Annotated in this window: 99 protein-coding genes, 3 tRNA genes and 2 pseudogenes (1 of these 104 cut by a window edge); 39 read left to right on the top strand and 65 right to left on the bottom strand. The window is 70.3% G+C overall.

What is annotated here, in order from left to right; genetic code table 11:
- Together ACL00U_RS00520 and ACL00U_RS00515 are read left to right on the top strand one after the other, a co-directional pair.
- Positions 1–376, top strand: partial view of an ABC transporter ATP-binding protein gene (locus ACL00U_RS00520; protein WP_017887717.1) — the 3' end only. The gene continues 422 nt to the left of window position 1, outside the view; only the last 376 of its 798 coding nucleotides appear in the window; the start codon falls outside the window, past its left edge; the stop codon is at positions 374–376.
- 99 nt (positions 377–475) lie between these two features.
- Positions 476–1,180, top strand: a complete 705-nt coding sequence (locus ACL00U_RS00515; RefSeq protein ID WP_194589866.1) for a hypothetical protein — start codon at positions 476–478, stop codon at positions 1,178–1,180.
- A 48-nt stretch (positions 1,181–1,228) separates the two neighbouring features.
- Here the strand turns inward: ACL00U_RS00515 and hemL are convergent, their stop codons facing one another.
- The 11 genes from hemL to hemE form a co-directional block, all read right to left on the bottom strand.
- Positions 1,229–2,560: a glutamate-1-semialdehyde 2,1-aminomutase gene (hemL, locus tag ACL00U_RS00510; RefSeq protein WP_071249881.1), complete on the bottom strand. Its 1,332-nt coding sequence runs from the start codon at positions 2,558–2,560 to the stop codon at positions 1,229–1,231.
- Positions 2,557–3,612, bottom strand: coding sequence for a porphobilinogen synthase (gene hemB / locus ACL00U_RS00505; protein ID WP_081612315.1), 1,056 nt, complete (start codon positions 3,610–3,612; stop codon positions 2,557–2,559). The genes hemL and hemB overlap by 4 nt, the downstream gene beginning before the upstream one ends.
- Positions 3,609–4,190, bottom strand: coding sequence for a uroporphyrinogen-III synthase (locus ACL00U_RS00500; protein ID WP_235517691.1), 582 nt, complete (start codon positions 4,188–4,190; stop codon positions 3,609–3,611). Before ACL00U_RS00500 ends, hemB begins: the two co-directional genes overlap by 4 nt.
- A 258-nt stretch (positions 4,191–4,448) precedes the next feature.
- Positions 4,449–5,501 (bottom strand): hydroxymethylbilane synthase, encoded by a 1,053-nt coding sequence (hemC, locus tag ACL00U_RS00495; protein WP_412873699.1) that lies wholly within the window; start codon positions 5,499–5,501, stop codon positions 4,449–4,451.
- A complete protein-coding gene (locus ACL00U_RS00490) occupies positions 5,498–6,730 on the bottom strand; it encodes a ferrochelatase (protein ID WP_263136940.1) in 1,233 nt (410 codons plus the stop codon). Before ACL00U_RS00490 ends, hemC begins: the two co-directional genes overlap by 4 nt.
- Complete coding sequence (gene hemQ / locus ACL00U_RS00485) at positions 6,727–7,479, bottom strand: hydrogen peroxide-dependent heme synthase (protein WP_017887724.1); 753 nt, start codon at positions 7,477–7,479, stop codon at positions 6,727–6,729. The genes ACL00U_RS00490 and hemQ overlap by 4 nt, the downstream gene beginning before the upstream one ends.
- A gap of 68 nt (positions 7,480–7,547) precedes the next feature.
- Positions 7,548–7,778, bottom strand: a complete 231-nt coding sequence (locus tag ACL00U_RS00480) for a DUF3618 domain-containing protein (RefSeq protein WP_017887725.1) — start codon at positions 7,776–7,778, stop codon at positions 7,548–7,550.
- Positions 7,779–7,819: 41 nt separating this feature from the next.
- Complete coding sequence (locus ACL00U_RS00475; protein ID WP_017887726.1) at positions 7,820–8,278, bottom strand: phage holin family protein; 459 nt, start codon at positions 8,276–8,278, stop codon at positions 7,820–7,822.
- Positions 8,275–8,529 carry a hypothetical protein gene (locus tag ACL00U_RS00470; RefSeq protein ID WP_017887727.1) on the bottom strand — a complete coding sequence of 85 codons (255 nt, stop codon included), beginning with the start codon at positions 8,527–8,529 and terminating at the stop codon, positions 8,275–8,277. Before ACL00U_RS00470 ends, ACL00U_RS00475 begins: the two co-directional genes overlap by 4 nt.
- A 100-nt stretch (positions 8,530–8,629) precedes the next feature.
- Positions 8,630–9,946, bottom strand: coding sequence for a protoporphyrinogen/coproporphyrinogen oxidase (locus ACL00U_RS00465; protein WP_214562632.1), 1,317 nt, complete (start codon positions 9,944–9,946; stop codon positions 8,630–8,632).
- Positions 9,943–11,049, bottom strand: a complete 1,107-nt coding sequence (gene hemE, locus ACL00U_RS00460) for a uroporphyrinogen decarboxylase (RefSeq protein ID WP_259551371.1) — start codon at positions 11,047–11,049, stop codon at positions 9,943–9,945. Before hemE ends, ACL00U_RS00465 begins: the two co-directional genes overlap by 4 nt.
- A gap of 38 nt (positions 11,050–11,087) precedes the next feature.
- Here hemE and ACL00U_RS00455 point away from each other — a divergent pair, with 38 nt between their 5' ends.
- Entirely contained in the window at positions 11,088–12,410 is a 1,323-nt protein-coding gene (locus ACL00U_RS00455) for a glutamyl-tRNA reductase (RefSeq protein ID WP_017887730.1), read from the top strand.
- A gap of 35 nt (positions 12,411–12,445) precedes the next feature.
- Complete coding sequence (locus ACL00U_RS00450; RefSeq protein WP_307858772.1) at positions 12,446–12,844, top strand: NUDIX hydrolase; 399 nt, start codon at positions 12,446–12,448, stop codon at positions 12,842–12,844.
- Between the two features lie 3 nt (positions 12,845–12,847).
- Here ACL00U_RS00450 and ACL00U_RS00445 read toward each other — a convergent pair whose 3' ends face one another.
- On the bottom strand, positions 12,848–13,123 hold the full coding sequence (locus tag ACL00U_RS00445; RefSeq protein WP_017887732.1) for a hypothetical protein: 276 nt from the start codon (positions 13,121–13,123) through the stop codon (positions 12,848–12,850).
- Positions 13,124–13,222: 99 nt separating this feature from the next.
- Here ACL00U_RS00445 and ACL00U_RS00440 point away from each other — a divergent pair, with 99 nt between their 5' ends.
- The 4 genes and pseudogenes from ACL00U_RS00440 to ACL00U_RS00425 all read left to right on the top strand — a co-directional run bounded on the left by ACL00U_RS00440 (position 13,223) and on the right by ACL00U_RS00425 (position 17,256).
- On the top strand, positions 13,223–13,900 hold the full coding sequence (locus ACL00U_RS00440) for a DUF4232 domain-containing protein (protein WP_056072520.1): 678 nt from the start codon (positions 13,223–13,225) through the stop codon (positions 13,898–13,900).
- Positions 13,901–14,091: 191 nt separating this feature from the next.
- Positions 14,092–15,363, top strand: a complete 1,272-nt coding sequence (locus ACL00U_RS00435) for an SGNH/GDSL hydrolase family protein (protein WP_214562628.1) — start codon at positions 14,092–14,094, stop codon at positions 15,361–15,363.
- A 228-nt stretch (positions 15,364–15,591) separates the two neighbouring features.
- Positions 15,592–15,819, top strand: a pseudogene (locus tag ACL00U_RS00430) (GNAT family N-acetyltransferase); the annotation flags it as partial.
- A gap of 60 nt (positions 15,820–15,879) precedes the next feature.
- The gene (locus ACL00U_RS00425) at positions 15,880–17,256 is read left to right on the top strand and encodes a hypothetical protein (protein WP_412873698.1); all 1,377 of its coding nucleotides are present in this window, start codon (positions 15,880–15,882) and stop codon (positions 17,254–17,256) included.
- A 130-nt stretch (positions 17,257–17,386) separates the two neighbouring features.
- Here ACL00U_RS00425 and ACL00U_RS00420 read toward each other — a convergent pair whose 3' ends face one another.
- On the bottom strand, positions 17,387–18,325 hold the full coding sequence (locus ACL00U_RS00420) for a serine hydrolase (protein WP_017887737.1): 939 nt from the start codon (positions 18,323–18,325) through the stop codon (positions 17,387–17,389).
- Complete coding sequence (locus tag ACL00U_RS00415; RefSeq protein ID WP_412873697.1) at positions 18,325–20,289, bottom strand: M13 family metallopeptidase; 1,965 nt, start codon at positions 20,287–20,289, stop codon at positions 18,325–18,327. The genes ACL00U_RS00420 and ACL00U_RS00415 overlap by 1 nt, the downstream gene beginning before the upstream one ends.
- Before the next feature lie 81 nt (positions 20,290–20,370).
- On the opposite strand from ACL00U_RS00415, the gene ACL00U_RS00410 reads away from it, so the two are divergent.
- Entirely contained in the window at positions 20,371–21,708 is a 1,338-nt protein-coding gene (locus tag ACL00U_RS00410) for a uracil-xanthine permease family protein (protein ID WP_412873696.1), read from the top strand.
- Between the two features lie 165 nt (positions 21,709–21,873).
- Here the strand turns inward: ACL00U_RS00410 and ACL00U_RS00405 are convergent, their stop codons facing one another.
- Positions 21,874–22,638 carry a hypothetical protein gene (locus tag ACL00U_RS00405; protein ID WP_412873695.1) on the bottom strand — a complete coding sequence of 255 codons (765 nt, stop codon included), beginning with the start codon at positions 22,636–22,638 and terminating at the stop codon, positions 21,874–21,876.
- The gene (locus ACL00U_RS00400) at positions 22,638–23,213 is read right to left on the bottom strand and encodes an RNA polymerase sigma factor (protein WP_056072533.1); all 576 of its coding nucleotides are present in this window, start codon (positions 23,211–23,213) and stop codon (positions 22,638–22,640) included. Before ACL00U_RS00400 ends, ACL00U_RS00405 begins: the two co-directional genes overlap by 1 nt.
- 236 nt (positions 23,214–23,449) lie before the next feature.
- On the opposite strand from ACL00U_RS00400, the gene ACL00U_RS00395 reads away from it, so the two are divergent.
- Genes ACL00U_RS00395 through ACL00U_RS00385 form a run of 3 tightly spaced genes read left to right on the top strand, consistent with a single transcriptional unit; the run spans position 23,450 to position 26,438 of the window.
- Positions 23,450–24,760 carry an MATE family efflux transporter gene (locus ACL00U_RS00395; RefSeq protein WP_412873694.1) on the top strand — a complete coding sequence of 437 codons (1,311 nt, stop codon included), beginning with the start codon at positions 23,450–23,452 and terminating at the stop codon, positions 24,758–24,760.
- Between the two features lie 35 nt (positions 24,761–24,795).
- Positions 24,796–26,016, top strand: coding sequence for a lipopolysaccharide biosynthesis protein (locus tag ACL00U_RS00390; RefSeq protein WP_412873693.1), 1,221 nt, complete (start codon positions 24,796–24,798; stop codon positions 26,014–26,016).
- The gene (locus ACL00U_RS00385) at positions 26,013–26,438 is read left to right on the top strand and encodes a hypothetical protein (protein WP_259551354.1); all 426 of its coding nucleotides are present in this window, start codon (positions 26,013–26,015) and stop codon (positions 26,436–26,438) included. Before ACL00U_RS00390 ends, ACL00U_RS00385 begins: the two co-directional genes overlap by 4 nt.
- A 93-nt stretch (positions 26,439–26,531) precedes the next feature.
- On the opposite strand, the gene ACL00U_RS00380 is transcribed toward ACL00U_RS00385, so the two are convergent.
- From ACL00U_RS00380 to ACL00U_RS00365, 4 genes are all read right to left on the bottom strand, one after another.
- Complete coding sequence (locus tag ACL00U_RS00380) at positions 26,532–28,040, bottom strand: phospholipid carrier-dependent glycosyltransferase (RefSeq protein WP_412873692.1); 1,509 nt, start codon at positions 28,038–28,040, stop codon at positions 26,532–26,534.
- A gap of 564 nt (positions 28,041–28,604) precedes the next feature.
- On the bottom strand, positions 28,605–29,795 hold the full coding sequence (locus ACL00U_RS00375; protein ID WP_412873691.1) for an HNH endonuclease: 1,191 nt from the start codon (positions 29,793–29,795) through the stop codon (positions 28,605–28,607).
- A 277-nt stretch (positions 29,796–30,072) separates the two neighbouring features.
- Positions 30,073–31,158, bottom strand: coding sequence for a hypothetical protein (locus ACL00U_RS00370; protein WP_412873690.1), 1,086 nt, complete (start codon positions 31,156–31,158; stop codon positions 30,073–30,075).
- Between the two features lie 337 nt (positions 31,159–31,495).
- Complete coding sequence (locus ACL00U_RS00365; RefSeq protein ID WP_259494816.1) at positions 31,496–32,623, bottom strand: substrate-binding domain-containing protein; 1,128 nt, start codon at positions 32,621–32,623, stop codon at positions 31,496–31,498.
- Positions 32,624–32,738: 115 nt separating this feature from the next.
- Here ACL00U_RS00365 and ACL00U_RS00360 point away from each other — a divergent pair, with 115 nt between their 5' ends.
- Positions 32,739–34,022, top strand: a complete 1,284-nt coding sequence (locus ACL00U_RS00360; RefSeq protein ID WP_259494814.1) for an MFS transporter — start codon at positions 32,739–32,741, stop codon at positions 34,020–34,022.
- Between the two features lies 1 nt (position 34,023).
- On the opposite strand, the gene ACL00U_RS00355 is transcribed toward ACL00U_RS00360, so the two are convergent.
- The 6 genes from ACL00U_RS00355 to ACL00U_RS00330 all read right to left on the bottom strand — a co-directional run bounded on the left by ACL00U_RS00355 (position 34,024) and on the right by ACL00U_RS00330 (position 42,072).
- A complete protein-coding gene (locus tag ACL00U_RS00355; protein WP_412873689.1) occupies positions 34,024–35,547 on the bottom strand; it encodes a helix-turn-helix domain-containing protein in 1,524 nt (507 codons plus the stop codon).
- Positions 35,544–36,638, bottom strand: coding sequence for a DUF917 domain-containing protein (locus tag ACL00U_RS00350; RefSeq protein ID WP_262118221.1), 1,095 nt, complete (start codon positions 36,636–36,638; stop codon positions 35,544–35,546). The genes ACL00U_RS00355 and ACL00U_RS00350 overlap by 4 nt, the downstream gene beginning before the upstream one ends.
- A 90-nt stretch (positions 36,639–36,728) precedes the next feature.
- Complete coding sequence (locus tag ACL00U_RS00345) at positions 36,729–37,853, bottom strand: DUF917 domain-containing protein (RefSeq protein ID WP_412873688.1); 1,125 nt, start codon at positions 37,851–37,853, stop codon at positions 36,729–36,731.
- Entirely contained in the window at positions 37,850–38,980 is a 1,131-nt protein-coding gene (locus tag ACL00U_RS00340) for a DUF917 domain-containing protein (RefSeq protein WP_412873687.1), read from the bottom strand. Before ACL00U_RS00340 ends, ACL00U_RS00345 begins: the two co-directional genes overlap by 4 nt.
- Entirely contained in the window at positions 38,977–40,533 is a 1,557-nt protein-coding gene (locus tag ACL00U_RS00335) for a hydantoinase/oxoprolinase N-terminal domain-containing protein (protein ID WP_412873686.1), read from the bottom strand. The genes ACL00U_RS00340 and ACL00U_RS00335 overlap by 4 nt, the downstream gene beginning before the upstream one ends.
- A 150-nt stretch (positions 40,534–40,683) precedes the next feature.
- Positions 40,684–42,072 carry a purine-cytosine permease family protein gene (locus ACL00U_RS00330; RefSeq protein WP_259494806.1) on the bottom strand — a complete coding sequence of 463 codons (1,389 nt, stop codon included), beginning with the start codon at positions 42,070–42,072 and terminating at the stop codon, positions 40,684–40,686.
- A 175-nt stretch (positions 42,073–42,247) separates the two neighbouring features.
- Here ACL00U_RS00330 and nucS point away from each other — a divergent pair, with 175 nt between their 5' ends.
- The 4 genes and pseudogenes from nucS to ACL00U_RS00310 form a co-directional block, all read left to right on the top strand.
- Entirely contained in the window at positions 42,248–42,943 is a 696-nt protein-coding gene (gene nucS / locus ACL00U_RS00325) for an endonuclease NucS (protein WP_017887754.1), read from the top strand.
- A gap of 101 nt (positions 42,944–43,044) precedes the next feature.
- Positions 43,045–43,719 (top strand): HAD hydrolase-like protein, encoded by a 675-nt coding sequence (locus ACL00U_RS00320; RefSeq protein WP_017887755.1) that lies wholly within the window; start codon positions 43,045–43,047, stop codon positions 43,717–43,719.
- Complete coding sequence (locus ACL00U_RS00315) at positions 43,716–44,996, top strand: CynX/NimT family MFS transporter (protein ID WP_412873685.1); 1,281 nt, start codon at positions 43,716–43,718, stop codon at positions 44,994–44,996. Before ACL00U_RS00320 ends, ACL00U_RS00315 begins: the two co-directional genes overlap by 4 nt.
- Positions 44,997–45,285: 289 nt before the next feature.
- A pseudogene (locus ACL00U_RS00310) lies at positions 45,286–45,903 on the top strand (ArnT family glycosyltransferase); the annotation flags it as partial.
- A gap of 1,392 nt (positions 45,904–47,295) precedes the next feature.
- Here ACL00U_RS00310 and ACL00U_RS00305 read toward each other — a convergent pair.
- Positions 47,296–48,129 carry an SDR family oxidoreductase gene (locus ACL00U_RS00305; protein WP_082046845.1) on the bottom strand — a complete coding sequence of 278 codons (834 nt, stop codon included), beginning with the start codon at positions 48,127–48,129 and terminating at the stop codon, positions 47,296–47,298.
- A gap of 73 nt (positions 48,130–48,202) precedes the next feature.
- Complete coding sequence (locus ACL00U_RS00300) at positions 48,203–48,844, bottom strand: nucleoside/nucleotide kinase family protein (protein WP_140448648.1); 642 nt, start codon at positions 48,842–48,844, stop codon at positions 48,203–48,205.
- 54 nt (positions 48,845–48,898) lie between these two features.
- On the opposite strand from ACL00U_RS00300, the gene ACL00U_RS00295 reads away from it, so the two are divergent.
- The 3 genes from ACL00U_RS00295 to ACL00U_RS00285 all read left to right on the top strand — a co-directional run bounded on the left by ACL00U_RS00295 (position 48,899) and on the right by ACL00U_RS00285 (position 50,243).
- On the top strand, positions 48,899–49,267 hold the full coding sequence (locus tag ACL00U_RS00295) for a VOC family protein (RefSeq protein WP_031260093.1): 369 nt from the start codon (positions 48,899–48,901) through the stop codon (positions 49,265–49,267).
- Between the two features lie 74 nt (positions 49,268–49,341).
- A complete protein-coding gene (locus ACL00U_RS00290) occupies positions 49,342–49,530 on the top strand; it encodes a hypothetical protein (protein WP_412873684.1) in 189 nt (62 codons plus the stop codon).
- Positions 49,527–50,243 carry a hypothetical protein gene (locus tag ACL00U_RS00285; protein ID WP_412873683.1) on the top strand — a complete coding sequence of 239 codons (717 nt, stop codon included), beginning with the start codon at positions 49,527–49,529 and terminating at the stop codon, positions 50,241–50,243. Before ACL00U_RS00290 ends, ACL00U_RS00285 begins: the two co-directional genes overlap by 4 nt.
- Positions 50,244–50,252: 9 nt before the next feature.
- Here ACL00U_RS00285 and ACL00U_RS00280 read toward each other — a convergent pair whose 3' ends face one another.
- From ACL00U_RS00280 to ACL00U_RS00270, 3 genes are all read right to left on the bottom strand, one after another.
- Positions 50,253–50,693 (bottom strand): NUDIX hydrolase, encoded by a 441-nt coding sequence (locus tag ACL00U_RS00280; RefSeq protein WP_056072589.1) that lies wholly within the window; start codon positions 50,691–50,693, stop codon positions 50,253–50,255.
- A 264-nt stretch (positions 50,694–50,957) separates the two neighbouring features.
- Entirely contained in the window at positions 50,958–52,280 is a 1,323-nt protein-coding gene (locus tag ACL00U_RS00275) for a carboxylesterase family protein (RefSeq protein ID WP_412873682.1), read from the bottom strand.
- A 110-nt stretch (positions 52,281–52,390) separates the two neighbouring features.
- Positions 52,391–53,689 carry an MFS transporter gene (locus ACL00U_RS00270; RefSeq protein WP_017887765.1) on the bottom strand — a complete coding sequence of 433 codons (1,299 nt, stop codon included), beginning with the start codon at positions 53,687–53,689 and terminating at the stop codon, positions 52,391–52,393.
- 250 nt (positions 53,690–53,939) lie between these two features.
- Here ACL00U_RS00270 and ACL00U_RS00265 point away from each other — a divergent pair, with 250 nt between their 5' ends.
- Positions 53,940–54,740 (top strand): sugar phosphate isomerase/epimerase family protein, encoded by an 801-nt coding sequence (locus tag ACL00U_RS00265; RefSeq protein WP_031260100.1) that lies wholly within the window; start codon positions 53,940–53,942, stop codon positions 54,738–54,740.
- Positions 54,737–55,852, top strand: a complete 1,116-nt coding sequence (locus tag ACL00U_RS00260; RefSeq protein WP_017887767.1) for a Gfo/Idh/MocA family protein — start codon at positions 54,737–54,739, stop codon at positions 55,850–55,852. The genes ACL00U_RS00265 and ACL00U_RS00260 overlap by 4 nt, the downstream gene beginning before the upstream one ends.
- Before the next feature lie 144 nt (positions 55,853–55,996).
- Here the strand turns inward: ACL00U_RS00260 and glgX are convergent, their stop codons facing one another.
- From glgX to ACL00U_RS00240, 4 genes are all read right to left on the bottom strand, one after another.
- Entirely contained in the window at positions 55,997–58,015 is a 2,019-nt protein-coding gene (glgX, locus tag ACL00U_RS00255) for a glycogen debranching protein GlgX (protein WP_071249939.1), read from the bottom strand.
- 59 nt (positions 58,016–58,074) lie between these two features.
- Entirely contained in the window at positions 58,075–58,689 is a 615-nt protein-coding gene (locus ACL00U_RS00250) for a TetR/AcrR family transcriptional regulator (protein WP_017887769.1), read from the bottom strand.
- A gap of 133 nt (positions 58,690–58,822) precedes the next feature.
- The gene (locus ACL00U_RS00245) at positions 58,823–59,359 is read right to left on the bottom strand and encodes a MarR family winged helix-turn-helix transcriptional regulator (RefSeq protein WP_056072603.1); all 537 of its coding nucleotides are present in this window, start codon (positions 59,357–59,359) and stop codon (positions 58,823–58,825) included.
- 18 nt (positions 59,360–59,377) lie between these two features.
- Positions 59,378–59,560 carry a hypothetical protein gene (locus tag ACL00U_RS00240; protein WP_017887771.1) on the bottom strand — a complete coding sequence of 61 codons (183 nt, stop codon included), beginning with the start codon at positions 59,558–59,560 and terminating at the stop codon, positions 59,378–59,380.
- Between the two features lie 226 nt (positions 59,561–59,786).
- Here ACL00U_RS00240 and ACL00U_RS00235 point away from each other — a divergent pair, with 226 nt between their 5' ends.
- Together ACL00U_RS00235 and ACL00U_RS00230 are read left to right on the top strand one after the other, a co-directional pair.
- On the top strand, positions 59,787–60,245 hold the full coding sequence (locus ACL00U_RS00235; protein WP_412873681.1) for an Hsp20/alpha crystallin family protein: 459 nt from the start codon (positions 59,787–59,789) through the stop codon (positions 60,243–60,245).
- A gap of 11 nt (positions 60,246–60,256) precedes the next feature.
- Positions 60,257–60,583 carry a hypothetical protein gene (locus ACL00U_RS00230; protein WP_042538024.1) on the top strand — a complete coding sequence of 109 codons (327 nt, stop codon included), beginning with the start codon at positions 60,257–60,259 and terminating at the stop codon, positions 60,581–60,583.
- A gap of 69 nt (positions 60,584–60,652) precedes the next feature.
- Here ACL00U_RS00230 and ACL00U_RS00225 read toward each other — a convergent pair whose 3' ends face one another.
- The gene (locus ACL00U_RS00225; RefSeq protein ID WP_214532050.1) at positions 60,653–61,534 is read right to left on the bottom strand and encodes a manganese catalase family protein; all 882 of its coding nucleotides are present in this window, start codon (positions 61,532–61,534) and stop codon (positions 60,653–60,655) included.
- 497 nt (positions 61,535–62,031) lie between these two features.
- On the opposite strand from ACL00U_RS00225, the gene ACL00U_RS00220 reads away from it, so the two are divergent.
- The 3 genes from ACL00U_RS00220 (at position 62,032) to ACL00U_RS00210 (ending at position 64,848) form a co-directional block, all read left to right on the top strand.
- On the top strand, positions 62,032–62,718 hold the full coding sequence (locus ACL00U_RS00220) for an SDR family NAD(P)-dependent oxidoreductase (RefSeq protein WP_017887776.1): 687 nt from the start codon (positions 62,032–62,034) through the stop codon (positions 62,716–62,718).
- Positions 62,719–62,968: 250 nt separating this feature from the next.
- Positions 62,969–64,180: a sensor histidine kinase gene (locus ACL00U_RS00215; RefSeq protein ID WP_236558901.1), complete on the top strand. Its 1,212-nt coding sequence runs from the start codon at positions 62,969–62,971 to the stop codon at positions 64,178–64,180.
- Positions 64,177–64,848: a response regulator gene (locus ACL00U_RS00210; protein WP_056072621.1), complete on the top strand. Its 672-nt coding sequence runs from the start codon at positions 64,177–64,179 to the stop codon at positions 64,846–64,848. The genes ACL00U_RS00215 and ACL00U_RS00210 overlap by 4 nt, the downstream gene beginning before the upstream one ends.
- On the opposite strand, the gene ACL00U_RS00205 is transcribed toward ACL00U_RS00210, so the two are convergent.
- From ACL00U_RS00205 to ACL00U_RS00165, 9 genes are all read right to left on the bottom strand, one after another.
- The gene (locus ACL00U_RS00205; RefSeq protein WP_042538028.1) at positions 64,845–65,603 is read right to left on the bottom strand and encodes a triose-phosphate isomerase family protein; all 759 of its coding nucleotides are present in this window, start codon (positions 65,601–65,603) and stop codon (positions 64,845–64,847) included. The genes ACL00U_RS00210 and ACL00U_RS00205 overlap by 4 nt on opposite strands.
- On the bottom strand, positions 65,600–67,306 hold the full coding sequence (locus ACL00U_RS00200; protein ID WP_412873680.1) for a dihydroxyacetone kinase family protein: 1,707 nt from the start codon (positions 67,304–67,306) through the stop codon (positions 65,600–65,602). The genes ACL00U_RS00205 and ACL00U_RS00200 overlap by 4 nt, the downstream gene beginning before the upstream one ends.
- Entirely contained in the window at positions 67,303–68,694 is a 1,392-nt protein-coding gene (locus tag ACL00U_RS00195; RefSeq protein ID WP_412873679.1) for an MFS transporter, read from the bottom strand. Before ACL00U_RS00195 ends, ACL00U_RS00200 begins: the two co-directional genes overlap by 4 nt.
- Positions 68,695–68,814: 120 nt before the next feature.
- Positions 68,815–69,600 (bottom strand): SDR family NAD(P)-dependent oxidoreductase, encoded by a 786-nt coding sequence (locus ACL00U_RS00190; protein ID WP_412873678.1) that lies wholly within the window; start codon positions 69,598–69,600, stop codon positions 68,815–68,817.
- Between the two features lie 15 nt (positions 69,601–69,615).
- A complete protein-coding gene (locus ACL00U_RS00185) occupies positions 69,616–70,569 on the bottom strand; it encodes a 3-hydroxyacyl-CoA dehydrogenase family protein (RefSeq protein ID WP_412873677.1) in 954 nt (317 codons plus the stop codon).
- On the bottom strand, positions 70,566–71,588 hold the full coding sequence (locus ACL00U_RS00180) for a sugar phosphate isomerase/epimerase family protein (RefSeq protein ID WP_274008157.1): 1,023 nt from the start codon (positions 71,586–71,588) through the stop codon (positions 70,566–70,568). The genes ACL00U_RS00185 and ACL00U_RS00180 overlap by 4 nt, the downstream gene beginning before the upstream one ends.
- Positions 71,589–71,681: 93 nt before the next feature.
- Positions 71,682–72,398, bottom strand: a complete 717-nt coding sequence (locus tag ACL00U_RS00175; protein WP_017887786.1) for a GntR family transcriptional regulator — start codon at positions 72,396–72,398, stop codon at positions 71,682–71,684.
- Positions 72,399–72,855: 457 nt separating this feature from the next.
- On the bottom strand, positions 72,856–73,464 hold the full coding sequence (locus tag ACL00U_RS00170) for an RHS repeat-associated core domain-containing protein (protein WP_031260109.1): 609 nt from the start codon (positions 73,462–73,464) through the stop codon (positions 72,856–72,858).
- 948 nt (positions 73,465–74,412) lie between these two features.
- Positions 74,413–78,798: an RHS repeat-associated core domain-containing protein gene (locus tag ACL00U_RS00165; protein WP_412873676.1), complete on the bottom strand. Its 4,386-nt coding sequence runs from the start codon at positions 78,796–78,798 to the stop codon at positions 74,413–74,415.
- Positions 78,799–79,141: 343 nt separating this feature from the next.
- Here ACL00U_RS00165 and ACL00U_RS00160 point away from each other — a divergent pair, with 343 nt between their 5' ends.
- Entirely contained in the window at positions 79,142–80,026 is an 885-nt protein-coding gene (locus tag ACL00U_RS00160) for a phosphotransferase (protein WP_412873675.1), read from the top strand.
- Positions 80,027–80,047: 21 nt separating this feature from the next.
- Here the strand turns inward: ACL00U_RS00160 and ACL00U_RS00155 are convergent, their stop codons facing one another.
- The 4 genes from ACL00U_RS00155 to ACL00U_RS00140 form a co-directional block, all read right to left on the bottom strand.
- Positions 80,048–80,950, bottom strand: coding sequence for a GNAT family N-acetyltransferase (locus ACL00U_RS00155; protein WP_194589895.1), 903 nt, complete (start codon positions 80,948–80,950; stop codon positions 80,048–80,050).
- A gap of 177 nt (positions 80,951–81,127) precedes the next feature.
- Positions 81,128–83,074, bottom strand: coding sequence for a S9 family peptidase (locus ACL00U_RS00150; RefSeq protein ID WP_412873674.1), 1,947 nt, complete (start codon positions 83,072–83,074; stop codon positions 81,128–81,130).
- Complete coding sequence (locus tag ACL00U_RS00145; RefSeq protein WP_262118209.1) at positions 83,071–84,864, bottom strand: N-acetylglutaminylglutamine amidotransferase; 1,794 nt, start codon at positions 84,862–84,864, stop codon at positions 83,071–83,073. The genes ACL00U_RS00150 and ACL00U_RS00145 overlap by 4 nt, the downstream gene beginning before the upstream one ends.
- The gene (locus ACL00U_RS00140; RefSeq protein WP_262118208.1) at positions 84,864–87,449 is read right to left on the bottom strand and encodes a carboxylate--amine ligase/circularly permuted type 2 ATP-grasp protein; all 2,586 of its coding nucleotides are present in this window, start codon (positions 87,447–87,449) and stop codon (positions 84,864–84,866) included. The genes ACL00U_RS00145 and ACL00U_RS00140 overlap by 1 nt, the downstream gene beginning before the upstream one ends.
- A gap of 110 nt (positions 87,450–87,559) precedes the next feature.
- Between ACL00U_RS00140 and ACL00U_RS00135 the strand changes: the two genes are divergently transcribed.
- Positions 87,560–88,213 carry a DUF1345 domain-containing protein gene (locus ACL00U_RS00135; protein WP_042539994.1) on the top strand — a complete coding sequence of 218 codons (654 nt, stop codon included), beginning with the start codon at positions 87,560–87,562 and terminating at the stop codon, positions 88,211–88,213.
- Between the two features lie 84 nt (positions 88,214–88,297).
- On the opposite strand, the gene ACL00U_RS00130 is transcribed toward ACL00U_RS00135, so the two are convergent.
- Complete coding sequence (locus ACL00U_RS00130) at positions 88,298–88,459, bottom strand: hypothetical protein (RefSeq protein WP_156155365.1); 162 nt, start codon at positions 88,457–88,459, stop codon at positions 88,298–88,300.
- Between the two features lie 35 nt (positions 88,460–88,494).
- Complete coding sequence (locus tag ACL00U_RS00125) at positions 88,495–89,175, bottom strand: NUDIX domain-containing protein (protein ID WP_042539992.1); 681 nt, start codon at positions 89,173–89,175, stop codon at positions 88,495–88,497.
- A 90-nt stretch (positions 89,176–89,265) separates the two neighbouring features.
- Here ACL00U_RS00125 and ACL00U_RS00120 point away from each other — a divergent pair, with 90 nt between their 5' ends.
- Positions 89,266–89,745 (top strand): hypothetical protein, encoded by a 480-nt coding sequence (locus ACL00U_RS00120; RefSeq protein WP_140448637.1) that lies wholly within the window; start codon positions 89,266–89,268, stop codon positions 89,743–89,745.
- 100 nt (positions 89,746–89,845) lie between these two features.
- On the opposite strand, the gene ACL00U_RS00115 is transcribed toward ACL00U_RS00120, so the two are convergent.
- Positions 89,846–89,932, bottom strand: a tRNA-Leu gene (locus ACL00U_RS00115).
- Positions 89,933–90,018: 86 nt separating this feature from the next.
- Between ACL00U_RS00115 and ACL00U_RS00110 the strand changes: the two genes are divergently transcribed.
- The 7 genes from ACL00U_RS00110 to pknB all read left to right on the top strand — a co-directional run bounded on the left by ACL00U_RS00110 (position 90,019) and on the right by pknB (position 99,242).
- Positions 90,019–90,699: an FhaA domain-containing protein gene (locus tag ACL00U_RS00110; RefSeq protein WP_017887797.1), complete on the top strand. Its 681-nt coding sequence runs from the start codon at positions 90,019–90,021 to the stop codon at positions 90,697–90,699.
- The gene (locus ACL00U_RS00105) at positions 90,696–91,247 is read left to right on the top strand and encodes an FHA domain-containing protein FhaB/FipA (protein WP_042539989.1); all 552 of its coding nucleotides are present in this window, start codon (positions 90,696–90,698) and stop codon (positions 91,245–91,247) included. The genes ACL00U_RS00110 and ACL00U_RS00105 overlap by 4 nt, the downstream gene beginning before the upstream one ends.
- 6 nt (positions 91,248–91,253) lie before the next feature.
- Positions 91,254–92,612 carry a Stp1/IreP family PP2C-type Ser/Thr phosphatase gene (locus ACL00U_RS00100; protein ID WP_017887799.1) on the top strand — a complete coding sequence of 453 codons (1,359 nt, stop codon included), beginning with the start codon at positions 91,254–91,256 and terminating at the stop codon, positions 92,610–92,612.
- The gene (locus ACL00U_RS00095; protein WP_017887800.1) at positions 92,609–94,054 is read left to right on the top strand and encodes an FtsW/RodA/SpoVE family cell cycle protein; all 1,446 of its coding nucleotides are present in this window, start codon (positions 92,609–92,611) and stop codon (positions 94,052–94,054) included. The genes ACL00U_RS00100 and ACL00U_RS00095 overlap by 4 nt, the downstream gene beginning before the upstream one ends.
- Positions 94,051–95,505: a peptidoglycan D,D-transpeptidase FtsI family protein gene (locus ACL00U_RS00090; RefSeq protein ID WP_017887801.1), complete on the top strand. Its 1,455-nt coding sequence runs from the start codon at positions 94,051–94,053 to the stop codon at positions 95,503–95,505. Before ACL00U_RS00095 ends, ACL00U_RS00090 begins: the two co-directional genes overlap by 4 nt.
- Positions 95,502–97,289, top strand: a complete 1,788-nt coding sequence (locus tag ACL00U_RS00085) for a serine/threonine-protein kinase (protein ID WP_056072692.1) — start codon at positions 95,502–95,504, stop codon at positions 97,287–97,289. The genes ACL00U_RS00090 and ACL00U_RS00085 overlap by 4 nt, the downstream gene beginning before the upstream one ends.
- Positions 97,290–97,409: 120 nt before the next feature.
- Positions 97,410–99,242 carry a Stk1 family PASTA domain-containing Ser/Thr kinase gene (gene pknB, locus ACL00U_RS00080; RefSeq protein ID WP_262118207.1) on the top strand — a complete coding sequence of 611 codons (1,833 nt, stop codon included), beginning with the start codon at positions 97,410–97,412 and terminating at the stop codon, positions 99,240–99,242.
- 334 nt (positions 99,243–99,576) lie between these two features.
- Here pknB and ACL00U_RS00075 read toward each other — a convergent pair whose 3' ends face one another.
- Complete coding sequence (locus tag ACL00U_RS00075; protein WP_017887804.1) at positions 99,577–100,221, bottom strand: anthranilate synthase component II; 645 nt, start codon at positions 100,219–100,221, stop codon at positions 99,577–99,579.
- An 81-nt stretch (positions 100,222–100,302) separates the two neighbouring features.
- Here ACL00U_RS00075 and ACL00U_RS00070 point away from each other — a divergent pair, with 81 nt between their 5' ends.
- Positions 100,303–100,557 carry a cell division protein CrgA gene (locus ACL00U_RS00070; RefSeq protein WP_017887805.1) on the top strand — a complete coding sequence of 85 codons (255 nt, stop codon included), beginning with the start codon at positions 100,303–100,305 and terminating at the stop codon, positions 100,555–100,557.
- A gap of 349 nt (positions 100,558–100,906) precedes the next feature.
- On the opposite strand, the gene ACL00U_RS00065 is transcribed toward ACL00U_RS00070, so the two are convergent.
- Both ACL00U_RS00065 and ACL00U_RS00060 read right to left on the bottom strand, forming a co-directional pair.
- Positions 100,907–101,761: a rhomboid family intramembrane serine protease gene (locus ACL00U_RS00065; RefSeq protein ID WP_017887806.1), complete on the bottom strand. Its 855-nt coding sequence runs from the start codon at positions 101,759–101,761 to the stop codon at positions 100,907–100,909.
- A gap of 7 nt (positions 101,762–101,768) precedes the next feature.
- Positions 101,769–102,308 (bottom strand): peptidylprolyl isomerase, encoded by a 540-nt coding sequence (locus ACL00U_RS00060; RefSeq protein WP_017887807.1) that lies wholly within the window; start codon positions 102,306–102,308, stop codon positions 101,769–101,771.
- Between the two features lie 115 nt (positions 102,309–102,423).
- On the opposite strand from ACL00U_RS00060, the gene ACL00U_RS00055 reads away from it, so the two are divergent.
- The gene (locus ACL00U_RS00055; RefSeq protein WP_017887808.1) at positions 102,424–102,999 is read left to right on the top strand and encodes a hypothetical protein; all 576 of its coding nucleotides are present in this window, start codon (positions 102,424–102,426) and stop codon (positions 102,997–102,999) included.
- Positions 103,000–103,412: 413 nt separating this feature from the next.
- Here ACL00U_RS00055 and ACL00U_RS00050 read toward each other — a convergent pair.
- The 10 genes from ACL00U_RS00050 to dnaA form a co-directional block, all read right to left on the bottom strand.
- Positions 103,413–103,485, bottom strand: a tRNA-Ala gene (locus ACL00U_RS00050).
- Positions 103,486–103,541: 56 nt separating this feature from the next.
- A tRNA-Ile gene (locus tag ACL00U_RS00045) sits at positions 103,542–103,618 on the bottom strand.
- A 75-nt stretch (positions 103,619–103,693) separates the two neighbouring features.
- Positions 103,694–104,101 carry a DUF3566 domain-containing protein gene (locus ACL00U_RS00040; RefSeq protein WP_017887809.1) on the bottom strand — a complete coding sequence of 136 codons (408 nt, stop codon included), beginning with the start codon at positions 104,099–104,101 and terminating at the stop codon, positions 103,694–103,696.
- Positions 104,094–106,751 carry a DNA gyrase subunit A gene (gene gyrA / locus ACL00U_RS00035; protein WP_017887810.1) on the bottom strand — a complete coding sequence of 886 codons (2,658 nt, stop codon included), beginning with the start codon at positions 106,749–106,751 and terminating at the stop codon, positions 104,094–104,096. Before gyrA ends, ACL00U_RS00040 begins: the two co-directional genes overlap by 8 nt.
- Positions 106,752–106,865: 114 nt before the next feature.
- Entirely contained in the window at positions 106,866–108,869 is a 2,004-nt protein-coding gene (gene gyrB / locus ACL00U_RS00030) for a DNA topoisomerase (ATP-hydrolyzing) subunit B (protein ID WP_017887811.1), read from the bottom strand.
- A gap of 133 nt (positions 108,870–109,002) precedes the next feature.
- A complete protein-coding gene (locus ACL00U_RS00025; protein WP_017887812.1) occupies positions 109,003–109,503 on the bottom strand; it encodes a DUF721 domain-containing protein in 501 nt (166 codons plus the stop codon).
- Positions 109,503–110,819 carry a DNA replication/repair protein RecF gene (gene recF, locus ACL00U_RS00020; protein ID WP_412873673.1) on the bottom strand — a complete coding sequence of 439 codons (1,317 nt, stop codon included), beginning with the start codon at positions 110,817–110,819 and terminating at the stop codon, positions 109,503–109,505. Before recF ends, ACL00U_RS00025 begins: the two co-directional genes overlap by 1 nt.
- 31 nt (positions 110,820–110,850) lie before the next feature.
- A complete protein-coding gene (gene gnd / locus ACL00U_RS00015) occupies positions 110,851–111,738 on the bottom strand; it encodes a phosphogluconate dehydrogenase (NAD(+)-dependent, decarboxylating) (RefSeq protein WP_017887814.1) in 888 nt (295 codons plus the stop codon).
- Between the two features lie 71 nt (positions 111,739–111,809).
- On the bottom strand, positions 111,810–112,955 hold the full coding sequence (dnaN, locus tag ACL00U_RS00010; RefSeq protein ID WP_017887815.1) for a DNA polymerase III subunit beta: 1,146 nt from the start codon (positions 112,953–112,955) through the stop codon (positions 111,810–111,812).
- A 407-nt stretch (positions 112,956–113,362) separates the two neighbouring features.
- Positions 113,363–114,817, bottom strand: coding sequence for a chromosomal replication initiator protein DnaA (dnaA, locus tag ACL00U_RS00005; RefSeq protein ID WP_017887816.1), 1,455 nt, complete (start codon positions 114,815–114,817; stop codon positions 113,363–113,365).

The raw sequence follows: 114,817 nt of genomic DNA, 5'->3' as shown, positions 1-114,817 counted from the left end.
GGACGCCCGGTGGCCGGTGCTGTCGCAGGGCGAGCGGGGCCGCGCCCTCATCGCCCGGGCCCTGATGTCCGAGCCCCAGCTGCTCCTGCTCGACGAGCCCGCGACCGGGTTGGACGTCGCCGCCCGGGAGCACCTGCTCGAGACCGTCGACGCCCTGCGGCACCGGCACCCGGGCCTCGGCAGCGTCATGGTGACCCACCACCTGGAGGACCTGCCGGCCTCGACGTCGCACGCGATGCTCCTGCGCGACGGCGCCGCGGTGGCCCAGGGCACCTCGGACCAGGTCATCACGTCGTCGGCGGTGTCGCACGCGTTCGACTTCCCGCTCGCGATCCTGCGGGCCGAGGGGCGCTGGGCCGCACGCCGATCCGCCTGACGCGTGCTTGAATGGGCGTTCCGTGTCCGCGGCCCGTGTCGGGGAGGGACCCGGCACCGCACCACGGTGTCACGCCGCTGACCGTCACCAGGGGGAACCATGACGAACACGCCGCCGCCCTTCCCGGGGTCCGAGCCGCAGCCGAACGACGGCCAGCCGAACACCGGCCAGCCGAACGGCCAGCAGTACCCGCAGCAGCCCGCCGGGCCGCCCCAGCCCGACGGCCAGCCGTCCGCGCAGCAGCCGCCGCAGTACCAGCAGCAACCCCCCGCCGGCCAGCAGTACCAGCAGCAGCCGTACACCGGTCAGCCGCAGGCCCAGCAGCCGTACGCCCAGGCAGCCCCGGCCGGTGCCGCACCGTACGCGCCCCCGCCCAAGTCCTCGTCCCGCGGCAAGCGCGTCCTGATCTCGGTGCTCGGCGTCGTCGTCGCCGTCGTGGTGGCGTTCCTCGTCCGCCAGGGCCTGAACGCGGCCTTCAGCGACTCCACCGAGGAGAAGGTCTCGAAGGCGGTCGAGCAGATCCGCGAGCAGAGCGACCTGCCGAAGCAGGTCGACTCCGTCACGACGTGGACCGGGATCGAGGCCGAGGGCGCCGCGATCCACTACGACTACACGGTGTCGGCGAACGTCGACCCGGCCTCGATCACCGAAGGTGCCATCCGCGACGCCGTCGGGCCGAACCTCTGCTCGAACAGCGAGACGAAGAAGCTCCTCGACGAGGACGTCGACATGCGGTACACCTACAAGTTCGAGGGCTCGTCGAAGACCGTCGACACGACCTTCACCAAGGCCGACTGCTCCTGAGTCCCGCGGCCCGTCACGCGGTCGCGGCGGCAGCAGCCCCCGCGCCCGTCACGCGGTCGCGGCGGCAGCAGCCCTCGCGGCCGCGGGCAGGGCGTCCAGGATCCGTCCGACGGCGCGGTCGTCGTGGGCGGCGGTTACGAACCACGCCTCGAACACGCTCGGCGGCAGGGTCACCCCGGCGTCGAGCATCGCGTGGAAGAACGGCGCGTAGCGGAACACGTCCTGTGCCCGCACGTCGTCGTAGTTGCGGGGTGCCTGCTCGGTGAACGCGAACGAGAACAGGTTGCCGGCGTGCTGCACGGTGTGGGCGACGCCCGCGGCCGACAGTGCCTGGCTCGTGGCGGTCGCGATGGTCGACGCCGTGCGGTCGAGGTGCTCGTACACCTCGGCCGTCGCGGCGCGGAGCGTGGCGGTACCGGCAGCGACCGCGAGCGGGTTGCCGGAGAGCGTGCCCGCCTGGTACACCGGCCCGAGCGGGGCGAGGAAGTCCATGACCTCGCGCCGACCACCGAGGGCGGCGAGGGGCATGCCACCACCGATGACCTTGCCGAACGTGATGAGGTCGGGCTTCCACCCGGCGCCGTCCGGCACGACCTTGGACGCCTCGAGGCCCCACCAGCCTGCAGCTCCGACCCGGAACCCGGTCAGGACCTCGTCGACGATGAGCAGCGCCCCGTGCGCCTGCGTGATCTGCGCCAGTGCCCGGTTGAAGCCGCGCTCGGGAGCCAGGACGCCCATGTTCGCGGCGGCCGACTCGACGATCACGGCGGCGATCCGCTCGGAGTGCTCGTCGAAGGCCCGGCGGACGGCGTCGAGGTCGTTGTACGGCAGCACGAGGGTCTGCGCGGCGGTCTCGGCGGTGATGCCCGCGCTGCCCGGCATGGCCAGGGTCGCGACACCCGAACCGGCCTCGGCCAGCAGGGAGTCCGAGTGGCCGTGGTAGTGCCCGGCGAACTTCACGAGCAGGTCGCGGCCGGTGTACCCGCGGGCCAGTCGGATCGCGGTCATCGTGGCCTCGGTGCCGGTCGACACCATGCGGAGCTTCTCGATGGGGCCGTCGCCGTCCACCGACACCCGCTGCTTCACGAGTTCGGCCAGCTCGGTCTCGCCCGGGGTCGACGCCCCGAACGACAGTCCGCGCGCGGCGGCCTGCTGCACGGCCTCGACCGTGCCGGGGTGGGCGTGCCCGAGGATCGCTGGCCCCCACGACGCGACGAGGTCGACGTACTCGCGACCCTCGGCGTCGGTGACGTAGGCGCCCTTCGCGGACACCAGGAAGCGCGGGGTGCCGCCGACCGACCCGTAGGCGCGGACCGGGGAGTTCACGCCACCGGGGATCGCGTTCTTGGCGCGGCCGAAGAGCTGGTCGTTCGTGGTCATTCGGGGGCCTTCCCGGTCGAGGCGATGCCGGCGACGTCGGCGGTGCTGCCCGAGGTGCGGAGGCCCGCTTCCTCGTTGAGCTTCCGCGCGATGTCGACGGCGAAGTAGGTCAGGATCGCGTCGGCACCGGCGCGCTTGATGCCGACGAGCGACTCCATCGCGGCTGCGTCGCGGTCGATCCAGCCGTTCTGCGCTGCTGCGGTGATCATCGCGTACTCGCCCGAGATCTGGTACGCCCAGACCGGGACCGGCGAGGTCGCCGCGGTCTCGGCGAGCACGTCGAGGTAGCTCATCGCGGGCTTCACCATCACGATGTCGGCACCCTCGTCGACGTCGAGTGCGACCTCGCGCAGGCCCTGACGACCGTTCGCGGCGTCGATCTGGTAGGTCCGACGGTCACCGACGAGCGACGACGACACCGCCTCACGGAAGGGACCGTAGAACGCCGAGGCGTACTTCGCGGCGTAGGCGAGCAGCGCGGTGCCGCTGTGCCCGGCACCGTCGAGGGCGTCACGTGCGGCGGCGATCTGGCCGTCCATCATGCCGCTCATGCAGACGAGCTCGGCACCGGCCTCGGCCTGCGCGACCGCCATGTCGCGGTAGCGCAGCAACGTGGCGTCGTTGTCGACGGAGCCGTCGGCGGCCAGCACGCCGCAGTGCCCGTGGTCGGTGAACTCGTCGAGGCACAGGTCGGACTGCACCACGAGGGCGTCCCCCACCTCTTGCCGAGCCACGCGGATCGCCACGTTGAGGATGCCGTCCGGATCGGTCGCACCGGAGCCGTCGGCGTCCTTCGTGGTCGGCACGGCGAACAGGTTCACGCCACCCACACCGACCGACGCGGCGTCGACCAGCGCACGGCGGAACGAATCGAGGGAGTGCTGCTGCACACCCGGCATGCTCGAGATGTCCACGGCGTCGGTCGCGCCTTCGCGGATGAACATCGGCAGCACGAGCTCGGCGGGGTGGAGCCGGGTCTCGGCCACGAGTCGTCGCATCGCAGGGGTGGCGCGGAGCCGACGGGGGCGGACCTGGGGGAAGCGTCCAGTCACGGGTGACCTTCCTGGTGGGGGGTGGTGGGGTTCAGTGCCGCGACGACGGCGTCGAGCAGGGCTTCTGCGGACCGGTCGTGTGCGACGGCGTGCACGGGCAGGCCGGCGGCACGTGCGTCGGTTGCGGTCCCGGGGCCGATGCAGGCCACGGTGGTGCGGGGGTCGAGCGGGGTCATCCGGCGGGCGATCTCGCGGGCGACGCTGCCGCTCGTCACGAGCACCGCAGCGGGCGCCGTGTCGAAGGTGATCGGCTCGTCGCCGGTCCCCACGGTACGGTACGCGACCACGTCGTCCACGTCGATGCCGCGGGCACGCAGGCCGTCGACGAGCGTGGGTGCCGCGATCTCGGAGCGGGGGAACAGCACGGTGCCGTCGGTGTCCGGCAGCTCCTGCACCAGTCCGGCGGCGGACGTCTCGGTCGGCACCAGGTCGACGACCCAGCCCGCAGCGCGCGCGGCACGGGCGGTCGGCTCGCCGACCGCGGCGACGCGCACCCCGGCCGGGAGGCCCGCGACGCGTCCCGCCAGGACCGTCACGGCCGTCGCACTGGTCACCACGACCCATGCGTAACCAGCCACGTTGGTTCCGTCACCGACAGAACCGGGTGATCCGTTCCTCCCGATCGCACCAGCCGCGATCAGTCGCCGGACCGCAGCGTCGAGCGCGGAGGGGTCCGAAGGCGGAGCGTCCGTGATGAGGGGGACGACGACGGGGGCGAGCCCACGGGCCCGGGCGGCCGCGGCGACCCGGTCCCCCCACGCACCGCCACGCGGGACGAGGACGACCGGAGGTCGCGCCTCGTCCGTCGCGGTGGTGGAGGGTTCCGTGGTGACCGCCTACTCGGCCGGCGTCGCCAGGCCGGGGCCCGCGGTGTACGGCCCGTCCGTGGTGTCCTCGGCGACGGTGGTCGCCAGGTCGGCGAGCTCCGCAGCACCGTTCTCGAGCAGCTCGGTCGCCACGCGGCCACCGACCGCGAGCGCCTCGTCGAGACGGTCCTGCGCCGAACCGTCGAGCACGGCCGCGTGCGATGCGGTGCGGTACTCGGTGCCGTCGGGGCGGTAGACGGTCGCGGACACGAGCAGGAGCTCGGTGTCCACGACGGCCGTCGCACCGATCGGAGCGGAGCAGCCGGCCTCGAGCTTGGCGAGCACCTCGCGCTCGGCCGTCACCGTCAGGCGGGTGGGGGCGTGCTCGATCTTGCGGAGTGCCGCGAGCAGCCCCCGGTCGGTCTCGTCCGTGCGGATCTCGACCGCGAGCGCACCCTGCCCGGGAGCACTCGGCCAGAAGCCGAGGTCAAGCAGTTCGGTGGCCGCCGACAGGCGGTCGATGCGCCCCAGGCCGGCGGCGGCGAGCACCACGGCGTCCAGGTCGTCGTCCACCCGACCGAGGCGGGTGTCGATGTTGCCGCGGATGTCGACGACGTCCAGGTCGGGCCGTGCGGCACGGAGCTGCGCGGCACGGCGCGGCGAACCGGTACCGACCTTCGCGCGGTCCGGCAGCGTGTCGACGGTCGCACCGTTCCGGGCGACGAGGACGTCGCGGGCGTCCGCCCGCTTCGGGACGGCACCGATCGTCAGACCCGGGTACGGGGCGGTCGGCAGGTCCTTCAGCGAGTGCACGAGCACGTCGACCTCGCCGGCGACCAGGGCTTCACGCAGGGCACTGGCGAAGACACCGGTGCCGCCGAGCGAGGCCAGGGACGCACGGTTCGTGTCGCCCTCGCTCGTGACGGTGACGAGTTCGACGGGTCGACCGGCCGCCTTCGCCAGGCGGTCGGCGACGTCCTGCGACTGCGCGACCGCGAGCCGGCTGGCACGGGTGCCGAGCCGGATCGGGGCCGGGCCGTCGGGGGACGTCGTGTTGGGGTCGTTCACGGGTGCGTCGGTCACGGGGCGACGCCGGCGGCGGCGGGCTTGAACCCCGCTCGCACGTTCTCGCAGCAGCCCGGACGGCACACGTCGTACCAGGGGCCGATGTCGGTCATGTGCGGACGCTCGGCCTTCGGCGTGCCGTTGACCCGCTCGAGCACCAGGTCGACGAGACCGGACACGTAGGCCGGGTCGATGCCGGGGGTCTGCGTGCGGAGCGACCAGAAGCCGAGCTCACCGGCGGTCTCGGTGGCTTCCTCGTCGAGGTCCCACATGACCTCCATGTGGTCGCTGACGAAGCCGAGCGGGACGATCAGCACGGCACGCGTCGGGCCGCCCTTGAGGTCCTCGTTCATGTAGTCGTTGATGTCCGGCTCGAGCCACGGCTGCGTCGGAGGGCCGGAACGCGACTGGTAGACGAGCTTCCAGGCGGGCTTCGACGTGCCCTGCAGGTGGGCGTGCTCGGGCTGCTCGAGGAGCTCGGCCCAGGCCTGGTCGAGCACGACCTCGCCCACGGCGAGGTGCTGTGCCTCGTACGCGCCGTGCTCGTCGAACCCGCGGTAGTCGGGGCCGGAGCGGGCGGCGTCGGTCGAGGGGATGGAGTGCGTCGAGAAGAGCACCTGCAGCTCGGTCGCGACGTCCAGGCCCTCGTTCTCGGCGATCGCGCGGGCCATGCCGTCGCGGACGCCGTCGATGAACGGGCGGACGAAGCCCGGGTGGTCGAAGAACTGGCGGACCTTGTCGATCTGGATCGTGTCGATCAGACCGGTCTCGTTGAGCACGCGGGCGTAGTCCTCGCGGTACTGCCGGCAGCTCGAGAACGACGAGTACGCGCTCGTGGCGATGGCGACGAGCTTGGTGTAGCCCTTGTCCGCCGCCTCGGTGAAGGCCTCTTCGAGGTAGGGCGCCCAGTTGCGGTTGCCCCAGAGGACCGGCATGTCGATGCCGCGCGACGCCAGCTCGGCCTCGAGCGCGGCCTTGAGCGCACGGTTCTGCGCGTTGATCGGGCTCACGCCGCCGAAGTGGCGGTAGTGGTGCGCGACTTCTTCGAGACGCTCGTCCGGGATCCCGCGGCCGCGGGTGACGTTGCGCAGGAAGGGGATGACGTCGTCCTGGCCCTCGGGACCACCGAAGCCCGCGAGCAGGATCGCGTCGTACGCGGTCGGGGTCTCGACGTGCTCGGGTCCGGACGCTGCCGCTGGGGTCGCGGCGAGGACCTGGCCGTTCGTGATCATGCTGGTGTCGGTCATGACAGCACCTCCGGGAGTTCGGCGGTCGTCACGCGACGACCCGTGAAGAAGGGGACCTCTTCGCGCACGTGCATGCGCGCCTCGGTGTAACGGAGATCGCGCATCAGGTCGACGAGGTCGACCAGGTCCGGGCTCTCGAGCGGCAGGATCCACTCGTAGTCGCTCAGGGCGAAGGTCGCGATGGTGTTCGTGAGCACGCGGCGGTACTTCGCGCCGGCGATGCCGTGGTCGCGGAGCATCTTCGAGCGCTCGTCCTCGGGCAGCAGGTACCACTCGTAGGAGCGGACGAACGGGTACACCGTGATCCACGCCTCGGGGTCCTTGCCGCGCAGGAACGCGGGGGTGTGCCGCTTGTTGAACTCGGCTTCGCGGTGCATGGCCATCACGTGCCACACCGGCTCGGCGTCCTGGAACAGTCCGGTACGGCGGATCTCGCGCAGCACGGCCTGGATCGCCTGTGCGTCGTCGCCGTGCAGCCAGACCATGACGTCGGCGTCGGCGCGGAAGGCCGAGACGTCGTAGAAGCCACGGATCGTGACCCCGCGCTCGGCGGCGCTGGCGATCACGGTGTCGAGTTCGGCCACGGCGTCGTCGCCGACGCGGTGGATCGGACCGAGGGGCCGGCGGAACACTGCCCAGAGGGCGTACGCCGTCAGCAGGTTCGGGTCGATCCCGGAGTCCGGGTGACCGGTCTCGGCGGGTTCGGCGTGGGGGTGGTCGTTCGCGGGCACGGGCGCGTCGGAGCTCATGGATCCATTGTCCTATCGGTTGCCAGGGTGGTGGCCGCCCCGCCTCCGGTGGACCGCGCTCGGGCGGTCTACCGCCGTCGGAGCACCATCACGACGATACCCCCGACCACTGCCACGCCGGCTGCGAGACCGGCCAGGTAGGGGACGGGCTGCTCGTCGAGGCCGCGCTTGAACCTCGACGCGGCGATCCCGATCTGCTTCGGGACGTTGAGCTTGTCCTCGATCGCGTCGAGGGTGTCGAACAACTGGGCGCGGGTCGCGGCGACGCGGGCAGCGAGATCGTCGTGCGGGTCGGTCACGGTTCCTCCGTCGGTGGTGCGGCTGTCGGGGCTGTCGGCGCTCAGGAGCGGCTGTCGACGTCCGGCTTGCGGCTGCCGTACTGCGTCGGCGGGGTCGGCTTCTTGCCGAGGCCCTTGACCGCGTTGATGTCGTTCTTGACGCTGTCGATCGTGCGCTTGGGCGTGAGGGGCAGGCCCTTCTTCAGGCGCTTCCAGCCGACCAGGCCGAGGATCGCGGCGATGACGAGCATCACCACGGCCACCACCAGTGCGGCCAGCCACGCCGGCATCACGGTCGCCAGGCCCATCACGGCTGCGGTCAGCAGGACGCCGATCGCGTAGAGCACCACGACGAGCGCACCGACCAGCAGCCCGGCTGCCAGACCGAAGATCTTCGCCTTCGCGAGCATCTCGGCCTTGAGCAGGTCGATCTCGCCCTTGACCAGGCCCTTGACGAGCTTCGGGACGTCACCGACCAGGCCGAACAGCGAACGCGACTTGCGATCGCGGGTGTCCGTCATGAGGTGGTGGTGTCCTTCTTCTGGCCGACCTTGCGGACGGCCTTCTTGGTGGTCTCACCGATGAACTCGGCGACGTCCGGGGTCTTGTCGGCGATGAAGTCTTCAGCGACGTGCACGCCCTTCTGGACGCCGTTGCTGTTCCAGACCTTGCCGCTGACGGTCTTGATCTGCTCGTACCGCGCCCGTCCGGCTCGCGATCCCAGGACGTACCCGAGTGCGGCGCCGGCGACGAACAGGAGCTTTCCGCGCATGTGCGATTCCTCCGTGCATTGGTTGTGCGGTGGTCATGCACCGAACGGAATACGTCCGGCGGTCTCACCAACAGTAGCCCTCACGGGCTGCGCGGTCCGCTCAGGAACGAAGGAGCTCGTCGGCTGCCTTCCGGGCCGCGCCGATGATGCCCGCCAGGCCGCGTCCGGTCGAGGCCTCGCCGATGCCGACGACGCCCTCGGCCAGCCCGGCTGCGGTCAGGTCCGGCCCGTACCAGCCGACGCGTGCGGCCCCGCTGACGCGGTCCGCCGTGATCGGCACGCCGAGCAGCGTGGAGGCGTCCTGCAGGGCACGGCTGCCGACGGGGTCGGCCGGGTCGACCGGGAGGCTCGTGGCCACGCCCGCGGTGTCCGTCGCGCCGGTCGCGTAGCTGAGTCGCAGGACGTGGCGTCCGTCCGCCACGTCGGCCAGCCACGGCCACTTCACGGTGGCGTGCGTCAGGGCCTTCGCCGAGACGGCCTGCGCGTCCGGGTGCACGAGCATGCCGGTGCCACGCGGGGCGGCGTCGAGCTCCGGCTGGTCGACGACGAGCGTGACGAGCTGGATGCCCGTCCGGTCGGGTGCAGCCGTGCGCTCCGGGTCGGCGACGGAGGAAAAGGTGTGCTGGGCCGGCAGCCGTTCGGTGGTGCCGTCGGCGCGGACGGTCTCCACCGCGTGCGCCTCGATCCGGGTCGCCCGGGTGTGCAGTCGGACGTCGACGCCGTAGGTGGCCATGTCGGCGACGAGTTCGTCCACGAGCCGCACCGTGCCACCGCGGATCCCCTGCACCGGGGTGCCGGCGGCCGCCCGTGCCCGCAGCGACAGGACCGCCCGGGCCAGGGAGCCCTCGCGCAGCAGTGCGGCGCGCAGGCCCGGAGCCACCCGGTCGGGGTCGAGCTGGTCGGGGTGGGTGGAGTGCACGCCACCGGCGATCGGCACCACCAGGTCGTCGAGCACCCGCTCCCCCATACGCCGGCGGACGAGTTCGCCGAGCGAGGAGGCCTTGGCGCCCACCGGGGCCGGCAGCAGCGAGTCCATCTGGGCTCGCAGACCGCCCTGCTGTCCGACCACGGCCAGCACGTCGGCCGCCATCGGGGTGCTCGGGATGCCGAGGAGCCCGGTCGCGGGGATCGGCGAGGTCCGGCCGTCGCGGGTCATCAGCCACGCGCCGCGGGGGTCGGGGGCGACGACGTCGTTGCCCAGTCCCAGCTCGGTCGCCAGGCGGCCGACGGCGTCCGTGCGGGTGGCGAACGAGTCCGCCGCCATGTCCAGGTCGATCCCGCCGACGGTGTGCCGACGGATCATGCCCCCGAGCTCGCCCGAGGACTCGACGAGCACCACGTGGGCGCCGCCCTTGGCCAGGTCACGCGCGGTGACGAGCCCGGCGATCCCGCCGCCGACCACGACGACGTCGGTCATGCGCCGGCTCCGTCCCCGAGGGAGTGGACGAGCTCGACCACGCGGGTCAGGACGTCCGGGTCGGTCTCCGGCGGGACCCCGTGGCCCAGGTTCACGACGTGCGCCCGTGCGGCACCGCCCCGACGGACGACGTCGCGGACGTGCGCTTCGAGGACGTCCCACGGCGCCGAGAGCATCGCCGGGTCGATGTTGCCCTGCACGCTGACGCCGGTGCCGACGCGCCGGACCGCCTGGTCGAGGGGCAGGCGCCAGTCGACCCCGATCGCGTCGACGCCGACGGTGTCCGTGCCGAAGGTCGTCATGTCGGCCAGGACCTCGCCGCTGCCGACCCCGAAGTGGATGCGCGGGACCCCGAGCTCGGCGACGTACGACATGGCCCGGGCGGAGTGCGGCGCGACGGACCGGATGTAGTCGGCGCGGGAGAGCGACCCGACCCACGAGTCGAACAGCTGCGCGGCCGAGGCCCCGGCGAGCACCTGGGCCCGCAGGAACATCCCGGACACCTCGGCGGCCCAGGCGAGCAGCCGCGACCAGGTCTCGGGGTCGGCGTGCATCAGCGTGCGGGCGCGGATGTGGTCCTTCGACGGACCGCCCTCGACCAGGTAGGCGGCCAGGGTGAACGGTGCCCCCGCGAAGCCGATCAGCGGGGTGTCGCCGAGCTGCTCGACCGTTCGGCGGACGGCCTGCTCGATGGGGGCGAGGGCCGCGGGGTCGAGCTGCTCGAGCGCGTCGACGTCCGCGGGGGTGCGGATCGGCGACGAGAGCACCGGACCACGACCGGGGACGATCTCGACGTCCACGCCGGCGAGCTTGATCGGCACGACGATGTCGCTGAAGAAGATGCCCGCGTCGACACCGTGCCGGCGCACCGGCTGCAGGGTGATCTCCGACGCCATCTCCGGGTCGAGGCACGCATCGAGCATGGCTGTGCCGATCCGAAGCTCGCGGTACTCCGGCAGGGACCGTCCGGCCTGCCGCATGAACCACACCGGGAGCGTCTCCGGACGGTCACCCCGCAGGGCCCGTACCAGGCGGGAACCACTCGTCCGCCCTGATGCCAGGGGGTGGGAGTCGGGGAGGGATGTGCTCGTCGCTTCGGTCACCGGATGATTCTCCCATCGAGCGCGTTACCATTGACTACGTGCTCATCTGTCTCACGGCGTCGCATCGCAACGCCAGCTTCGATCTCCTGGAGCGACTGAGCATCGGTGCACCCGCGGCAGCCAGCCGACTCGTCACGGATGCCGGCGTCCTCGACGGTGCAGTGGTCCTCGCGACCTGCAACCGCTTCGAGGCGTACCTGGACATCGCGGGCGACGAGAGCGACTCCGCCGTCTCCGCCACCGTGCAGGCCGTGGCCGCCGCGAGCGACCTCGACGCGACCGAGGTCCTGGACTCCGTCAACGTGCTCGGCGGCAAGGACGTCGTGCAGCACCTGTTCGCCGTGTCGAGCGGTCTCGAGTCCGTCGTCGTCGGCGAGACCGAGATCTCCGGCCAGGTCCGTCGCTCGCTCGAGGACGCCCGGTCGAACGGCACCACCACCTCGGACCTCGAGCGCCTGTTCCAAGAGGCCGCGCACACCTCGCGCGGCGTCAAGACCCGCACCCGCATCGGCGCCGCCGGCCGGTCGCTCGTGCGCCTCGGCCTCGAACTCGCCTCGTCGCGCGTCACCGACTGGGCCCGCACCCGCGTGCTGCTCGTCGGCACCGGCAGCTACGCGGCGACCACCATCGCCGCCCTGCGCGACCGCGGTGCCACGAACATTCAGGTCTTCTCGCCCTCGGGTCGCGCGTCCTGGTTCGCCGCCAAGCACGACCTCGTCGCCACCCGTGACCTGCGCCAGGCCATCGGGGCGAGCGACGTCCTGATCACCTGCACCTCGAGCGAGGTCCCGGTCGTCGCACCGGCCGACCTCGACGACGGGGTCCGCCGCATCGTCATCGACCTCGGGCTCCCCCGCAACGTCGACCCCGCGGCCGCCGGCGTCGACGGCGTCGAGCTGCTCGACCTCGAGACGATCAGCATCCACGCCCCGATCTCCGAGCTGAACGCCGAGTCCGAGGCGCGCGCGATGGTCGACGACGCCGTGTCCCGGTTCCGCGCGCAGGCGATGGAGCAGTCGACGACCCCGGCGCTCGTGGCGTTCCGCAAGCACGTGTTCGACATCCTCGACGACGAGATCGAGCGGGCCAAGCGCCGCGCGGACGCCGACGGCGAGTCCGTCGAGCACACCGAGCGGGCGCTCCGGCACCTGGTCGGCGTCCTGCTGCACCGTCCGTCGGTCCGCGCCCGTGAGCTCGGTCGCGCCGGTCGCGGCGAGGAGTTCGTCGGGGCGATCGACTCCCTGTACGGCGTCCGCCCCGACGCCGAACCGGAGCTGCCGTCGCCCGTCGTCCCGCTGGCCGACCGCACGGCCCTGGACCCGACCACCCCGGGTCGCGACGACCAGGCGGACGCGAGCTGAGCCTCCAGACAGGCGCCCAACCACCCACACTGCGCGTGAGTGCGCTGCTGCTGGTGCGTGACCGACGTGTCCTGATGGTGCGCGCCCGGGCGCGCGACGTGCTCTACCTGCCCGGCGGCAAGGCGGAGCCGCACGAGACCGACGTCGAGGCCGCCGTGCGCGAGGCGGACGAGGAGACCGGCCTGCGGCTGACCGCCGCCGACGTCGAACCGTTCGGCGTCGTGTTCGAGCCCGCCCACGGGCAGGCTCCGGGGACGATGGTCGCGATGACGCTGTTCCTGGTCCGGCCGGGAGGCCCACTGGACTCCGCCACGCCCGTCGCCTCGGCCGAGGTGGACGAGGTCGAGTGGGTCACCTCCGCCGACGCGGGTCGCTGCCCGCCTGCGGGCGTGGAGACGCTCCGCCGCCTGGTGGCGGCGGAGCTGATCGACTGACCGTCAGGCCTTGTCGGTGTCGGTGTACTCCCCGACCTCGCCGTTCTGCGCCGGCTCGGCCTCGCCGGGGATGTCCGAGTCGACGTACTCGCCATCGGGCCCGGCGCCGTTCGGACGCGCCTCGCCGGGGATGTCGCTCGAGACGAACTCGCCGACGGGCTCCGTCGACTCGACGTGCTCCTCGCCCGGGATCTCGCTGTCGGTGAAGGCTCCGGCGCGGGGCTCGACCCCGTCCGCGCGACCCTCGTCGCCTCGTGCCTGTTCGTGCTTGCCCGTCATGTCCGACCTCCGCTGCTCGGGTTGCTTGCCTCGGAGTGTGCTCGGGGTCCCTGGACGCCGACCGAACCGGATGCGGCGTTCGGTGGTTGCCTGTGCAGCATGCAACGCAGCAGCCGATCCAAGTTCCTGCTCGTCGTGACCGGGCTCGTCGCCGTCGGGACACTGGCGGGGTGTGCCTCGGACGGGCAGCCCGCCGCCACCGAGACGGTCACCGCGCCCGCGCCGTCGCCGTCCGCGTCCGCGCCGGCGTCCGCACCGCAGTCGTCGGACGAGTCCGCCTCGACGGCACCGTCCACCGGTTCCGGGTCGTCCGCCGGTTCCGGTTCTGCTTCCGGTGACCGGTGCGCGGTGTCGTCGCTGGCAGGACGCATCGAGGCCGGCAGCGGTGGTGCCGCCGGCAGCGTCATCGTGCACCTGGTGCTCGAGAACACCGGGTCGACGACCTGCACCGTGCAGGGGTGGCCGGGCGTCTCGTTCGTCGGGGGTGGCACCGGCAAGCAGATCGGTGCGGCCGCGACGCAGGAGAAGAACGCGCCGCACCCGACCGTGACCCTCGCACCCGGCAAGACCGCCGTCGCACCGCTCAAGATCGTCCGGGCCGAGAACTACCCGTCGGGTGACTGCTCGGCGAAGACCCCGGACGGCTTCCGTGTGTACCCGCCCGGGTCGAAGCAGTCCCTGTTCGTGAAGGACACGGACTACAAGGCCTGCGCGTCCGCCGACGCCTCGCTGCTGTCCGTGCAGGCGTTCGTGCCGGAGGGGCAGGCGACGTCGTAGCGGTCGGACGTTCGACGACAGCTGTCGGACGATCCGCTGGCACCGATCCCGGGAGTGGACAGGTCTGTTGCTCACGACGGAACTGACCTATGGTCGTCGTGGGATGGGGGTTCTCTCAGGTTGCCGCAGGTCGGCAGGGCCGGAGAGTGCGCTCGTGCCGTGACCACCGCATCGATGCTCTTGGGGGAAACATGACGGATCACAGTTCGAAGAGCGGCCGGGGGATCTCGAGGCGAGGTCTGCTGCAGGGCGCCGCCGTCACGATCGGCGGATCAGCCCTGGCCGGCGCTGCGGCGTCACCGGCGACCGCGGCAGCCACCAAGCCGTTCATCCCGTCGGGACTGACCTACTCCGCGAGCGACCCGCTCGCCGGGTTCTTCCGCAAGGTCGCCGCCGGCACCGCGACCATCGTCACGGCGGGCGACTCGATCACGGAGGCGTTCGGCGCAGCCTCGCCGCAGAAGGGGTACCCGGCGCGGGTGCGGGCACGACTCCGCAACGGTGCTGGGCAGGCACCCGGCGGGTTCGACTACGTCCCCGCCCGCTCGCAGTACGCCACGGTCGACAAGCCGCCGACCACGGTGACCTACGTCTCGTACACCGGAGCGAACGGTGCCGCGATCGACCTCCGCTCCGCCACGTACGCAGGCGCCCGGAGCACGAAGTCCGGACTCGGCCGACGAGCCGTCGCCCTGACCGGCACCGGCGTCCGGTCGGCGACGTTCACGCAGCGCTGCACGTCGTTCGTGCTGTCGTGGCGGGCGACGAGCACGCGTGACGCCGTCTCCGTCACCATCGACGGCACCAAGGTCACCCTGCCCGCGGTCTCCACCGGTGAACAGACCTGGACCAGCCCGAAGTCGGCCTCCGCGGTCCGCACCGTCACGGTGACGTGGCAGAGCGGCGAGCCGTTCCTCGAGGGCTGGCAGCTCTTCGACGGCGACGAGGGCGGTGGGTTCCACGTCCTCGAGGCATCGCAGTCGACCTCGCGCACCGAGGGGTTCTCCCTCGCCTCGTCGGCCGCGAACGGCAACGACACCTGGGCCGATGCGCTCCGACGCTTCTCGCCCGACCTGATCACGTCGATGTGGGGGACGAACGACTACGGCGTGGTCACCCCCGCGGTGCTGACGCAGCAGACGGTCAACTACCTGGACCTGGTGCACGACCGGAGCCCGGACTCGGCGTTGCTCGTGATCATGCCGTACCAGCTGGGCAAGGCGTCGGCCGCCGAGTGGGCGAAGTACCGCGCCGCACAGCAGCAGGCGGTGACCACGTTCCGGTCCGCGAACCCGGGTGTCGCGATCGGGTTCTTCGACCTCGGTGCCTACGTGCCGCCGTACTTCGGGCAGACCGGCACGACGGGCAACACCTACATGTACGACGGGATCCACCCGAACGACACCGGCTACGACGTCATCGCGGCGATCCTCTACGCCTACCTGACGTCGACACCGGCCTGAGCTGGGGCCCCGTCCGCGTGGTGATCGCGGGCGGGGCGCAGTCCGTGACGAGCGGGAGCTCCGGACCGTGGGCACCGCGAACCGCAGGTACGGACAGGCCAAGGAGCGCCGTCGTGGGGATTCGGGTCGACACGACGGCGCTCACACCACACGTCATCGTGTGCCAGGCGACGCTCGCCCCCGCGCGTCGCCAGCAGCGATGCTCGTCCGGATCCGACCGGGCGTCAAGGAACGATCGTGTACGTGCAGGACGTCCTCGTCGTGCCGTCCGCGCACCGGTCGGGCGTCGGCGGTGCACTCCTCGACGCGGTCCTGCAGCGGTACGCCGACGTTCGCCAGACGGTCCTGCTCACCGACACCGAGGCGGGGCAGCGGGCGTTCTACGAGTCGCGTGGCTTCGTCGAGGCCCACGACGTCGAACCCCAGCCGCTGCGCTCCTTCGTGCTCCTGCGCTGAGCGGGGATGGGTCCCGCGACCGATTCCGTGCGGCACCACGGCGTTCCTAGACTCGGACGCATGGGGGCTCGCGCACGGACACGTTCAGCAGGAGCGCTCGCGACCGCGCTCATCGTCGTGCTCACACTCGCCGCGTGCACGTGGTCACCGCCACCGCCGACCGGATCGGAATCGGCACTCGCGAAGCTCATCACCCGGGTCGAGCGGTTGCCCGGCGTCGACACGGCCGAGGGCGAGGTCCGTCAGGTCGACGCGAAGGACGACCCGCACAACTGGATCACGTCGCTCGAGGTGCGGGCCGACTCGAGCGACCTCGCCGTCGCCGAACGGATCCGGCACACGGCGGCGCGGGGTGTCAGCGGCACGACGCTGTCGGTGACCCTGGACGTGCCTCGCGGCCGCGCGTCGGCACCGGTCGTCCTCGATCCGATGGACCGCGACGTCGTCGACCTGGCCGGACGGCTGCGTGCGGAGCCCTCCGTGCGCAGGCTCTGGGTGACCCCGTCAGGTTCCACGATCTGGCTCGTGCCGGGCGTCAGCTTCACCGACGCCGTCACGCAGGCCCGTCCGATCGTCGGCGACCACCCGGCCTCGCTGGACCGGGGTGACGTTTCGGTGGGGATCACGGCGACGCACCCCGGGCGAGCACTCCTGCGCGCGATCGACGGGTTGGACGGCGACGGTGACCACCACGTCGAGCGCCTGTACTACTCACCGGGCACGACCTACGCCGACGCTGCGCAGGCCACCACCGACGCCGCCGCCGCCGCCGAGTCCGCCACAGCCGGGGAGGCCGAACGCCCCTCCCTGTCGGTCTCGGGCGGAGGACTCGGCGCCGTCGCCGACGTCCTCGTCCGGACGAAGGACGAAGCCGCCGACGCACACCGCGCTCCGCGCACCGCGTTCTCCGTCGGCCTCGACGGGACGAGTGGCTGGCTCGGACTCCCCCTCGACGCGAAGAAGCCGCAGGACGCCACCGCCCCGGGCACCCCGACGACGAGCCCCACGCCGGCCCCCTGGGTGCCCGCCGACGTGAGCGACCACGCTGCGACGCTCCGGGCGTTCCTCGAGCGCTCGGTCGACGCCGCCGGGGTCCCCGCGACCGTCACCACGGGTACCGAACAGTGCGCGCCGCCCGGGTCGACCTGGTCGCCCGATGCGACCGGCACCCGGGCGACGGCGTTCAGCATCGTGCCCGTGTTCCAGATCGTCGACGACGCGCAGGGACCGTTCGACGCCGTGACCGCGCTGTGGACGTCCGAGGGCTTCAGGGTCAGCGGTCGGGCGATGGGGCGGGACTACTGGTCGTCGTCTTCGGATGCGGATCCTGCCACGGCGAGCATCCGGGGCACGGTCGACGGGCTGAGCCTGAGCGCCGAGTCGGTCTGCGTCCCCGGCCCTGACACGGCGACACCGCGTTCCGGCACCCGCCCGTAGCGTCCACGGGTCCGCGGGTCCGCGAGTCTCGGCTGCGCGGACAGTTTCGCCGTCCTGAACCCCGCGAACCGTCCGCCGGACCGAGACTCGGCACGAGCAGCGGCAACAGCAGCGGCAGCGGCAAGCGAGCTCAGCGACGAGCCGGGGCGTGCACCGCCTCGAGCACCTCGGTGCCCATGGTCCGCAGCGCCTCGACCACGGCCAACCGCCGCTGCAACGAAGCGTCGTCGAACGTCACCGTCACGGCGTAGCTGACCGACGAACCGGGCCCCCGCAGGATCCCCGCCTCGGCCCGCACGCCGGTGCTCGACCCGGTGACCGCGACGACCTGCAACCCGTGGTCGAGTGCACGGTGCGCCAGGGGGTCGAGCCCGAAGGAACCGGCGACCAGGTTCAGGTCGCTCGCCAGGGACAGCCAGCCGAGCACCCGGTTCGACACCGCCTCGTCGACGACCTCGCCGAGTGCCAGGCCGCGCATCACCCACGACAGTTCCCCGGTCGGTGCGACGGACGCGTCGGGGGCGTCGTCCGGGCCGCGGCGGTCCCGCACGCGGTCGATCAACGCCGTGCGCTCGATGCCCAGGGACTCCGCGCGCTCGCGGACGGCGTCGATGCCCACCGTCGTCAGCAGCGCGTTCATCGCCCAGGCATCGGCGGTGGCCCCGACCAGGGTCGCCAGGTCGGGTACCTGCATGGTCGGCTCCTGCAGGAACTGCCACAGGCCGGCGCCGGTCGCGGTGTCGCGGGCCATCCGCTGCAGCCGGTCACCATGCAGGCGGCCGTCCTCGAGCTGGGCGGCGACCTCGATGAGCAGCAGGACGCGGCCCAGGCTCGCGACCGGCTGCACCAGGGTGTCGTCGATCCCGAGCAGTGCCTTGCCGCTCGACGTGTCGATCACCGAGGCACTCACCCCGGCGCCCTCGAGCGCGAGCGCACCGAGGGCCTCGGTGGTGGCGGTGAAGCGGTCGTCGGCCCGGCCGCTGTGCCGCCCACGACCGCGGCCGCCACCTGCTGGGCGGTCGTCCGGTCGCCGGCGGCGCGACGACCGGGCCGCGTCCGACTCCGTCATCACCAGATGGCGACGCGCTCGGCGGGGTCGAGGTACATCGCGTCCTGCTCGGTCACGCCGAAGGTGTCGTACCAGACGTCGATGTTGCGGACCACCTGGTTGCAGCGGAACTCGTTCGGCGAGTGCGGGTCGATCGACAGCAGACGCGCGGCCTCTTCCGGTCGGATCGCCATCCGCCAGGCCTGTGCCCAGCTCAGGAAGAAGCGCTCGGCACCGGTCAGTCCGTCGACGACCGGGGGCTCCTGGCCGTCGAGCGACAGCAGGTACGCCTTCCACGCGATCGACAGGCCACCGAGGTCACCGATGTTCTCGCCGATCGTCAGGGCACCGTTCACGTGGCTGTCGGGCACCTCGGTCGGCACCAGGGCGTCGTACTGGGCGATGAGGGCCTTCGTGCGCTCCTCGAACGCCGCGCGGTCGGCCTCGGTCCACCAGTTCTCGAGCTTGCCGTCGCCGTCGTACTGCGAGCCCTGGTCGTCGAAGCCGTGGCCGATCTCGTGCCCGATGACGGCACCGATCGCGCCGTAGTTCGCGGCGGCGTCGCGGTCCGCGTCGAAGAACGGGAACTGCAGGATGGCGGCCGGGAACACGATCTCGTTGAACCCGGGGTTGTAGTACGCGTTGATCGTCTGCGGGGTCATGAACCACTCGTCGCGGTCGATCGGCTTGCCGATCTTGCCGAGCTCGCGGTCGACCTGGAACGAGGCGACGGCGCGGACGTTCGCGACCAGGTCGTCGGACAGGACGGGCAGCGCCGAGTAGTCGCGCCACTTCACCGGGTAGCCGATCTTCGGCGTGAACTTGTCGAGCTTGTCGAGCGCACGGGCACGGGTCTCGTCGGTCATCCAGTCGAGCGCCGTGATGCTCTGCCGGTACGCCTCGACCAGGTTGGCGACGAGGTCGTCCATCTTGGCCTTCGAGGTCTCGTCGAAGTGCTCCTGCACGTAGATGCGGCCGACGGCCTCGCCCATCGCACCCTCGACCAGCGAGACGCCACGCTTCCAGCGCTCGCGCTGCTTGGGCGCACCGGTGAGTGCGGTGCCGTAGAACGAGAAGTTCGTGGCCGAGAACGCGCTCGTCAGGTACGCGGCGGAACCACGGATGACCTGCCAGCGCAGCCAGTCCTTCCAGACCTCGAGCGGCTGGTCGTTCAGCAGGTCGGCCAGGCCGGTGATGAACGAGGGCTCGCGGACCACGACGGTCTCGAACGCGCCGGCGGGGGCGTCGATGGCCTGCCACCAGGTCTGCAGGTCGACGCCCTTCGCGAGCGCGGCGACCTCGGCCCACGGCAGCTTGTTGTAGGTCTTCTGGCTGTCACGGGTGGTGACGTTGTCCCAGTGCTTCGACGCCAGCGCCGTCTCGAGTGCGACGACGTGCTCGGTGCGGGCGCCGCCGTCGTCGAACCCGGCGAGCGGGAACATCGCCGCGACGAACTCGCGGTACTTCTCGCGGATGTCGGCGAACCGCTCTTCGCGGTAGTACGACTCGTCGGGCAGGCCGAGGCCGGACTGCTCCAGGAACACGACGTAGGACTCGGGGTCGCCCGGGTCGTTGTCGACGAAGAGCTGCAGGAAGCTCGGCAGGCCGAGGCGCTCGAAGCGGCCGACGGCGGCGATGACCTCGGGCACGGACTCGATGGCGGTGATCTCGGCGAGCAGGTGCTCGATCGGTGCGGTGCCGAGCTCCTCGAGGCGCGCTTCGTCGGTGAACGAGGTGAAGAGGTCACCGACCTTGCGCTCCTCGGTGCCGGGGGCGGCCTGCTGCGAGCGCTCGATGATGTCGCGCACGGCGATCTCGGCGGCTTCGGCGAGCACCGTGAAGGAGCCGTACCGGGCCTTGTCGTCGGGGATCGGCGTCGCCTCGATCCAGGTCCCGTTCACGTGGCGGTACAGGTCGTCCTGGGGGCGCACCGCGGGGTCGAGTTCGTCAGTGTGGATGCCGGAGGCACGTGCGACGTCGGTCATGCGGTCCACGATAGCCACCGACCCCATGGGGCAGGTCGATCCGGGTCGTCACCGGTGCATCGCTGCCGGTACGGTCATCGCATGGGACTTCCGTGGAAGCTGCACGGCGACGGCAAGACCGTCTCCGCGACGACGATCGTGGCACCCGACGAACGGCTCACCTGGCCCCGGACGATCGGCCTCGGGGTGCAGCACGTCGTCGCGATGTTCGGCGCCACGTTCCTGGTGCCCCTGATCACCGGGTTCCCGCCGTCGACGACGCTGCTGTTCAGCGGCATCGGCACGATCCTGTTCCTGCTCATCACGGGCAACCGCCTGCCGAGCTACCTCGGCTCGTCGTTCGCCTTCATCGCCCCGATCGGTGCGGCGACCAAGATCGGCGGCATTCCGCTCGCCCTGTCCGGCATCATCGTCGTCGGTGCGCTGCTCGCGATCGTCGGACTCGTCGTGCACCTGGCCGGTGCCGGATGGATCGACCGGCTGATGCCCCCGGTGGTCTCCGGCGCGATCGTCGCCCTGATCGGCTTCAACCTGGCACCGTCGGCCCGGGACAACTTCACGGAAGCCCCGGTCATCGCGGTCATCACCCTCGCGACGATCATCCTGGTCACCGTCCTGTTCCGGGGCCTCATCGGCCGCCTGTCGATCGTGATCGGCGTGCTCGTCGGGTACGTCGCGGCGCTCATCGGCGGTCAGGTCGACTTCTCGAAGGTCGGCCACAAGCCGTGGATCGGTCTGCCGGACTTCACCGCTCCCGCGTTCGACCCGTCGCAGCTGCCGATCTACCTGGCGTTCGTGCCGGTCGTGCTGGCGCTGGTCGCCGAGAACGTCGGCCACGTCAAGGGCGTCGGGCAGTTGACCGGCCGTGACCTCACGCCGCTCACCGGTCGCGCGCTCTTCGCCGACGGCATCTCGACCGTGCTGGCCGGCATCGGCGGCGGCTCCGCCACCACCACCTACGGCGAGAACATCGGCGTCATGGCCGCCACCCGCGTCTTCTCGACCGCCGCCTACTGGGTCGCCGCGATCGCGGCCGTCCTGCTCGGCCTGTCGCCGAGGATCGGCGCCGTCATCTCCTCGGTGCCCGCCGGCGTGCTCGGCGGCGCCACCACCGCGCTCTACGGCCTGATCGGCATCATCGGCATCCGGATCTGGGTCGAGAACCGCGTCGACTTCTCGAAGCCGAAGAACCAGCTGACCGCCGGTATCGCCCTGATCATCGGCATCGCGAACTTCACGTTCCGCTTCGGTCAGGCGAGCTTCGGCGGCATCATCGTCGGCACGATCGCCGCGATCGTCGTCTACCACGTGATGGACGTCATCGGCCGGGTCCGCGGCACCGACGAGCCCTCGACCGAGGCCGCCGACCCCGCGCACGCCGCCATCGGCGCAGTCCCCGCGGAACCGCGCGCCGACTGACGCGAGTGGTCGGCCGGCCGTCGCCACGCGCCTGACGACGTGGGACCACCGGACTGGAGGCCCGTGGCGGCGCCGCCACGGGCCTCCCGTCCGTCCCGTTCTGCGTTGCGGACCGGAACGCCCCCCAGTCGGTCGCTCCGGTCCGCAACGCGCTCCTCGCCCGGTTCAGCGCGGCGCGCTGGGCGACGGGGTCGCGGTCTGCACGGACTCCTGCTCGTCGATGTACCGCTGATCGAGCGGGACCTCGTCGGCGACCCCCGCCGTCCACTGCCCGACCACGGTGGTGCCGTCGGACTCGTACACATCGCCGCCGTCCGGCTCGCTCCACAGAACCCAGCCCTCGCGGCCGTTGTCCGCCCTCCCGGGGACCAGATCCGGGTGACCGGACGCGTTCGGGACCCCGTAGGTCTGGCCCTTGTCGTTGACCGCCCAGTCCGACGTGACCGCGTTGGCGTACTGCAGCGTTGCTGTCCACCGCGTCCCCGCCGACGCTTCGATGCTGAACGTCGTGGTCCCTCGCTCCGGGAGCCGGCCGTCGACGACGTGCATCGTCCCTTCGTCCCGACAACTCAGGCCGGATGCGCCCCCTCCGACGGTGAGGACCCGGACCATGCCGACGTCGTTGCGGCACGTGATGTCGACGATCACGGCACCCGCGGTGTCGGGAGCCTGCCCGATGTCGATCAGTGCGGGGCCGGTGTGCGTCGCAGTGGTCGTGCGCCCGACTGCTGCCGTCGTCGTGGTGCCCGGGAGCCCGGCGACGACCAGGGCGGCGGCGCTCGTCGTCACCGCGATCGCTGCGACGGAGACGATCGAGACGCCGATGCGTGCACGTCGTTGCTGGCGCTGCAGGGCGCTGGGTCGTGTCCCGATGGCGGCCAGCTCCGAGCGGACCGCTGCAGCGGCGTCGGGATTCATGTCGATGCTCATCAGTAGGTGCCTTCCGGTGCGTTGCGGACACTGGGACGGAGGTCGTGCAGGTCGCGTTGCAGGCGCTGCCGCATCCGGTGCAACCGCACGCGTGCCGCCGGCGGTTTGAGACCGACCGCCTGCGCGGCCTGCCAGACCGGCATCTCCTCGACCCCGGTGAGCACCAGCAGTGCGGCGTCCTGCGGCGCGAGTCCCCGGATCGTCGTCCTGAGGCGTTCGCGGGCCTCGAGGTCTTCGGCGTCCGTGGCTGGAGCGTGGGGATCGTCCCGAGGGAGTGCGTCGAGGAGCTTCCGGTACCGCGCCGCTGCGCGTCGATGGTTCTGGGTCAGGTTGACCGTCGTGACCAGCAACCACGGAGCGACGGAACCCGCCACGAGGGTGACGCTCTTGCGCTTGCGCCAGAGCTCGTAGAACGCCGCCGCCGTGATGTCCTCGGCGTCGTGCGAGTTCTCCGTCAGGCTCAACGCCCGTCGGTAGATGCGTGGTCGGTGCCGGTCGAACAGCGCGGCGAACGCAGCCCCGTCATCACGGACCGCTCGCGTCCACAGCGGGCCGTCGTCCTGTTCGTCCTTCACACTGTGGAGTGTCCGGTCATGGCTCCAGCGTTACAGACGTCAGCGGATCGGCTCGTCGCGCAACGAGGTCGTGCGGGGCGCAAGCCCGAGGACGTGGGACCACCGGACTGGAGGCCCGTGGCGGCGCCACCACGGGCCTCCAGTCCGTCCCGGGGTCACGCCCACCCCGCCTGGTGACCACGACGGGTCGGCATCGCCGACAGAATGGGTCGGTGCACCGACCGACGCGACCCGCTGTGACCGCTGAGCGGCGCGCGGTCGACCGCGACATCGTGCGGCTGGCGGTGCCGGCGCTCGGAGCGCTCGTGGTCGAGCCGCTGTTCCTGCTGACCGACACCGCGCTCGTCGGGCACCTGGGGGCGACGCCGCTGGCGGCCGTCGGGCTCGCGAGTGCCGTGCTGTCGACGGTGACCGGGCTGCTGGTGTTCCTGGCGTACTCGACGACCCCGGCCGTGGCGCGGGCGCTCGGTGGTGGCGACCGTCGCGGAGCCGTGCACGCGGGCATCGACGGGATGTGGCTCGCGCTCGTGCTGGGGGTGGTGCTGGCGCTGGCCGGGTGGCCGCTCGCCGGACCGCTCGTCGACCTGTTCGGCGCCTCGGCCGAGGTGTCGGCCGCTGCGACCGCGTACCTGACCATCTCGCTGATCGGGCTGCCCGGCATCCTGGTGGTGACCGCCTCGACCGGACTGCTGCGTGGGCTGCAGGACACGAAGACCCCGCTCGTCGTCGCGACCATCGGGTTCGTCGCGAACGGGCTGCTCAACGCCGTCCTGATCTACGGCGCCGGCTGGGGCGTCGAGGGATCCGCCGCCGGCACCGTCATCGTGCAGTGGGCGATGGCCGTCGTCTACGTGCGCATCGCGGTGCGGGCCGCTCGGTCGTCGGGAGCGCCGCTGCGCCCAGGTGCCTCGGGCGTCGCCCGGGCCCTGCGGTCGGGGGCATGGCTGTTCCTGCGGACCGCGTCGCTGCGGATCGCGATGCTCGCCACCGTCGGGGCCGCCGCCGGGCTGGGGACCACCGGGCTCGCGACGACGCAGGTCGGGCTGACCGTCTTCTCGACGTTGGCGTTCGCGCTCGATGCCTTGGCGATCGCCGGGCAGGCGCTCGTCGGACACGGACTCGGCGGACGTGACCCGGAGCGGGTGCGACTGGTGACACGACGGCTCGTGCTGCTCGGGATCGCCGGCGGTGTGCTGCTCGGGGTGCTGACCCTGGCGGTGAGCGGCGTGCTCGGGCCGGTGTTCTCGGACTCGCAGGCGGTGCGGGACGCCCTGCCCGTCGTGCTGGTGCTCATCGCCGTCGGGATGCCCGTCGCCGGGTACGTCTTCGTGCTCGACGGAGTGCTGATCGGTGCCGGTGATGCGCGGTACCTGGCCATCGCCGGCGGTGTGAACCTCGTCGTGTACCTGCCGCTGCTCTGGTGGGCCGGCGGGACGCTCGCGGGGCTGTGGGCGGCCTTCGCCCTCGGGTACATCGGGGTCCGGGCGGTGACGCTCGGGGTGCGGGCGCACCGGCGCGGCTGGGTGGAACAGGCGTTGGCGCGGTGAGCGGGCCTGCTGCTTCTGCGACGCCGTCGTCTTCGGTGGCTTCGTCGGCGGTGCTCGCCACGGTCGGCATAGGGGTGCAGGGCGTCGCGAAGCTGCTCGTGACCGTCGTCGTCGGTCGGGTGTTCGGCACGGAGACCCTCGGGCAGACCACGGCGCTGCTGTCGCTCTCGGTGTTCGTCGCGCTGCTCTGGCCGAACGCCGCGGGCAACACCGCATCGCGGTTCCTGGCGATCGCGCTACGGGGTCGGCGATCCGATGCCGCGGTGAACCGGCTGCTCGGGCTGTCGATGCTGGTGTCGAGCGTGGTGCTCGCGGCGGTCACCGTGCCGATCGCTCTGGCCTGGGGCAACGGCCCCGGCATGGTGCTCGGTGGTGCCGCGGTCGTCATGGGCTACGGCCTCTACTGCTACGCCCGCGGTGCGCAGCTCGGCTACGACCGGGCACCCCGGGTCGCCCTCTGGGACTCCGTGACGAGCGTCCTGGCCCTCGGGTTGCTCGTGGTGGCGTGTGTCGCGCGGCTCGAGCCCTTCGTGCTGCTGCCCCTGGCCATCGGGTACACGGTGTTCGCGATCGCGTGCTGGCCGCGGGGCAACGGCTTCTCGCCGGCTTCGCACGAACCCGCCGCCGGGGTGCTCGGGTTCGCAGCATGGAACGTGCTGGCGGTGGTGACCTCGAACGGGTTGCTGCAGTTGACGATGATCTCGGCGCAGGTGACGTCGTCGGCGCACGCCGCCGGTGTCTACGCGGCCGCCTTCACCCTGGCGACGCCGGCGTCGATGCTCGGGCAGGCGTTGGGGCAGGTGCTCGTGCCGGCGTTCGCGCACCGGACCGATGGTGGATCGCTGCGCTCTCGTGGGGCGCTGCTGCTCGTCGTCGGGTTCGCTGCCGCTTCCGCCGTCGTCTTCGGTCTGGTCGCCCTGCTCGCAGGATGGTTCCTGCCGATCGTCTACCCCGTCGAGGGTGCCGCTGCCGTAACCGACCTGCGCTACCTGATGGTGGCGGTGTGGGTGTTCACCGTCGGGCTCGTGCCGGCGGCGTTGCTGCTCGCCGCTGGGCGCTCACGCCAGGTCGCCCTTGCCTCGGTCGCCGGGTTCGTCGTGGGCGCTGGGCTCATGGCGGTGCTCGGACCGATCGCTGGTGTCGCTGGTGGGACGACGGGATTCTTGGTGGGAAGTGCAGTGAACCTGGTTGCGGTGGTGGGGCTCGGGGTGCGCACCAGCGCCGTGCCTCGACGATCCGTCGGGAATGTCGCATGAAGCTCGCACGGAACCACTCACGGACCCCGCTGCTCACGAGCATCGGGATCGTCGCCGCGGTCGCGTTGGCCGGCTGCTCCGGACACAACGTCCCGACCGATGTCGGAGGCGAACCCTCCGACGCCTCGGAGACCGCCGCGAGACAAGCAGCGGTCGAGGGTCTCGAGGAGCACGACGAACACCGCTTCGTGTCGGCGGTGGGACAGGATCAGCGTTCCGGCGCGGTCACGGCGTGGAAGGTCTGCGAGCCGCTCCTGACACCGGGTGCGAAGGTCACCTCCAACGACGCGGTGGTGACGACAATCGTCGGCGTCTTCGTGCACCCTGCCGACAAGCGGGCGAAGGACTGCTGGGTCACGCTGACGTGGACAGAAGGTCAGGGGTGGAGCATGACGGCTGAACTGTCCGCCGCCGACGACTAGGCCGCACACGCTTCGTGCGCGGGAGCCCGTGGCCGTGGCCGTGGTTCGGCGAGCTCCCTCGACCCCGCCGGTCAGGGGGTCGATGCTGCGCCGCTACGGGACCAGTTCGAGCACGCCGTCACGCTCCCGGATCGAACCGTGCTCGGGGATCCACACCTGGAGCTCGTCGACGGTGAAGTGCTCGAGCTCGTCGTGGTGGGTGCGGAGGAACGACGCCACCCCCGGCTGCATCGGGAACCGCCCATCCACGCCCTGGACGACTGCGGTGACGTCGTCGGCGTCCCGCTCCCAGGTCCCACGGGGCGGTGGGAAGTACGGCTTCCACGCGACGATGTTGTACCCGCCGAACAGGACGGTCCCGTGGTCGACACCGCGGGCGCGCAGCTCCGCGTCGAGCCGCGCGATCCCGGCGACACGAGCCTGCGCCACGGCGGCGCCGAGCCGGACGACGGGGGCGACGGCGAGTGCGAGCACCAGGCCCACGGCGGCCACACGGAACAGCGCCTGCCGCCGGCCGGGATGCCTCGCCGGCCAGCCCGCACGCCCGAAGCCGATCCCGGCGAGGGCGATGAGGAGCGGCATCCACGCGTAGTAGTAGTGCCCGAGCGCGACGTGGGACGACGTCAGGAACACGACCTGGGCGCCCAGGCCGATGGCCAGGTACGCCACCAGGCGGTCCGGACGGAACACGAACGCTGCGACCAGCCCGATGACCAGGACGAGGACCAGCCACCGACTCGTGCCCTGTGCGAAGTACACGAAGTTCGCCCACCACGGGGCCGACTGGAACTCGTGTCCGAGCAGCCTGATCGTGTGTCCCGTCGCGCTGTGCTCCGACTGGAACTGGAGCATGTGCACGAAGCCGCGACCGAACCCCACCGGCGCGTACAGCAGGACGAACGCGACGATGAACGTGCCGGCAGCGATCAGCCCACCGGTCAACAGGTCCGACCACCGGCGGAACAGCATCGGCAACGCGATGATCGCGAGCACGATCACGGCCGGCGTCACCTTCGAGGTCACCGCGAGTGCGAGCAGCAACCCGGACGCGGCAGCCCAGAGCCAGCGCCGGCGGTCGACGCCGTTCACCCACCGCCACGCCGCGTACATCGCCGCCACCGCGAAGAACATCATGACCGGCTCGAGCAGGGCCGTGCGGTCCATCCTCGTCGCCACACCCGAGGCCGGATCCGCCCAGGCGATGCCGTTGGCCCGCGGGGTCAGCCACCAGAGTGCAGCCGTGATCAGTGCCGCCCAGAACCCGACGGACCGCCGGAACCACAGGAAGAAGACCAGTCCGATGCCGAACGAAGCGGTCGCTGCGACGTAGCGCGGGCCGAGCGGTCCAGGCCCGCCGAGGGCGAGTTCGGCGAGCCCGAACAGGTACTTCGCGGTCGGCGGGTGCTCGAGGTTCCGGATGAAGACGCCGTGGATGTACTCCCACCCGGAGACGACGTACACGTCCTCGTCGACGTCCACACGCTGCCGACCGACGTGCCAGTACGCGAACACCAACGCCACACCGACCACGATCACGAACGTGACGACGCGCAGGAGCTGTTGGCGATCGAGCGATCGTCGAGTGCGATGAGGAGCCGTCACGACCGTCTAGTCTTCCACGCAACCGGCGACCCGGGCGTGAGGGCACATGCTCTCACCAGCGTTCGCGCTCCGTACCAACGGTGGATCATTTCGGTCCTGCCGATCGCCTACCGGCCGAGGGCGCCGATACCGTCGCCAACCTGCGGTACCTGATGGTTGTCGTATGGGTTTGACCGTCTGCCTCGTATGGGCGGCGCTGCTGCCCGCCGCTGGACGCTCACGCTAAATCGCACTGGCTACGGTCGCCGGGTTCGTCGTCGGCTCTGGGCTCATGGCCGTACTCGAACCCGTCGCAGGTGTCGCGGGCGGGACTACCGCGTTCATGGTGGAGATCCCGGTCGTTGCGTTCGGGGTGTGGCAGCGCTGAGCACTGCGCGCGTGGGCAACGTCCGCGCGGTGTGACGTTTGGCGTCCCCGCTACGAGAGTCAACGCGGACGAGCTACCCACGAATGCGCAGCCCAGGACGTGACCGACCTCAAGGAAGCTGGACCACCGGAGCGAAATGCGCCCCAGGCGACTGGTCACCCAGACGCTTGTCATCGGCATGCGCCCCAACGGAACCGCTATGCGACGATCTTCGCGCCCTTCGTCCGGTTGCAGCGCCAGCAGAGCGTCTGCAGGTTTTCGGGGGTGCTGAGACCCCCGCGTGACACAGGCACTATGTGGTCGACCTCGAGAAGCAAGTGAGGCTCTGCGGCTACTGAGATCTTGCAGTATCGGCAGGCGTGGTTGTCGCGGCTCTTGATGAACGTACGGAGACGGCCCGTCATCAGGGCCCGCTGGCCGGCTGCAGACTTAGCCCATCGGATCTTCGCGACGAGCACCTGCGACAATGCCTCGAGCGTGGGAGTGTCGAGCTGAATAGGGGCCGATTGCGAACTATTCCCGCCGGCAGATGTGTACTCAAACCTGTAACGGGGGTATGGCACTTGGATCACTGTCAGATGCACTCCTAGTTGATCCCAGAACTCTGCTGAGTAGTGCTTGAGGATGAATTTCGGTGGGGCGATCCGGGCGGTCAGATCGGCTTCACGCCCACGCACGTTGGCGACCGCCTCTTCAAGACGGGCAATGTCTTCTGAAACCCGCTGCACTTCAGCAAGAGTTGCATGGTCCGCCTTGATTCCGAAGTACTTCATCAAGTACTTGATCGGCTCAATCTTCGCGTTGCGGACGACTTGGAGAGAGGCGTGGTGGACGTGCGGGGCAAATTCCACGACATGGCGGTCGCGACGATTGTTCCACCTGGACTCATTGACGAAACCCGCCAGATGCGCGTACTGCCCACTTGTGGACGCCCCGAGTTCGAAAGATCCTTCAGCGCGCATCTCTGACACGTAGTCAACGACAGCATTGTGCTCGCTGACCAAAGCAGCAACCTCAGCCCGCAGGCCCTTGAAGTGCTCCGACCCGAAGTACCGAGCCCTGCGAATCGAACGCACGATCGGGTTCGCGATGAGTACCGAAACGAAAGCGAGCATGCCAAGCAGGAAGCTGCCTGACATTGCGATGACAAGGATTGGCCCGACAATAAGTAGCGTAAGGAAGAGTGATTTCGGCATGGCATGCTCCCCGTAGATCCGCAGCCACAGAGGCGACTGGCAAGACAGGTCGATCACTTTGCCAGCGCAACGAGGGTTGGCGTAAGTACCATTTCGAGGGCCAAAGCTCACCTTCGCCGTGACCGTCGACGATAGTTGGAGGATCGAGCAATCGAGGTCCCAGAACCAACGGGTGATCGCGAACGTGGCCAAGCATGCGCTGCTTGGCTCGCGCCACGGATTCCGCGACGGGTCGCAGGAGTTGCCCCAGGCCGCCTCACCCGTGAAGACGATCTACCGCCCCGTTCCACACATCAGTCAGCGCTCGACCCTGATTAGGGTTCATGCCGAACGACACACCGAGGTCTCCAGCTAGGACCGTCATCGCAGTCTCGGTGGCCACCGCGAGCGGCTCGTTTCGGCGCTTGCGCGGGACGATCACTTCCACCGAGAAGCGCGTATTTCCGAGTTTCCTCGACGACAGAACCGGCTATCGCCTGAACGCCGTGATGGCGTCGGTGAGCCGCTTGGGGAAGGAGACCTGGTCGCTCGCGGCGTGCGCTTCGAGTTCCACTATGCGATTGCGGGCGCTGATTTCAGCACGGTCAAGATCGTTGCGGAGGAACCGAGCGAGCGCGCCCCCGAGGGAGATGTTGATGAGCCCCTGGGGACTGCCGTCAGGAAGCCGAAGGAACGCGATGGGGAGTAGCAGCTCAAGGATGAACATGCAGCCGAGCCCGACCCACGCGGACGGTGCCGCCACGACGAGGTTCAAGCTCGAGAGCAGCACCAATGCGGCATACATCAGGAACCCGCCGGTTCTGACCCAGAACCGTCGCGGACGCGACGGCTGCACCAGAGCCGGTGATGTGAGCTGTGCGTAAAGGTACAAGCCGATCACTATCGAAAAAGCAGTGACGCTGAAGCCGAGCACGGCTAGGAACGCTGACGCGCGGACGAGGAGTGCTGCGGTCGCGAGCCCAACGATCAATCCAGCGCCGACCAACGTCAGGTAGGCGCCCACGGTCGTTGCCGTGGCGGGGGGGACCCGCCGCTGCCGCTCGACCACGCTGTCAAGCTGAGACTGCGCCCCGTCGAGTTGCACTGAGAAGTCCGGCACGATGAAGCGAGCACATTCGACTGCCACACCCCACGTGAGAGCCGCCGCCGGGAGCACCACGAATAGGTTCGGGATCCGTTCGACTGCGGTCAGGCACGCGGCAACCATGAACACCGTGATCGTGAGCGCGGCGAGAGCGAGGATTGACCCGAGAAACCCAAGGACCCGACGCAAGCTCAATCTCGCCGACTTGTTCTGCAGGACCACCTGGCCGCCAGCCGTCAACCCCAGCAACGCGAACGCCCAGCCGGGGAACTGCAGCATCGCGGATGTTCCGAGCTTGCTGAAACTCGCGCCGACCTGCGCCATCCAGTCGAAGCGAGGGTTCCCGTTCGATCCGGGGATCGTGGGGATACCGGCGATAAATCCAGCGATATAGAAGCCGATGCCCGCAAGAGCGACAATCAGAACATTCACGTGGAGCCGGCGGACCGGGATCGGTTCGACATCTGCCATTGCTTTCCCCATTTCGCTCGTGCGATTTCAGGAAGCATGCTCGCGCACACCTCCGACAAGAGAACCTCGTCTGACGAGGGTGCCGGCTTCGACGGATGCTGGTGCGACGGGCAGACGGACGAGATAGCGCCGAGGCTGCTCGAACAAGCCGCCTCCGAAGCTCTCACTCGTTCGCACCAAGGCCGCAATGTCATCGGTTGGCCACACCCCGAACAGATTGCACCAGCTCGACGGCGGGGACTTCAAGCCACCACCGGTAGGCTCGGACGTTGAATACACACGGAACAAGTCCATTGAGCGACGGGTTCATGGTCCGGCGCAGGTCGCCGACATGCAATTAGCATGAAGCGGGCGGCGGCCCCGTCGTGTCCCCCACCCGCAACTCCGAGGTGAACGACGCCGGCTGCGGCTCCGCCCCCTCGAGCATGGCCAGGGCGGCACGGGCTGCGGCCTGTCCCTTCTGCACGAACGGCTGCACCAGGGTGGTCAGGTGCCGGATCGGGGTGCGGTGGAGCAGGCTGTCGTCCACGGTGATGCCGTCGAACCCGACGACGCTGACGTCCTCGGGGACACGGAGTCCGGCGTCGAGCGCGGCCGAGATCACCCCGACGGCGATCAGGTCACTCTGCGCGATGACGGCGGTGGGGCGGGGGCCGTCCGGCGCGAAGAGCTCGGTGCCGGCGAGACGCCCCTCCTCCACCGAGCTGCCTGCGGTCTCGATCGCGACGGCGTGCGGGTAGACCTGGCGCACACCACGCAGTCGCTCGAGCGTGGTGAAGGCGATGCCCTCGTCCTGACGGGCTGCGTCGATCGGGCCACGGCGGCGTGCGGCGTCGAGCGGCAGCGTCACGACGGTCACGGCAGAGTGCCCGAGCCCCTGCAGGTACTCGGCAGCACGGCGTGAGGCATCGCGGTTGTCGAGCTGCACGGGGACAGCGCCCTCGATCTCGGCCGCCTCGATCGCGACGACCGGGATCTGTCGACGCCGCAGCACGGCGACGGCGGGGTCGATCCGGACGTTGCACCCGACGAGCACGACGGCGTCCATCGGAGCATCCACCAGCGGGCCGGCGCCCTGCTCGTCGTCGAGCGGACTCCGGACGAGCAGCAGGGAGACACCCGCGGCGCCGGCGACCTCGGCGATGCCGTCGAGCGTCAGGACGTTGACCGGGTCACGGAAGGCATCGCTCAGACGCTCGTCCATCACGACGCCGATGACGCCGGAACGACCGCGGCGCAGCGAACGCGCACGGGGGTCGGGGCCGCCGTAACCCAGGTCGGCGGCAGCGGCGAGCACGCGGGCCTTGGCGTCCTCGGAAACCGGGCCGAGACCACTGAAGGCGAGCGAGGCCGTCGACGGCGCGACCCCGGCGGCACGGGCGACCGCTGCCAGCGTCGGGCGCGACGGACGGGTGGCGCCGCCGCGGGAAGGCGACGCGCCGGGTCCTGTTGCCGGTTCGTCCATCGCCCGTTAGCGTAGCCGGAACGAGCAGTCGAATCGATTCGACAGCCGCAAGACCAGCACTGGCACGCACCAGAACGCGCACTACCGAGCGCGCCGCAGCACGATGGGAACCACCATGACGACGCCGTCCACCCGCACCGTCCCGACCACCAAGGCCTGGATCATCGCGGTGTTCGTGGTGTTCACCCTGTCCGGGCTCGACATCGCGACGTGGCTGGGCCGGATCCCGAGCGTCCGCGACTCCCTGGGGGCGAGCACGTTCGAGATGGGCCTGCTCGTGCTCGGCATGGCGGTCGGCTCCATCGGCGGTCTGACGTTCGCCGGGCACATCGTCGCGAAGCTCGGTGCCCGTCGGGGCGTGCAGGTGGCTGCGGCGTGCCTGGCGATCGGCATGATCTTCGCGGGGGTCGCGGTCACGCTCGGGTGGGGCTTCGCCGCCATCTGGATCGCGCTCATCGCGTTCGGCTTCGGCAACGGCCTGTGCGACGTGTCGATGAACGTCTCGGGAGCCGCCGCCGAGAAGGCCGGCGGGCGAACGATCATGCCGCTGTTCCACGCCGCGTTCAGCCTCGGCACGCTCGCCGGTGCGGGCCTCGGTGCGCTGGCCGAGAAGCTCGAGATCCCGGTGTCGTGGCACTTCATCGTGCTCGTCGTCATCACGAGCGCCGCCATGCTCGTCGCCGTCACGAAGTTCCAGGACGAGCACCGCTTCGAGCAGCCGGTGTCGACCGACACCAGCCCGGTCGCGACCCCGCTCACCCGCTGGCAGGTCTGGGCACAGCCGTCCACGCTGTTGATCGGCGTGATCGTGCTCGGCATGGCGCTGGCCGAGGGGTCCGCGAACGACTGGCTGCCCCTCGCGATGATCGACGGCCACGGACTCGACAACGCCGGCGGCGCTGCCGTGCTGACGGTGTTCCTGGCCGCGATGACCGCCGGTCGCGTCGCCGGCAGCCCGCTGATCGACAAGTTCGGCCGCGTGCCGGTCCTGCGCATCAGCGCCGCCGTCGCGGTGGTCGGCCTCGGCATGCTCATCTTCATCGACAACGTGCCACTCGCGATCGTGGGCGTCGTGCTCTGGGGCCTCGGTGCCAGCCTCGGCTTCCCGATGGGCATGTCCGCCGCGGCCGACGACCCCCGCACCGCGGCCGCCAAGGTCAGCGCCGTCGCGACGATCGGCTACGTGGCGTTCCTGGCCGGGCCGCCGCTGATCGGGTTCCTCGGTGAGGAGATCGGCCTGCTCGGGGCGCTGCTGATCGTCTTCGTGTTCATCATCGCGGCCGGCCTGGCCTCGGGTGCGGCGCGCGAGACCGGTGCCGCCGCCCGGCCCGCCCGCGGGACCGACAAGACGAGCGGGACCACGAAGCGCGAGACCGAGAAGTCCAGCAACAGGAACTGAATCAGCCGCCGTCCCCGGCCCGCGCCCGCGTCGCCAGGTGCAGGGCGAGGCGGGTCTCGGGGTCGGACAGGTCCACCGCGAGCAACCGCTCCACCCGCGCGATGCGGTCGGACACGGTGTTCCGGTGCACGCCGAGCACCGCGGCGGTCTCGGCGATCGACGACTCCGCGTCCAGGTAGGCGGCGAGCGTCGTCAGGAGCGCCCCGCCACCGCGTTCGAGCGGTGCGAGCAACTGCCGTGACGCCGGCAGGAACGTGTCCGTCTGCGTCCACGCGAGCAGCAGCTGCGCGAGCCCGAGCCGGTCCACGTGCACGAAGTGCCCCGACTCCGGACGGCTGGCGGCCAGACGGGCGGCGTCGCCCGCCTCGCCGAGCGTCCGCACCAGCCCGGCAGGGCCCGCCTGCAGACTGCCGACGCCCACGTTGGTCTCCACGGTGGTGCGGAGCGTGTTCTGCGCGCGCCGCAGCCGACCCGCGATGTCGGCCACTGCCTCCCGGCCGGGTTCGTCGGGTTCCGACAGCCACAGCACCCAGCCGTCCGCCTGTTCGACGACGACCGCGTCGAGTCCCTCGGCGCGCACCGCGGCGTCGACCTGCTGGCGGAGCGCGACCAGGTCGACGCCCTGCCGCGCGACCACGCGCGCACCGACGTGCCAGGCGTCCAGCCGCCACCCGGCGGCGATGGTCCGCTGCACGAGCTGCGGGGCGGGCGCCCCGTCGGCCGCACGGAGTTCGTCGAGCATCGCCATCCGGTAGCGGGCATCGCGCTCGTCGTCGAGCCGGGTGAGCAGCAGCCGGTGCCCGACGGCGACGGCGGCGACCTGCAGGGCGCTCGCGACCACCTGCTGCTCGGTGGCGATCGGGACGGACAGACCGACGGCCAGCCAGGCGCGCGGTCCGATGCCGGTACCGACCGGGATCGCGACGAGCGTCTCGTCGACGCCCTCGGCGATCAGCACGTCGCTCGTGCCGGCGCGGCGGACGAGCACGGCGCGCGCCGTGTCGTCGACGGCGGCTCCGCGGAGTGCCAGGCCCGACGCGTCGAGGAACCGCACCGGGTGGCCGAGCGACCGGTCGAGCCGGGCGAACAGGTCGTCGAGTTCGGGGCCGGCGTCGAGCGCGACGCGGGAGGCGTCGAGGGCCGCCCGGGCCGCCGGACCCATCCCGGTGCCGATCAGTTCGTGCAGGCGGACCGAGGTCGCCCACGGGTCCGGGGTGGCGAGGACGGCGACGCCGAGCCGGTCGGCGAGCGTCGTGGTGCCGGGGCCGAGTTCCAGCGATCCGTCGACGACGAGCAGGGTGGTGCCGGCCGCGGAGGCCCGGCGCAGCAGCACGTCGAAGCGTGCGTCCGCACGGTCGACGGGGGTGAGCAGCACGACGACGTCGTCGCCCTGGGCGAGCGACCGGCCGACCTGGTCGGGGGTCCCCACGACACCGCGGACGCTCCGGACCGCCGTGCTGCCGGGGCCGACGAGCAGGCGGGTGCCTGCTGGCAGGAGCGGCAGCAGGTCGCCGACGGCGTTCACGCGAGCACCTCGGGCACGATCTCGGGCACGACGTCGGCGTCGATGCCGAACGCCCGCGGTCCCATGTGCGCGGTGCGGTCGGGGTCCGCCCACCACCACGGCGCCGACGGCAGCACGAGCACCGCGAGTTCGTTGCCGACCCGCGTGCGGTCGGTCGCCACCGGCGCGAGCGAGCGCGCGTCGACGACGGTGATGACGCTCGGCGTGCTGGCGACGGGCAGGCCGTCGACCAGGCAGTGCACGTACTCGCTGCCCGCCTCGACCCGGGCGACCGCACCGGTGCCGGCGTCGCGGATGGCCAGGCTGCTGCGGACGAACGCGAGCGCGTCCCCCTCGCGCTGCACGTCGATGACCCGGCCCTGCGCGACGACCCGGCCGCCGATGAGCGCGGCGAGTTCCGCCGCGTCGCGTGCGCCGCCCGCGGCGCGTCCGATCCGGAGGGCGCGCTGCACGCTGCCGACGACGGCCCGCTCGCGCAGCAACGCCACCGGGACCGGACCGATCGCGAAGGCCGCCCAGCCGCCGCTGTGCGAGACGGCCTCGCGCCAGACGGTCTCGACGTCGTGGGGCTGCCGGGCGTCGACGACGATCCGCAGACCGCTCGTGGTGGCTGCCGCGGCCGTGACCGTCGTGGTCGGGCCGACGAAGACCGACAGCTGGTCGATGCGCGGGACCGCGCGGCCGACCAGGTCCGCGTCGACGAGCGGCAGTCCGGCGGCGTGGGCGGTGAGGGCCGCGGCCGGTCCGGTCACGCCGCCGATCTGCGCGGCGACGACGGCGTCGGCACGGACGCCCGTCCAGCGTTCGACCGCCGCGAGCGCGGCCGGCAGCTCCTCGCCGCTCGGCATCTTCTCCTCGAGCACGTTGGTCGACCCGATGATCCCCACGGCCACCACCGAGCCGAGTGCGGGGTCGTCGAGATCGACGACCGGCACACTGCGGTCGCCGAGTGCGAATCGGAGTGCGCTGACCATGTGGTCGACGCGGCCGCCACCGCCGCAGCCGAGCAGGGCGGTGCCGCGTCCGAAGACGGTCGCGTCGTCGGCCTGGAGGCCCGTCACACCGCCGCCACGCCGCTCACCCTGGTCCATGGGTCCATTCTGCTGCCGTGGTCGCGTCCCGGGTCGGCGCCCGGGGTCGGCTGCGGGGGCCGGGTACCGGGGTCGGCGCGCGGCCGTCGGTCAGCCGACCGCCGGGGCGGCCGGGCGGACGTGCTCGTGCAGGTCCTCGACCGGGACGAACGGCTCGTCGAGCCCGAAGCACGACGGCCCGAACACGGCGAGCGCCTCCGGGGTCCGCATCAGGTCGGGGGTCGAGATGCCGATCACCCGGACGCGTTGCCCGAACCGCAGGCGCTCGGTGGTGATCGGTTCGGCGGTCTCGGCGTCGAGGACGCAGATCAGGTCGGGCACGACGGCGACGAGCTGCCCGTCCCGCCGGGCGACCAGGTTCTCGTTCTGGAACCGGAGTTCGAGCTCGGAGCCGTCGGTCCCCTGCACGGTGGCGCGACCGCGGGCGAACCCGTCGACCGTGCGGCGCTCGACGTCGACGACCTTGCCGTCGAACAGCTCGCGCAGGTGCGTGTAGATCGTCGTCCCGAGGGCCTCGGCGAGCGCGTCGATGGGGTCGCGGTGGGCTTCGCGGGCGACCCGGATGGCCCGACCGACGGCGAGTGCCAGGGAGAGCGTGCGCGGGACGGCGGTCTCCCGCACCTGGCGGCCGGACATGGCGTACTCGGCGATGTAGGCGACGCCGCCGAGCCGGATGGTGACCCCGCGGGCGAGCCACTCCATCTTCTTGTTGTCCGTGCCGGTCTCGATGATGACGCCGTGACCGTTCTCGTCGCTGATCGCCAGTGGACTGCCGGGGACCCCGTAGACCGAGAACGTCTCCATCTGCAGCTCGGGGAACGCGCGGCCCATGCCGTCCGCGTCGACGACGGGCAGGTCGCCGGTGGCGCCGACGAGCAGCGGGATCATCGAGTTGATGCCGCCGCACTCGATGGGCATCGTCGCGGTCGCCGTCCGGCCCAGGTGGGCTTCGAGCCGACGGAGGGCGCCGAGGGGTTCCGGTCCGGCCGGGATGCGTTCGAGCACGACGGTCGGTGCGCCCATCTGCGCGGTGGGGATGACGAGGGCGTCGTCGGGCACTTCGGAAGGGTCGAGGATCGTGACGGGGCCGTGCTGTTCGATCGCGGCACGGACCAGGAGCATCCCGATGGTGGGGTCGCCTCCGCCGCCGGTGCCGAGCAGCGCGGCGCCGCGGGCCAGGTCGGGCAGGTCGTCGACGTCGAGGATCCAGCTCATCGGGCTTCCTCCGTGCTCTCGCCGGGGCTCGTGGTGCCGTCGTGGCGGACCGCGGGGGTGTCGTAGCCGAAGTACCGCGGGCCGGCCAGGCGCAGGCCGTCCGGGGAGTGCCAGCGCTCGTCGGCCGGTGCGGTGACGATCCGGATGCGGGCGCCGAAGCGCAGGGCCTCGGTGGTGATCGGTTCGCCGGTCTCGGCGTCCAGGGTGATGATGAGGTCGGGAGCCGTGGTGCGGACCTGGCCGGCCACCTCGACCAGCAGGTGCTCGTTCTGGAACCGGAGCACCGCCTCCAGGCCGGTGTCGCTGCCGGAACCAGCGATGCGGGCCGTGCCACGGGCGAACCCGGTGACGGTCTTGCGCTCGATGTCGGCGACCTTGCCCTGGAACACGACCGTGCCGCCGAGCACCTCGGTGACCGCCGTGACGGGGTCGGCGTTCTCGCTGCGGGCGCGGACGAGCGTCTCGCCCAGCCGGACGCTCAGCGACAGGCTGCCGCGGACGAACGACTCCTTCACCTGCGCGCCGGACATGGCGTACTGCGCGGTGATCGCGGAACAGCCCATCTCGACCGTCGCCGTGCGGGCGAGCCGTTCCGCCCACCGGTTGTCCACCGTGTCGAAGACGACGGTGTTGCCCTTCTCGTCCGCCAGGGCCATCGGTGTCGCGCTGACCCCGGACAGGGTCAGCAGCACCATCTGCACCTCGGGGAACGCACGGCCCATGCCGTCGCCGTCGACCAGGGGCAGGCCGAGCTCGGCAGCGGCGACGATCGGCGTCGTCGAGTTCACGCCGCCGACCTCGATGCAGGCCAGGTGGGTCGGGGTCACGTTGAGGAACGCCGACAGGCTGCGGATGGCCTCGGCGAACTGGCCGGCGGACGGCAGCTTCTCGACCATCACCGTGGGAGCGCCGATCATCGCGACCGAGAGCACCACGGCGTCGTCGGGCAGGTCCTCGACCTGGACGATCTCGACCGGGCCGTGGGTGCGGACGGCGGCCTCGGCGAGCAGGCGGCCGATGTAGGGGTCACCGCCGCCGCCGGTGCCGAGGATCGCGGCGCCGCGGGCGAGGGCGGAGCAGTCCGCCCCGATGGAGGTGAGGAGGGGTGCTGTGGTCGTGGCGCTCATCGGACCAGCGCCCCGAGTGCCAGGTCGCCGACGGCCTTCGCGCGGATCCGCGTCGCGTTGCCCGGCAGGTACGGGATCGGGACCTCGTCGAAGTCGACGATGTCCACCGAGCCGGGGTCGGCGCCGGCCGCGATGGCACGGTCGACCGCCTCTTGCCGCGCCTCGTCGACCACGGCGGACCGTCGGCCGTCGCTGATCGCGTAGACCTTGTCGACCTCACCGCTGACCTGCGCGATCGCCGCACCGATGGCGTTGGCGACCGAGTAGTGCTCCGGGCGGTGCACGGTGCCGAGTCCGGGCAGGGTGTCCGGCAGCAGCACCGAACCGCCACCGACCGCCACGACGGGCAGCGGGTCGGACGAGGTGCGCATCCGCTCCACGATGTCGGCCACGCGCTCCGCGATGACGTCGAGCGCGCGGGCGGCGACCTCGGCCGGCACCCCGGCGACGAGCGACGGGTCCCCGATCGCGCCACGGCCACCGCGGACGGCAACGTCGGTCGCGGTCAGGGTGGTGCCGCCGAAGACCAGGCCCTCCTCGGTCAGGCGGTACCCGACGGAGTCCGGGCCGACGACGCTGCCGTCCTCGCGGATGCGGGAACCGCCGCCGATGCCGACGGACAGGACGTCGGGCATCCGGAAGTTCGTGCGGATGCCGGCGACGGCGACCTCGCCGGTGGCCTCGCGCGGGAAGCCCGCGGTCAGGACGCCCACGTCACTCGTCGTGCCGCCGACGTCGACGACCGCGCAGGTGTCGAAGCCGGACAGCACCGCGGCGCCGCGCATCGAGTTGGTCGGGCCGGAGGCGAACGTCGCGACCGGGTAGCGACGGGCGTACTCGACGTCCATCAGGGTGCCGTCGTTCTGGCTCAGGAAGAGCGGTGCGTCGATGCCGCTGCCCGTGACCGACCCGGACAGCCCGTCGACGATGCGGTCTGCGAGCTCGCGGAGCGCCGCGTTGATGATCGTCGCGTTCTCGCGCTCGAGCAGGCCGATGCGACCGATCTCGGACGACAGCGAGAACGCCACGTCCGGCCCGAGCTCGGCGGCCATGATCTCCTGCGCGCGCTGCTCGAACTCGTCGTTGATCGGGGAGAACACCGACGAGATCGCGACGGACCGGATGCCCGCGGCGGCGATGGCACCGGCGTGCCGCTTGAGCTCCTCGGGGTCGAGCTCCGAGATGACCCGGCCGTCGAACTCGTGGCCGCCGTGGGCCAGGAACGGCTGCGCGTGCACGGCCGACACCAGGTGCCTGGGCCAGTCCGTGAACGGGGGCAGCGACGCCGTCGCCGGCAGGCCCAGGCGGACCGCGGCCGTCGGGGCGAGGCCGCGTGCCTCGACCAGGGCGTTGATGAAGTGGGTGGTGCCGATCATCACGCCGTCGATGTCCGTGGGGCCGAAGGCGTGCTGTTCGCGCAGACCGTCGAGCGCGGCGACGATGCCCGAGGTGACGTCGGGGGTGGTGGACCGCTTGACCGCCGCACGGACGGTGCTGCCGTCCATCAGGACGGCGTCCGTGTTGGTGCCGCCGACGTCGATGCCGATGCGCATGGGGGTTCCCTTCGGTGGTGCGGGTGCGGGTGCGGTGGTGCGGGTGCGGGGTCTTCGCGGGGGGGGTGCTGCTGGTTGGTGGGGACCGGCCGCGCCGTCGCGCGGATCAGGGGTTCGGCGACGCGACCGGCCGTTCGGGGAGCGCCCGTGTCAGGCGGCGGGGGTGGCCGGTGCTTCGGCGACCGGGGCCTCGGTGGCGGCCGGCGTGGACTCGGTCCGACTGACACCGACGCCGCGGATCAGCCCGGCCTTGCCGGCGACCACGTAGAGCACGAAGGCGATGACCACGGAGTTGATCGACGGGATGCCGACGGCGACGAAGTACCCGATGAGCGAGGCGACCGCCCAGATGACCAGGGTGGCCGGCACCCAGGTGGGCGAGGTCGCCGGGATGTTCTCGGCGTCGCTCAGCTCACGGCGCCAGCGCTTCACGACGAAGTACTCCGCCACCATGATCCCGGCGATCGGCGGGAAGACGACCCCGAGCACGGACAGGAACGGTGTCAGGGCCCCGAGGAACCCGACCGCGGCGAGCACCGAACCGACGACGCCCATCACGAGCGTCACGAGCCCGCGGTTCACCTGCTTGCCGAACACCGCGTCGATGAAGTTCGTGACGCCGAGGCTCGAGCTGTAGATGTTCCAGTCGTTGATCTTGAACGTGCCGAGCAGGATCACGAGGATGCCGACCCAGCCGACGCTCGACGTGATCACGCGGGTGATGTCCGCGGAGCCGACGGCGTGGGCGAGCAGGACACCGGCCAGGCCGATGACGTACTCGCCGAGGGTCACACCGAGCAGCGTCTGCTTCACGACGTCGCCGACCGACCGGTTGAAGCGGGTCATGTCCGGCGTGATCACCGCGCCGACGATGAACCCGCCGGCCACCAGGGTGGTGCCGGCCACGAAGCTCAGCTCCGGACCGGCCGGGGCACGCGCGGCGAGCTCGGCGATCGAGTGCCGGCTCAGCTCGACGATGACCGCCCAGCCGACGAGCACCAGGAACAGCGGCACGGTCACGTTCGCCAGCCACTGCATCGAGTGGAACCCGCGCAGCACGATGGCGGTGACGAGCAGCCCGAACACGAGCGACCACGCCCAGGCGGGCAGGATCGGCAGGATCGAGACGAGCCCGGCAGCCGAGACGCCCGACTGGATGCCGAACCAGCCGATCAGGCTCAGCCCGATCGCCAGCCCGACCAGCGCCGAGCCGGCCTTGCCGAACCCGGTCCAGCGGGCGATGACCGAGGTGTTCAGGCCCTCCTTCACGCCGATGACGCCGACGAGGACCGAGACGATCTCCAGGATCACGGCGCCGAGGGTGATCGCCCAGAAGGCGTCCCAGAAGCTCATGCCGAAGCCGAGCGTCGCACCGAGCAGGAACTGGGACAGGGCCGAGATCTGCCCGAAGCGCTGCACGGCGACCTGGAACCAGCCGTAGCGTGCGGACATCGGGACCCGGCTGAGCGAGTAGTCGTCGACGGCGACCGACTCGGAACGGGGGGTTCGTGGTGCTGACACTGCGGTCTCGCTGGCCATCGTGGCTCCTCGGGGAGGGGTGTCGGCGTGGGCCGATCGGGGTGTCAGCCACGGTAGGACGGCATCGGATTGCGGTACATGTGCAGAACGTCGTTACCGGCATGTGAATCCGTGCGTGCTGCACAGCCAGCGCGCCCGGTCCGGGCGACGACATCGCGCCGGTTAGGCTTCCGGGGTGCGTCTCGTCATCGCCCGGTGCTCCGTCGACTACGCGGGCCGGCTCTCAGCCCACCTGCCGCTCGCGACCCGCCTGCTCATGCTCAAGGCGGACGGCTCCCTGCTCGTGCACTCCGACGGCGGCAGCTACAAGCCGCTGAACTGGATGAGCCCGCCCTGCTCGATCGAGATCACCGAGCCGGACGAGGAGCAGTCGGTCGCCGGCATCACCCAGGTGTGGACGGTGACGCAGAAGAAGACGCAGGACAAGCTCATCGTCTCCCTGTACGAGGTCGTGTCCGACGAGACCCACGACCTGGGCGTCGACCCGGGCCTGGTGAAGGACGGGGTCGAGGCGCACCTGCAGCAGCTCCTGGCCGAGCAGATCGAGCTGCTCGGTGACGGCCACACCCTGGTCCGCCGCGAGTACATGACGGCCATCGGGCCCGTCGACATCCTGGCGCGCGACGACGCCGGGGCGAGCGTCGCCGTCGAGATGAAGCGCAACGCCAACATCGACGCGGTGGAGCAGCTCACCCGCTACCTCGAGCTCATGAACCGCGATCCGCACCTGCGTCCGGTGCAGGGCGTGCTGGCGGCGCAGACGGTGGCGCCGCAGGCACGAACCCTGGCCGAGGACCGCGGCATCCGCGTCCTCGTGCTCGACTACGACGCGATGCGCGGCATCGAGGGCGGGCACACCCGCCTGTTCTGAGCCGCGTCGGCCCGTCCGGCCTGGAGGCACGGCGCACCCCCGCCCCGCTGCCGACGGAACCCGGATGGTCGCCGCCACCGCCCGGCTAGGGTGGGCAGGACATGACCAGCCCGTTCTCCGCCATCCTGTTCGACCTCGACGGCACCATCAGCGACTCCGCGCCGGGCATCCTCGAGAGCCTGACGCACACCTTCCGCACCGTCGGCGTCCCGGTGCCGGACCGCGACACCCTGATGTCGTTCGTGGGCCCGCCGATCATGGACACGTTCCGGATCGCGATGGGCATGGACGACGAACTGGCCGACCGCACGCTGGCCGTCTACCGCGAGCACTACTTCTCGCACGGGGCGCTCGACTCGGCGATGTTCCCGGACATCGACGTCGTCCTGCGCACCCTGCACCAGGCAGGGCTGCCGATCTCGACGGCGACGAGCAAGCCGGAGACCCCGGCGACCTACATCCTCGAGCACTACGGGCTCACCGGGGACATCGACATCATCACGGGCGCGAGCGACGACGAGGTCCGGTCGAGCAAGGCCGACGTCGTCGAAGAAGCACTGCGCCGACTCGAGGCCCACGGCTTCGACACCAGCCGCCCGGTGCTGATCGGCGACCGGAAGCACGACGTCGAGGGCGCGACCGTGCACGGCGTCCCGGTCGTCTTCGCCGAGTGGGGTTACGGCTCCCCCGACGAGGCCGAGGGCACCATCGCCCGCGCCGCCACCCCGCTCGACCTGCTGCCGATCCTGCTGCCGTCCGCGACGCCGTCCGCATGAACGACGACGTCGTCCGGCGGAGCCTCCGCGGCGCCGCCTGGTTGCTGCCGGCGGCCATCGTCCTGATCGCCCTGAACTTCCGCGGCCCGATCGTCGCGACCGCCCCGGTCATCGGGGACGTCCGCGCCGACCTCGGCCTGACCGCGACGATCGCCGGGCTGCTGACGACGATCCCGGTGCTCTGCTTCGCCCTCGCGACGCCGTTCGCCAGCTGGGTCATCGCGAAGGCCGACCCCGAGCGCGCGGTGTCCCTGTCGCTCGTCATCGTGCTCGCCGGCACCGTCGTGCGCTCGATGCCCTCGTCGGCGGCGCTGCTGATCGGCACCGCGGTCATCGGCATCGGCATCACGATCGGCAACGTGGTGATCCCGGTGGTCATCCGGCGGGACACCTCGCCGGAGCGCGTCGGCCTGGTCACCGGCGTCTACACGTCGGCGCTCAACGTCGGGTCGATGATCACGTCGCTCGGCACCGCTCCCCTGGCGGCCCTGTGGGGCTGGCCGGTCGCCATCGCGATCTGGGCGGTCTTCGCGCTCATCGCCGCCGCTGCCTGGACCTACGCGGTCGGTGCTCGGGCCGCCTGGCGACGCCCGGTGCCGTCCGACCACGACGGACCACTGCCGATCACCGGTCCGATCGACCAGGTGCTCGACACCGGAGCGATCCGCACCGCGCGCGCCGCCGAGGCCGCACGGGTCGCCGCCGCCGAACCGATCCGGCCGGCACGACGGCTCATCACCTGGGGCCTGACGCTGGCGTTCGGCGGCCAGGCGTTCTCGTACTACGCCCTCACCGCGTGGATCCCGACCCTGCTGCACGACGAGATCGGCTTCTCGAAGGCGTCGTCGGGCGCGAGCTCGTCGGTGTTCCAGATCCTGGCCGTCGTCGGGGCGCTCGGGGTCCCGCTGCTCGCGACCCGGTGGCGGCCGGCGGCGATCATCGCCCTGGTCGGCACCCTGTGGCTGGCGATGCCGCTCGGGCTGCTGTTCGCCCCGCAGCTCTGGCTACTGTGGTCGGTGCTCGGCGGCGCGGCCCAGGGCGGCGGCATCACCGTGATCTTCATCGTCATCGTGCGGATCGTCTCCAGCGACGCCGATGCCCGCCGGATGTCCGCGTTCGTGCAGGGCGGCGGCTACCTGATCGGGTCCGCGGGGCCGCTGCTCGCCGGGGCGCTGCACGGTGCGACGGGTACCTGGACCGCACCGCTCCTCGTCGTGCTCGTCGCGGTGCTGACCCTGGGTGTCGTCGGGACGTTCGCCGCGCGACGGGTCTCCTGAGCGCGGAACCGCCCGCCGTCCTGCCCGCCCGCCGCCCGGCGTCCTGACCCCGAACCCGAGCGCCGGCTGAGACCCCGCTCCGACTCGACCCCCGAGGCGCTGACCGACGGGGGCCGCACCCGCACGACCCCTCAGCGCGCGGACCGGCTTCGCGGCCAGCTGGCGGCACGGTCCCGGCCCATCGTCATCCCGGACGGCCAAGGTCCGGAGAGTGGACATCCGACGACCCGCCCGGTGGCGGGACCAGCCGCTCGCGGCACGGCTCACCCTGCTCGTGATCGCGGGCGGCATGACCGTCCTGCTCGCCTGGAACCTGGGCCGCGGTGGGGACTTCGGCTTCTACCAGGCGTCGGCGCGGTCGATGTCCGAGTCGTGGCCGGCGCTCTTCTCCGGCGCGTTCGACCCCTCGGCGACGGTGACGCTCGACAAGCTCAGCGGCTTCGCGGTGCCGCAGGCGCTGAGCCTCCGGTTGTTCGGGCACTCCACCGCAGCGCTCGCGTTCCCGCAGGTCATCGAGGGGCTCGTCACGCTGTGGGCCTGCTCCCTGGTCGGACTCCGCTGGGCCGGTGTCGGGACGGGCCTCGTCGCCGCCGCGGCAGCCGGGTCGACGCCGATCTTCGTGTCGATGTTCGCGCACCCGATGGAGGACGGCATGGTCACCGCCGCGCTGGCGGTCGCCCTGCTGTGCTGGCAGCACGCGGCACTGACCGGGCGGTGGTGGCCGCTCGTCACCGCGGGCCTGGCGGTCGGCGTCGGGTTCCAGGCGAAGATGGTGCAGGCCTGGTTCGTCCTGCCGGCGCTGCTGCTCGGCACGCTGCTGGCCGCGGCCCGGCACGACGGCCGTCCCTTCCGCTTCGGCACCCGGGTCATCCGAGCCGGAGTGCTCGGGGTCGTCGCGGTCCTGGCATCGGTGTCGTGGGTGACCGCGCTGGCGCTCACGCCGTCGGGTTCGCGGCCGTGGGCGGACGGCTCGACGACCGACAGTCCGCTCGCGATGGTGTTCGGGTACAACGGCATCGACCGGTTCCTGCCCGGCGCGGTGCCCGGGTCCGTCCGGTCGTTCACGGTGCCGTTCGGCCCGCACACCTGGCGCGGTGGTGCGGCCGGGTTCGGCAAGCTGCTCGAACCGCACCTGGCGTCGCAGGTGGCCTGGCTCCTGCCCGCGGCGGTGTTCGGCGTGGTGGTCGCGGCCGTGGTGCTGGTCCGACGGCGAGCGCGGAGGATCACGCGAGCGTCGACACGCACAGCCCACGACACCGCCGGCACCTCTTTCGGGCACGCGTTCGACACCCGTGCCGGAGCCGCCACCCTGGCCGTCCTGGTCGTCTGGCTCGGTACCGCGGCGCTCGTGCTGTCGGTGGCCGCGGTGCCGCACACCGCCTACGTCGCGGCGATCGGCGTCCAGCTCGCCCTGCTCGCGGCCCTCGGGTGGCGCGGTGCGGTCGGCCTGGTCCGGGCGCAGTCCCGGGTACTCCGGGCGCTCCCCGTCGTCCTCGCCGTGGCGCAGCTCGGCTGGGTGGTGTTCCTCGCCCAGGGCACCGCGATGCCACGCGTGCTCGCCGGGCCCGCGATCACCGTCGCGACGGTTGCCGTCGTCGCCAGCGTGGTGGCGCTGTGCTGGCGACCCCGCTGGGAGGCGACCCGCGGGCCGGGCTGGCACCGGGCCTCCCGGACGACCATCGCGCTCGCAGCCGGCCTCGCCCTGGTCGCCGGACCGGCCGCGTTCTCACTGCAGGCGCTCGACGCAACACGCGACGGCAGCGGCGTCGACGCATCCGTCGGGCCGTGGCCCGCGCGCTGGCCGATCCCGGCCGGCACCCCGGACGTGTTCCACGTGTCGAGCCCGGACCCGTGGGGCGGATCGACCCCGTACCCGCGTGCCCTCAGTCGGCTCGTCGCGACCGCGCGACGCCTGGAGGGGTACCGGCACGACGAACCGCTGTTCCTGACGGACACGTGGCACATCTCCGCGCCCGTGATCGACGCGACCGGGCTGCCGGTGCTGACGGACGGCGGGTTCTCGGGCACCGTGCCCGTCTTCACGACGCACCAGATCCGTCGCAGGATCGCCGACGGCCTGCGGGTGCTCGTCGTCGAGGCCCACGCGCCCCGCACCGACCCGGTCCTGCGTGCCGCGCTGGCCGGCGGCTGCCGAGCACTGTCCCACGGCACCCGCCACGCACGCCTGCCGATGCAGCCGCGCCGGGCGAACGGCATCACCTGGACCGTGTGGCACTGCGGGCTGCCCGGCCCGTCCGTCGGACCCGGAGTGCACCACGGCCACCGCGGCCACCACGCGTCAGCGGGCGGCGAGCACCTCGCGCAGGGACATCGGCGTGCGTCCCGTGATGCGTTCGACGTCGCCGGACACGTGGGCGAGCGCACCCTCGGCGATGGCCGTGTAGGTGCTCACCCAGGCGTCGGCCTGCCACGGCTCCGGGTTCCACTGCGCACGTGATGCGTACGCCTCGTCGAGGGTCTCGGGGTGGTAGCTGACCGTGCGGCCGCGGACTTCGGACACGATCGCGGCCGCCTGGGCCAGGGTGATCGCCTCGGGGCCGGTCAGCTCGTACGTCTGGTCGCGGTGCGCGTCCGGGTCGTGCAGCACCGCGGTCGCGACGCGGGCCACGTCGGCCCGGGCGACCGCGGCCATGGCGCCGTCGCCGGCCGGACCGCGGATCACGCCGTCCTCGCCGACCAGGTCCTCGACGAAGTCCAGGTAGAAGCTGTCCCGCAGGAACGTGAACGCCATCCCGCTCTCGCGGATCGCCTGCTCCGTCGCCCAGTGGTCGCGTCCGAGCGTGAAGGTCGCGTCGGGAGCCGCGCCGAGGAACGACGTGTAGACGACGTGCCGCACGCCGGCGTCGGCCGCCGCGGTGACGAACGCCCGGTGCTGGTCGAGGCGGTCCTGGGCCTCGGCGGCGGACACCATGAGCAGCACGTCGACGCCCTGGAGCGCCGTCCGGCTCGCGTCGACGTCGGCGAAGGTCGCGACCGCGACCTCGGTGCCGGGCAGCTCCGGCGCACGCGCGGCGTCGCGCACGAGCATCCGGAACGGCACGCCGTCCGCGGCGAGCGCCGCGCTCACGGCGCCCCCGATGTTGCCGGTGGCTCCGGTGATGGCGATGGTCATGGTCGCTCCTCGTGTCGGTGTCGGTTCGTCGTCGTGTGGCGGTGGTCGGCGGTGGGGTCGCGTCGGTCGGTGGTCACGTCCACACCGTCCTGGAGGCCCGGATCACCGTGGGTGCGACCCTCGCGGCGTTCACGCCGTCCACCTGGACCGCCCAGGCGCGCGCGGCGTCGTGGTCGCGGCCGTGCCGCATGTGCCGTCCGACCAGGCGGTCGAGCCGCACCCCGTCGTCGACGGCGCAGAACCAGGTCTCGGTGAAGAGCGCGGGCAGCGCCGACCACGGAGCGGTGTCGTCGAGCAGGTAGTTGCCCTCGGACACCACGAGCCGGGTGGTGCGGGGTACCGCGATGCTGCCCGCGACGGGTTCGTCCACGCGGCGGTCGAAGTCCGGTGCCCACACCACGTCCTCGTCGGCGGCGACGAGCCGGCGGACGAGTGCGACGTAGCCGTCTGCGTCGAAGGTGTCCGCCGCACCCTTGCGGTCGTGCCGGCCGAGGGCGTCGAGCGCCGCGTTCGACAGGTGGAAGCCGTCCATCGGGACCTGCACCGCCGTGCCCGCACCCAGGCGTTCGTCGACGGCGGTGACGATGCGGCGGGCGAGCGTGGACTTGCCGGCACCCGGTGCTCCGGCGATCCCGAGCACGGTGCGGTCGCTGCCTGCGGCCAGCTCGACCGCGCGCTCGACGGCTTGGTCGACGGTCGTGCCGGAGTCGCTCACGGCTTCATCCTCGCAGAGCGCACCGACGCCGGACCGCGGTGGTTCACTTGCCGCATGGTCGATGCGACGACGGCGTTCAGCGGGTACTCGGTGCGCGACGTGCCCGAGGCGAAGGCGTTCTACGAGGACGTCCTGGGGATCGAGGTCACCGAGGACCACGGCATGCTCTTCCTGCAGCTCGGCGGTGGACACCAGGTGCTCGTCTACCCGAAGGGTCCGGGTCACGAACCGGCGGCCTTCACGGTGCTCAACTTCCCGGTGCCGGACATCGACGCCGCGGTCGACGAGCTCACCGCGAAGGGTGTCGTGTTCCTGCAGTACGAGGGGATGACCGACGACCGGGGTGTGAACCGGCAGGGCGGGCCGCTCATCGCCTGGTTCACCGACCCGTCGGGCAACGTCCTCAGCGTCATCGAGGAGTGAACATGTTGCATTCCGAAAGCTCGCGTCGGCGCTGCTGATCGTCCTACCGTCCTCTCACCGACGAGAGGACGGCCATGACGAAGGTGCTGGGACGGCAGTGGACCCGCGAGGAACTCCTGGCGGAGCGGGCGCGGGTCCGCGCGGAGTGGAACCTCGACGATCGGGAGTTCGCCCCGACCGAGCAGTGGCGGGACCTGTTCACGGACGAGTACCTCGCGCAGAACTGGCTCGACAGCATCTCCGCCCTGCTGGGTGAGCGATGAACGAGCAGGCCGCGTCGGCGGCGCGGCACCAGGCGACGATCGCGCAAGCGCTCCTGGACGGCGCCCTGCCCGAGCACGGTGCGTCGATCGACTACGCCCTCGACGAGCGCAGCGGAACCTTCATCATGCAGTCAGTCGCCGCGACTGGAAGGGGTACCCCGGTCCGTTTGACCGTGGGCGATGTGCACACCGCGGACCTGGCCCCGTGGATGCGGTTCAGATGGGTTGATCACCTCGATGCTCTCGTGGTCAGCGAGAGCAGGTACGCCGTTCTGCTCGCGGACGAACGGCAACCACTCGTCCGCTTCGAGTTCCAGGAGGCGTTGACGGCCACGCCCCGGTCGCACTGGCACTTGCACGCCGAGCGCGGAGCGTTCAGTTCGCTGCTCGCCCGAGCGCGCGATCACGGCTCGGGCCGACGGGATGCGGCACGGTTGTCCTCGTTGCACTTCCCGCTCGGCGGCCCGCACTTCCGGCCGAGCCTCGCCGACGTGGTCGAGTTCGTCATCGTCGAGTGCGGCGTGGACGCTCTGCCGACGTGGCGGGACGCTGTGCAGGGGTTCCGCAGTCGTTGGCGCCGCGCAGAAGCCGAGGCAACCGCTCGGCAGTTCCCGGCAGAGACCGCGCAGTCGCTCCGCAACCTCGGGTGGGGTGTCCAGCGCCCGGAACCCACCGCGGTCCCACCGCAGTTCGCGGTGCTGCGCGTGGGATGACGCCAGCCGTCAGCGGGACAGGGCACCCGCCCAGCCGAGGGCGATCGGCACGAGCAGGCCGTGGCGGTGGTGCGGGAGCTCGGCGACGGGGATCCACCGCGACTCGTCGGTCGAGCCGTCGAGCTCGTGACGCAGGGCTCCCCCGGTGATGGTCGCCCGGAACACGACCTGCACGGCCTTCATCGGCCGGCCGTTGGCGTGGATGCGGCGCTCCGCGGGGACGATGTGGTGCCGGACCCCGAGCAGGGCACCGGCCTGGGCCTCGTACCCTGTCTCCTCGCGGATCTCGCGCACGACGGCCTGCTCGACGGTCTCGTCGAACTCGACCCCGCCGCCCGGCAACGTCCACGTGCCCGCGTCGGGCTGGCGCAGCTTCGCCAGGAGCACGCGGTCACCGTCCGTGATCACGCCGTAGGCGGCGAGCCGGGTGTCGTAGTCCGTGTACTCCATGGGCCGACCATGCCAGGTGGGTGCACCGACGTCGACCAGCCGCGCCGGGCCTCCAGGCCGTCGACCGGAGCGCTGCGGACGCTCAACCAGCCCGCCGACCGGTCACGACCCCCCGCGGTCCGCACGCCGGGCGGTCACGGACCGACGGCCCCGCCGCCCACAAACGACAGAACGTGACCACGCGACGCAGCCCGTGCGGTGTGTCGCGACCACCCCGCGGGCCGGGAGGCGCGAGTCGCCGCCGCCACGGGCCGTGCCCGCGGGTCAGCCGCGGTCGAAGGTCAGGGTCTCGTCGTCGGGCGCACGGACCTCGCCGGTGCGGGCGAAGTCGGCCCAGATCGCCCGGAAGGCCCGGCCGCGGCGCTCGACCTCGGGCCAGTCGCGCTCGGGGACGAAGCGGGTGCCGGCCCAGGCCTCGCGCCCGCCGAGCAGCAGCGGCAGGTCGCTCATGTGCACGGCTCCGGTCGGGGCGCTCGTCACCCCGCGGTGCAGTCGGTACGAGGTCGCGCGGCCACCCGCACGTCGGTGCCGCTCGGTGAACCGTCGGGCATCGCGCCCGTAGATGACGTCGGACAGCGGGCGCACGACCCACCACCGCAGGGCCGACCGCAGCACGCGCGAGCGGGTCACCCGGCGCAGCCCGGGCACGAGCGGCACGTACATGCCGGCCTCGTCCGAGCCGGACCCGATCAGCACGTCGACGTCGGGTGCGACGCGGCTCCACGCGGCGTCCAGGTCGCGCTCGGCGGGCAGCGGAGCGAACCCGTACTGGGTGCCGAAGGGCATGCCGGCGGCCAGACCGTAGGGTGCTGCGGCCCGGGTGCCGAGCGCCTGGCGGTCGAGCAGGTCGTCGAGCGGGGTGTCGGCGTGCACGCTGCCCACCGCCCGGACCATCGACCGGTTCATCCGCGCACGACGACGGGACAGCCCGAGCGGTGCGCTCTGGATGATCGCGCGGCGGAACAGCCTCTCGGCGCCGGCGCTGATCATCAGGTGCGCGGCCGCGTCCCCGCCGGCCGACTGCCCGAAGACGGTGACCAGGTCGGGGTCGCCGCCGAACACCGCGATGTTCGCGCGCACCCAGCGCAGCGACTCGACCAGGTCGAGCAGCCCGAGGTTCGCCGGGATCGTGTCGCCGTCACCGAGGAACCCGAGCACGCCGAGCCGGAACGTGACCGACACCACGATCACGCGCTGCTCGGTCACCAGGTCGCGGGCGTCGTAGATCGGCAGGTCACCACCGCCGATGACGTACGAACCGCCGTGGATCCAGACCATCACCGGCAGCTGCTCGCCCGGACGGACGTCGGCGGGCAGCGTGATGGAGAGTCGCTGGCAGTGCTCGTCGACCTCGATGCCCTGGATCGGGTTGAGCAGCAGGTCGACGAACTCCTCGTGCGGCTGCGGCGCGACCGGCGACGGAGTGGACGCGTGCAGCTCGCCCTCGAACGGTGGCATCGGCTGCGGTGGGGCGAACCGTTCGGCCTGCGCGTACGGGATCCCGAGCACCCGCACCACGTCCCCGTCGACCGTCCCGATGATGCGGCCGGCGGGGGTGTCGAACGGGGCTGGGGCGGCGGCGAGCATGGGGATCACGCTATCGGGGGCCGCTGACGCAACCAGGCAGACGGACGGGAGGCCCGTGGCGGCGTCGCCACGGGCCTCCCGTCCGTCTTCTGGTCGCGTTGCGACGGGCGCTACCGCACCCGCTTGATGGGGATCACGACGAGTGCGCCGATGAGGGCGATCGCACCGGCGGCCCAGCACATGAGCTCGTAGTTGTCGGCTGCTCCGTCGGACCCGACCTTCAGGAAGAACAGGGCGATCGCCGGAGCGAGCGACTGCGGCAACGCGTTCGCGATGTTGATGACACCGAGGTCCTTGCCGGGCCGGTCGGCGTTCGGCAGCACGTCGACGACGAGCGCCGTGTCGATGGCCGAGTAGATGCCGTAGGCGAAGCCCATGATGATCTCGGCGACGTAGAAGCCGGTGACCGTGTCGGCGTGTGCGAGCGCGACGAGCCCCACCGCGAACATGGCCGTCGACCCACCGACGAACACCTTGCGGCGACCGAGCTTGTCCGAGGCCCAGCCGGACAGCGCCGCGCTGATCAGCAGCGCGATCGTGTAGAGCAGGACACCGAAGGCGACGGCGGCCGTGGCGTCCTTCGGCTTCTCGATGCCGATGTGCTCCTGCATGTAGAGCAGGCGGTACGTCGTGAACATGAACGTCGCCAGGATGATGAGGAAGCGCGACCACCAGGCGAACGCGAAGTCCGGGTTCTTGACCGGGTTCGTCCAGAACGACGCGACGAGGTTCAGGAACGTGAACTTCTTGAGCGTGTAGGTCGGCAGGTCGTCCCGGGCCACCACGGCGTACACGGCCACCAGGATGATCGCCAGGATGCCCGGCGCGATGAACAGCACGGGCAGGTTCGCCACGAAGAAGACCGACAGGTACGTGCCGGCGAGCACGGCGATGTTCTGCGCCAGCGCGATGATGCTCGAGGACCGACCACGCTGCAGCTGCGGCACGTTGTCGGCGAAGCTCGCGAGCAGGGTGGCGAGGGTGGCGTTCGCGGCGAGCTGGGCGAGCAGCCAGGCCAGCGTCAGGTTGAGGACGTCCGGCGAGTAGGCGATCCAGGCGAGGGCGATCGCGAAGACGACGACACCGCTGAGCAGCCAGGGGCGACGACGGCCCCAGCGCGTGCGGGTGCGGTCGGACAGGGCGCCCGCCAAGGGGTTCATGATGAGCGCACCGAACGCGCCGATCGGCAGCACCGACCCGATGACGTTCGCGGCGTCGTCGCCGACCAGGGCCTGCGCCTTGAGCTGCATGCTCACGTAGACGGGGGCCATGAGCGCGACGAAGAGGCCGAACTGCCCGAGGAACAGGGCGATCTGGTAGCCGATGCCCACCTTCACCGTGCTGACGGGCTGGGTGATGCCCTCTTCCGGGTTGAGCAGTGCCGGGCTGCCGGGTTCGGGTGTGCTCATGACGCCTCCTTGAGTCGATGAAAACCTTGCCTGACAAGGTTTTTCCGACGCGAGCATACATCGACAGGTGTCGTCTGCAACACCGGGCCCCTCACGGGCCGTGACGCGCGGGCCGTCCGGGCCGCGTCACACGGGGCAGCAAAAACTACACACCGGGTGGTTTTTGGGGTAGCGTCGTCATCGATCTCGCCGCGGAGCATCGCTCCTCGACGGGCCGCGACACCCAGACAGGATCGAAGGAGCCTCTGCAATGCCCACCACTTCTGTGCAGCTGTACTCGCTGCGCGACGCCATCGCCGAAGACCTCGACAAGGCCATCGCCCGTGTCGCCGAGATCGGGTACGAGAACGTCGAGCCCTACGCGTTCGTCGAGCGCGCCACCGACCTCGAGCGTGCGTTCGCGGCCACCGGCCTCAAGGCTCCGTCCGGCCACGTCGCCGTGATCGACGCCGAGGACACCGCGCCGATCTGGGACGCCGCCGAGCGCCTCGGCATCCACACCGTCATCGACCCCTTCATCCCGACCGACCGCTGGCAGACCGCCGACGACGTCGCGAAGATCGCCGAGCGCGTCAACGAGCTGACCGCCGAGGCCGCCGGCCGTGGCCTGCAGTTCGGGTACCACAACCACCAGTGGGAGTTCACGAACAAGGTCGACGGCCGCACCGTCTACGACCTGTTCGTGTCGCAGCTGTCGCCGGAGACCGTCCTCGAGGTCGACACCTTCTGGGCGACCGTCGGTGGCGCCGACGCCCCCACCGTGCTCACGGGCCTGGGCGACCGCGTCGTCGCGATCCACGTCAAGGACGGCAAGGTCGACGGTGACATCCGCACCGCGCTGCCCTCGTCCGAGAGCGCCCTGATCGTGCCCGAGGCACTGCAGCGCGCCTTCGAGAACCAGACCCCCGCCGGCCAGGGCGACGTCGACGTGGCCGCCATCCTCGCCGCCGCACCCGAGGCCATCCGCGTGGTCGAGTTCGACGCGTACAAGGGCGACGTCTTCGAGGGCATCACCGAGTCCCTCACCTGGCTCAAGGACAACGACAAGTGAGCCGCGTCGGGATCGGCATCATCGGTGCCGGCAACATCTCCACCCAGTACCTCGAGAACCTGACGAAGTTCGCCGACGTCGAGGTCCGCTTCGTCGCCGACGTGCTGCTCGACCGCGCTGCTGCCCAGGCGGCGGAGTACGGCGTTGCCGCGTCCGGCACGGTCGAGGAGCTCCTCGCCCGCGACGACATCTCGATCGTGATCAACCTGACGATCCCGGCCGCACACGCCGAGGTCGACCAGCAGATCATCGACGCCGGCAAGCACGTCTGGAGCGAGAAGCCGATCGCCACCGACCACGCGTCGGCCGCGGCGGTGCTCGAGTCGGCGAAGGCCAAGGGCCTGCGCGTCGCGACCGCTCCGGACACCGTGCTCGGCGCGGGCATCCAGACGGCGCTCCGTGCCATCGCCCGCGGCGACATCGGTGAGCCGCTCTCCGCGACCACGCTGTTCCACGTCCCCGGACCCGAGGCGTGGCACCCGAACCCGGACTTCCTGTTCGCCACCGGTGCCGGCCCCCTGTTCGACATGGGCCCGTACTACGTGACGACCCTGGTGCACGCGTTCGGCACCGCCTCGCGCGTGCAGGCCGTCTCGTCGAAGTCGCTCGACCGTCGCACGATCGCGTCCGGCCCCCGCGCCGGCGAGACGTTCCCGGTCGAGGTCCCGACGCACCACGCGGCCCTGATCGAGTTCGCCGGCGGGCAGTCCGCACAGTCGACGTTCTCGTTCCAGCACGCCCTGCCGCGCATGGGCTTCGTCGAGATCAACGGCACGCTCGGCACGATCTCGCTGCCCGACCCGAACACCTTCGAGGGCTCGTCGCAGCTCTGGCGCTACGGGCAGGACGAGCCCGAGACGCTCGAGGCGGTCGGCTCCACCTGGGGCCGTGGCACCGGTGTCGTCGAACTCGCCCGCGCCATCGCCGAGGACCGCCCCGAGCGTGCCTCCGGCGCCGTCGCGCTGCACGTGCTCGACGTCCTGCTCGGCATCCGTGACGCGGCCGAGTCGGGTTCCGCCGTCGACATCACGTCGACCGTGGACGCGATCCCGCCGCTGCCCGAGGACTTCGACCCCGCGGCAGCCGTGCTGACCGCGGGCGCGAACGCCTAGGAGCGCCGCGCGCACCACGAGCACCACTTCGTGAGCAGGAATGGTCGGGTCCCCACCGGGAACCCGACCATTTCTGCTCACCAAGCGAAGCCGCGCGAGCGCCCCGCCCGCGCGAGCGAGCCCGCGCGAGCGCCGCGCCCCGCGTCAGACCAGCGCGGTGAAGGACGCGTCGCGCACGAGCAGCGTCGCCGCGTCGCCCACCACGGCCTGGTCGGGGTCGCTCGACAGCCCGAGCGACCAGTTGCCGCCGCCCGGACGCTCCGGCAGCGTGAACTCCACCGTGGTGCCCGACGCGTTCAGCAGCACGGCCACGGTGTCGTCCCCCTGGTGCAGCACGAGCGTCACGGCCCGGTTGCCACCGTCCGCCCAGTCGCCGTCCTCGAACCCGGCGGCGTCGGCGCGGAGCACGCTCACCGTCGACTCCGAGTCACCGGGCGCGGTGCGGAACCACTCCGGACGCAGTGCCCGGTGCTGTCGACGGAACGCGATCGCCGCCGTGGTGAAGGCGAGCAGGTCGTTGTCGGCGGCGGCCCAGTCGAACCACGAGATCTCGTCGTCCTGGCAGTACGCGTTGTTGTTGCCGCCCTGCGACCGGGCGAGTTCGTCGCCACCCAGGATCATCGGGACGCCGGCGGAGAGCAGCAGGGTGCCGAGGAAGTTGCGGCGCTGCCGGTCGCGGTAGTCGTTCACCGCGCCGTCGTCGGTCGGGCCCTCGATGCCGCCGTTGAACGAGGTGTTGTCGCTCTCGCCGTCGTTGTTGTCCTCGCCGTTGGCCTCGTTGTGCTTGTCGGCGTACATCGTCAGGTCGGCCAGGGTGAAACCGTCGTGGGCGGTGACGAAGTCGACCGAGCAGAGCGGTGATCGGCGCGACCCCTCGTAGACGTCCGGGCTGCCCAGGACCCGCTGGACGGCGTCGCCCAGCGCACCCTCGTCACCACGCCAGAAGGAGCGCAGGTCGTCGCGGTACTTGCCGTTCCACTCGGACCAGTCGGCCGGGAACCCGCCCACCTGGTAGCCGGCGGTGTCCCACGGCTCGGCGATCATCTTGACCTCGCGCAGCACGGGGTCCTGGTGGATGATGTCGAGGAACGCGGAGTGCTTCTCGGCCTCGCCGTCCTGGCGGGTGAGGGTCGTGGCCAGGTCGAACCGGAAGCCGTCGACGTGCATCTCCTCGACCCAGTAGCGGAGCGAGTCCATGATCAGCCCGAGCGCTGCCGGGTGTCCGACGTTCAGGCTGTTGCCGGTGCCGGTGGTGTCGAAGTAGTTCGCCTCGTCACCCTCGACCAGCCGGTAGTACGACTGGTTGTCGATCCCCTTGAACGACAGCGTCGGGCCCATGTGGTTGCCCTCGGCGGTGTGGTTGTAGACGACGTCCATGATGACCTCGAGTCCCGCGGCGTGCAGGGCCTTGACCATCGACTTGAACTCGGCGACCTGCTGCCCGGCGGTGCCCGAGGACGAGTACTCGTCGTGCGGCGCGAAGAAGCCGATGCTGTTGTAGCCCCAGTAGTTGCGGAGCCCCTTGTCGAGCAGCGTCGAGTCCTGCACGAACTGGTGCGTCGGCAGCAGCTCGACCGCGGTGACGCCGAGGTCGGTCAGGTGCTTGATCGCCGCCGGGTGGGCCATGCCGGCGTAGGTGCCGCGGATCTCCTCGGGGACGTCCGGGTGCTGCTTCGTGAAGCCCTTGACGTGCACCTCGTACACGACGGTTTCGGTGAGCGGGGTCCGCAGCAGGCTGTCGCCGTCCCAGTCGAAGGACCGGTCGGCGACGACGGACTTGGGCATCGCGCCGGCCGAGTCGGTGTCGTCGAGCTGCTCGGGGTCGTTCATGTCGTGACCGAAGAGCGCCTGGCCCCACTCGTACTCGCCGTCGATCGCGGTGGCGTAGGGGTCGAGCAGGAGCTTCGCGCCGTTGTGACGCAGGCCGTTCGCCGGGTCCCACGCGCCGTGCACGCGGAAGCCGTAGCGGGTGCCGACGGCCACGCCGGGCACGACGTCGTGGAAGGTGTAGCCGGTGCGGTTGCGGAGCTCGGTGCGGTGCTCGGTGCCGTCGTCGTCGAAGGTGCAGAACTCGACGCGCTCGGCGGTGCTCGAGAACAGGGCGACGTTGGCGCCCCCGTCGACGAGCGTGACGCCGAGCGGGGTGCGCGTGGAAGTGGTCATGCTGCCCTTCTACCGGCCGGTCGCTGTGCCACCGGCAGTCTGGCCGTACCCCTGGCCGCTCAGCGCACCGGCGGGACCAGCTGCTCCAGCAACCGCAGCACCCGTTCACCGTCGACGGCGTCGGGGTCGAGCAGCCACTGCACCTGCAGCCCGTCGGACGCCGCGATGCTCAGGCTCGCCAGGTCGACCGGGTCCAGGTCGGTGCGGATCCGTCCGCTCGCCTGGTCCGCCTCGATGAGCACGGCGAGTTCGGCGCGCAGCCGGGCGAAGCGTTCGCGCATGAAGTCGCGCGTGGCCGGGTGGCCTTCCTGCACCGCGTCGGCGGCGAGGGTCGTGTACAGCTGCACCAGCCCCGGCACGGCACGGTTGCGCGACGCGCTCTCGCGCATGTCGCCGATCGCCGACTTCATCCGGTCGGGTGCGCCCTGCTCGCGGACCTCGTGCTCCCGGTAGACGGCGAGCAGCAGTTCGTCGCGGCTCGGGAAGTAGTGGCGGAGTGCCGCGTGCGTGATCCCGAGGGCCTCGGCCACGGAACGGAGCGACGAAGCGTCGACCCCCTGTTCCGCGACCATGCGGATCATCTCGTCGAGGATCTGGGTGCGCCGCTCGGCGCCCTTGCGGTACCCGCCGCGGCGCGGCTGGGCCGCGTCGGCGTCGTCCGCGGGGTGGGTCATGCACCCAACTTACCGTTGGAAGGTTTTTACGCCACCGTCGGACGGGAGGCCCGTGGCGGGCGCACCACGGGCCTCCCGTCCGCATCGCGGTCGCGCCGCACCCGTCGGGTCGCGTCAGCCGGGCGCGCTCGCGTCAGTCCTGGTCGTCGACCGTGTACTCGTCGACCGGCGCGGGCGAGCCCGCGGCGAGCGCGTCGACGATCTTCGTGAGCGAGTCGGCGAGGACGGCGTTGTCCGCGTCGGGCAGCTGCTCGAGCACCTGGACGACGGCCTCGTGGAACCGTGCGTACGAGGCGTCGATCTTCTCGGTGGCCTGGTCCGTGGGGGCGAGCACCTGCGCACGGCGGTCCGTGGGGTGCGCCGCGCGGGACAGCAGCCCCTTCTGCACGAGCCCGTCGACGATCTTGGTGACCGACGCGTTCGAGACGGCGAGCATGACGGCCAGGTCCTTCGGGCCCGTCGTGCGGCCGTCCCGGTGGGCCTGCAGCAGGTACCGGACGGCGAGGAACTCGTTCTTCGTCAGGCCGCTGTCGATGCGGGCGGACTCGATCTGCTGGTCCTCGGCGTGCTGCAGGCGGAGCAACGCGTCGACGGCGGTCTTCGCGGCCCGCGACTCGGGTTCGCGGGTGTAGAGGTGGACGTGCTCTCGACGGACGACGGTCAACGGCATGGGGTCATGCGCTCCTTGCTATACGGCAGGCGTGGTGAAGAAGTCCGCGTAGGACGGCTCGGAGCGACCGGCGAGCAGCGAGGGGTCCTGGATGCGACGCGCGACGTACGCGTCGATGACCGCCGGGTCGGTGAGGCCGACGCGCGTGTGGCTGCTGCCGATCGTCGCGACCCGAGGCATCCCGGAGTACGTGCTGTGCATGTCCTGTCCCGCCCTTCTTGCTTGCCGTGTGTCCCGTTCGGACGGCTGAACTCTTTCACACAGTGAACGGTCAGTTCAACGAACCATTCGCGCTGTGTACGTTTTGCGCGCTGCGTGGTTCTCGGCTTCCTCTGAGCGTTCTTTTGGCACTCGCCAGGGTCGAGTGCTAAAACGGTGGCAGTTGAGTCGAGGGGACTCAACGAGAACCACGAAGGAGTTGATTTCGATGACGATGAACTTCGATCCGTTCCGCGAGCTCGACCGACTCGCGGGTTCGCTCCTCGGCACCGCCGCCGGCCCGCGCTCGATGCCGATGGACCTGTACCGCACCGGGGACCACTACGTCCTCGACGTCGACCTGCCCGGCATCGACCCGGGCTCGGTCGACATCGACGTGGACGGTTCCGTCCTGACCATCCGCGCCGAGCGCACCCTGGGCGCGCCCGAGGGCTCGCAGTGGCTCACCCGTGAGCGCCAGCCCGGCACGTACGTCCGGCAGCTGACGCTCGGCGACGGCCTCGACGCCGAGCGCATCACCGCCGGGTACGACAACGGCGTGCTCAGCGTCACGATCCCCGTCAAGGAGTCCGCGAAGCCGCGCAAGATCGCCGTCACCGTCGGTGGCGGGTCCGAGCAGCTCGCGGTCGGTTCCGGTGCCGCCGGTTCCGGCACCGCCGCCGGGTGAGGAGCTGAGCGATGACGTCCGTCCTGCTGCACGCGGTGGTCGCGGTCCTCGTCGTCACCGCGGCGCTCGCACTGACGAGCCTGGACCGGCGCACCGCCGTGCTCCTCGGGGCCACCGGCAGCCTGACCGGCACGTTCCTGGCCTGGGTCGCCGCGCCCCGGCTGTTCGAGCAGTCGCTCCTGGCGCCCTGGGTCGCGTCGGTGCTCGGCACGGCCCTGCTGATCGCGGGGTGGAGTGCCGTCCGCGCCTACTCGGGCATCTTCGAGGCGCCGCGTGACGAAGAACCCGAGACGGGGGCGCTGATGACCGTGGGCGGGTCCACCCCGTCGGTGCGGTGACCCGCTGACGGACAGGAGGCCCGGTGCACGTCGTGCGCCGGGCCTCCCGTCGTTCCGTGGGTTGCGGGACTACTCCTTGTGCAGCGTGTCCTGCACCAGGCCGGCCGTCTTCTCGACGACGTTCGGCAGCTCGGTGGTGCCGTACAGCCGGACGTCGGGGTGGGTGGGCGGGGGCATCGGGACCGAGGTCGTGGGGCCGTCGTGGTACGAGTACTCGCCCTTGCCGTCGAACGAGGGGCCGCTCGCCCACGGGCCGTTCTTCGCCTCGGCACCGTCGGAGAAGTTGAGGTACTGGTAGTTGACCTCCTGGTTCTCCTTCGACTGCGGGAAGTTGCTCGGCACGGGGAAGCCCTCGACGCCCTGCTCGCGCAGCTCAGCGGCGGCGGTCGCCCACATGTTCTGGTGCATCGTGTCGCGGGCGATGAGGAAGGACAGCAGGTCCCGCACGCCGTGGTCGTCGGTCATGTGGTAGAGCCGGGCGGCCTGCACACGGCCCTGCATCTCGGCGTTCTCGTTCGCCGTGAAGTCGGCGAGCAGGTTGCCGCTGGCGGTGATGTACGAGCCCTGCCAGGGGTTGCCGTTGCTGTCCACCGGACGGGCACCCGCACCGGCGACGATCGCGTGCTGGACGTCGGTGCCGCCGACGATCGCGGCGACCGTGGGGTCGTCCTGCAGCGCGTCCTCGGTGATGCCGAGCGGGGACTTCTCGAGCAGCTGCGCGATCATCGTCGCGAGCATCTCGACGTGGCCCATCTCCTCGGCGCCGATGCCGAACACCATGTCGCGGTACTTGCCGGGGATGTGCATGTTCCACGCCTGGAACTGGTACTGCATGGCGACGGAGATCTCCCCGTACTGGCCACCGAGCACCTCCTGCAGCTTGCGGGCGTAGATCGCGTCGGGCTTGTCGGGCGTTGCCGTGAACTGCAGTTCCTGCTTGTGGAAGTACACGTGGCTCTCCTTCACTCCAGCGGGTGCCCGTCGATCGAGCGGGTCCGTGTGCGATGGTCGGCGCGACCGCCTCAGCGCCGCCTCAAGGAAAGCCAGATCGCGCAGACGGGCGTCAGCGTCCTCTCCCGCGTCGACGCAAGGCGACGACCCCGGCCCACACCGTGCAGCCGGTGAACCCGAGAACGAGCACGGACACGACGGGGATCGCGAACCCGTCTCCGATCGACTGCTGTCCGCGGAGCCAGACGACGACGAGGAGCAGTACCAAACACCCTGCGGCGATGATCGTCGCGACATTTCCAGCTGCTCGTGAGCCCACGTCCACCTCGTTCCGTTGCGATACCCACCGCCATGCACACCTGACGGCTTGCTTGTGATTCCTCAAGAGTAAGTTCGTTGGACGAAGATCTGACCACCGGAGCTCCTGCCGCCATCGGGTGGGGGCTCCGGTGCGCGACGGGCGGGCAGACCGCACCGTCCCGGCATAGCGTGGCCGCGTGGACCTCGAACTCAAGAACCGTGTCGCACTCGTCGTCGGAGGCAAGGGGTACATCGGTACCGCCGTCGCCGACCGCCTCCGTACCGAGGGGGCGACCGTCGTCGTCGCTTCCCGCAGCGCCGAGGACTCCGACGGCAGCGTGCCGATCGACACCGCCTCGCAGGAGTCGGTGGACGTTGGCATCGCCGCCGTCCTCGAGCGGCACGGGCGCATAGACGTGCTGGTCGTGACCGCTGCACCGAGCGCGAGCACCCTCGACCCGGCCCGGAAGTCCGACCCGGAGCAGGTCCTCGACGCGATCGACGGCAAGGCGCTCGGGTTCCTCCGCGTCGCGAACGCCGTGCTCCCCGCCCAGCGCGAGGCCGGGTTCGGTCGCGTGGTCGTGGTGAGCGGGCAGAACGCCTACTTCTCCGGCAACATCACGGCGTCGCTCCGGAACACTGCGGTGAGCGTCATCGCGAAGAACCTGGCCGACGACGTGGCGGGCACCGGGGTCACGGTGAACGTCGTCAACCCCGGGACCGTGACGGACACCCCGTCCGCCGAGGTCCGCCCAGGTGGCCCCGGCGACTCGACACCGCAGCAGATCGCCGACCTCGTCGCGTTCCTGTCGTCGCCGCTGAACGCGGTGTCCGGCGAGTCCGTCTCGATCGCGCACCGGCAGCTGGGATCCGTCGTCGTCTGATCCCCGAGTACCGGGTGATCGCCCCTCGCTTCACCCGCAGGGACGAAGCGCTTCGCCCCTGCGCCCGATGCCCCGGCGACTCCGCGCCACGAGTCTGGTGACATGGAGTCCTCGACGAAGCACACGATCGCCACGCTGCTGCTCTGCGCCGCGATCGTCACCACGACCGTCATCGCCCTCGCCGCCATGACCGCGGGCGCGTGACGTCGGTCCGCGCTGCACGGCGTGGGCGGCATGCGATGATCGAGCCGTGACCGAACGGGGCAGGTTCCTCCGGCCGCTCGCCACCCGGTCGATCGCCGTCGACGTGGCCTGGGCGGCCCTGGCGGCGTTCGTCTTCCTGCTGCCCATCGACCTCGAGCTCGAGCACGCGAGCCTCGCCGCGGTGCTGTCGGCCTCGGTGGCGATCGCCCTGCGCCGCATCTCCCCGTCCGCTGCGATGGCGATGGTCGTCGTCCTCGGGGTGATCCAGGTCGGCGGCGGCGAGCGCCCGTCGCTGGTGGACCTCGCGATGTTCGTCGTGATCGGGACCGCCGCGGTCGTCGGCACCCGCACCGAGGTCGTCGTCTCCGGTGTGCTCGCGGTCGTCGCCGGCGCTGGGGCGACGGTCTACCTGGCGTCGACCGGCTTCCGGTTCCTCGTGCTCATCAACGGTCCCCGCGACCAGGCGTTCCTGGCGATGGCCGCCCCGGTGACCGCGCTGCTCGGTGTCTGGGCGGGCGGGGTCGCCGTCCGCGCCTTCCGCTCCCGCGACCGCGAGTCGGAGCGCCGTGCCGATGCCGAGGCCGCGGCATCGCGTGCCGAGGCCGTCGCCACCGAGGCCGAGGCCACCGCCACCCGCGCCATCGACGTCGCCGAGTCCGAACGCATCCGCGCGGACATCGCCCGCGACGTGCACGACGTCGTCGGCCACTCGCTCGCGGTCATCATCGCGCAGGCCGACTCGGTGCCGTTCCTCGACGACGAGGCGCGCATCCGAGCGGTCAGCGCCACCATCGCGAGCACCGCCCGGAGTTCCCTGGTCGAGGTCCGACAGGTCCTCGGGCACATCGACGGCTCCGCCGAGGCGACCGGCCCGGGGTCGCTCGAGGAAATCGTGCAGGGCATCCGCGACGCCGGGGTCGACGTCGACCGCACGGTGCGCGGGGTCCCGCTGGCCCTGCGCCCGGACACCGGCACCGCTGCCCGCCGCGTGCTGCAGGAGATGCTCACGAACGCCCTGCGCCACGGCGCCCCCGGCAACCCGGTCGTCGTGCGGGAGACCTGGCGGAACGCCGACCTGGTGCTCGAGGTCGAGAACGTCGCCGGTGACGGCACCACGGCCGGCTCGGGCCGCGGGATCGACGGCATGGACTCGCGCCTCGGCGCCCTCGGTGGGTCGTTCGACGCCGCCGTGCTGGACGACGTGTTCACGGCACGCGCCCGCATCCCGTTCGACGTCCAAGGGGGACCCGTCCGATGACCGAACCGATCAGGATCCTGCTCACCGACGACCAGGCGCTGTTCCGCGCGGGGCTCCGGGTGGTGCTCGATGCCCAGGACGACATGCGTGTGGTCGGTGAGGCCTCCGACGGGGCCGAAGCGCTCGCGCTCATCCCCGAGGTGCGCCCCGACGTGGTGCTGCTCGACATGCGGATGGCCGGGATGGACGGCGTGGAGACCGTCCGGCAGCTCTACTCCGGCGCCGTCCCGGGGCCGCTGCCCCGCGTCGTCGTGCTCACCACCTTCGGGCTCGACCCGGCGGCGGCGACCGCGATCCGGCTCGGCGCCAGCGGCTTCCTGCTCAAGGACACCACGCCGCCGTTCCTGTTCGCCGCGGTGCGGGCCGTGCACGAGGGCAGCTCGGTCATCGCCCCGAACGACCTCGCGCAGCTGTTCGGCACCGACGTCGCCCGGGCCCCGGCACCGCAGCCGCCGGAGTTCGCGACCCTGACCGAGCGGGAGCGCGTCGTGTTCGGGTGGGCGTCCCGCGGCCTGTCGAACGCCGAGATCGCCACGAAGGAGTACGTCACCGAGTCGACGGTGAAGACTCAGATCTCGAGCATCCTGGGCAAGTTGTCACTGCGCGACCGGGTGCAGCTCGTCGTCTACGCACACGACCACGGGCTGGCGGGCACCCGCGAGGACTAGTCCGCGGCGACCTCGTCGAGGATCGCCTCGACCGCTGCCGGGTCGTGGGCGAAGCGTCCGAGGAACAGCCCGCCGATCCGGCCCTGCCCCCGCGTGAGCAGGCCGGGTCCGGCGCTGCCCCCGTAGAGCACGGTGCTGCCGTGCAGCTCCGGCCGGGTGGCGAGGTGCTGCTCGATCCCGGCGAGCACCGCCACGATGTGGTCGTCCGGTGCGGGTACCGGGGCGCCGATCGCCCACACCGGTTCGTAGGCGACGGTCAGGGGTCCGGCGCGCCCGTCCGCGACGGCGGTCGACACGGCCCGGTCGAGCTGCGCGGTCACCGCCGCCACGGCCTCGGTCGGATCGGAGGCCCGGTCCGGCTCCCCGACGCAGACCAGCGGACGCAGGTGGTTCCGGAACGCCGCGTGCACCTTCCCCGCGATCGTCGCGTCGTCCTCGTGGAACAGGGAACGCCGTTCGGCGTGCCCGATCTCGACCAGGTCGACACCGATCTCCCGCAGTTCGGCGCCGGAGACCTCGCCGGTGAACGCGCCCGCGTCGGCCCACGACAGGTCCTGCGCGGCGAGCTGCACACCGGTGCCGGTGAGCAGCTCACGCACCGGGACGAGGGCCGGGAACGTCGGCGCCACGAAGAGCGACGCCGCACCCGAGCGCACCGCGGGGTGTCGCCGGGCGATGTCGGCGACCTCGGCCGCCCACGACAGCGTCCGGGCGTGCGAGAAGTACGTCTTCAGCGACACCCCGACGGTGATCACGGGGCGACCGTCTCCACGACGAGGGCGAAGGACAGCGCACCGGGGTCCGCGGTGCCGACGGCCTGGTCGGCGTGCGTCCGCGCCCGGCCCATCCTCGGCACCAGGGACTCGGTGGCGTCCGCTGCCTGACGGGCGGCACGGGCCGCGTCACCCCAGGCCTCGGCGAGCGCCGCCCCGGCGTCGAGCCGGGTGCGGAGCACCTCGTCGAACGGCACCAGCGCGTCCACCATCGTCTTGTCACCGACGGTGGCGCCGAACGCGAGCACGGCCTCGGTGGCCGCGCGGACCCCCTGCGCGACGGTGGCACCCGACGGACGCGAGTCGTCCCCGACCACGCGACCCAGTGCCTCCAGGGCGGCACCCCAGATCGCACCGGACGTGCCGCCGGCCTTGTCGGACCAGGCATCCGCGGCGACCAGCAGGACGGTGCCGGCACCGGCACCGCGGCTGACCGCGTCGGCGGCCGCGACGTCGGCAGCGTGCGATCCGCGCTGCATCCCGATGCCGTGGTCGCCGTCACCCGCGACGGCGTCGATGCGCCCGAGCTCGTCGGCGTGCTCGTCGAGGACGGCGCGGACCGCGGCGAACCCGGCGGCGACCTGCTCGGCGACCGCACGGGACTCGGCGGTCGCCGGACCGATGCCGACGCCCTCGGCGTCCGCCGCCACGGTGGACGGGTCGACCCGCTGTTCGGCGACCGCCCCGCCCTTGCGGTAGGCGGGCGTGTCCGCGGGTGCTGCCCAGAGTTCCTCGAGCTCGTCGTCGAGCCAGAACAGCGTCAGGGAGACCCCGGCCATGTCGAAGCTCGTGACGAGTTCGCCGACCTCGGGCTCCACGATGACGACCCCGGCGTCCGTCAGGCGCCGCTGCACCGAGCGGTAGACGACGAAGAGCTCCTCGTACTTGACCGAGCCCAGACCGTTCAGGATCGGGACCACCCGCTGGCCCTCGAGCGCCACGCCGTCGGGCAGTTCGTCGAGCAGACGGGACACCAGCAGCTCGGCCAGCCCGTCGGCCGACGGCACGTCCGTCTCGTCGATGCCACGCTCGCCGTGGATGCCCATGCCGACCGCCATCCGACCCTCGGGCACCGTGAACAGGGGTTCCTCGGCGCCGGGCAGCGAGCACCCGGAGAAGGCGACGCCGAAGCTGCGCGTCCGGTCGTTCGCCCGTTCGGCGACGGCGGTGACCGTGTCGAGGTCGTCACCGCGCTCGGCGGCGGCGCCGGCGACCTTGAAGACGCAGAGGTCACCCGCGATGCCGCGGCGCTTCGCGCGGTCGTCGGCCGGGGCGCTCGTCACGTCGTCGGTGACGCGGACCGTCCGGACCGGGATGCCGTCGGCCTCGAGCGTGCGCGCCGCGGCGTCGAAGTTCAGGACGTCACCGGCGTAGTTGCCGTAGCTGAGCAGCACACCGCCACCGTGCTCCGCGGCCTTCGCGACCCCGGTGACCTGCTGGGCGCTGGGGCTGGCGAACAGGTTGCCCATCGCGGCACCGGCGGCCAGGCCGTGTCCGACCAGTCCGCCGAACGCGGGGTAGTGCCCTGAGCCGCCGCCGATCACGACCGCGACCGTGCCGTCGGGGCTCGTGGTGGAACGGGCGACCCCACCGTGCACCCCGCGCACCCACCGCTCGTTCGCGGCGACGAAGCCGTCGGTCGCCTCGTCGGCGAAGTCCGCCGGGTCGTTGAACAGTCTGGTCATCGCTTGCTGCCCTTCGGGTCGGTGGTGCGGACGTGCGAGGTGTCGAGCAGTTCGTCGGCCTTGGCCCCGCGGAAGAACTTGGTGCAGAAGATCATCACCGCGGCGACGAACGCCAGGACGCCGAGCGAGACGATGCCGAACGCACCGCTGTCGGTGGGCACCACCTCGTTGATCGCGGTGCGCATGATCGGGGCGACGAACCCACCGAGGTTGCCGAGCGAGTTGATCAGGCCGATGCCCGCGGCGGCTGCGGCACCGGTCAGGAACGCCGTCGGGTACGCCCAGGTGATCGGGCCGACGGCCAGGAAGCTCGCGACGGCCAGGGTGATGAACAGGATGCCGAGCACGGGCTGCCCGTTCGCACCCGCCCACGCGGAGCCGAGGATCGACAGACCGGTCGTGACGTAGAACAGGGTGCCCCAGCGACGACGGCGTCCGACGGAGTCCGCACGCGACCCGATCAGGTAGCAGGCGACGAGTCCGACGAGCCACGGGATCGCGGACACCAGACCGACCTGCCAGCCGACGTCCTGCCCGAGCAGCGAGGACACCTGCTGCGGCAGGTAGAACGTCGTGCCGTAGACGGCGACCTGCAGGCAGAAGTAGATGATCGTGAAGTACCAGACGCGCCCGCTCGCCATCGCGCGCCAGATGCCCTTCGGGCCGTCCTCGCTGCGGGCGGTGTCCTCGCGCTCCATGGCCGCGGTGAGCGACGCCTTCTCGCCCGGTTCGAGCCACTTCGCCTGCTGCGGACTGTTCGTCAGGAACACCAGGGCCGCGATGCCCGCCAGCACCGCGAGGATCCCCTCGCCGGCGAACATGGCCTGCCAGCCGTGGAACGGGGTGACCTGGTCACCGACGCTGATGAGACCGCCGGACAGCGGGGCGCCGATCATCTGCGAGAACGGCTGCGCCAGGTAGAAGATCGCGAACATGCGCACGCGCACCTTGTTCGGGAACCACTCGGACAGGTACATGATCACGCCCGGGAACAGCCCGGCCTCGGTCACGCCCAGGATGAACCGCAGGATGATGAACATCGTGTCGTTCGTCGTGAAGGCGAACAGTGCGGCGACGATGCCCCACGTGACGGCGATCCGGGCGAGCCAGAAGCGCGCACCGAACCGCTTGAGCAGCAGGTTCGACGGGATCTCGAAGATCGCGTAGCCGATGAAGAAGATGCCGGCGCCCAGGGCGAAGGCGGCGTCGGAGATACCGCGGTCGACGCGCAGGGCCTCTTCGGCGAAGCCGACGTTCGTGCGGTCGAGGAACGCGACGAAGTACAGGATGACGAGCATCGGCATGAGGTGTTTCGTCGCCTTGCCGATGGCGGACTTCAGGCCGGGGTCGTTCGTCGACCCGAGCGCGGGGGCAGGGGGTAGTGACACGGGTTCGCTCCTTTGCGAGCACGGTGCGGTCGTTCTGGCGTCCGGCGGTCGGTTCGGTCGTCCGGACGGGAGGCACGGATCGCGTCGCCCGGTCGGCGCGCGTTCCGTGGGCGGCTGGCCCTAGTGCATGTACAGGCCGCCGTCGACGTTGAGCGTCTGGCCCGTGACGAACCCGGCGTCCTCGCTGATGAGGTACGCGACGGCGGCGGCGATGTCCCGCGGGGTGCCGATGCGCGGCAGCACGCCGTCGGCGGCCATCTCGGCCTTCCGCTCCTCGGACAGGGTGCCGCCCATGATGTCGGTGTCGATCGGACCGGGGGCGATCGCGTTGACGGTGACGCCGCGCGGGCCGAGCTCGCGCGCGAGACCACGGGTCAGGCCGATCACGCCGGCCTTCGCCACCGTGTACGGGGTCTTGCTGAAGGTGCCGCCGCCGCGCTGGGCGGAGACCGACGACAGGTTCACGATGCGCCCGTAGCCGGAGCGCACCATCGACTCCGCCGCCCGCAGGCTGGCGAAGTGCACGCCGTCGAGGTTGATCGACAGCACCCGGTGCCACTCCCCCTCGGGCAGGTCGAGGTAGGCGTGCGCGGACGAGACCCCGGCCAGGTTCACCAGTGCGGTGATCGGCCGGAGTTCGGCCTCGATCGTGTCGAAGGCCGCACGGACGGCGGACTCGTCGGCGACGTTCGCCCCGACGCCGACGGCCCGAACGCCGTGCTGTTCGCGGATCTCGGCGGCGACCTGCTCGCTCGCCGTCTGGTCGAGGTCGATGATCCCGACGTCCCACCCGGCCTCGGCCAGGTGGTGGGCGGTGGCGCGGCCGATGCCCCGCGGTGAGGCGGCCCCGGTGAGGACGACGGTGCGGTCCCGGTGCTGGCCGACTGACTGGTTCTGGTCGCTCATGGTGTCCCTCCCGCCTCAGTGGATCGGTGCCGGGCCGAGCTCGTCGAGGAGCTTCTGCATCGCGACGTACGCCTTGTTCCGGTAGGCGACGAGTTCCGGCGTGCGGTCGGCGGGGACCTCGAGGTACCCGGCGCCGGACTTCGTGCCGAGTTCACCGGCGTCGACGTGCTGCTGCAGCGACGGCGGGGTGGCGAAGCGCTCGGGCCAGCGGGTCTGCAGCGACTCGAAGCAGAACGCGTAGACGTCGAGCCCGGCCATGTCGGCGATCGCGAACGGGCCGAAGAACGGCAGGCGGAACCCGAACGTGGTCCGCACGATGGTGTCGATGTCGTCGGGGCTCGCGATGCCCTCGTCGGCGATCTTCGTGGCCTCCTCGAACAGCGCGTACTGCAGGCGGTTCAGGACGAACCCCGTCGAGTCCTTCACCCGCGCCGACTGCTTGCCGGTCGCGGCGACGACGGTCTCACCGACCTCGATCGCGTGCTCGTTCGTGGTCGGGTGCGGGATGAGCTCGACGCCGGGGATGAACGGTGCCGGGTTCGAGAAGTGCACCCCGAGGAACCGCTCCGGGCCCACGACCGCCTCGGCCAGCGACTCGATCAGGATCGTCGAGGTGTTCGAGCCGATCACGGCGTCGGCGCGGGCGGCCTCGCTGATGCGGCGCAGCGTCGCGTGCTTGATCTCGAGCTTCTCGGGCACGGCCTCTTCGATGAAGTCGGCGTCGGCGACGGCAGCCTCGATCGACTCGGCGGCGCTCAGGTGTGCGCGGACCCGTTCGACGGCGTCTTCGGGGAACAGCCCGTCGGCGACGAACTGTGCGGTCTCGGTGAGCAGCCGCTCCAGGTTCTGCTGGGCGATCTCGGCCGAGACGTCGGCGATCCGGACGGTGTGGCCGGCGAGGGCGAGGACCTGGGCGATCCCACCGCCCATGTAGCCGGACCCGACGACGGCGATGTCGAGGGTGCTCATCGGATTGCTCCTTCGGTGCTGGTTGCTGCAGTCTGGGTCGCCGTCGCGTCGAGCTTCGTCGTCGCGAGGACGGATCGGATGTACTGCTGGTTGGTGGCGCAGACGCCGAGGCTGTCCCCGCCGTACTGCTCGGTCATGACGATCCCGCGGAACCCGTCGGCGACGGCGTCGCGCAGGACCTGGCGGTAGTTGATGAGGCCCGTCTCCATGGTGCTCGGCGCGCTCGTCGCCCAGCTCCCGTCGCCGGCCTCGTCACGCGTGTAGTTCTTCACGTGCAGGTAGTTCGTGTGCGGCATGGTCTTCGCGAAGAGCTCCCGCCAGTCCTCGACGGGACGGTGCAGGCGGATGAGGTTCGCGACGTCCGCGTTCAGCCCGACGTTGTCGAGCCCGATCTCCTCGACCAGGCGGACCGCGCTGTCGGCGGTGCCGAGGTACGTGTCCTCGTACAGCTCGAGCGCCATCGGCAGCCCGACGCTCGCAGCGTGCTCGCCGAGCTCCCGCAGTCGCTTGACCGCGGCGTTCCAGACCTCGGGGTCGTCCGGGTCCTTCGGGCCCGGCGCCGTCCAGAACCACAGCGCGCGCTTCTGGGCGTCGGTGAACGGCTGGTGCAGCCCGGTCGAGAAGACCTGCATGCCCCACTCGGCCGCCGCGTCGATGGTGCGGTGGGCGTAGGCGAGGTTCTCCTCCTCGTGCCCGGGCTGGATGACGCTCTTGCGCTGCAGGTGCACCGACGGGATGCCGATGCCGTGCGCCTTCGCGACGGCGAACAGCTCGTCGCGGCGCGAGGGTTCGAGGTCAGCGGGCCGGATGTGGCTGTCGGCGAGTTCGGCGAGCGAGAAGCCGACGGCCTCGATCTGCCCGAACACCTCGTCCCACACCTCGGCGGGGGCGTCGTGGAATGCCGTCCCGTCGCGGGTGACCTGCGCGAACCCGTGCAGGCACGCGGCGACCGGCCAGGTCTCCGACGTCCAGGTGGTGGGGTCCCAATCCTGGTCGACCCAGTCCTGTGGAGTGGTCACGGAATGCTCCCTTGCATGTCGTGGTGGTTCAGCCTTGAACCTCTTTCCTATAGGAAAGATACTCGCACGACGCCGGAACGCAACCCCTCCGCCTCAGCTCGTGTGGGACGCGTCCGCGCGCGAACGCAACCGGACGGCGTCGATGTGGAGCCGCATCGCGGCGACGGCCGACGTCGGGTCCGCAGCGAGCGCCTCCAGGATGGCCCGGTGTTCCTGGACCGCACGATCCGTGTCGTCCCCGCCGCCCTCGACGATCTGCCGCATGCGGTGCACGCGCGTCGTGATGATCTCGGACATCTCCTCGAGGAACGGGTTCCGTGTCGCGTCGAAGATCAGCTGGTGGAACTGCCAGTCGCTGCGGAAGAAGCGGGCCATCAGCTCTTCCGGCGCGTGCGCAGCACCGACGGACGCGACCTCGGCGGCCACCGCCGCCTGCTCGTCGAGCGCTGCCGCCAGCCGCTCGCGCAGGCCGTCGACGTCGCCGCGGGCCGCGAGTTCGACGGCGCCGCTCTCGACGATGAGCCGGGCGTCGAACAGGGCCTCGAGCTGGTCGCCGGCCAGGGGCGGGGAGACCCGGTACCCCTTGTTCGCTTCACGGGTGACGAGGCCGGTGCGTTCGAGTTGCACCAGGGCTTCGCGGACCGGGGTCGGCGAGACCCCCAGCGAGCGAGCGAGGCCGTCGATCGACAGCCGCATGCCCGGTTCGACGTCGTGACCCATCAGGACCTCGAGCACCCGGTCGTAGACGCGGTCGCGCAGGCCGAGCTGCGTGATGCGCTCCGTCCCGAAGCCGGGCATGGTCGTGGACATGGGTCGATCCTAGAGAATCCACGACTCGGGCTGAGTGCGAGGGCTCCGACCAGGCTGCGCTGCCATCGGCCCCCCACTCTTGCGAAATCGACTCACCCGCATGATCGGGCTCACGATGGACTTGCTCGCAGACATTGCGGCCTTCCAGTCCCCTTCACCTGATCGACCATGCGCCCTTGCCCCGACACGACGCCCGAATGTCGTGGTTTCTCCGTCAAAGGCCGCTCACGTCCTAGTTCGTCAGGACAAGGAGGATCAGCGCCACCCCGTCGATCAACGCGACGATGATCCCACTCCAGAACCATCGCCCTCCGGCTCCGCGATGGAGCTTTCCGTCGCGCCATCCTTCTGTGGAAATTGTTCGCTGGACACCCACTCCAACGAGCACCAGTGCGCCGACTGCAATAACCAGCAGGACTGTCCATGTGATCCAAAAGCCCGACATGTTGCGGCCCTCCTAGCCACGCGGCAGGTACTTGATCAGCTTGCCGGCGATGCCACCGCCGAAGCCTCCAATAGCCCCGCTTACCGTTCCTTCGAGTGCCGCCTGCCCATAGTTATCTCCACCTTCAACTGCTTCCTGGGCGATACCGCCAAAACCTCCGAACACTCCACCCAAGACCACTCCACCCACCAAGCAACCGATTCCTGCGGTTGACGCGCAAACTGCGGCGGTCCCGACGGCAGCGATTGTCGCCACACCCGCATTGACGGCCGCTCCCCCGACGCTACGACCCGAGGAATCTGACTTATTGATGGGGTCAGCTCCCGCGAACGCGTAGCGGTTGGCATTACTCGGGCTGAGGGGCGCGTCGAGAGTGTCACGTTCGATCCACCCGCCCGTGACGCTGGACTGCCAGCGGTACCCGAACTTGGTGAGCCCGTTGTCGGTGCTGGACGAGCGGAGACCACTCTTGAACCCGTAGGGGTTCTGCTTCCACTGCGCGCTGTCGCCGCCGACGGTGACGGTTTCGACGCCGTACGGGTCGTACGAGACGGTGTACGCGGTCTTGCCAGTGTCAGCGATCGCGGCGACAGGGTTGCCGGTGCCGTCGATGACCCACATGCTCGTGGTGCCGTCGGTGGTCTGCAGGTCCAGCGGCTGCCCCGTGCCCGGGTCGCTGATTTGCCGGTGCTATGCAACGCTATATCTCGGTGAGCACCCAAACCATCAGCGATGCTTAGTGCGACTTGGGAACGCTAAGCCTATCGCAAAATATCCGAGGAGAGCAGCACTCACTACGGCTAGGGAGCCACGCCATAAACTACCCTCTACGAAAGAAAGCACAGCGTAAATTCCAATGATCACGGCCGCTACGCCCATCACCCCAGCCACTAACTTCTGTTCGTTTTTACTTCGTGTCCTGTTGATGATTCACACCCCTATCGCGGGTTCAACCGCGGCCGAGTGATCGGTTGTCGGAGGAATCGAGGAGGATCGCTACACGGGTGAAACGCTCCGCGCGCGACTGCACCGTTCGATCGGGGGAGCAGCCGCGACGGCTGGCGCCCTCGCGTAGATCTGACCGTGGCGCTCGGCACGGGCGCGTCGGATCGCGGACTGTTGCCGGCGCCATCGTGTTCCTAGGGCTACGGTCGCGCGCAGGGGTCGCACCAGCTCCTGTGCGGACCGGAGTCGAGACGAAGCTCCTCCGGTCCGTTCCACACCCCAGTGGGGTCGCGCAGACCGTGCGGTGAACGACCGGCTACCGGACAGCCCAAGCCTTGATCGCTTCGGCGATGGTCGCACCGTCCTCACCCGGCGACCGCTGGACCAGTAGTGGAGGTCTCAACCGATGGAGCGGTCGCTCGCACCAACTACTGCGAATCGTCCGGTGTTAATTTGAGCACAACCAAGATGGGCGGCAAAACGGCTACTACGAAAGCGCCAAGAATGATCAGCGCAAACACTATGTCAACCTGTTGCAGTCCGACAATTAGTCCAATAACGAGGACACCCACAAGAGCAGGCGAAATCGCGACAATGCGATCGCGTTTCGGGTTGGATTGTTTTTTACTCACTATAACCTCCAGCAAGGGACGCGCCGAGCACGAAACCGGCACCGAATATTGCACCCAACGCAGTGCCGATTGCAGCCCCCGGTCCTGCACCTGGCCCACACCCAATTGCGATGGTGGCGATGCAACCGACCGCAGCCCCGATCCCCGTTCCGACGCCTGTTGCAAGAAGGAAGTCCGCTCCCGCCAGCCTCCAATTATAGAGGCCAGTCGGATCACTGCCGTTGATCGGATCGGCACCCGCAAAGGCGTAGCGGTTGGCGTTCGTTGAGCTGAGGGGTGCATCGAGGGTGTCGCGTTCGATCCATGCCCCAGTGATGCTGGACTGCCAACGGTAGCCGAACTTGGTGAGCCCGGTGTCGGTGTTGCTCGAGCGGAGCCCGACCTTGAACCCGTAGGGGTTCTGCTGCCACTGCGCACTGTCGCCGCCAACGGTCACGGTTTCAACGCCGTAGGGGTCGTAGGAGACGGTGTACGCGGTCTTCCCGGTGTCGGCGATCGCGGCGGCCGGGCTGCCGCTGCCGTCGATGACCCACATGCTCGTGGTGCCGTCGGTGGTCTGCAGGTCCAGCGGCTGCCCGTTCCCCGGGTCGCTGATGACCGACGCAGTCCCGGTGCCCGCGATGGTGCGGCTGGTGATCACGGGGACACCGTTGGAGTCGGACGTGCCATACGTGTAGTCGTACTCGGTTCCCCCGTCGGTGGCCTGCGAGAGCAGCTTGTTCATGTTGCCGCCGGCGTACTCGTAACGGGTGGTGACGCCGTCCTTCGTGGAGGACGTCATCTGCTGCGCCCCGTTGTAGGTGAACGTCTGCCCGGGCGCCTTCACCAAGTTGCCGACACCGTCGTACGCGTAGCCGTCAGAGGTGATCTGCCCGACGGTGTTGTAGGTCAGCGTCTGCGAGCTGGTGACGTCGCCGCCGCGCTTGGCGGTGAGCCGGTTCCCGGCCGCGTCGTAGGTGTACGCCCACGTGATGTTCGTCGCACCGCCGGCCTGCGCGGCCTTGGTGAGGCGACTGTTCGAGTCGTACGTGTACGTGGTGGTCTGCTGGGTGACGTTGTCCTTGACCCACTGGATCTTGTCCGTGGCGTTCGCACTGTTCGTCGCCGAGCAGTCGCCCCCGGCGTCGATCCCGGTGATGTAGCAGTACGTCAGGCTCACGACGGGCTTGGACGGGTCGTCGGCGTTCACGGCGCGAACACCGGTGACGTGGTCGGACACGCCGTAGGTGATCGTCTGGTGCGCCTGCCACGACGTCGGGTCCTTGGTCGGATCCGTGTTCTCGACAGCGCCGAGCCAGGCGTCGGTGCGGCGGCCGTGGTCGTCGTTCTTGTAGACCTGCTTCGCCGTACCGCCGTTCGCGGTCGGGTAGGTGGTGCGGGTCAGGACATTGGCGACGTCGTAGTCGTGCGTGACGGTGCCGTGGGCGTCGGTGACCTTGGCCGTGTTGCCGGCGAGGTCGTAGCCGTAGGACACGGTGCCACCGCCGGCGGTGTTCACGGTCGAGGTGAGCCGGTTCCGCTGGTCGTAGGTGTTGGTGATGGTGCCGGTCGCGGATTGCTCGGTGAGCTGATTGCCGTTCCCGTCGTAGGTGTTCGTCACCGTTGCGGTGCCGTCATCGAACGCGGTCGTCAGCAGCCGGTCGTCGTTGTCGTACGAGTACGTCGTGACGCCGCCGTCACCGTCGGTGTGGTTCTTCACACGGCCGAAGTCGTCGTAGGAGTACTTCTGTTCCCCGACCGTGTTGGCCGGCGCCGTGATGGCGAGCAGCTGGTCGTGGGTGTCGTACGAATACGTCGTCTTCCGATCACCGTCGCCGGGAGCCGTCGCGGACTTCACCGCACCCCACGCATACGGGTCGGTGCCCTTCTTGTTGTACTCGAGCTCTGCCTTCGCCGCCTCCGGACCGGAGCCGCCCGTGGCGGTCGACGTTCGGTTGCCGGGGCCGTCGTAGCCGTAGTTGGTCTCATTACCCGAGCTGTCGGTGACCTTTGACGGCAGGTAGGCAGCCGATCCGGAACCGTACGTCGCCGAGTTCTTCGTGCCCGCGCCGGACTCCGACTGCGTCAGCGACTGCTCGTTGTTCGCCCCGTAGGTGTTCTTCGACGTCGATGCGCTTGCGCCCGCGCCGACACTCGAGTTCTCGACGCCGTTGTTCGTGGACTTGTAGGAGCGGGACTGTTCCCGCTTCGCGGCGTCGACGACGTTCGTGACGAGATCGTTCCCGTCGAGGGTGTAGTTGGTGTACTTCGTGTCCGCCACAGCGACCGACTGATCGGACCGCGGGTCAGCAACCAGCGTGGTGGTGTCGTCCTTGAACGAGAATCGCGTCACAGCGGTCCCCGGCGAGCCGGCAGTGGTGTTGCGCTGTTCGACCTTCGTGACCCGGTCGGACGAGTCGTACGTGAACGCCGTCACGCCACCCTCGGGCGCCGTGATCGAGGTCAGGTTTCCGCTGGTGTACGCGAACGTGGTCTTCTTGCCGAGCGCGTCCGTGTAGGTGGTGATGTCGCCGGTGCTGTTCTTCGTCCACGACACGCTCCGCGAGCTCGAGCCACTGGTCTGCGAGAACGTCTGCACACCGTTGGCGTACGACGAGTTCGCCGTCCGGGCCCCGGTGACACCCGCGGTCGAGACGAGGGACTTCAGGGTGAAGCCCGGCTCGTCGGAGTTGAAGCTGATCTGGTTCTTGTTCCGGTCCACGATCGAGGTGGGCTGACCCGCGAGGTTGAAGTGCGTCGTCGAGTTCGACGTCCACCCCTTCAACGTGTACTCGTGCGTCGTGCTGTTGTCGACGCGGGTCAGGGTCTGCTGCAGACCAGCCGGGCTGGTGAAAGCGCCCTGCGCCCCGGACGGACGGAACTGCCACGTCGTCCCGACGGCGTCCGTGTAGATGACACCGTCGGCGTTCGCGGTGAGGTCCCCAGCGCCGGCGAGGGCGTACTGCCACCGGTTCGCGTCCATCGTGTTGGTGTCACCGACGGTGGTGCTGCGCGAGTTGTACGCGGCGCCGATCGTGGTGTTCTCGGTCACTCCCGGCAGGCTCATCGCAGTCGTGCTGACCAGAAGGTTGCCGGTGCCGACGTCGACGGACGCGTTGGTCTGGTCCGTGATCGGGAACGGGAGTGTCGTCGCCGAGGTTCGTTTGCCGGTCCGGTTCGTCTCACCCGGGCCGCCGGGCAGCGAGTTGTACGCACCCTGCAGGTCCACGAGGTAGTCCATCGCCCCCTTGCCCATGTTCTTGATGCGGATCTTCCCGTTCGCCCCCATCGGAGCGACCACGGTGTTCGACACCTTCGAGGTCTTGTCACTGCTGATCGCCGACGAGGTCGGCTCAGCCGCACCATCGGCCCACATCTTCGCGTACGAGTCCGCACCGCTGTCGTTGACCGCAGTGAACGTCACCGCGGCAGCCGACAAGCCGCCCTCAACGGTCGGGGCGCCCTGGACGCCACCGACCTGCACCGTGAACGAGGCACCCGAAGCGATGCTCGCGGTCTTGCGGGTGTCGATGAGGCGACCGTTCAACGGGGTGAAACCACCGCCCGGGTTCGACTTGAGGAAGTAGCCCTGGATGTCGACGACGAGGTCGATCTTCCCGCCCTCCGCGGCGGTGTCGATGCTGAACTTCCCGTCGGCGTTCAACGCGACCTGCGCGTTCATCGCCGTCTCGAGGTCCTCATTCGAGTTGTAGTTGAGGACGCCGGTGCTCCGGGTCTCACCGGTGGGCGTCGGACGGACGTAGCCGGCCTTGCCCGATCGGTTGATGACGATGATGTTCACCGCGACCGCCGCGGCACCCTCGGGGATGCCGTTCGAGCCCGTCGCCTGGATCGTGCGCTGCGAACCCGCGGGGATCTGCCCCTGCGCGCCACCGATCCCGCCACGAGAGTCGAGCACGCGCGACGGGGACATCGCCACGAACCCACCGGCCGAGACACCGTTCTTCGTCGACGTGTAGTAGCCGGTGATGTCGATGATGACCTTCGACTGCGCCGTCTCGGTCCGCACCTGGATCGTGCCGTCGTCCGCGACCGCGAGCAGCCCGGTGTTCGACCGGTTCCCACCGACACCGGAGTTGTAGATCATCAGCAGCGTCGTCGTGTCGGCATCGTCGGCACGCATCTGCAGCTGCCCCGACCCCTTCGGGTCAGCGACCGTGACCATCATCGTCACGGCGCCGATCCCCGACGACGGGAGCCCGGCGGCTCCGGCGATCTTCACCGTGCGGAACGTCCCTGCCGACGTCGCACCTTCCAGCACGCGGGCGTTCGAAGGCATCGGCACGTACTGCCCGCCCGTCCCGGTCACCACAGCCTGTGCCGGTGTCGGCTGCGACACCACCACCAACAACGAACCCAGCAGGGCGACCAACGCCACCACCGCCAGCATCACTCCACGAACACGACCGGACCACGACGCAGCGAACACGCTAAAGAAACCCCTCTTGCGGCTGCTGCAGCTCACCAGTCCCTGCGACGGTGCTGTGCAGCCACACAGCACGTTACGGAGCTTCGCTCACGCATGCTCCCCCACATCGGGGGGTCGATAGTTGCATGATGGAACCGATAAGACCGGCCCAGAAACACCGGGGTTCCGCGCCCCCAAGGCGCCGGACTCGGAACGGTGATCTTCACGGGTACTGCAACGATCCGCGCGATCCGGACACCGGACGCGGGCTGCAGCCTCCCGAGCTGTCGGAGCAGGACGGTAACGTGCCGCCATGCACTGGGGGGACACCGGACTCGATGACGACCAGATCGCGTTCGTGCAGCAGACGCTCCCCGATGCCGTCGTCGTGGCCGATGACTCGTGGGGGCTCCTCGACACCAGGGTCCTGCACATCCGCGCTGGCGACGACGGCTTCACCGTGAAGGCCTCCGGCCCGACCAACACCCACTTCCCCCGCGAGCTCGAAGCGCACCGCACCGCCACCGCCGCGCTCCGAGCGAGCGGGGACACCGGTGCCCTCGTCGCGGCGAACGAGGAGCACCGCGTCCTCGTGCTCGAACGCGTCCCCGGGCACCTCGCCCTCGGGACCCCGGACGAGCACGATCCAGACGTCCACCGTCAGGCCGGCGCAGTGCTCCGACGACTGCACGACCAGGACACCCGCCAGGACCCGACGTTCCTGCAGCACGAGCAGGCGAAGGCACTGGCCGCCCTCGACGCACCGCACCGGATCCCCGACGACGTGGTCGCCCGCGCACGAGCGGCCCTGCGCGCACTCCCGACCGACCGCACGACGCAGTCCCTCGTCCCGACCCACGGCGACTTCCACCCGCGCAACTGGATCGTGGACAACGACGCCCGCGACGCCCGCGACGACCACCACCGCAGGCTCCGCGTCATCGACTTCGGCCGGTTCGGCTGGCGCCCCGCGTCCTTCGACCTCACCCGCCTCGCGGTGCTGCACTGGCAGCACGATCCCAGGCTCGAAGCGGCGTTCTTCGACGGGTACGGCGACGATCCGCGCACTCCGGACGCGTGGCGCTGGCTCCAACTCCGCGAAGCAGTGGGGACGGCGACCTGGGCCTACGCGGTCGGCGACGAGGGCTTCGAGGCCCAGGGCCACGACATGCTCCAGGGCGCCCTCGCCGCGTTCTGACCCGTCAGACCGGAACGCAGCTCACGGCACCCGCACGAACCGCGGCGCCCCACGGTCCCGCAGTCGGAAGCCGAGGTGCTGGTAGAGCCCGATCGCACCGGTGTTCCCGGCGGCCGCGTGCATCAGCGGGGTCTCGCCCCGCTCCCGGATCCCGTGCGCGACGGCGAGCACCAACCGGCGCCCGAACCCCTGCCCCCGGTACGCGTCGTCCGTGCACACCGCGCTGATCTCGGTCCACCCCGGCGGGTGCAGGCGCTCCCCCGCCATCGCGACGAGCCGTCCGTCCCGCCGGATGCCCAGGTACGTGCCGAGCTCGATCGTCCGCGGCAGGAACGGCCCGGGCTTCGTCCGCTCGACCAGGGCGGTCATCTCCGGCACGTCGTCGGGCGTCAGCACGACGGCTTCGTCGTCCGGCGCACCCTCGATCGCCTCACCGGTCAGCTGCACGCCGCCGGCACCCTCGACGAGGTCCCACCCCTCGGGCAGGACGGCAGCCGCACCGACGCCGAGCATCCCGCCCGACCCGAGCAGCGCCCGGACGTCCTCCCAGTCCTGCGCTGTGGGCTGTGCGGGGATCCCCGTCCACACCGACACGTCCGTCTGGTAGCGGACGACGTCGCCGCGCCGCTCGGCGAACCGCGCGTGGTGGCTGTTCAGTGCGGCCATCGCGGGGGCGTCGAGCATGCGCGTCGGGGTGCCGTCGTCGGCGATGGTCAGGTCGAGGGTCCGGAGCGCCTCGCCCCGGGAGTCTCCGCCGCGGAACCCGAGGTCCTCGATCCGCCGACGATCGCCGTCCGCCCACCCGGCGGTGTCCGCGACCACGCCCGAGGCGTACTGGTTCGTGGCACGGTGGACGACCTGCTCGACGTCCGCTGCCGAGGCCACGAGGACCTCTCCGGGTCGCGTCAGATCAGTGGTCGTCATCCCACCATTGTCCGCCCGCGGCGAGCGCCGCCGGCGCATCGTTGCACCCGGTGACGGCACGGTGCGAAGTTGACCACCCGGTGCGAGGAAACAAGCTCGCACCGAGCGTGCAACCTCGCACCACGAAGAACCCGCGCGCGCACCAGACCAGCACCGAGCACCCCGCCCCGCCAGGCCTCACCCCAGCCGCGCCGCCACGAACTCCACCATCCGCCGCACGAGCAGCGCCTGCGACGCCGCCCGCCGGTACTCGTGCCCCTCACCCGCGAGCTCCAGGTACTCCACGTCGTGCGCCCGCTCCCGCAGCGCCGCGACCACCTGGTGCGCCTCACCGATCGGCACGTTCGTGTCGAGCTCCCCGTGCACGACGAGCAACGGCGCCGTGACGTCGTCGATCGCCCGCATCGGCGACAGGGCCGCGAGCAGGGCTTCGTCCTCGACGGGGTGGCCGTACTTCGTGGCGGCAGCGGCCGCGATCCACGGTTCGGTGTCCCGGTAGAAGGTCGCGAAGTCGCTCATCCCGCACACCGCGACCCCGGCCGCGAACACGTCGGGCGTGAACGCCAGGGACGCCAAGGTCGCGTACCCGCCGTACGAGCGCCCCTCGACGGCGACCCGGGAGCGATCGGCGTACCCGTTGGTCACCAGGAACCGCGCGCAGTCGACGACGTCGGCGAGCGCGTTCCACCGCAGCGCCAGGTCGTCGGCGTGCACGAACTCGTGACCGTACCCGGAGGACCCGCGGATGTTCGGCGCGAACACGGTCACCCCGGCGGCGGCGAGCGCCTGGTGCTGTGGCGAGAACGTGGGTCGCTCCTGCGACTCCGGTCCGCCGTGCAGGTGGACGAGCGCTGCGCGGCCGGGAGGCCCGACATGCGTTCCGACGTCGGCTCCTGCCACCGACGCGGTCGGCTCCACGGCCCGGTACAGCCAGCCGGTCAGCTCCAGTCCGTCACGGGCGGCGAACCGCTCGAGCGTCGGCTCGACCAGCTGCACGTCCGGCAGCGCGGGGACGTCGGTGACCCGGCTCCAGGTCAGCGCGTTCGTGTCGAGCCGCCACAGTTCGCGCGGACGGGTCGGCCCCTCGACGGCGAGCAGGACGCTCCGGCCGTCGCGGCTGAGCACGGGGTCGGTGACGACGTACCCGGGCAGGTCCGGCACGGGGGTGCGCGAGGCGTCGTGCGTGTTGATGAGGTCGAGTTCACTGCGACCGTCGACGTTCCAGACGAGCAGCACGGTGCGGCCGGCGTCGTCGGCGTCCAGGTACTCGAGCTCGGCGTCGTCGCGCTCGACGATCCGCCCGGGTGTGCCGCGCCAGCCGTGCGGCCCGACCGGCTGCGCGACGAGTCCGCGGCGGGGCAGTCCGGCCTCGGTCGCGACGTAGGCGACGAGCGGGCTGGTCTCGCTCGCGGGCGAGGGCCGCAGGAACGCGATCTCGGCGGACCCGTCGGGGTCGTCGGCGAACAGGGCGTGGCTCTCGTCGGTCAGCCGGTCGACGACGACCACGAACTCCTGGCCGCGCTGCCCGTCGCTCAGCACGACGAGCCGTTCCTCCACTGACAGGTCGAGGATGTGGATGAGCTCCCCCACGGCCAGGTCGTCGCGGTCGCCGCTGACCGGGTCGACCAGGTACGCACGGGCCGGCTGCTCGGGCTCGGTCGAGGGCAGGGTGATGACGACCCGGTGGCCGCTGCGGCTCCACGGCCCGAGTTCGGCGTGCTGGTACCGCGAGCCGGCGATCTGCGCGGCGTCGGTGCCGTCCGGCCGCACCACCCAGACCTGCTGCTTCACGCCGCCGTCGGTCGCGATGGCGACGGCGAGCCACTCCCCGTCGGACGACCACGACACCCGGATCACGGGGTCGTCGGACAGCGCGATCCGCACCGGTTCCGGCAGTTCACCGTCGACGACGACGTCCTGCACGAAGACCTCGGGGGTGCCGTGCCGGTCGCTCACGAACGCCACGCGCCGGGCGTTCCGGGTCATGGTCGGTCCCCACGACCCCCAGGCGGCGGTGAGCTGCGCACCCAGGCCGGCCGCGGCCCTGGTGGTGACCGACGGCTCGACGGTGGCCGACGACGCGACGCCCTGCGCGCCTCCAGTCCGGACGGCACCCACGGTCACCGCACCCCCTGCTGCTGCAGCCACATCTCGATCAGGCCGAGCTGCCAGAGCGCGTTCGCGCCGATCGCGGTCCTGGTGCTGTTCGGGTCCTGCAGCATCCGCTCGACGGTGGCGGGGTCGAAGAGCCCGCGCTCCCGCGCCTCGGGGGCGTGCAGCGCGTCCCGGACGCGCTGCAGGTACGGACCCTCGAGCTGCCGGATGGCGGGGACCGGGAACGAGCCCTTGCTGCGGTCGATGACGGCGTCGGGCACGATCCCGCGCGAGGCGCGCTTCATCACGCCCTTGCCGCCGTCGGTGAGCTTCATCGACGGCGGGATCGCGGCGGCGAGCTCGACGAACTCGTGGTCCAGGAACGGCACGCGGGCCTCGAGCCCCCACGCCATCGTCATGTTGTCGACGCGCTTCACCGGGTCGTCGACGAGCATGATCGTCGTGTCGCTGCGGAGCGCGGCATCCACGCTCGTCTCCGCGCCCGGCCGTGCGAACTGGCGGTCCACGAACGCCGACGGGGTGTCGTCGTCGCTCTTCCACCGCTCCCCGAGCAGGCCCTGCAGCGCCGGCCACCGGCGGTCCATGAACACGGAGCGGTAGGCCTCGGCGGCCTGGTCGCGCGGCACGTCGGCGAGCGGCGGGTACCAGTCGTAGCCGGCGAGCACCTCGTCGGCGCCCTGGCCGGACTGCACCACCTTGACGTGCTGCGAGACCTCCTGCGACAGCAGGTAGAAGGCGACGCAGTCGTGGCTGACCATGGGCTCGCTCATGGCGGCGACAGCACCGTCGATGCCGTCGAGCAGCCGCGACGAGGGGATGTGGATGCGGTGGTGGTCGGTGCCGAAGTGCTTCGCGACCTGGTCGGAGTACTCGAACTCGTCGCCGGATTCACCACCGGCCGCCTCGAACCCGATGCTGAACGTGGCGAGGTCCTGTTGCCCGGCCTCGGCGAGCAGCCCGACCACGAGCGAGGAGTCGATCCCGCCGGAGAGCAGCACCCCGACCGGCACGTCGGCGACCATCCGACGCTCGACGGCGGTGCGGAGCGAGCCGATGAACGCCTGCTCCCAGTCCCGCTCGGACCAGTCCGCCCTGGCGGGGTCGCGCTCGAAGCGGGGCTCCCAGTAGACGGTGTCGTGCGCGGTGCCGTCGGGCTCGATCACCCGGACGGTCGCGGGCGGGAGCATGCCGACGCCGGACAGGATCGTGCGGGGCGCGGGGACGATCGAGTGGAAGCTCATGTACGAGGCGAAGGCGACGGGGTCGATGGACGTGTCGATGCTCGACCCGTCGTCTCCTGCCAGGATCGCGGGCAGGGAGCTCGCGAACCGGAGCCCGCCCGGGACGGGCGCGACGTAGAGCGGCTTGATGCCCAGCCGGTCCCGCGCCAACACCAGCCGGCCGCTGGCGTGCTCCCAGATGGCGATGGCGAACATCCCGATCAGGTGGTCGACGAACCCGGTGCCCCACTCGGCGTACGCCAGGGCGATGACCTCGGTGTCCGACGTCGACGCGAACCGGTGCCCCTTGCCGTGCAGCTCGTCGCGGAGCTGCCGGTAGTTGTAGACCATCCCGTTGTAGGCGATCGTCAGCCCCGCCTCGGCCAGCACCATCGGCTGCGCGCCCGCGGTGGACAGGTCGACGATGGACAGCCGTCGGTGCCCGAACGCGACCGGGCCGCGAGCCCACAGGCCGTCGCCGTCCGGGCCGCGGCGCGTCATGCAGCCGGTCATCCGGGCGACCGCCCCGACGTCCGGCGCTCGGCCGTCGAACCGGATCTCGCCCGCGAGTCCACACATCAGCGCTCTCCCTCGGTGTCCGCCGGGGCGGAGTCGGTGTTCGCCGGGGCGTTCCCGACGATCCACGTGTCCTTCGCGCCGCCGCCCTGCGACGAGTTGACGACCATGCTGCCCTCGGGCGCGACGCGCGTCAGGGCCACGTCGGCCAGGTGCACGTCGTCCGGTCCGGTCCCCGTCGCGTAGACGAAGGCCCGCAGGTCCACGTGCCGCGGGTCGAGTCCGGCCGGCCCGATCGTCGGGTGCGAGGACAGCTGCACCACCTCCTGCCCCACCCACCCGGCGGGGTCTGCGGCGATCTCGCGCCGTCGTTCGGCGACCTCGGGGGCGCTCGCGCTCGGTCCGATCAGGACCCCGCGGCCGCCCTCGCCGTCGACCGGCTTCGTGACGAGTTCCCCGACGCGGTCCAGGACCGACAGCCGTTCGACCTCGATGCTCGTGCGGTACGTCGGCACGGACGCCAGCAGGGGTTTCTCGTCCAGGTAGTACCAGATCAGGTCCGGCACGGTGACGTACATCGCCTTGTCGTCGACCAGCGCGTTGCCCGGCGCGTTCGCCAGGTAGACGCGTCCTGCCTCCGCCGCGTCGAGGATCCGCGCACCGAGGTCGGGAGCGTGCTCCGCCGTCAGCGCGCTGACGTCGCGGTCGATCCGCAGGTACAGCCCGTCGAGCACGTCATCCGTCGTCGCGTCGACCACGCGTCCGTCGCGGACGTCCAGGTCGGACCCGGACACCAGGCGCAGCCCGGCCCCGTCGGCCAGCCTGCGGTGCTCGAACCACGCGCCGGCGGCGGGGCCGTCACTGACCAGCGCGATCACCGGGTCGGTCGCGCCCGTCACCGCGGTGGTGTTCGCGCAGAGGGTCCGGCGCAACCGGTCGGTCACGCCGTGCGGATCGCGCAGGTTCGCCGGCCGCGGGGCGTCCGGCACGACGTCGTCCATCAGCTCGCGCAGGGCGATGCCGTACGCGACGCCCGAGGGCGAGCGGACGTTGTCCTCGAGCACCCGCCAGCCGCCGAACTCGTTGCGCACCAGGTCGAACCCGAGCACCGGCGCACGGACCGCGGTCGCCGGCAGCCGGGTGGCGTCCGGGTCCCAGCCCTTCGCACCGACGAAGTGGTCCGCGTCCAGCACGCCGTCGGCCACGATCCGCCGATCGCCGTACGCGTCGCGCAGGAACAGTTCGATCGCGCGGGACCGCTGCCCCAGGCCACGCTCGAGCTGCGACCACTCGTACGCGCTGATCGTCCGGGGCACCAGGTCACAGCCGAACGCCTGCGCACCGCCGTCGACCACGAAGCCGACCTGGTGCTCGCGGGTCCAGGCGTCGCGGGCGGTGCAACGGTCGATCGCGGTCTCGGCGTCCCAGCCGTCGAAGAAGGCAGCCAGGTCACGGAACGCCGGTCGGGGTCGCGCCCCGGGGCCGACCGCCTCGTCGCCGGCACGGACGCGGTACCCGGGGAGCGGGACCACCGGGTCCTCGTCGCGTCCGGACGGCAGCCCCGCGGTGTCCTCCACCACCAGGGCGACGACGTCGTCGATCTCCCCGCGCTCGGCGTACGCGGTGCGCTGCCGATCGGTGGAGTTGCCGCGGGCCAGGGTGGCGTCGAGCAGCTCCGTCACCGTGCCCCAGTCGCCGAGCTCCTCGAGCTCCGGGCGCAGGCGGGACACGAGCTGGCGCACCGCGACCTCGGCGGGCAGGCGTTCGGGGTGCTGCCCGAGGCCGACCAGCTCGCCGCTCAGCCCGGAGCGGGCGGCCTGCCACATCGCCGCACGGTGCAGCGGTTCGCTGCGCGGGTGCCACTCGGCGCCGGACACGACCGACTTCTCGGCCTTGCGCACGGCGGCGCGGAAGAGTCCGGCGATGAGCACGGCGTCGTCCACCACCGGGGTCGCGTCGCAGACCCGCAGCTCGAGCGTCGGCGCGTGTGACGACGGCCGGACGTCGAAGTAGGCCATCTTCTTGTCGGCGATCACGCCCGAGGCGATCAGGTCGTCGAGCACCCGGTCGTACTCGGCGGCGTCCTCCACCGGGCCGAAGCTGCCGGCCGACGGCCACCGCTGCCAGATGATGCTCCGGAACGAGGCGTACCCGGTGTCCTGCCCGTTCCAGAACGGACTCGACGCACTCAGGGCCAGCAGCACCGGGAGCACCGGTGCCACCCGCTGGGCGATCAGCACCGCCAGGTCGCGGTCGCTCACCCCGACGTGCACCTGCAGGCCGCAGATGAGCTGCTCGTCGACGAGCATCCGGTACTGCTCCTGCATCCGGCCGTACCGCCCGCCGGCGCTCAGCTCGAAGTCGGCGTACTCCGACCTCGGCGCGGTGCCGACGGCGGCGATCGTGACCCCGGCCGGGGCGATCGCGGCACTGAGCTCGCTGCGCAGGTCGACGATCACCCGCCGCAGGTCGTCGAGGGTCCGCACCACCGGGGTGTTCGTCTCGATCGTCGTGCGCTGCAGCTCCGCGCCGAAACGGTCGGTGGGCAGCTTGGGCAGAAGGCGGGGGGCCTTCGCGGAAAGTCGGCCGGACTCGAGGTCGATGAGGTGCAGCTCTTCCTCGGCGCCGAGCGTCAGCTCTGCACTCATGGCTGGAACCTACGCGAGACGCCCGTGCCGTGTCTGCCGCGGCACTCCCCCGACTCACACTCGTAACACGCCCGCGGGGTGCGGTCACGGCACCGTGCGACACTCACTCCGTGACCCAGACCAGGACCGGCCCCCGACACGAACACCGGGCACCGGTCGCCGCGGCGGTGCTGGTCAACCTGGCGCTCAGCCTGTTCCTGCCCGACGAGGTGCTGTTCTTCCCGTCGTGGGTCGTGCCGGTGCTCGGCGTCCTGCTGCTCACCCCGCTGATCGTCTTCAACCCGCGGCGCCTGACCCGCGAGACCACCTGGTCCCGGTGGGTGTCCTTCGCGCTGGCGGGACTGCTGACCGTCGCGAGCCAGCTCACGGTGATCCGGACGATCACCGAGTTGCTGGGCGGCCACGCGGACGGAGCGGCCGTGCTGCTCACCGCTCTGCAGGTGTGGGTGAGCACGATCATCGTGTTCGGGCTCGTCTACTGGGAGCTCGACCGCGGGGGTCCGGTGGCCCGGCGACGCCCCGAACTGTGGTCGAGCGCCGAAGCGGACTTCCAGTTCCCGCAGGAAACCGACCCGAAGACCGCCGACTGGCGCCCGGTCTACCTCGACTACCTCTACGTCGCGATGACGAACATGATGGCCTTCAGCCCCACGGACACGATGCCGATGACCGTCCGGGCGAAGATGATCATGGCGTACCAGGCGCTCAGCGGGTTCATCCTGCTGGCGCTGGTCATCTCGCGCGCGGTCAACATCATCAGCTGACACCGCGCTCCGGACCGGTGGAACCACGGACGGGAGGCACGGTGCCAGCTGGCACCGTGCCTCCCGTCCGTCGTCCGGTCGCCGCTACTGCGGGTCGGCGGGCTCGCCGCCCGAGTCGACGTCGCTGTCCTGCTGCGGGTCCTTCGTCGCGTCACCCGTCGACGACCCGTCCGGCAGGTCCTCGGTGTACTGCTGCTGGGTCTCGGTGGGATCGCTCGATCCGTCCGGTGTCGTCGAATCAGTCATGGCCCGGACGGTACGCGGACCGGCACCACGACCGTTCAGCGAGCGGACCCGCGCCGGAGCGCCACCCACTGCAGCAGCATGATCGTCTTGCCATCGGCGATCCGGCCGTCCGCGACCATCGCGAGTGCCGCATCGAGCGGGAGCTCGAGCACCTCGATGTCCTCACCCTCGTCCTCCACACCGCCGCCGGCCTCGACCCGGTCCGCGGGCGTGTACGCGCCCACGTAGAAGTGGACCCGCTCGGTGACCGAACCGGGGCTCATGAACACGGCACCCAGGTGCTCGAGCGCGCCGAGCCGGATGCCGAGCTCCTCGGCGGCCTCGCGCCGGACGGCGGTCTCCGGGTCGTCCTCGTCGAGCAGACCCGCAGCGGCCTCGATCAGCATGCCGTCCGGGTGTCCGTTCACGTACGCCGGCCACCGGAACTGCCGCGTGAGCAGCACCGTGCCGCGCTCGGCGTCGTACGGCAGCACCGTCGCACCGTTGCCGCGGTCGTAGGTCTCGCGCTGCTGCCGGTCCCACCGACCGTCACGGCGCCGGACGTCCAGGGTCGTGCGGCGGAGCACGTGCCATCCGTTCGACACCACCTCGACGTCCCGCACGACGACGTCGGGGTTGCGGTCGATGTCGCGGCCGACGGCGTCGAGCCCCGTCCGGCCACGATCGTCGGGGACGTCCACTCCGGGACGCTGGACGGTGGTGCGTTCGTCGGTCACACGATCACCGTAGCGAGGCGCCCCGGCAGGACTCCGCCCCCTCGGTACGCTCGACGTGCCGCACCAGGGAGCGGCAGAGGACGGTGCAGCATGACCAGGACGTTCATCCTCCGACGACCGGACCGACCGCAGGTGGTCACCGTGTCCTTCGTGCTGTGGCTGGTGTGGGTGGTCGCCTGCATCGCTGCCACGGTGCTGCAGTTCTGGAGGCCGGACGCGGCGGTCGACCCGGCTCCGGTCATCGCCGGGATCGTCGCCCTGGTGCTCTGGGCCCTGGTGACGTGGGCGGTGTTCCGGACGGCAGCGGGATCCCGGGTCGCACGCATCGTGCTCGTCGTCGTCGCGGGCTTCCGCGCGGTCCTGAGCATCACCGGCGGACAGCTCGACGTCCTGACGATCGCACTGTCGGTCGTCGCCGCGGTCCTGCTCTTCCTGCCCACCGCGCGCCCGTACTTCGCCGCACGAGCGGCGTGGAGGACCGGCCACGGGTTCGACGGGACCGGCGTGTCGGGGCCGAGCCGTGCCTCCGCGCCGGATCCTGACCACACGACGGAGGCGGACCGGTCCTGACGCCGGAGGTTCGACGGACGGCCCGGGGAAGCCCCTGGAGACCAGGCCCCGGAAACAGGAAAGGCCCCGGATTCCTCCGGGGCCTTTCCTGTTCTTCGCCTGGTGCGCGAGGGGGGACTTGAACCCCCACGCCGTTTCCAGCACACGGACCTGAACCGTGCGCGTCTACCAATTCCGCCACTCGCGCCAGCCCCGAAACACTACCACGCACAGACGGGTGTCAACGCCAACCACTACCATGCAGTGGTTGACGACCGACGACACGGGAGACGCATGGGCCTGCTGGACAACTTCGAGCGAGGGTTGGAACGCGCCGTCAACGGCGCGTTCGCCAAGACCTTCCGCTCCGGGGTGCAGCCCGTCGAGATCTCGAGCGCCCTGCGGCGCGAGCTCGACACCAAGGCCGCAGTGGTCTCCCGCGAGCGCATCCTCGTGCCGAACGAGTTCACCGTTCGTCTCGCGCCGCCGGACTGCACGCGCATGAACGACGTCGGTCGTCCACTCATCGACGAACTGACCCAGATGGTCCACCAACACGCCGTGGCGCAGAACTACTCGTTCTCCGGCCCGGTCACCATCCGGCTCCAGCAGGACGGCACACTCTCGACGGGCATCCTGCAGGTCGACTCCACCACCGTGCAGCGCGACGTGGCCTGGATCCCCGTGCTCGACATCGGCTCCCAGCGGCACCGACTGCACCGCGGGCGCACGGTGATCGGGCGCGGCAGCGACGCGGACATCACCATCGCGGACACCGGGACGAGCCGCAAGCACGTCGAGGTCCTGTGGGACGGCAAGCACGCGCAGGCCACCGATCTCGGCTCCACGAACGGCTCGAAGCTGAACGGTCAGCACTTCCAGCAGGCGATCGTTGAGCCGGACTCCACCATCGAGATCGGTCGGACCCGTATGGTGTTCCGGGTGATCCCGGAGAACGACGGAGGTGCTCGATGACCACAGGCCTGACCCTGCTCGTCCTGCGCTTCGTGTTCCTCGCGGTGCTCTGGCTGTTCGTCTTCGTGATCGTGTTCGCCCTGCGCAGCGATCTGTTCGGCCAGCGCGTCCGCACGATCCCGACCGATCCCAAGTCGGCCCCGTCCGGACCGAGCACCCCCACCGTCCCCGCAGCGGCGGCCCCCGGCCCCGCGTCCAGCGGCGCGTTCACGGACGTCATCGGACAGCCCGGTGGTGGACAGCGTCCCGCCTCGTCGGCCGCGTCCCGCCTGGTCATCACCGAGGGTGCGCGCGAGGGCATGGAGATGCCGCTCGGTGGCGGCCCCATCACGATCGGGCGCTCGAGCGAGTCGAACGTCGTGATCCGCGACGACTACACCTCGACCAACCACGCCCGCCTCGACCTGCGCGCCGACGGCTGGCTCCTCACCGACCTCGAGTCCACGAACGGCACCTTCGTCAACGGTCAGAAGGTGAGCGCTCCCGTCCTCGTGGCAGAGGGCACGCCGATCACGATCGGGACGACGACGTTCGAGCTGCGGCGGTAACCCGGCATGACCGCTCGCACGCTGAGCGCCGCTGTGTCCCACGTTGGGCGCATCCGCGCGAACAACCAGGACTCCGGCTACGCCGGGGCGCACCTGTTCGCGGTGGCGGACGGCATGGGCGGCCACGCCGGCGGTGACGTCGCCTCGGCGATCGCGATCCGCCGCATCCGCGAGGTCGACCGCGAGTTCCCCTCGGCGCACGACGCCGAGTTCGCACTGCAGTCGGCACTCATCGCCGCGAACCAGCTGATCACCGAGACCGTGTTCGAGCACCAGGAGCTCACCGGCATGGGCACCACGGTGTCCGCGATGATCCGCGTCGGCGAGCAGATCGCGATCGCGCACATCGGCGACTCCCGCATCTACCGCCACCGCGACGGCGAACTGCAGCAGATCACGTCGGACCACACGTTCGTCCAGCGACTGGTCGACAGCGGCCGGATCACGCCGGAGGAAGCCGCGGTCCACCCGCGCCGCTCCGTGCTGATGCGCGTGCTGGGCGACGTCGACGCAGCACCCGAGGTCGACACCGCGATCATGGACATCCAGCCGGGCGACCGCTGGCTGCTCTGCTCCGACGGCCTGTCGTCGTACCTGGCCGAAGAGCGGATCCGGCACGCCCTGGCGTCGAACATGGACGCCAACCAGGTCACGCAGCGCCTGGTGAAGGAGACGCTCGACCACGGCGCCCCCGACAACGTCACCGTCGTGGTGATGGACGTCACGGACACCGAGCCCGAGGACGACGACGACGCGGCCACCACCGTCGGGTCCGCCGCGGCGCCCCTCACCTTCGAGGCTTCGACCGGCCGCAAGCCGATCCGCCTCCCCACGATCCTGCTGCACCCGCTCAAGGTCACCACCGCGCCCGAGGACTCGCACTTCGAGCCCGAGTCCGACCAGTTCTTCGCCGAGCTCATCGCCGAGGACCGCCGACGCCGCATCCGTCGTCGGGTGTCCTGGACCGTCGCGCTCGTGGTCGCCGTCGCCGTGCTCGTCGGCGCCGTGTTCGTCGGTTGGCGGATCACCCAGGACCACTACTACGTCGGCACCGACCGGGGCACCGTCGCGATCTACAAGGGCGTGCAGCAGTCGATCGGGCCGTTGGCGCTGTCGGACGTGTACGAGGACAGCGACATCACGGTCTCGTCGCTGCCGGACTACACCCGCGAGAACGTCCGCTCGACGATCAACGCGCAGTCGCTCTCCGACGCCCGTGACATCGTCGAGCGCCTGCGCAAGGCCGCCGCGACCGGTGAGGACCAGGCCGGCACCGGCGGGGACGGCAACGCGAGTCCATCGCCGTCGCCCTCACCGACGCGATCGTCCTCGCCGTCGCCGAACCCGACGCGGAGCTCGCGATGAGCACCGCCACGGCCGCCCAGTCCTTCACGCAGGCGATCACGATCAAGCTCCGGGAGCCCGCCCGTGCGCGGAACCTCGAGCTCTTCCTGCTCGTCATCGCCTGCGGCATCTGCGCGGGCGCGATGGTGCTCGTGCAGCTCGGCACCAAGGGCCGGCTGTTCGACCAGTCGGTGCTCTGGGTCGGTGGCGGCATCCTCGGCCTCGCGCTCGTCATGCACGTGGTGCTGCGCGTCGTCGCGAAGAACGCCGACCCGTTCATCCTGCCGATCGCGCTCGTCCTGAACGGCATCGGCATCGCCGAGATCTACCGCATCGACGTCCACAACGGCCTGTCCGGCTGGGACGCCATCGGCGTGAAGCAGATCGTCTGGACGATGCTCGCGATGGTCCTGGCGATCATCACGCTCGTCGCCGTCCGGAACCACCGGTTCCTGCAGCGGTACCGCTACATCTTCATGGCGCTGACGATCGTCCTGCTGCTCCTGCCCATGCTGCCCGGCATCGGCACGAACATCGGCGGCGCGCGGGTCTGGATCAAGATCGGCCCGTTCTCGTTCCAGCCCGGTGAGCTCGCGAAGATCACCATGGCGCTGTTCTTCGCCGGGTACCTCGTCACCGCCCGTGACTCGCTGTCGATCGTCGGCAAGAAGTTCCTCGGCATGACGTTCCCGCGTGCCCGCGACCTCGGGCCCATCCTGGTGATGTGGGGCGCCGCGATGGCCGTGCTCGTGTTCCAGCGCGACCTCGGCACCGCCCTGCTCTACTTCGGCCTGTTCCTCGTGATGATCTACGTCGCCACGGCACGGGTCAGCTGGGTCGCGATCGGTCTCACGCTGTTCATCGGTGGCGCCCTCGTCGCACAGAGTCTCCTCGAGTACGTCCGTGGCCGCTTCGAACAGTGGCTCGACCCGTTCAACCAAGAGGTCTTCAGCCGCGACACCCAGGCGAGCTACCAGCTCGTGCAGGGCCTGTTCGGCTTCGCGAACGGCGGGATCACCGGCACCGGCCTCGGCCAGGGCCGGCCGTACATCACCCCGGTCGCCAACGCCGACTACATCGTCGCGTCACTCGGCGAAGAGCTCGGCCTGATCGGTGTCTTCGCGATCCTCGCGCTCTTCATCGTGTTCGCGTCCCGTGGCATCCGCGTCGGGTTCATGGCGCAGGACGACTTCGGCAAGCTGCTCGGTGTGGGCTTCGGCTTCATCATCGCCCTGCAGGTGTTCGTCGTCGTCGGCGGCATCACCCGGATCATCCCCGTCACCGGTCTGACCACCCCGTTCATGGCCGCGGGTGGTTCCTCGCTCATCGCCAACTGGATCATCGCCGCGATGCTGCTGCGCCTGACCGACGCGATCCCCGCCGAACAGCGTGTCCAGCAGGGCGCGATCCCCGCCGCGAGCGGGCGGTCCGCGCGCGCGACCAGGAAGGAGCGTCGTCGATGAACCGACAGCTCCGCGGTGTCTCGACCGTCATCGTGCTCATGTTCGTCGCACTCTTCGTGTCGACGACCTCGATCCAGTTCTTCTCGGCAGACTCGTTGCGCGCCGACTCCCGGAACTCCCGAACCATCTTGGACAGTTACTCGACCAAGCGCGGCGCGATCCTCGTGGACGGCAGCCCGATCGCCGAGTCGACCCCGGTGAACGACCAGTACGAGTACCAGCGCAAGTACACGAACGGCGACCTGTACTCCGCGGTCACCGGCTACTTCACGATCGGCCAGGGCAACACCGGCATCGAGAGCGCGGAGAACACCGTGCTGTCCGGCAACTCGGACGCCTCGTTCTTCCAGAACCTCAACTCGATCCTCACCGGCCAGGACGTCCAGGGCGACAACGTCAACCTGACCATCGACCCGGACGTGCAGCAGGCCGCGTACGACGCCCTCGGCACGAACAGCGGTGCGGTCGTCGCGATCCAGCCCAAGACCGGCAAGATCCTGGCGATGGTGTCGAAGCCGAGCTACGACCCGAACTCGCTCACCTCGCACGACACGGCCGAGGTCAAGCGGCAGTACGACGCGCTGCTCGGTGCCGACACCGCCCCGTTGCAGAACCGTGCCATCGGCGGCGACCTGTACACGCCCGGATCGGTGTTCAAGCTCGTCGTCGCCTCGGCGGCGCTCGAGGGCGGCAAGTACAACCTCGACTCCACGTTCCCGAACCCGTCGCGGCTGCAGCTGCCAGGGACGAGCTCGTACATCAACAACGCCGAGGGCGGCACCTGCGGCGGCGGCGACAAGGTCAAGCTGCGCACCGCGATCCAGTACTCGTGCAACATCCCCTTCGCCGAACTCGGTCAGAAGCTCGGGTACGACGCGATCAAGGACATGGCCGACAAGTACGGCTTCGGCGACGCCATCGAGATCCCGATGGCCGCGACCGCCAGTCAGTACCCCGACGTCGACTCGACGGCGCAGCTCATGCTGAGCGCCTTCGGTCAGGCGAGCGTCCGGGTCTCCCCGCTGCAGATGGCGATGGTGTCGGCCGGCATCGCGAACGGCGGCAAGGTCATGCAGCCCTCACTCGTCGACTCGATCACCACGAGTGACCTGAAGACCGTCGAGTCCTTCTCTCCGAGGCAGTACAGTGATCCGCTGTCGTCCTCCGAGTCCGCTGACCTCACCGAGGCCATGCAGAGCGTCGTGAACGCGGGGACCGGTACCAATGCCAAGATCGACGGTGTCGACGTCGCCGGCAAGACCGGCACGGCTGAAGGCGGCACCGGCGATCCGTACACGCTCTGGTTCACGGGGTTCGCCCCCGCGAAGGACCCGGAGGTCGCCGTGGCGGTGGTCGTCGGGAACGGCGGCGGGCTCGGGCAGTCCGGAGTCGGCAACACGGTCGCGGCCCCGGTCGCGAAGAAAGTCATGGAGGCGGTGCTGAACAAATGAGACCCACCAGCGGACTCACCTTCGGTGGGCGGTACCAGCTCTCCTCCCGGGTCGCCATCGGCGGCATGGGCGAGGTGTGGCAGGCGACCGACCTCGTCATCGGCCGAACCGTCGCACTCAAGATCCTCAAGGACGAGTACCTCGGTGACCCCGGCTTCCTCGAGCGCTTCCGCGCCGAGGCCCGGCACGCTGCCCTCGTCAACCACGAGGGCATCGCCAACGTCTTCGACTACGGCGAGGAGGACGGCAGCGCCTACCTCGTGATGGAGCTCGTCCCCGGCGAGGCCCTGTCGACCATGATCGAACGCGAGCACACGCTCCCGGTCGACAAGGTGCTCGACATCGTCGCGCAGACCGCGAACGCCCTGCAGGCCGCACACGCGGTCGGCCTGGTGCACCGCGACATCAAGCCGGGCAACCTGCTCATCACGCCCGACGGTCGCGTCAAGATCACCGACTTCGGCATCGCCCGCATCGCCGACCAGGTCCCGCTCACCGCGACCGGTCAGGTGATGGGCACGGTGCAGTACCTGTCGCCCGAGCAGGCCAGCGGCCACCCCGCCTCGCCGTCGACCGACATCTACTCGCTCGGCATCGTCGCGTACGAGGCCCTGGCGGGTCGTCGTCCGTTCACCGGTGAGTCGCAGGTCGCGATCGCGATGGCGCACATCAACGAGCAGCCGCCGCCGCTGCCCGGGGACATCCCCGAGCCGGTCTCGGCCCTGGTCATCTCGTGCATCGCGAAGAAGCCCGCCGACCGTCCCGCGACGGCAGCGAACCTGGCCCGCGCCGCCCAGGCGCTCCGCCGGGGTGACGTCGCCGCCGCCACCGTGGCCGTCCCCGCCATCGCGGGGAACGGCACCGTCGCGTTCAACCCGCCCCAGGGCCAGGGGAACGACGCCGCGACCGCACTCATCGGCACCCAGGCAGGATCGATGGCCGGCGGACCCGGGGCCCCCCGCTCGCCCGTCAGCGACGAGCCCGAGGAACCGAAGAAGAAGCGTGCCTGGATCTGGTGGGTCGTCGGCATCGTCGTCGTGCTCGCCATCGCCGCCGGCACGGCGTACGCCCTCAACGCGAACAACGCCCCGGAGCCCGAGCCAACGAAGTCCTCGAGCACGCCGAAGCCGTCCCGCACGCCCAGCGAGACGCCGTCCCCCGAGCCGACCGAGACCCGCGTCACGGTGTCGGCAGCCGACTACCAGGGGCAGAACGCCGAGGACGTCGCGAACCAGCTGCGTGCCCGGGGTCTGCAGGCCGAGGTCGTCGACGGATCGAACGCGACGACGTCCGACCAGGTCGGCACCGTCGAGTCGCTCAGCCCCGAGGGCAGCCTGGCACCGAACACGCTCGTCACGATCAAGTCCTACGGCGACGTGCTGACCGCACCGGCGCCCGAGCGTGCCACCGGTGGGACCGTCAGTGAGTCCGGTCGCGTGACCTTCAGCTGGCCGGCGTACACGAGCTGCCCCGCCGGGTACTCGGACGTCAGCTACACGTACACGATCGACAACGGCACCGTGACGTCGAACGGCAGCAGCTCCGGCTCCACCTCGGGCACCGCGGTGACCGTCGCCGGTGCCCAGTACGGCAAGGTCGCCCTGTCGTACAAGGTCACCTGCAAGTCGCCGCAGTCCGATGCCTCGGTCGTCTCGGCGTCCTCGCCGGGCGCCCAGGTCGAGTGGACCGAGCCCACGGACCAGGAGACGACGGACCCGGGTGACGGAACGGACCCCGGCGACGGGACCAACCCGAGCCAGCCCGGCCCGCAGGACGGCCAGTGAACGACCCCCGGACGGGGGCTGTCGACACCGTTCGGTAACGGTTCGGTCGACCCCTCTCCGGCCAGCGTCTCACCAGGTCGTGCTGCCGTACACTAGCCGGACGAACAGACGGAGGAGTACGTGCCAGAAGGTGTGACCGCGGGGATCACGCTCCTCGCCAATCGCTACGAGATCGGTGACGTCATCGGTCGGGGCGGCATGGCGACCGTGCACCTCGGCAACGACACCCGCCTCGGCCGCAAGGTCGCGGTGAAGCTCCTCAAGCCGAGCCTCGCCAACGACCCGGCCTTCCGCACGCGCTTCCGGCAGGAAGCCCAGGCTGCTGCGCGCATGGCACACCCGACCGTCGTGCGCGTGTACGACGCCGGCGAAGAGACGGTGTCCGAGCCCTCGGGTGCCGAGGTGCAGGTGCCCTTCATCGTGATGGAGTACGTCGAGGGCCGACCGCTCTCCGACATCATCGCCGAAGGTGCCGTCGCCCCGGACGAAGCCGTCCGCATCACCGAGGGCATCCTCACCGCGCTCGAGTACTCGCACCGCGCCGGCGTCGTCCACCGTGACATCAAGCCCGCCAACGTCATGGTCACGCACAGCGGCCAGGTGAAGGTCATGGACTTCGGCATCGCCCGGGCGATCACCGACACCTCGGCCACGGTGGCCCAGACCACGTCGATCCTCGGCACGGCCTCGTACTTCTCACCGGAGCAGGCCCGCGGCGAGACCGTCGACGCCCGCACCGACCTGTACTCCACCGGCGTCGTGCTCTTCGAGCTCCTCACCGGTCGCGCGCCGTTCCTCGGGGACACCCCGGTGGCGGTCGCGTACCAGCACGTCAGCGAGCAGCCGGTCGCACCGTCGACGATCTCGCCCGAGGTGTCCCCGGCCCTCGACGCCGTGACGCTCCACGCCCTGGTCAAGGACCGCACGCGCCGGTTCCAGAACGCGGCCGAGTTCCGCGCGGACCTGCAGCAGGCCGCGGCCGGCCGGGTCCCCACCTCCACCAAGAAGCAGCAGCAGAACGCCCAGAACGATGCGTCGACCGTGCTGTTCGGCGTCGATCCCCGCACGACGACCAACGCCGCCTCAGCGTTCCGCGAGCTCGACGACGACACCGCCGAGCACCGCCCGCAGCGCACGCAGAACCGTCCGCCGGTCGCGTGGATCTGGGTGGGCATCCTGCTCACCGTCGCGGTCATCGTGGCCGTGGTGTTCTTCGTCGCGAACCTGCAGCCCGGCAAGCCCCCGGTGTCGTCCTCGGTCAGCGTGCCGAACGTCGCAGGGTCGACGTACAGCTCCGCGGCCAGCGCCATCGAGAAGAAGTCCCTCAAGCCGGTCAAGGTCGAGGAGAACTCCGACAGCGTCGACAAGGGCCTGGTCATCCGGACCGACCCGGGTTCGGGCGTGAACGTCGGACGCAACCAGAACGTCAACGTCGTGGTCTCCATCGGACCGGAGCGCGTCCCCGTGCCCGAGCTGAACGGGCAGTCGCAAGCCGCAGCGCAACAGGCGCTCGACAACGCCGGCTTCCGCTTGGGCGCGATCTCGAGCGACTACTCCACCGACGTCCCCGAGGGCACGGTCCTGAGCTCCGACCCCGAGTCGGGTTCCCTGCACACCAAGGGCATCGTGATCAACCTGACGGTCTCCAACGGCAAGGTGCAGTTGCCCGACGTGACGCAGCAGCAGTACTCGGCGGCGAAGGCCACCGTGGAGCAGCTCGGACTCACCGTGAACCCGGCGCCGTCCTACTCGTGCACCGGCGGCGTGGTCACGCAGCAGGACACCCCCGCTGGCGACGTCGCGCAGGGCAGTGCCGTCACGCTCACCTACTGCGCACGAGCTGCGGCGCCGCCGAAGGCACCGTCGTCGAACAACAACAACGACAGCGGCGGCAGCGGTGGTGACGGTGGGAACACCGACCGCGGTGGCGACGACGGTGGCGACGGCCGCTGAGCCGACCACGGGGCCGGGCGGCGAACCCGACCATCTCGTGACGGGGCCGTCCTGACGGACGGGTGACGGGCCTCCAGTCCGCGGACCGGCGTTGCGGACGCGTGCGCCGCGCCCGTTCGTCACGGCTCCTTCGTCACGGCGTGTTCGTCACGGCGTGTTCGTCACAGCCTGGAGGCACAGCGCACGCCCGCCCCAGAACGCGCGGCACGCAGGCGGCCCGGTCCAGTGCCAGGCACACGCCGGCGTGTCGGCGTGACGCCCCGCAACGCACGAGACGCCGCCGATTCCGGCGGCGTCTCGTGAAGACGACGGCGTCTGCCACCGCGGAGGCTCGTCAGGCGCGGTGCGTCGCGATGAGCGGCCCGAGACCGGCGGCGCGCTCGGCCGCTCCGGACAGCCCGGTGGTCTCGAGCCAGTTGCCGACCATGCGGTAGCCGCCCTCGGTCAGGACCGACTCCGGGTGGAACTGCACACCGAACACGGGGTGCTCGCGGTGCTGGACCCCCATGATGACCCCGCCGCCGGTGCGCGCCGTCACGGTGAGTTCGTCGGGGACCGTGCCATCGACGATCGCGAGCGAGTGGTAGCGCGTGGCCGTGAACGGGTGGGGGACGCCGTCGAACAGCGGACTGCCGTCGTGGTCGACCTGGGAGGTCTTGCCGTGCATGAGCTCCTCGGCGTGGGTGACCGTGGCACCGAGGGCCTCGGCGATGGCCTGGTGCCCGAGGCAGACGCCGAGGAGCGGGACCTCGGCGGCGATGGCGGCGTGCACGGTGGGGATCGAGACGCCCGCGGCCGCCGGTGTCCCCGGACCCGGGGAGAGCAGCACGCCGTCGTACTCGGCGATGCGGTCGGCGATCTCGGACTCGGGGAAGGCGTCGTTGCGGACGACGTCCGTCTCGGCGCCGAGCTGCTGCACGTAGCCGTTGAGCGTGTAGACGAAGCTGTCGTAGTTGTCGACGACGAGGATCCTGGTCATGGCGGTCCACCGTACTCGTGGGCGATGTGTGCGGCGGTCCGCGGGCCGATCCACACACGTGGTCACGGTAGGATACCGGCCATGGCCAAGGACAAGGACCGCACCAAGCCCGCCCGGAGGACCCGAGCCGACTCGGTCGACACCGCTGGGGACGCCCCCAACCCGGTGTGGTTCAAGCCGGTCATGTTCGGCTTCATGCTCGTCGGCCTGGTGTGGGTGATCGTCTTCTACATCTCGAACGCCACCCTGCCGGTCCCGAGCCTCGGCTCGTGGAACATCCTGATCGGCTTCGGCATCATGTTCGTCGGCTTCCTCATGACCACCCGGTGGCGCTGACCTCCAGGCTGCCGCCCCCGACGCCCGTCACACCGCAAGGTGTGGCGGGCGTTCTCGTTCTCCACAAGCAGGAGCTCCTCCGGACCGCACATCCTCGACGATCCTGCTGTTCTCCACACTTCTCCCCACTCTCCACACGATCATCCACAGCACCGCCCCGGAGTTATCCACAGCTGTGTCCACAGTGGGGATAATCACACTGGTGTAACTCACCACCTTCTCCACACCTGTGGATAACTCTCGGTGGCGCTGTGGACAGCTGTGGACGAGCAGGGCACGGACAGCACCGGGAACGACGAACGCCCCGTCGCAGTGCGACGGGGCGTTCGAGGAGCGCGTTGTGGCGGTGTCAGCCGATCGTGACCGCGTACCCGACAGCGGTGAGCGCGATGCCGAGCACCGCCGCGCCGATGATCAGGGCGATCTGCAGCGGTCGCTTCCGGACGTTGCGCGTCTGCGCGAAGACGAAGCCCATCAGGAACCCGCCGATGATCCCGCCGACGTGCGCCTGCCACGAGATGTTGACTCCGGGCAGGAACCCGATGACCAGGTTCAGTCCCATGAGCACGAGGAGTTGCACGGCGTTGTTCCCCAGGCTGCGCTGCAGCACGAAGAACGCGGCGAACAGCCCGAAGATCGCACCCGAAGCACCCAGCACGGTCGTCCCCGGCGCCAGGAAGGTGACGAGCATGGACCCGAAGATCCCGGTGATGAAGTACAGCGCCACGAACCGCCAGGTACCGAGCATGTTCTCGAGCATGCGACCGAAGATCCAGAGCGCCCACATGTTGAACAGGATGTGGAAGATGCCCGAGTGCACGAACAGCGAGGTCACCACACGCCAGGGCTGCGTCGGCAGCAGCAGCGAGTTGTAGGCGAGCAAGCTCGTGAAGAACCGTCCGCTGACCTGGTCGAGCAACCAGATCGCCACCGTGATCGCCACGATGACGGTCGTGCCCTTCTGGTCGAGCATCGCGAACCGACGCCGAGCGACCGTGAACCCGCTGGGGGCTCCGGACGCTCGGCGGTTCGCTGCGAACTGTGCGCGCTGTTCACGCACGCACTCCGGGCAGTGCACCCCGACCGCCGCCGGCGTCTGGCACTCCGGGCAGATCGTCCGCCCACAGCGCTGGCAGAGCACGAAGCTCTGCCGGTCCGGATGCCGGTAGCAGGTGTTGTTCGGGTTGTACGCCTGGTCGGTCACGTGCGGGTCAGACGCCTTCGACGTCGATGCTCTGGATGACGACGTCCTCGACGGGCTTGTCGCGGCCGTCGGTCGGCACGGCCTCGATCGCGTCGACGACCGCGCGGGACTCGTCGTCGGCGACCTCACCGAAGATGGTGTGCTTGCCCTGCAGCCACGGCGTCGCCACCGTGGTGATGAAGAACTGCGAGCCGTTGGTGCCGCGGCCGCCCTGGATGCCGGCGTTCGCCATGGCGAAGATGTAGGGGTTCTGGAACGTGAGCTCCGGGGAGATCTCGTCGTCGAAGCGGTAACCCGGGCCGCCGATGCCCTGGCCGAGCGGGTCGCCGCCCTGGATCATGAAGTCCTTGATGATGCGGTGGAAGATCACGCCGTCGTAGAGCTTGTCGGTCGAGACCTTGCCCGTGCCGGGGTGGGTCCACTCCTGCTGGCCCGTTGCGAGGTCGACGAAGTTCTTGACGGTCTTCGGTGCGTGGTTGCCGAACAGGTTGACGCGGATGTCGCCCTTGTTGGTGTGGATCGTTGCGACAGCGGTGTGCAGAGACATGTTCCGATTCTCGCATGTACTCCTGACCGTGGACGGATCCCACAGCTACGGCTCCGTGACCTGTCAGGCAGTGTGGTGGCAGGATGGGGTCACGCCGATCCGATGGAGGTACCAGATGACGACGATCGAGATCCCGCGAAAGCGTCGGAAGCAGATCAAGAAGCTCAAGGGCCAGACCGCCTCGCTCCTCGGCGAGCAGCGCAAGGTCCTCGAGCACGCGAACGCGATCCTGGCTGAGGCCCGGACCAACGCCGCGGACGCAGCTCGCAAGGACATCGCACCCCGCGTGCAGAACGCGATCGACAACGGGATCCGTCCCGCGTTCGCGACCGGCGTGCACGCTGCCACCTCGGCAGCGCAGAGCGCTTCGCACAAGTTCCAGTCCGAGGTGGTCCCCGGACTCGTCTCGACCGCTGGTTCGGTGCTGAGCGTGACCGATCTCGCGAAGGACCCCCGGGTCAAGAAGATCGTGAAGAACGCCCAGAAGAAGGGCAAGAAGGCCAAGAAGGCCGCTGCGAAGTACGTCCCGTCGCAGCAGAAGAAGGGCCTCGGCTTCGGCGGAGTCGCACTCATCATCGTCGGCGTCGTCGCCGTCGCCGGTGCTGCGTACGCCGCGTACCAGACGCTCCGTGCCGACGACGACCTCTGGGTCGCCGACGACGCTGACACGGCGGAGAAGCCCGCCGCCTGACCTCCCGGTTCGTACGAAGGGCCCCGGCACCAGCCGGGGCCCTTCGTCGTTCCCGGGCCTGGCGACCATGCACCCGCGCACGGTGACGCGCCCTGAGCGCGCCCACCCACCCGCCTGGAGGCCCGCACCGGCCTGGCACCGCGCCTCCCGTCCGGCGGGCCGTCACGCAACACGCCCCGGGGCAGCCACCGACAGGTCGCATCCTGTCGCCCGACGGACGCGCAGACGACAGTTCCAGCCACATCGGCAAACCGCACGCGGCATGTCGTGACCACTCGACAAGAAGCAACCTGCAGGGAGAGTGGCAAACCCAACCATCGCGGAGCGGCGCGTCGCCGAAGGCGCGCAGACAAGCACGACGACCGAAGACGGCGGAGCGAGGAACGAGCGAAGCAGGACTCGTGCAGAGGGAGTGGAGCCTGGGAGAATCGAACTCCCGACATCCTGCTTGCAAAGCAGGCGCTCTACCAACTGAGCTAAGGCCCCGAGTGCCACCGAGGTGATCGGCGACAGGATCGGATTGTCGTGCTGTTCCGGAGAACTGGTGGGGCTACAAGGACTTGAACCTTGGACCTCTTCGTTATCAGCGAAGCGCTCTAACCGCCTGAGCTATAGCCCCTCAGACCGGATGAAAGCCTACCGTACCGATCCCAGAGAACGAAATCGAGCGGTCGGCCTCATCCGGCCGGGTGTGTCAGTTGTTCGTGAAGCCCACGAGCAGCCCGCCCGTGATCCGCACACTGAGGTTGTAGAGCACGCTCACGATGGCGCCGAGCACGGTGCCGACGACCACGTTGAGGATGCCCACGACGATGGAGAACCCGAGGACCTGGCCCAGCGAGAACTGGTCCATGATCGAGTAACTGTTCTGACCGGTGACGTCCTTCAGCAGGGCGTCGATTTGGGTGAACACACCCGTCTGGTTCAGGATGACCCACACCAGTGCCGTGGCGACCACGATCACGATGCTGCCGGCCAGGGCGATGAGGAAGCTCAGCTTCACCATCGACCAGAAGTCGACGTAGACCAGTCGCAACCGCACCTGGCGGGTGCCGACGGGTCGCTTCGCCTTCTTCTGGAGCTTCTCGGCGACACTACTCATTGCTTGACTGGTCCTCTCCGGCCTCGTCTGCGACGGGCTCGGTGTCGATGGGATCAGTGGAATCCGGGGCCGCTTCGGCAGGGCTGACCGTCTCCACCGGGCCCGCGGGCTCGATCTCGGCGTCGTCCTGGTCGTCCAGGTTCCGCTCGGTGTTCCGGGCCACCGCGATGATCCGGTCGTTCTCCGCGAACCTCGCGAAGACGACGCCCATCGTGTCACGGCCCTTGGCAGGGACCTCGGCCACGGCAGACCTTACCACCTTGCCCGATTGCAGCACGACGAGCACTTCGTCGTCCTCGCCGACGATGAGAGCGCCCACAAGATCGCCTCGGTCGAGCGCCAACTTGGCCACCTTGATGCCCAGACCGCCACGGCCCTGCACGCGGTACTGGTCGACTGCGGTGCGCTTGGCGTAGCCACCCTCGGTCATCACCCAGACGAACCCGTCGTCGGAGACGACCCGAGCCGCGAGCAGCGAGTCACCGTCGCGGAAGGACATGCCCTTCACACCCGAGGTCGATCGACCCATCGGACGCAGGGTGTCGTTCGTCGCCGTGAAGCGGAGCGACATGCCCTGGCGGGACACCAGCAGCAGGTCGTCGTGCTCGTCGACGAGCAGCGCCTGGCGGAGCTTGTCGCCGTCGCGCAGGTTGATCGCGATGATGCCGCCGGTGCGGTTCGTGTCGTACTCGGTCAGCGCGGTCTTCTTCACCAGGCCGTGCTCGGTCGCGAGGACGAGGTACTGGGCGACCTCGTAGTCGCGGATGTCGAGCACCTGCTGGATCTGCTCGTCGGGCTGCATCGCCAGCAGGTTCGCGACGTGCTGGCCCTTCGCGTCACGGCCGGCCTCCTGCAGCTCGTACGCCTTGGCGCGGTAGACCCGTCCCTGGTCGGTGAGGAACAGGAGCCAGTGGTGCGTCGTCGTGACGAAGAAGTGCTCGACGATGTCGTCGGCGCGGAGCTGGGCCCCACGGACACCTCGGCCACCGCGGTGCTGCGAGCGGTACTGGTCGCTCCGCGTGCGCTTGACGTAGCCACCGCGGGTGATGGTGACGACCATCTCCTCTTCGGGGATCAGGTCTTCCATCGACATGTCGCCGTCGTAGCCGAACATGATCTCGGTGCGGCGGTCGTCGCCGAAGCGGTCGACGATCTCGCTGAGCTCGTCGCGGATGATCGAGCGCTGACGGCTCTCCGACGCCAGTATGTCCTGGAAGTCGGCGATCTTGCGCTCGAGTTCTTCGGCCTCGTCGTGGATCTTCTGGCGCTCCAGGGCCGCGAGGCGACGGAGCTGCAGCTCGAGGATCGCGCGCGCCTGGATCTCGTCGACGGACAGCAGGTCCATCAGGCCGGTGCGGGCCTCTTCGACGTCGGGCGAACGACGGATGAGCGCGATGACCTCGTCGAGGGCGTCGAGCGCAGCCAGGTACCCGCGCAGGATGTGGGCGCGCTTCTCGGCCTCGCGCAGCCGGTACTGCGTGCGGCGCACGATGACGTCGACCTGGTGGGCGACCCACGCCGAGATGAAGCCGTCGAGCGGCAGGGTGCGGGGCACACCGTCGACGATCGCGAGCATGTTCGCGCCGAAGTTCTCCTGCAGCTGGGTGTGCTTGTACAGGTTGTTCAGCACGACCTTGGCGACGGCGTCGCGCTTCAGCACGATGACCAGGCGCTGCCCGGTTCGACCGGAGGTCTCGTCGCGGATGTCGGCGACGCCGGCGAGCTTGCCGTCCTTGACCAGTTCGGCGATCTTGATCGCCAGGTTGTCCGGGTTGACCTGGTACGGCAGCTCGGTGACGACGAGGCAAGTGCGCCCCTGGATCTCCTCCACCGAGACCACGGCACGCATCGTGATCGAGCCACGGCCGGTGCGGTAGGCGTCCTGGATGCCCTTGGTGCCGAGCACCTGCGCACCGGTCGGGAAGTCCGGGCCCTTGATGCGCTGCATGAGCGCGGCGAGCAGCTCTTCGCGGGTGGCGTCGGGGTTGTCGAGCGCCCACTTCGCACCCTCGGCGACCTCGCGCAGGTTGTGCGGCGGGATGTTCGTGGCCATGCCGACCGCGATGCCGACGGACCCGTTGACGAGCAGGTTCGGGAACCGGGCCGGCAGGATCGCCGGCTCCTGCGTGCGGCCGTCGTAGTTGTCCTGGAAGTCGACGGTGTCCTCGTCGATGTCGCGGACCATCTCGAGCGCGAGCGGCGCCATCTTCGTCTCGGTGTACCGCGGGGCGGCGGCGCCGTCGTTGCCGGGCGAACCGAAGTTGCCCTGGCCGAGCGCCAGCGGGTACCGGAGCGACCACGGCTGCACCAGACGGACCAGGGCGTCGTAGATCGCCGAGTCACCGTGCGGGTGGAACTGGCCCATCACGTCACCGACGACGCGGGAGCACTTCGAGAACGCACGGTCCGGGCGGTAACCGCCGTCGAACATCGCGTAGATCACACGGCGGTGCACCGGCTTGAGGCCGTCGCGGACCTCCGGCAGGGCACGACCGACGATGACCGACATCGCGTAGTCGAGGTACGAGCGCTGCATCTCGAGCTGCAGGTCGACCTGCGAGATGCGGTCACCGGAGACGACGATGTCCCCGCTGTCGCCGTGGACGATCTCGGGCTGCTCGTCGGCGCCGTTCTCGTTGTCGTCAGCCATGTGGCTTCGTTCCCTTTCTGGACAGCCTGGAGGCTGTGGTTCCGTTGGTCGCGCCGGGCGCGACCACAGGTGGTCAGGACTGGTCGACGCGGCTCACACCGCGCCTCCTGGCCGTTAGATGTCGAGGAAGCGGACGTCCTTGGCGTTCTGCTGGATGAACTGGCGACGTGCGTCGACGTCCTCACCCATCAGCGTCGAGAAGGTGCTGTCGACCGCGGCTGCGTCCTCCAGCGTGACCTGCAGGAGCGTGCGGGTGTCCGGGTTCATCGTGGTGTCCCAGAGCTCCTTGTAGTCCATCTCGCCGAGGCCCTTGTAGCGCTGGATCCCGTTGTCCTTCGGGATGCGCTTGCCGGCGGCGAGGCCGGCCTGCATTAGGGCGTCGCGCTCCCGGTCGCTGAACACGTACTCGTGCGCCGAGTTCGACCACTTCAGGCGGTACAGCGGCGGCTGCGCGAGGTACACGTACCCACGCTCGATGAGCGGACGCATGTAGCGGAAGAGCAGCGTGAGCAGCAGCGTCGTGATGTGCTGGCCGTCGACGTCGGCATCGGCCATCAGCACGATCTTGTGGTACCGGGCCTTGTCCGGGTCGAAGTCCTCACCGATGCCGGCGCCGAACGCCGTGATCATCGACTGGATCTCCTGGTTGGCGAGGGCACGGTCGAGCCTGGCCTTCTCGACGTTCAGGATCTTGCCGCGCAGCGGCAGGATCGCCTGGGTCATCGGGTTGCGGCCCTGCACGGCGGAACCACCGGCGGAGTCGCCCTCGACCATGAAGATCTCCGACAGGGTCGGGTCCTTCGACTGGCAGTCCTTGAGCTTGCCGGGCATGCCGCCCGACTCGAGCAGCCCCTTGCGACGTGTGGTCTCGCGTGCCTTGCGGGCCGCGAGCCGAGCCTGCGACGCCTGGATCGCCTTGCGGACGACGTCGCGTGCCTGCGTCGGGTTGCTCTCGAACCAGTGGGTCAGCTCGGTGCCGACGACGCGCTGCACGAACGACTTCGCCTCGGTGTTGCCGAGCTTGGTCTTCGTCTGCCCTTCGAACTGCGGCTCGCCGAGCTTCACGGAGATGACGGCGGTGAGCCCTTCGCGGATGTCGTCACCCGTGAGGTTGTCGTCCTTCTCCTTGATGATCTTCGCCTCACGCGCGTAGCGGTTGACGAGGGTCGTGAGCGCTGCGCGGAAGCCCTCTTCGTGGGTCCCGCCTTCGTGCGTGTTGATCGTGTTCGCGAAGGTGTGGACGCTCTCCTGGTACGAGGTGTTCCACTGCATCGCGACCTCGAGCGCGATCTTGCGGTCCGGGTCCTCGGACTCGAAGCCGATGACGTCGGGGTGGACGAGGTCGGCCTTCTTCTGCGCGTTGATGAACTCGACGTAGTCGGCGAGCCCACGCTCGTACATGAAGGTGTCGTTGCGAGCTTCTTCCCCTTCTTCGGGGGCGCGCTCGTCGCGCAGGTTGATCCGCAGACCCTTGTTCAGGAAGGCCATCTGCTGGAAGCGCGTGCGCAGGGTCTCGTAGTCGAAGACGACGGACTCGAAGATCTCGGCGTTCGGCCAGAACGTGATCGTCGTCCCGGTCTCGTCGGCCGGTTCGTCCTTCGAGACGGGGGCCACGGGGACGCCGTCGGTGTAGCTCTGACGCCAGACGTGGCCCTGCCGACGGACCTCGACGTCGAGCTCGGAGCTCAGCGCGTTCACGACGGACGAACCGACGCCGTGCAGACCACCGGAGACGGCGTAGCCGCCACCGCCGAACTTGCCGCCGGCGTGCAGGACGGTGAGGACGACCTGCAGGGTGGAGACCCCCTCGGCCGCGTGGACGTCGACCGGGATGCCACGGCCGTTGTCGACCACCCGGACGCCACCGTCTTCACGGATGCTCACGTCGATGGTGTCGCAGTACCCGGCGAGGGCTTCGTCGACCGAGTTGTCGACGATCTCCTGGACCAGGTGGTGCAGACCGCGGGGACCGGTCGAACCGATGTACATACCGGGACGCTTGCGGACCGCCTCGAGCCCCTCGAGCACCTGAATCTGGTCTGCGCCGTAGGACGGTTCGCTCTGCGGGGTCTCCGCTTCGAGCGGGTTCTGCGGGTCGTCTTCAGATTCTGATGCCATGTCGAGCGTGCTCCTGCCTGCGCGCGGAACGCCCGCGCACTGCACCTACCAGTCTACCGCAGAGCCCCCTCTTTCGAGGGCTCATCTGCCCCACAGACGGGCTTTTCTGGCACTCCAGGATGATTTCGTCGCCTCAACCGTAGGTGTCGCGAGGACCGCGCCCCTGGACCGTCCTGGGGCCGCGTTTCCAGGTGGGGGCGTCCGGGCCGGAAACCCTGATCGACTCGACCCCTGCTTCCGGGTGCCGTTCCGCGATGGTGGTCGTGACCGTCGCGCGCATCAGTCGGAGCTGGGTCGCCCAGGCCGTCGAGTCGCACCGGATGACGAGTGCGCCGTCGTCGATGGTCACCGGGCGGGAGTGCTTCGCCAGCTCCTCGCCGACGACGCTCGGCCAGTCCACGAAGAGCTCGGAGCGGGCGAGTGGTTCGGTCCACCCGAGCTCGTGGGCGAGCGACCCGACGATGTCGGCGAGGCCCTTCGGCTCACGGCCGCGCCCGTACGGCACGGTGTCGGCGTCGAACTCGCGAGCGCGTCGGCGGCGGGCGTCGGTGCCGCGCTTGGACGGGTCGCCGAACACGGCGCGCAGGTGCCGGTACACCTGCGAGGGTTCGGTGGGCTTGCGGGGCTTCGGCATCAGGCGTCGGCTCCGGCGGGGGTGGGGTCGTCGTCGGTCTTGCTGTCGGCGCCCGCCGTGGTGTCGGCGTCCGCCGGCTCCGTCGCGCCCGTCCGGTCCGTCGCGCCCGTCCGGTCCGTCGACGGACTGGAGGCGCGGGTCGCGTCCGCCTCGTCGGTCACGATCGTGCCCGCTTCGATCCGCACCGTGTGCGCCGCCAGCTTCGGGGGCACGTCACCGAACACCGCTGCCGTGATGAGCACCTGCTCGTAGTCGGCGACCGCGTTCGCCAGCCGTTCCCGTCGCGATTCGTCGAGCTCGGCGAACACGTCGTCGAGGATGATGATCGGGTCACCCAGGTTCGACTCCGCGCGCAGGATGGACGCGCTCGCGAGCTGGATCGCCAGCGCGAAGGACCAGGATTCGCCGTGACTCGCGTAGCCGCGGGCCGGTAACCCGTTCAGTTGGAACAGCACGTCGTCCCGGTGCGGTCCGACGAGGGTGAGTCCGCGGTCGAGTTCGTCCCGCCGACGTCGTTCGAGCGCTGCTGCGAACGCCTCGGCCGCCGACGCCACGGTGACCGGTTCGTCAGGTGTCCCGAGCACGGGGTCGGTGGCCGCCGCGGACTCCGGGTCGCCACCGCGGATCGACAGGACCCCCGTGATCGAGGCGTCGTGGTGCTCGCCGGCGACGGTGGCGTAGGCCTCGGCCACGAAGGGGGCGAGGCGTCGGGTCAGGTGGTCGCGGGCCGCGACGATCTCGGCACCGAGCCCCACGAGGCGGTCGTCCCAGACGTCGAGCGTCGACAGGGCGTTGGCCTTCGCACCCGTGGCGCGGGCCGACTTCAGCAGCGTGTTCCGCTGCCGGAGCGTGCGGTCGTAGTCAGCGAGCACACCCTGCATCCGCGGCGCGATCTGACCGAGCAGCTCGTCGAGCATCCGGCGTCGCCCGGCCGGCTCGCCCCGCACCAGGGCGAGGTCCTCCGGTGCGAAGAGCACCGACGTGCAGTAGCGCGGCAGCTCCCGCGGCTTGATCGCCGAACGGTTCACCTGCGCACGGTTCGCACCGGTGCGGTTGATCTGCACCTCGGCGAGGATGCTGCGGTCTTCGTGCGCGAGTCGAGCCCGGACGATCGCGGCGTCACAACCCTGGCGGACGAGCGCTGCGTCGGTGGGGACGCGGTGCGAGCCGAGGGTGGAGAGGTACCCGATCGCCTCGACCAGGTTGGTCTTGCCCTGTCCGTTGCGTCCGACGAACAGGTTCGGCCCGCGTGCGAGGTCGACGTCCGCCTCCCGGTAGTTCCGGAAGTCGGTCAGTTGGAGATGGTCGACGTGCACGCGGGCCGAGGCCGGGTTCCCCCGGGAAGTCCTAGGACTTCTTGACGGCGTGGCCGCCGAACTGGTTGCGGAGCGCCGCGACGGCCTTCATCGTCGGCGAGGCACTGCCCTGGCGCGAGACGAAGCGCGCGAAGATCGACGCCGAGAGCGCCGGCATCGGCACGGCGAGCTCGATGCCCTCTTCCAGCGTCCAGCGACCCTCGCCCGAGTCCTCGACGTAGCCCTCGAGCTCGTCGAGCTTCGGGTCTTCGTTCAGGGCCAGGACCATGAGGTCGAGCAGCCAGGAACGGACGACCGTTCCGCGCTGCCACCCGGCGAACACGGCGGGGACGTCGGTGATCAGGTCCTTGGCCTCGAGGAGCTCGTAGCCCTCGCCGTACGCCTGCATGATCGCGTACTCGATGCCGTTGTGGACCATCTTCGCGTAGTGGCCGGCGCCGATCGGGCCGGCGTGCGAGAAGCCTTCTTCGCGGGGGCCCTCGGGGCGCAGGGCGTCGAAGACCGGCATCGCGAACTCGACGTCCGCAGCGTCACCGCCGACCATCAGGCCGTAGCCGTTGTCCTTGCCCCAGACACCACCGGAGACGCCGGCGTCCATGTAGCGGATGCCGCGCGCACCGAGCTGCTCGGCGTGCTTGGTGTCGTCCAGCCACTTCGAGTTGCCACCGTCGATGACCAGGTCGCCCTCGCCGAGGACGCCGGCCAGGTCAGTGATCACGTCGTCGGTGATCTTGCCGTGCGGGACCATGACCCACACGAGGCGCTTGCCCTCCGGGAGAGCAGCGGCGAGGGCGCCGAGGTCAGCGACGTCGGAGACGGCGGGGTTGGCGTCGTACCCGGTGACCTCGATCCCTGCGTTGCGGAGACGGGCACGCATGTTGTTGCCCATGCGACCGAGGCCGACAAGACCGATGTGCATGATTTCCTCTTCTGTTCGTCGTCGCGCTGATGCTGCCGGTGGTGTGCGCCAGCGCAGGTTGCCTGTTGCGCCTATCGCAGCAGCAGGTTGGGCTGCAGCAGGTACCGGTATCCATCGGTCGCTGCGGCCTCTTGCGAAGTCTGGCCGGTGATCAGCACCGGGCCCGGCTTGTTGGGGTTCTCCGTCTTGGTGAAGGAGATGCGGACGAACTCGGAGTGCACCGCGTTCAGCCCGTCCAGGAGGAAGGCGGGCTTCAACGAGACCACCGTTTCCTCGCCGGTCAACAACGCACTGATCGACTCTGACGCCTGCGCTTGTTCGGATCCGATCGCCTCGAGCGTGAGCCCGTCGACCGTGAAGGAGAACCGGAGCGCGGCTTCGCGCTCCAGAACGAGGGAGACCCGTCGGACCGCTTCGACCAGCTCCGCGGTGTTGATCACCGCGTGGTCGTTGACGGTCTCGGGGAAGAGCCGGCGGACCGGCGGGTAGTTGCCCTTGATGAGCAGCGACGTCACGGTCTTGTCGTCGGCGTGGAAGGCGATGAGCTCGCGGTCCGAGTTGCCGCTGATCGACACCGACACCGTGGACGCCGAACCGAACGTGCGGCCGACCTCCTGCAGGGTGCGGGCCGGGACCAGCGCGTGCAGGGGGTCCGAGCCGACTCGGCCGGAGTCCCACGCGATCGTGCGGACGGCAACGCGGTAGCGGTCGGTCGCGATGAGGGAGAGGTCGTTGTCGCCGACCTCGAGCTGCACGCCCGTGATCACCGGGGTGACGTCGTCACGGCTGGCGGCGACGGCGACCTGGGACACGGCTTCGGAGAACGCGTCGCCCGGGATGACACCCGTCTGCGGACCGATCTCCGGCAGCGTCGGGTACTCCTCGACCGGCATGGACAGCAGCGTGAAGTGTGCCGAACCGCAGGTGACCGAGATCTTCGCGTCCTCGGTGGTGAACGACACAGGGGCGTTCGGCAGCCGGCTCGCGATGTCGTTCAGCAGCCGGCCGGAGACCAGGACGGTGCCCGGTTCGTCGATCTGCGCCGAGATCGACGTCTGCGCCGAGACCTCGTAGTCGAACGACGAGAGCGTCAGGCGATCGCCGTCGGCGTGGATCAGGACGCCCGACAGGATCGGCAGGGTCGTGCGCTGCGGGAGGAGCTTCACTGCGAAGGAGACGGCTTCGGAGAAGACGTCCCGGTTGACCTCGAACTTCACAGCTGGAACCCCTGTCGATCGGCTTGGACTGTCCGGCCGCCCCATTCTGGCACAGGCGGAGGAGCGCCGGATTTCTTGTCATCCCGCCGTCCACAAGGTTGTCCCGCGGAGATTGATCGTTAACCAGGAGTAATGGTGTTAACGCCTGTGCACACTGTGGATAACCCTGTGCATCCCGGTCCGGAGTAGGGAACTACACGCTTGTGACTTGTGAGCGGTGTGTGAGCGTTAACGGGATGAATGAATCTCATCTATCCACTTCCATCCCCAGTCTCCACAGGCGACCCCCCACCTGTGTACAACCGGGCGGCGTGTCCTCCACAGTTATCCACAGGCTATCCACACTGTGAGAACTCCGGCCCATGGAACCGTCTCAGATGGTGGATGGGTCCGGGAACCCGCCGATCTCAGCGGTAGCGGCGGTCCTGTTTGATGCGGCTGGTGAGCTCGGTGACCTGGTTGTAGATCGACCGACGCTCCTTCATCAGCTCGGTGATCTTCTTGTTCGCGTACATGACCGTGGTGTGGTCGCGGTTGCCGAACAGCTGCCCGATCTTGGGCAGGGACAGGCTCGTCAGCTCACGGCACAGGTACATCGCGATCTGTCGTGCCGTGGCGATCGCCTGGGAGCGGGACGAGCCGTAGAGGTCGTCGACGGAGAGCTTGAAGTACTCCGCGGTGTGGTTGATGATGTCCGTCGGCGCGACGACGTTGTCTTCGTCGAGGGTGATCAGGTCCTTGAGCACCGTCTGCACCAGCGCCATGTCGACGGCCGTCCGGTTCAGGCTCGCGAACGCGGTGACCCGGATCAGGGTGCCCTCGAGCTCGCGGATGTTGCTCGACACCTTCGACGCCATGAACTCGAGGATGTCGTCGGGGACCTGCAGGTGGTCCGACTGTGCCTTCTTGCGGAGGATCGCGATGCGCGTCTCGAGCTCGGGCGCCTGGACGTCGGTGATCAGACCCCACTCGAAGCGCGACCGCATCCGGTCCTCGAACCCGGTCAGGTGCTTCGGCGCCACGTCCGACGTGATGACGACCTGCTTGTTGTGGTCGTGCAGCGTGTTGAAGGTGTGGAAGAAGGCCTCCTGGGTGGAGTCCTTCCCCTGCAGGAACTGGATGTCGTCGATCAGCAGGATGTCGATGTCGCGGTAGCGCTGCTGGAACTGGTTCGACCGGTTGTTCGCGATCGAGTTGATGAAGTCGTTGGTGAACTCCTCGCTCGACACGTAGCGGACGCGGATCCCCGGGTAGAGGCTCTCGGCGTAGTGCCCGATGGCGTGGAGCAGGTGGGTCTTGCCCAGTCCGGAGTCCCCGTAGATGAAGAGCGGGTTGTAGGCCTTGGCCGGTGCCTCGGCGACGGCGACGGCTGCGGCGTGGGCGAACCGGTTCGACGAGCCGATGACGAAGTTGTCGAAGTTGTACTTCGGGTTGAGCCGCGACTCCGGGCGCCCGCTGGTGCCGGGAGAGTCGATCTGGCTCGGGACGAACGGCGCCTCGATGTACTGACGCGGCGCGGCACTCTGCTCGACGGCTTCCTGCACGGGTTCGGCGTACTCCGGCACGTTGGGGTCCACCCGCGGCTCCGACGCCATGTCCGGGTTGACCGTGATCGCGAAGTTCGCGACCGAGTCGTCGCCAATGCGTGCGACGGCCTCGGTGATCGGGATGCGGATTCGCTGCTCGAGCATGCCGCGGGTCAGGTCGTTCGGGACCTCGAGGTACAGGGTGCCGGCGAGCACGCCCTTCGGCTCGACCAGGTTCAGGAACCCGTGGAGCTGCGGCGTGATGCGGGGGTCCTCGGCGAGGATTCGGAGTACGGATGACCAGAGGTCCTCGACGGGGTCGGCCGGCATCGTCAT

Origin of the sequence: Curtobacterium poinsettiae (genome assembly GCF_047226435.1) — a bacterium.
GTDB lineage: Bacteria > Actinomycetota > Actinomycetes > Actinomycetales > Microbacteriaceae > Curtobacterium > Curtobacterium poinsettiae.
The sequence above is the reverse complement of the archived record's forward strand: the minus strand, read 5'-3'. Positions and strand labels throughout refer to the sequence as shown.

Coding starts and splice junctions, on each gene's coding strand:
- ACL00U_RS00085 (WP_056072692.1), top strand. CDS start 95,502: ATGAGACCCACCAGCGGACTCACCTTCGGTGGGCGGTACCAGCTCTCC.
- ACL00U_RS00105 (WP_042539989.1), top strand. CDS start 90,696: ATGACCACAGGCCTGACCCTGCTCGTCCTGCGCTTCGTGTTCCTCGCG.
- ACL00U_RS00360 (WP_259494814.1), top strand. CDS start 32,739: ATGACGACGCCGTCCACCCGCACCGTCCCGACCACCAAGGCCTGGATC.
- ACL00U_RS00140 (WP_262118208.1), bottom strand. CDS start 87,449: ATGAGTGCAGAGCTGACGCTCGGCGCCGAGGAAGAGCTGCACCTCATC.
- ACL00U_RS00200 (WP_412873680.1), bottom strand. CDS start 67,306: ATGACCAGACTGTTCAACGACCCGGCGGACTTCGCCGACGAGGCGACC.
- ACL00U_RS00025 (WP_017887812.1), bottom strand. CDS start 109,503: ATGCCGAAGCCCCGCAAGCCCACCGAACCCTCGCAGGTGTACCGGCAC.
- ACL00U_RS00335 (WP_412873686.1), bottom strand. CDS start 40,533: ATGCGCATCGGCATCGACGTCGGCGGCACCAACACGGACGCCGTCCTG.
- ACL00U_RS00170 (WP_031260109.1), bottom strand. CDS start 73,464: ATGTGGGTCATCGACGGCACCGGCAACCCTGTCGCCGCGATCGCTGAC.
- ACL00U_RS00425 (WP_412873698.1), top strand. CDS start 15,880: ATGGGGGCTCGCGCACGGACACGTTCAGCAGGAGCGCTCGCGACCGCG.
- ACL00U_RS00235 (WP_412873681.1), top strand. CDS start 59,787: ATGACGATGAACTTCGATCCGTTCCGCGAGCTCGACCGACTCGCGGGT.
- ACL00U_RS00295 (WP_031260093.1), top strand. CDS start 48,899: ATGGTCGATGCGACGACGGCGTTCAGCGGGTACTCGGTGCGCGACGTG.
- ACL00U_RS00285 (WP_412873683.1), top strand. CDS start 49,527: ATGAACGAGCAGGCCGCGTCGGCGGCGCGGCACCAGGCGACGATCGCG.
- ACL00U_RS00090 (WP_017887801.1), top strand. CDS start 94,051: ATGAACCGACAGCTCCGCGGTGTCTCGACCGTCATCGTGCTCATGTTC.
- ACL00U_RS00160 (WP_412873675.1), top strand. CDS start 79,142: ATGCACTGGGGGGACACCGGACTCGATGACGACCAGATCGCGTTCGTG.
- ACL00U_RS00330 (WP_259494806.1), bottom strand. CDS start 42,072: ATGGCCAGCGAGACCGCAGTGTCAGCACCACGAACCCCCCGTTCCGAG.
- ACL00U_RS00275 (WP_412873682.1), bottom strand. CDS start 52,280: ATGCTCGCCGCCGCCCCAGCCCCGTTCGACACCCCCGCCGGCCGCATC.
- gnd (WP_017887814.1), bottom strand. CDS start 111,738: ATGCACATCGGTCTTGTCGGCCTCGGTCGCATGGGCAACAACATGCGT.
- ACL00U_RS00465 (WP_214562632.1), bottom strand. CDS start 9,946: ATGACCGACGTCGTCGTGGTCGGCGGCGGGATCGCCGGGCTCGTCACC.
- ACL00U_RS00240 (WP_017887771.1), bottom strand. CDS start 59,560: ATGCACAGCACGTACTCCGGGATGCCTCGGGTCGCGACGATCGGCAGC.
- ACL00U_RS00110 (WP_017887797.1), top strand. CDS start 90,019: ATGGGCCTGCTGGACAACTTCGAGCGAGGGTTGGAACGCGCCGTCAAC.
- ACL00U_RS00385 (WP_259551354.1), top strand. CDS start 26,013: ATGAAGCTCGCACGGAACCACTCACGGACCCCGCTGCTCACGAGCATC.
- ACL00U_RS00305 (WP_082046845.1), bottom strand. CDS start 48,129: ATGACCATCGCCATCACCGGAGCCACCGGCAACATCGGGGGCGCCGTG.
- ACL00U_RS00270 (WP_017887765.1), bottom strand. CDS start 53,689: ATGAGCACACCCGAACCCGGCAGCCCGGCACTGCTCAACCCGGAAGAG.
- ACL00U_RS00440 (WP_056072520.1), top strand. CDS start 13,223: ATGCAACGCAGCAGCCGATCCAAGTTCCTGCTCGTCGTGACCGGGCTC.
- ACL00U_RS00345 (WP_412873688.1), bottom strand. CDS start 37,853: ATGAGCTGGATCCTCGACGTCGACGACCTGCCCGACCTGGCCCGCGGC.
- ACL00U_RS00415 (WP_412873697.1), bottom strand. CDS start 20,289: ATGACCGACGTCGCACGTGCCTCCGGCATCCACACTGACGAACTCGAC.
- ACL00U_RS00365 (WP_259494816.1), bottom strand. CDS start 32,623: ATGGACGAACCGGCAACAGGACCCGGCGCGTCGCCTTCCCGCGGCGGC.
- ACL00U_RS00320 (WP_017887755.1), top strand. CDS start 43,045: ATGACCAGCCCGTTCTCCGCCATCCTGTTCGACCTCGACGGCACCATC.
- ACL00U_RS00470 (WP_017887727.1), bottom strand. CDS start 8,529: ATGCGCGGAAAGCTCCTGTTCGTCGCCGGCGCCGCACTCGGGTACGTC.
- hemQ (WP_017887724.1), bottom strand. CDS start 7,479: ATGAGCTCCGACGCGCCCGTGCCCGCGAACGACCACCCCCACGCCGAA.
- ACL00U_RS00475 (WP_017887726.1), bottom strand. CDS start 8,278: ATGACGGACACCCGCGATCGCAAGTCGCGTTCGCTGTTCGGCCTGGTC.
- ACL00U_RS00340 (WP_412873687.1), bottom strand. CDS start 38,980: ATGAGCGCCACGACCACAGCACCCCTCCTCACCTCCATCGGGGCGGAC.
- ACL00U_RS00130 (WP_156155365.1), bottom strand. CDS start 88,459: ATGACTGATTCGACGACACCGGACGGATCGAGCGATCCCACCGAGACC.
- ACL00U_RS00100 (WP_017887799.1), top strand. CDS start 91,254: ATGACCGCTCGCACGCTGAGCGCCGCTGTGTCCCACGTTGGGCGCATC.
- ACL00U_RS00120 (WP_140448637.1), top strand. CDS start 89,266: ATGACCAGGACGTTCATCCTCCGACGACCGGACCGACCGCAGGTGGTC.
- glgX (WP_071249939.1), bottom strand. CDS start 58,015: ATGACCACTTCCACGCGCACCCCGCTCGGCGTCACGCTCGTCGACGGG.
- dnaA (WP_017887816.1), bottom strand. CDS start 114,817: ATGACGATGCCGGCCGACCCCGTCGAGGACCTCTGGTCATCCGTACTC.
- ACL00U_RS00280 (WP_056072589.1), bottom strand. CDS start 50,693: ATGGAGTACACGGACTACGACACCCGGCTCGCCGCCTACGGCGTGATC.
- ACL00U_RS00490 (WP_263136940.1), bottom strand. CDS start 6,730: ATGACCGACACCAGCATGATCACGAACGGCCAGGTCCTCGCCGCGACC.
- ACL00U_RS00055 (WP_017887808.1), top strand. CDS start 102,424: ATGACGACGATCGAGATCCCGCGAAAGCGTCGGAAGCAGATCAAGAAG.
- ACL00U_RS00315 (WP_412873685.1), top strand. CDS start 43,716: ATGAACGACGACGTCGTCCGGCGGAGCCTCCGCGGCGCCGCCTGGTTG.
- ACL00U_RS00230 (WP_042538024.1), top strand. CDS start 60,257: ATGACGTCCGTCCTGCTGCACGCGGTGGTCGCGGTCCTCGTCGTCACC.
- ACL00U_RS00515 (WP_194589866.1), top strand. CDS start 476: ATGACGAACACGCCGCCGCCCTTCCCGGGGTCCGAGCCGCAGCCGAAC.
- ACL00U_RS00145 (WP_262118209.1), bottom strand. CDS start 84,864: ATGTGTGGACTCGCGGGCGAGATCCGGTTCGACGGCCGAGCGCCGGAC.
- gyrB (WP_017887811.1), bottom strand. CDS start 108,869: ATGGCATCAGAATCTGAAGACGACCCGCAGAACCCGCTCGAAGCGGAG.
- ACL00U_RS00040 (WP_017887809.1), bottom strand. CDS start 104,101: ATGAGTAGTGTCGCCGAGAAGCTCCAGAAGAAGGCGAAGCGACCCGTC.
- ACL00U_RS00250 (WP_017887769.1), bottom strand. CDS start 58,689: ATGACCCACCCCGCGGACGACGCCGACGCGGCCCAGCCGCGCCGCGGC.
- ACL00U_RS00435 (WP_214562628.1), top strand. CDS start 14,092: ATGACGGATCACAGTTCGAAGAGCGGCCGGGGGATCTCGAGGCGAGGT.
- ACL00U_RS00420 (WP_017887737.1), bottom strand. CDS start 18,325: ATGACGGAGTCGGACGCGGCCCGGTCGTCGCGCCGCCGGCGACCGGAC.
- ACL00U_RS00350 (WP_262118221.1), bottom strand. CDS start 36,638: ATGGACCAGGGTGAGCGGCGTGGCGGCGGTGTGACGGGCCTCCAGGCC.
- ACL00U_RS00245 (WP_056072603.1), bottom strand. CDS start 59,359: ATGCCGTTGACCGTCGTCCGTCGAGAGCACGTCCACCTCTACACCCGC.
- ACL00U_RS00410 (WP_412873696.1), top strand. CDS start 20,371: ATGGGACTTCCGTGGAAGCTGCACGGCGACGGCAAGACCGTCTCCGCG.
- ACL00U_RS00265 (WP_031260100.1), top strand. CDS start 53,940: ATGCCCACCACTTCTGTGCAGCTGTACTCGCTGCGCGACGCCATCGCC.
- ACL00U_RS00060 (WP_017887807.1), bottom strand. CDS start 102,308: ATGTCTCTGCACACCGCTGTCGCAACGATCCACACCAACAAGGGCGAC.
- ACL00U_RS00190 (WP_412873678.1), bottom strand. CDS start 69,600: ATGAGCGACCAGAACCAGTCAGTCGGCCAGCACCGGGACCGCACCGTC.
- ACL00U_RS00175 (WP_017887786.1), bottom strand. CDS start 72,398: ATGTCCACGACCATGCCCGGCTTCGGGACGGAGCGCATCACGCAGCTC.
- ACL00U_RS00075 (WP_017887804.1), bottom strand. CDS start 100,221: ATGACCAGGATCCTCGTCGTCGACAACTACGACAGCTTCGTCTACACG.
- ACL00U_RS00155 (WP_194589895.1), bottom strand. CDS start 80,950: ATGACGACCACTGATCTGACGCGACCCGGAGAGGTCCTCGTGGCCTCG.
- ACL00U_RS00370 (WP_412873690.1), bottom strand. CDS start 31,158: ATGGCAGATGTCGAACCGATCCCGGTCCGCCGGCTCCACGTGAATGTT.
- ACL00U_RS00405 (WP_412873695.1), bottom strand. CDS start 22,638: ATGAGCATCGACATGAATCCCGACGCCGCTGCAGCGGTCCGCTCGGAG.
- ACL00U_RS00445 (WP_017887732.1), bottom strand. CDS start 13,123: ATGACGGGCAAGCACGAACAGGCACGAGGCGACGAGGGTCGCGCGGAC.
- gyrA (WP_017887810.1), bottom strand. CDS start 106,751: ATGGCTGACGACAACGAGAACGGCGCCGACGAGCAGCCCGAGATCGTC.
- ACL00U_RS00210 (WP_056072621.1), top strand. CDS start 64,177: ATGACCGAACCGATCAGGATCCTGCTCACCGACGACCAGGCGCTGTTC.
- ACL00U_RS00070 (WP_017887805.1), top strand. CDS start 100,303: ATGGCCAAGGACAAGGACCGCACCAAGCCCGCCCGGAGGACCCGAGCC.
- ACL00U_RS00290 (WP_412873684.1), top strand. CDS start 49,342: ATGACGAAGGTGCTGGGACGGCAGTGGACCCGCGAGGAACTCCTGGCG.
- hemL (WP_071249881.1), bottom strand. CDS start 2,560: ATGACCACGAACGACCAGCTCTTCGGCCGCGCCAAGAACGCGATCCCC.
- ACL00U_RS00185 (WP_412873677.1), bottom strand. CDS start 70,569: ATGAGCACCCTCGACATCGCCGTCGTCGGGTCCGGCTACATGGGCGGT.
- ACL00U_RS00095 (WP_017887800.1), top strand. CDS start 92,609: ATGAGCACCGCCACGGCCGCCCAGTCCTTCACGCAGGCGATCACGATC.